Origin of the sequence: Spirosoma foliorum (genome assembly GCF_014117325.1) — a bacterium.
Lineage (GTDB): Bacteria > Bacteroidota > Bacteroidia > Cytophagales > Spirosomataceae > Spirosoma > Spirosoma foliorum.
In genome coordinates this window covers 1,095,370-1,210,712 of record NZ_CP059732.1, presented here as the reverse complement: position 1 = coordinate 1,210,712, position 115,343 = coordinate 1,095,370, and the positions used below count along the sequence as shown (strand labels likewise).

Annotated in this window: 86 protein-coding genes and 1 riboswitch (2 of these 87 only partly in view); of the genes, 57 read left to right on the top strand and 29 right to left on the bottom strand. The window is 48.4% G+C overall.

Annotated features, from left to right (window positions below; all coding sequences use genetic code 11):
* The 20 genes from H3H32_RS04940 to H3H32_RS04845 form a co-directional block, all read left to right on the top strand.
* Positions 1 to 2,838: the 3' portion of a SusC/RagA family TonB-linked outer membrane protein gene (locus tag H3H32_RS04940; protein ID WP_182461555.1), read on the top strand. 234 nt of this gene lie to the left of the window's left edge; 2,838 of the gene's 3,072 nt are visible here — the last part of the coding sequence; its start codon lies beyond the left edge, outside the window; its stop codon occupies positions 2,836 to 2,838.
* A 25-nt stretch (positions 2,839 to 2,863) separates the two neighbouring features.
* Entirely contained in the window at positions 2,864 to 4,426 is a 1,563-nt protein-coding gene (locus H3H32_RS04935; RefSeq protein ID WP_182461554.1) for a RagB/SusD family nutrient uptake outer membrane protein, read from the top strand.
* 105 nt (positions 4,427 to 4,531) lie between these two features.
* Positions 4,532 to 5,419 (top strand): sulfatase-like hydrolase/transferase, encoded by an 888-nt coding sequence (locus H3H32_RS04930; protein ID WP_182461553.1) that lies wholly within the window; start codon positions 4,532 to 4,534, stop codon positions 5,417 to 5,419.
* 10 nt (positions 5,420 to 5,429) lie between these two features.
* Complete coding sequence (locus tag H3H32_RS37765) at positions 5,430 to 6,110, top strand: sulfatase/phosphatase domain-containing protein (protein WP_182461552.1); 681 nt, start codon at positions 5,430 to 5,432, stop codon at positions 6,108 to 6,110.
* A gap of 6 nt (positions 6,111 to 6,116) precedes the next feature.
* On the top strand, positions 6,117 to 7,904 hold the full coding sequence (locus H3H32_RS04920) for an arylsulfatase (RefSeq protein ID WP_182461551.1): 1,788 nt from the start codon (positions 6,117 to 6,119) through the stop codon (positions 7,902 to 7,904).
* The gene (locus H3H32_RS37315; RefSeq protein ID WP_182461550.1) at positions 7,867 to 8,427 is read left to right on the top strand and encodes a LamG-like jellyroll fold domain-containing protein; all 561 of its coding nucleotides are present in this window, start codon (positions 7,867 to 7,869) and stop codon (positions 8,425 to 8,427) included. Before H3H32_RS04920 ends, H3H32_RS37315 begins: the two co-directional genes overlap by 38 nt.
* Before the next feature lie 167 nt (positions 8,428 to 8,594).
* On the top strand, positions 8,595 to 10,028 hold the full coding sequence (locus H3H32_RS04910) for a sulfatase family protein (protein ID WP_182461549.1): 1,434 nt from the start codon (positions 8,595 to 8,597) through the stop codon (positions 10,026 to 10,028).
* A gap of 131 nt (positions 10,029 to 10,159) precedes the next feature.
* A complete protein-coding gene (locus tag H3H32_RS04905; protein WP_182461548.1) occupies positions 10,160 to 11,995 on the top strand; it encodes a sulfatase-like hydrolase/transferase in 1,836 nt (611 codons plus the stop codon).
* Between the two features lie 4 nt (positions 11,996 to 11,999).
* Positions 12,000 to 13,394: a sulfatase family protein gene (locus H3H32_RS04900; protein WP_182461547.1), complete on the top strand. Its 1,395-nt coding sequence runs from the start codon at positions 12,000 to 12,002 to the stop codon at positions 13,392 to 13,394.
* A 15-nt stretch (positions 13,395 to 13,409) separates the two neighbouring features.
* On the top strand, positions 13,410 to 15,074 hold the full coding sequence (locus tag H3H32_RS04895) for an arylsulfatase (RefSeq protein WP_182461546.1): 1,665 nt from the start codon (positions 13,410 to 13,412) through the stop codon (positions 15,072 to 15,074).
* A gap of 23 nt (positions 15,075 to 15,097) precedes the next feature.
* Positions 15,098 to 16,771, top strand: coding sequence for an arylsulfatase (locus H3H32_RS04890; protein ID WP_182461545.1), 1,674 nt, complete (start codon positions 15,098 to 15,100; stop codon positions 16,769 to 16,771).
* Between the two features lie 238 nt (positions 16,772 to 17,009).
* Positions 17,010 to 18,068 carry a glycoside hydrolase family protein gene (locus H3H32_RS04885; RefSeq protein WP_220472600.1) on the top strand — a complete coding sequence of 353 codons (1,059 nt, stop codon included), beginning with the start codon at positions 17,010 to 17,012 and terminating at the stop codon, positions 18,066 to 18,068.
* 2 nt (positions 18,069 to 18,070) lie between these two features.
* Positions 18,071 to 19,330 carry a mandelate racemase/muconate lactonizing enzyme family protein gene (locus tag H3H32_RS04880; protein WP_182461544.1) on the top strand — a complete coding sequence of 420 codons (1,260 nt, stop codon included), beginning with the start codon at positions 18,071 to 18,073 and terminating at the stop codon, positions 19,328 to 19,330.
* Between the two features lie 11 nt (positions 19,331 to 19,341).
* Positions 19,342 to 20,847 (top strand): sulfatase, encoded by a 1,506-nt coding sequence (locus H3H32_RS04875; protein WP_182461543.1) that lies wholly within the window; start codon positions 19,342 to 19,344, stop codon positions 20,845 to 20,847.
* Between the two features lie 11 nt (positions 20,848 to 20,858).
* Complete coding sequence (locus H3H32_RS04870; protein ID WP_182461542.1) at positions 20,859 to 22,292, top strand: sulfatase; 1,434 nt, start codon at positions 20,859 to 20,861, stop codon at positions 22,290 to 22,292.
* Between the two features lie 36 nt (positions 22,293 to 22,328).
* Positions 22,329 to 23,048 (top strand): bacillithiol biosynthesis deacetylase BshB1, encoded by a 720-nt coding sequence (gene bshB1 / locus H3H32_RS04865; protein ID WP_182461541.1) that lies wholly within the window; start codon positions 22,329 to 22,331, stop codon positions 23,046 to 23,048.
* Between the two features lie 40 nt (positions 23,049 to 23,088).
* The gene (locus tag H3H32_RS04860) at positions 23,089 to 24,351 is read left to right on the top strand and encodes a hypothetical protein (RefSeq protein WP_182461540.1); all 1,263 of its coding nucleotides are present in this window, start codon (positions 23,089 to 23,091) and stop codon (positions 24,349 to 24,351) included.
* Between the two features lie 129 nt (positions 24,352 to 24,480).
* Positions 24,481 to 25,194, top strand: a complete 714-nt coding sequence (locus H3H32_RS04855; RefSeq protein WP_182461539.1) for a rhodanese-like domain-containing protein — start codon at positions 24,481 to 24,483, stop codon at positions 25,192 to 25,194.
* Between the two features lie 154 nt (positions 25,195 to 25,348).
* Positions 25,349 to 26,779, top strand: coding sequence for an arylsulfatase (locus H3H32_RS04850; RefSeq protein ID WP_182461538.1), 1,431 nt, complete (start codon positions 25,349 to 25,351; stop codon positions 26,777 to 26,779).
* Between the two features lie 168 nt (positions 26,780 to 26,947).
* Positions 26,948 to 28,729 (top strand): arylsulfatase, encoded by a 1,782-nt coding sequence (locus tag H3H32_RS04845; protein ID WP_182461537.1) that lies wholly within the window; start codon positions 26,948 to 26,950, stop codon positions 28,727 to 28,729.
* Between the two features lie 118 nt (positions 28,730 to 28,847).
* On the opposite strand, the gene H3H32_RS04840 is transcribed toward H3H32_RS04845, so the two are convergent.
* On the bottom strand, positions 28,848 to 29,918 hold the full coding sequence (locus H3H32_RS04840; RefSeq protein ID WP_182461536.1) for a dipeptidase: 1,071 nt from the start codon (positions 29,916 to 29,918) through the stop codon (positions 28,848 to 28,850).
* A gap of 246 nt (positions 29,919 to 30,164) precedes the next feature.
* Here H3H32_RS04840 and H3H32_RS04835 point away from each other — a divergent pair, with 246 nt between their 5' ends.
* Positions 30,165 to 31,871, top strand: coding sequence for a sialate O-acetylesterase (locus tag H3H32_RS04835; protein ID WP_182461535.1), 1,707 nt, complete (start codon positions 30,165 to 30,167; stop codon positions 31,869 to 31,871).
* A gap of 139 nt (positions 31,872 to 32,010) precedes the next feature.
* On the opposite strand, the gene H3H32_RS04830 is transcribed toward H3H32_RS04835, so the two are convergent.
* Both H3H32_RS04830 and H3H32_RS04825 read right to left on the bottom strand, forming a co-directional pair.
* Positions 32,011 to 33,126 (bottom strand): D-TA family PLP-dependent enzyme, encoded by a 1,116-nt coding sequence (locus tag H3H32_RS04830; RefSeq protein ID WP_182461534.1) that lies wholly within the window; start codon positions 33,124 to 33,126, stop codon positions 32,011 to 32,013.
* 3 nt (positions 33,127 to 33,129) lie between these two features.
* Positions 33,130 to 33,606, bottom strand: a complete 477-nt coding sequence (locus H3H32_RS04825; RefSeq protein WP_182461533.1) for a RidA family protein — start codon at positions 33,604 to 33,606, stop codon at positions 33,130 to 33,132.
* 115 nt (positions 33,607 to 33,721) lie between these two features.
* Between H3H32_RS04825 and H3H32_RS04820 the strand changes: the two genes are divergently transcribed.
* Complete coding sequence (locus H3H32_RS04820) at positions 33,722 to 34,117, top strand: VOC family protein (protein WP_182461532.1); 396 nt, start codon at positions 33,722 to 33,724, stop codon at positions 34,115 to 34,117.
* Positions 34,118 to 34,268: 151 nt separating this feature from the next.
* Positions 34,269 to 34,880: a hypothetical protein gene (locus H3H32_RS04815; RefSeq protein WP_182461531.1), complete on the top strand. Its 612-nt coding sequence runs from the start codon at positions 34,269 to 34,271 to the stop codon at positions 34,878 to 34,880.
* A gap of 117 nt (positions 34,881 to 34,997) precedes the next feature.
* On the opposite strand, the gene H3H32_RS04810 is transcribed toward H3H32_RS04815, so the two are convergent.
* Complete coding sequence (locus H3H32_RS04810; protein ID WP_182461530.1) at positions 34,998 to 35,654, bottom strand: CoA transferase subunit B; 657 nt, start codon at positions 35,652 to 35,654, stop codon at positions 34,998 to 35,000.
* Positions 35,655 to 35,726: 72 nt separating this feature from the next.
* Here H3H32_RS04810 and H3H32_RS04805 point away from each other — a divergent pair, with 72 nt between their 5' ends.
* On the top strand, positions 35,727 to 36,122 hold the full coding sequence (locus H3H32_RS04805) for a GxxExxY protein (RefSeq protein ID WP_182461529.1): 396 nt from the start codon (positions 35,727 to 35,729) through the stop codon (positions 36,120 to 36,122).
* Positions 36,123 to 36,140: 18 nt separating this feature from the next.
* Here the strand turns inward: H3H32_RS04805 and H3H32_RS04800 are convergent, their stop codons facing one another.
* Positions 36,141 to 36,845 carry a CoA transferase subunit A gene (locus H3H32_RS04800; protein WP_182461528.1) on the bottom strand — a complete coding sequence of 235 codons (705 nt, stop codon included), beginning with the start codon at positions 36,843 to 36,845 and terminating at the stop codon, positions 36,141 to 36,143.
* 248 nt (positions 36,846 to 37,093) lie between these two features.
* On the opposite strand from H3H32_RS04800, the gene H3H32_RS04795 reads away from it, so the two are divergent.
* The 11 genes from H3H32_RS04795 to H3H32_RS04745 all read left to right on the top strand — a co-directional run bounded on the left by H3H32_RS04795 (position 37,094) and on the right by H3H32_RS04745 (position 54,660).
* A complete protein-coding gene (locus H3H32_RS04795) occupies positions 37,094 to 37,825 on the top strand; it encodes a hypothetical protein (protein ID WP_182461527.1) in 732 nt (243 codons plus the stop codon).
* Positions 37,822 to 40,593 (top strand): TonB-dependent receptor, encoded by a 2,772-nt coding sequence (locus tag H3H32_RS04790; RefSeq protein WP_182461526.1) that lies wholly within the window; start codon positions 37,822 to 37,824, stop codon positions 40,591 to 40,593. Before H3H32_RS04795 ends, H3H32_RS04790 begins: the two co-directional genes overlap by 4 nt.
* Before the next feature lie 125 nt (positions 40,594 to 40,718).
* The gene (locus H3H32_RS04785) at positions 40,719 to 41,834 is read left to right on the top strand and encodes a DUF4249 domain-containing protein (RefSeq protein ID WP_182461525.1); all 1,116 of its coding nucleotides are present in this window, start codon (positions 40,719 to 40,721) and stop codon (positions 41,832 to 41,834) included.
* 253 nt (positions 41,835 to 42,087) lie between these two features.
* Positions 42,088 to 43,203 carry a DUF4249 domain-containing protein gene (locus H3H32_RS04780; RefSeq protein ID WP_182461524.1) on the top strand — a complete coding sequence of 372 codons (1,116 nt, stop codon included), beginning with the start codon at positions 42,088 to 42,090 and terminating at the stop codon, positions 43,201 to 43,203.
* A gap of 50 nt (positions 43,204 to 43,253) precedes the next feature.
* Positions 43,254 to 45,665 (top strand): hypothetical protein, encoded by a 2,412-nt coding sequence (locus H3H32_RS04775; RefSeq protein WP_182461523.1) that lies wholly within the window; start codon positions 43,254 to 43,256, stop codon positions 45,663 to 45,665.
* Between the two features lie 65 nt (positions 45,666 to 45,730).
* Positions 45,731 to 48,319: a glycosyl hydrolase gene (locus H3H32_RS04770; RefSeq protein WP_182461522.1), complete on the top strand. Its 2,589-nt coding sequence runs from the start codon at positions 45,731 to 45,733 to the stop codon at positions 48,317 to 48,319.
* Positions 48,320 to 48,636: 317 nt separating this feature from the next.
* Positions 48,637 to 49,440 carry an SDR family oxidoreductase gene (locus H3H32_RS04765; protein WP_182461521.1) on the top strand — a complete coding sequence of 268 codons (804 nt, stop codon included), beginning with the start codon at positions 48,637 to 48,639 and terminating at the stop codon, positions 49,438 to 49,440.
* A 60-nt stretch (positions 49,441 to 49,500) separates the two neighbouring features.
* Entirely contained in the window at positions 49,501 to 50,412 is a 912-nt protein-coding gene (locus tag H3H32_RS04760; protein ID WP_182461520.1) for a helix-turn-helix domain-containing protein, read from the top strand.
* Positions 50,413 to 50,678: 266 nt separating this feature from the next.
* Positions 50,679 to 52,820, top strand: a complete 2,142-nt coding sequence (locus H3H32_RS04755; RefSeq protein WP_182461519.1) for an outer membrane protein assembly factor BamB family protein — start codon at positions 50,679 to 50,681, stop codon at positions 52,818 to 52,820.
* Positions 52,821 to 52,822: 2 nt separating this feature from the next.
* Positions 52,823 to 53,722 (top strand): ROK family protein, encoded by a 900-nt coding sequence (locus tag H3H32_RS04750; protein ID WP_240543659.1) that lies wholly within the window; start codon positions 52,823 to 52,825, stop codon positions 53,720 to 53,722.
* Positions 53,723 to 53,829: 107 nt separating this feature from the next.
* Positions 53,830 to 54,660, top strand: a complete 831-nt coding sequence (locus tag H3H32_RS04745; RefSeq protein ID WP_182461518.1) for a sugar isomerase domain-containing protein — start codon at positions 53,830 to 53,832, stop codon at positions 54,658 to 54,660.
* Between the two features lie 50 nt (positions 54,661 to 54,710).
* On the opposite strand, the gene H3H32_RS04740 is transcribed toward H3H32_RS04745, so the two are convergent.
* Positions 54,711 to 55,631 carry a helix-turn-helix domain-containing protein gene (locus tag H3H32_RS04740; RefSeq protein WP_182461517.1) on the bottom strand — a complete coding sequence of 307 codons (921 nt, stop codon included), beginning with the start codon at positions 55,629 to 55,631 and terminating at the stop codon, positions 54,711 to 54,713.
* Positions 55,632 to 55,701: 70 nt separating this feature from the next.
* Positions 55,702 to 56,502 carry an SDR family oxidoreductase gene (locus H3H32_RS04735; RefSeq protein WP_182461516.1) on the bottom strand — a complete coding sequence of 267 codons (801 nt, stop codon included), beginning with the start codon at positions 56,500 to 56,502 and terminating at the stop codon, positions 55,702 to 55,704.
* A 451-nt stretch (positions 56,503 to 56,953) separates the two neighbouring features.
* Here H3H32_RS04735 and H3H32_RS04730 point away from each other — a divergent pair, with 451 nt between their 5' ends.
* Entirely contained in the window at positions 56,954 to 59,779 is a 2,826-nt protein-coding gene (locus H3H32_RS04730; RefSeq protein WP_182461515.1) for a M14 family metallopeptidase, read from the top strand.
* Positions 59,780 to 59,802: 23 nt separating this feature from the next.
* Here the strand turns inward: H3H32_RS04730 and H3H32_RS04725 are convergent, their stop codons facing one another.
* Positions 59,803 to 60,069 (bottom strand): hypothetical protein, encoded by a 267-nt coding sequence (locus tag H3H32_RS04725; RefSeq protein WP_182461514.1) that lies wholly within the window; start codon positions 60,067 to 60,069, stop codon positions 59,803 to 59,805.
* Here H3H32_RS04725 and H3H32_RS04720 point away from each other — a divergent pair.
* From H3H32_RS04720 to H3H32_RS04695, 6 genes are all read left to right on the top strand, one after another.
* Positions 60,062 to 62,164: a M14 family metallopeptidase gene (locus H3H32_RS04720; protein ID WP_374191817.1), complete on the top strand. Its 2,103-nt coding sequence runs from the start codon at positions 60,062 to 60,064 to the stop codon at positions 62,162 to 62,164. The two genes, H3H32_RS04725 and H3H32_RS04720, sit on opposite strands and share 8 nt — an antisense overlap.
* 856 nt (positions 62,165 to 63,020) lie before the next feature.
* A riboswitch (Fluoride riboswitch) is annotated at positions 63,021 to 63,089 on the top strand.
* 36 nt (positions 63,090 to 63,125) lie between these two features.
* Positions 63,126 to 64,454: a voltage-gated chloride channel family protein gene (locus tag H3H32_RS04715; protein WP_182461513.1), complete on the top strand. Its 1,329-nt coding sequence runs from the start codon at positions 63,126 to 63,128 to the stop codon at positions 64,452 to 64,454.
* A gap of 272 nt (positions 64,455 to 64,726) precedes the next feature.
* The gene (locus H3H32_RS04710) at positions 64,727 to 65,047 is read left to right on the top strand and encodes an ArsR/SmtB family transcription factor (RefSeq protein ID WP_182461512.1); all 321 of its coding nucleotides are present in this window, start codon (positions 64,727 to 64,729) and stop codon (positions 65,045 to 65,047) included.
* Positions 65,044 to 65,547 (top strand): SRPBCC family protein, encoded by a 504-nt coding sequence (locus H3H32_RS04705; RefSeq protein WP_182461511.1) that lies wholly within the window; start codon positions 65,044 to 65,046, stop codon positions 65,545 to 65,547. Before H3H32_RS04710 ends, H3H32_RS04705 begins: the two co-directional genes overlap by 4 nt.
* 267 nt (positions 65,548 to 65,814) lie before the next feature.
* Positions 65,815 to 66,300: a hypothetical protein gene (locus tag H3H32_RS04700; protein ID WP_182461510.1), complete on the top strand. Its 486-nt coding sequence runs from the start codon at positions 65,815 to 65,817 to the stop codon at positions 66,298 to 66,300.
* A 14-nt stretch (positions 66,301 to 66,314) separates the two neighbouring features.
* Positions 66,315 to 66,683: a DUF4180 domain-containing protein gene (locus tag H3H32_RS04695; protein ID WP_182461509.1), complete on the top strand. Its 369-nt coding sequence runs from the start codon at positions 66,315 to 66,317 to the stop codon at positions 66,681 to 66,683.
* A gap of 119 nt (positions 66,684 to 66,802) precedes the next feature.
* On the opposite strand, the gene H3H32_RS04690 is transcribed toward H3H32_RS04695, so the two are convergent.
* Entirely contained in the window at positions 66,803 to 67,789 is a 987-nt protein-coding gene (locus H3H32_RS04690) for a helix-turn-helix domain-containing protein (RefSeq protein ID WP_182461508.1), read from the bottom strand.
* 95 nt (positions 67,790 to 67,884) lie between these two features.
* Between H3H32_RS04690 and H3H32_RS04685 the strand changes: the two genes are divergently transcribed.
* From H3H32_RS04685 to H3H32_RS04670, 4 genes are all read left to right on the top strand, one after another.
* Positions 67,885 to 69,504: an FAD-dependent monooxygenase gene (locus H3H32_RS04685; protein ID WP_182461507.1), complete on the top strand. Its 1,620-nt coding sequence runs from the start codon at positions 67,885 to 67,887 to the stop codon at positions 69,502 to 69,504.
* 141 nt (positions 69,505 to 69,645) lie between these two features.
* On the top strand, positions 69,646 to 70,233 hold the full coding sequence (locus H3H32_RS04680; protein ID WP_240543658.1) for an HD domain-containing protein: 588 nt from the start codon (positions 69,646 to 69,648) through the stop codon (positions 70,231 to 70,233).
* A 308-nt stretch (positions 70,234 to 70,541) separates the two neighbouring features.
* Entirely contained in the window at positions 70,542 to 70,955 is a 414-nt protein-coding gene (locus tag H3H32_RS04675) for a hypothetical protein (protein WP_182461506.1), read from the top strand.
* The gene (locus tag H3H32_RS04670) at positions 70,952 to 71,350 is read left to right on the top strand and encodes an OsmC family protein (protein WP_182461505.1); all 399 of its coding nucleotides are present in this window, start codon (positions 70,952 to 70,954) and stop codon (positions 71,348 to 71,350) included. Before H3H32_RS04675 ends, H3H32_RS04670 begins: the two co-directional genes overlap by 4 nt.
* Positions 71,351 to 71,435: 85 nt before the next feature.
* On the opposite strand, the gene H3H32_RS04665 is transcribed toward H3H32_RS04670, so the two are convergent.
* Positions 71,436 to 72,461 carry a LacI family DNA-binding transcriptional regulator gene (locus H3H32_RS04665; RefSeq protein WP_182461504.1) on the bottom strand — a complete coding sequence of 342 codons (1,026 nt, stop codon included), beginning with the start codon at positions 72,459 to 72,461 and terminating at the stop codon, positions 71,436 to 71,438.
* 440 nt (positions 72,462 to 72,901) lie between these two features.
* On the opposite strand from H3H32_RS04665, the gene H3H32_RS04660 reads away from it, so the two are divergent.
* The 5 genes from H3H32_RS04660 (at position 72,902) to H3H32_RS04640 (ending at position 80,665) form a co-directional block, all read left to right on the top strand.
* Complete coding sequence (locus tag H3H32_RS04660) at positions 72,902 to 73,495, top strand: RNA polymerase sigma factor (RefSeq protein WP_182461503.1); 594 nt, start codon at positions 72,902 to 72,904, stop codon at positions 73,493 to 73,495.
* A gap of 34 nt (positions 73,496 to 73,529) precedes the next feature.
* The gene (locus H3H32_RS04655; protein WP_182461502.1) at positions 73,530 to 74,297 is read left to right on the top strand and encodes an SDR family NAD(P)-dependent oxidoreductase; all 768 of its coding nucleotides are present in this window, start codon (positions 73,530 to 73,532) and stop codon (positions 74,295 to 74,297) included.
* Positions 74,298 to 74,524: 227 nt separating this feature from the next.
* Positions 74,525 to 77,686, top strand: a complete 3,162-nt coding sequence (locus H3H32_RS04650; RefSeq protein ID WP_240543657.1) for a DUF1553 domain-containing protein — start codon at positions 74,525 to 74,527, stop codon at positions 77,684 to 77,686.
* A 300-nt stretch (positions 77,687 to 77,986) separates the two neighbouring features.
* Positions 77,987 to 79,435 (top strand): DUF1501 domain-containing protein, encoded by a 1,449-nt coding sequence (locus H3H32_RS04645; RefSeq protein WP_182461501.1) that lies wholly within the window; start codon positions 77,987 to 77,989, stop codon positions 79,433 to 79,435.
* A gap of 135 nt (positions 79,436 to 79,570) precedes the next feature.
* On the top strand, positions 79,571 to 80,665 hold the full coding sequence (locus H3H32_RS04640; RefSeq protein WP_182461500.1) for an NHL repeat-containing protein: 1,095 nt from the start codon (positions 79,571 to 79,573) through the stop codon (positions 80,663 to 80,665).
* A gap of 38 nt (positions 80,666 to 80,703) precedes the next feature.
* Here H3H32_RS04640 and pafA read toward each other — a convergent pair whose 3' ends face one another.
* On the bottom strand, positions 80,704 to 82,329 hold the full coding sequence (gene pafA, locus H3H32_RS04635; protein WP_182461499.1) for an alkaline phosphatase PafA: 1,626 nt from the start codon (positions 82,327 to 82,329) through the stop codon (positions 80,704 to 80,706).
* Between the two features lie 202 nt (positions 82,330 to 82,531).
* On the opposite strand from pafA, the gene H3H32_RS04630 reads away from it, so the two are divergent.
* The gene (locus H3H32_RS04630; protein ID WP_182461498.1) at positions 82,532 to 83,467 is read left to right on the top strand and encodes an extracellular catalytic domain type 1 short-chain-length polyhydroxyalkanoate depolymerase; all 936 of its coding nucleotides are present in this window, start codon (positions 82,532 to 82,534) and stop codon (positions 83,465 to 83,467) included.
* Positions 83,468 to 83,614: 147 nt separating this feature from the next.
* On the opposite strand, the gene H3H32_RS04625 is transcribed toward H3H32_RS04630, so the two are convergent.
* On the bottom strand, positions 83,615 to 85,141 hold the full coding sequence (locus H3H32_RS04625; protein WP_182461497.1) for an RtcB family protein: 1,527 nt from the start codon (positions 85,139 to 85,141) through the stop codon (positions 83,615 to 83,617).
* 191 nt (positions 85,142 to 85,332) lie between these two features.
* Between H3H32_RS04625 and H3H32_RS04620 the strand changes: the two genes are divergently transcribed.
* Positions 85,333 to 86,388 carry a helix-turn-helix transcriptional regulator gene (locus tag H3H32_RS04620; protein ID WP_182461496.1) on the top strand — a complete coding sequence of 352 codons (1,056 nt, stop codon included), beginning with the start codon at positions 85,333 to 85,335 and terminating at the stop codon, positions 86,386 to 86,388.
* On the opposite strand, the gene H3H32_RS04615 is transcribed toward H3H32_RS04620, so the two are convergent.
* From H3H32_RS04615 to H3H32_RS04575, 9 genes are all read right to left on the bottom strand, one after another.
* Positions 86,377 to 87,558, bottom strand: a complete 1,182-nt coding sequence (locus tag H3H32_RS04615) for an ATP-binding protein (protein WP_182461495.1) — start codon at positions 87,556 to 87,558, stop codon at positions 86,377 to 86,379. The two genes, H3H32_RS04620 and H3H32_RS04615, sit on opposite strands and share 12 nt — an antisense overlap.
* Positions 87,559 to 87,612: 54 nt before the next feature.
* Positions 87,613 to 89,040 carry a GDSL-type esterase/lipase family protein gene (locus H3H32_RS04610; RefSeq protein ID WP_182461494.1) on the bottom strand — a complete coding sequence of 476 codons (1,428 nt, stop codon included), beginning with the start codon at positions 89,038 to 89,040 and terminating at the stop codon, positions 87,613 to 87,615.
* 379 nt (positions 89,041 to 89,419) lie between these two features.
* Positions 89,420 to 90,247: an alpha/beta hydrolase gene (locus H3H32_RS04605; protein ID WP_182461493.1), complete on the bottom strand. Its 828-nt coding sequence runs from the start codon at positions 90,245 to 90,247 to the stop codon at positions 89,420 to 89,422.
* An 84-nt stretch (positions 90,248 to 90,331) separates the two neighbouring features.
* Positions 90,332 to 91,591: an alpha/beta hydrolase family protein gene (locus H3H32_RS04600; protein ID WP_182461492.1), complete on the bottom strand. Its 1,260-nt coding sequence runs from the start codon at positions 91,589 to 91,591 to the stop codon at positions 90,332 to 90,334.
* A 156-nt stretch (positions 91,592 to 91,747) separates the two neighbouring features.
* A complete protein-coding gene (locus tag H3H32_RS04595; RefSeq protein ID WP_182461491.1) occupies positions 91,748 to 92,797 on the bottom strand; it encodes an LLM class flavin-dependent oxidoreductase in 1,050 nt (349 codons plus the stop codon).
* A 90-nt stretch (positions 92,798 to 92,887) separates the two neighbouring features.
* Positions 92,888 to 93,667 carry an SGNH/GDSL hydrolase family protein gene (locus H3H32_RS04590; RefSeq protein ID WP_182461490.1) on the bottom strand — a complete coding sequence of 260 codons (780 nt, stop codon included), beginning with the start codon at positions 93,665 to 93,667 and terminating at the stop codon, positions 92,888 to 92,890.
* 141 nt (positions 93,668 to 93,808) lie between these two features.
* Positions 93,809 to 94,765 (bottom strand): SGNH/GDSL hydrolase family protein, encoded by a 957-nt coding sequence (locus H3H32_RS04585; protein WP_182461489.1) that lies wholly within the window; start codon positions 94,763 to 94,765, stop codon positions 93,809 to 93,811.
* A 57-nt stretch (positions 94,766 to 94,822) separates the two neighbouring features.
* Positions 94,823 to 97,309: a glycoside hydrolase family 95 protein gene (locus H3H32_RS04580; protein ID WP_182461488.1), complete on the bottom strand. Its 2,487-nt coding sequence runs from the start codon at positions 97,307 to 97,309 to the stop codon at positions 94,823 to 94,825.
* Positions 97,310 to 97,444: 135 nt separating this feature from the next.
* Positions 97,445 to 98,317: a helix-turn-helix transcriptional regulator gene (locus H3H32_RS04575; RefSeq protein WP_182461487.1), complete on the bottom strand. Its 873-nt coding sequence runs from the start codon at positions 98,315 to 98,317 to the stop codon at positions 97,445 to 97,447.
* A 244-nt stretch (positions 98,318 to 98,561) separates the two neighbouring features.
* Between H3H32_RS04575 and H3H32_RS04570 the strand changes: the two genes are divergently transcribed.
* The gene (locus H3H32_RS04570; protein ID WP_182461486.1) at positions 98,562 to 100,856 is read left to right on the top strand and encodes a DUF5703 domain-containing protein; all 2,295 of its coding nucleotides are present in this window, start codon (positions 98,562 to 98,564) and stop codon (positions 100,854 to 100,856) included.
* Between the two features lie 171 nt (positions 100,857 to 101,027).
* Here the strand turns inward: H3H32_RS04570 and H3H32_RS04565 are convergent, their stop codons facing one another.
* The 5 genes from H3H32_RS04565 to H3H32_RS04545 form a co-directional block, all read right to left on the bottom strand.
* On the bottom strand, positions 101,028 to 103,295 hold the full coding sequence (locus tag H3H32_RS04565) for a TonB-dependent receptor (protein WP_182461485.1): 2,268 nt from the start codon (positions 103,293 to 103,295) through the stop codon (positions 101,028 to 101,030).
* Between the two features lie 216 nt (positions 103,296 to 103,511).
* On the bottom strand, positions 103,512 to 104,843 hold the full coding sequence (locus H3H32_RS04560; protein ID WP_240543656.1) for a HupE/UreJ family protein: 1,332 nt from the start codon (positions 104,841 to 104,843) through the stop codon (positions 103,512 to 103,514).
* 12 nt (positions 104,844 to 104,855) lie between these two features.
* Positions 104,856 to 105,998, bottom strand: coding sequence for a DUF3500 domain-containing protein (locus H3H32_RS04555; RefSeq protein ID WP_182461484.1), 1,143 nt, complete (start codon positions 105,996 to 105,998; stop codon positions 104,856 to 104,858).
* 759 nt (positions 105,999 to 106,757) lie between these two features.
* The gene (locus tag H3H32_RS04550) at positions 106,758 to 107,462 is read right to left on the bottom strand and encodes a LytR/AlgR family response regulator transcription factor (RefSeq protein ID WP_182461483.1); all 705 of its coding nucleotides are present in this window, start codon (positions 107,460 to 107,462) and stop codon (positions 106,758 to 106,760) included.
* Positions 107,462 to 108,667: a sensor histidine kinase gene (locus H3H32_RS04545; protein WP_182461482.1), complete on the bottom strand. Its 1,206-nt coding sequence runs from the start codon at positions 108,665 to 108,667 to the stop codon at positions 107,462 to 107,464. The genes H3H32_RS04550 and H3H32_RS04545 overlap by 1 nt, the downstream gene beginning before the upstream one ends.
* Positions 108,668 to 109,055: 388 nt before the next feature.
* On the opposite strand from H3H32_RS04545, the gene H3H32_RS04540 reads away from it, so the two are divergent.
* Together H3H32_RS04540 and H3H32_RS04535 are read left to right on the top strand one after the other, a co-directional pair.
* A complete protein-coding gene (locus H3H32_RS04540) occupies positions 109,056 to 110,636 on the top strand; it encodes a Na+/H+ antiporter (RefSeq protein ID WP_182461481.1) in 1,581 nt (526 codons plus the stop codon).
* A 202-nt stretch (positions 110,637 to 110,838) separates the two neighbouring features.
* The gene (locus tag H3H32_RS04535; protein ID WP_182461480.1) at positions 110,839 to 111,918 is read left to right on the top strand and encodes a glycoside hydrolase family 43 protein; all 1,080 of its coding nucleotides are present in this window, start codon (positions 110,839 to 110,841) and stop codon (positions 111,916 to 111,918) included.
* A gap of 289 nt (positions 111,919 to 112,207) precedes the next feature.
* Here the strand turns inward: H3H32_RS04535 and H3H32_RS04530 are convergent, their stop codons facing one another.
* Together H3H32_RS04530 and H3H32_RS04525 are read right to left on the bottom strand one after the other, a co-directional pair.
* A complete protein-coding gene (locus H3H32_RS04530; protein WP_182461479.1) occupies positions 112,208 to 113,335 on the bottom strand; it encodes a hypothetical protein in 1,128 nt (375 codons plus the stop codon).
* The gene (locus H3H32_RS04525; protein ID WP_182461478.1) at positions 113,332 to 113,967 is read right to left on the bottom strand and encodes an ABC transporter ATP-binding protein; all 636 of its coding nucleotides are present in this window, start codon (positions 113,965 to 113,967) and stop codon (positions 113,332 to 113,334) included. The genes H3H32_RS04530 and H3H32_RS04525 overlap by 4 nt, the downstream gene beginning before the upstream one ends.
* 196 nt (positions 113,968 to 114,163) lie before the next feature.
* On the opposite strand from H3H32_RS04525, the gene H3H32_RS04520 reads away from it, so the two are divergent.
* Positions 114,164 to 114,505: a TfoX/Sxy family protein gene (locus H3H32_RS04520; protein ID WP_182461477.1), complete on the top strand. Its 342-nt coding sequence runs from the start codon at positions 114,164 to 114,166 to the stop codon at positions 114,503 to 114,505.
* Between the two features lie 96 nt (positions 114,506 to 114,601).
* On the opposite strand, the gene H3H32_RS04515 is transcribed toward H3H32_RS04520, so the two are convergent.
* A protein-coding gene (locus H3H32_RS04515; RefSeq protein ID WP_182461476.1) for a PQQ-dependent sugar dehydrogenase crosses the window boundary here: on the bottom strand, positions 114,602 to 115,343 show its 3' portion. The gene runs 977 nt beyond the window's last position; the window shows 742 of its 1,719 coding nt (coding positions 978-1,719); the start codon falls outside the window, past its right edge; the stop codon is at positions 114,602 to 114,604.

Here is a 115,343-nt window from a genome sequence, read left to right as displayed (position 1 = left end):
ACGCTTATCGTTACGTATGTCGGTTACAAGACCCGTGAAGTCGCGGCTGTTTCGAATACTATCGACATTGAACTGGAGGAAAATCTTGGCCAATTAAGTGAAGTTGTCGTGGTAGGTTACGGGACGGTCAAACGCAGCGACATCACGGGCTCGATTGCCTCCGTTCCCCTGGAAATTAAATCACAGCCAGTTGTCTCACTTGAACGACTACTCCAGGGGTCCATTGCCGGGGTGACGGTTACGCAAACATCTGGTCAGCCAGGTGGTGGGGTGAGCGTTCAGGTCAGAGGGAGCAACTCGATTACGGCGGGTAGTGATCCGCTTTATGTGATCGATGGCTTCCCGATCAATAACGATTATGGCGTAAGCGATGCTGGCGTTACCGATGGCCCAAAAATAAATCCGTTATCGTCTCTGAATACAGCTGACATTGAGTCTATTGACGTCCTAAAAGATGCCTCTGCAACGGCAATTTATGGCTCGCGGGGAGCCAATGGGGTCGTTATCATTACGACAAAAGGGGGATCAGCCAAAAAATCCACGATTAGCTACGATGCCTATTATGGGCAGCAACAGGTAATCCGAACACTACCCCTACTGAATGCCAGAGAGTGGTGGTTACTTCGAAAAGATGCGGCAATTAACTCGGGCAAAACGCCTACCTTACCTAGTGTTTCTGGCTATTCTTTAGATACCACGGGTGCCGGAACCGACTGGCAGGCGGCTGGATTCCGTAAAGCGGCCCAGCAAAGTCATAGCCTCTCCATCTCCTCTGGATCGGATAAAACCCGATTAGGCATTTCGTTTAACTACTTCAAGCAGGATGGGGTACTCCAGAATACGGACTTCAAACGAATGTCGGCACGAGTCAATATTGATCATAACTACAGCAAAAACCTGCGTCTTTCGGCCAGTATTACCGGAAGCAACACCAAAGCGAATGTGGCTCCGGCGGCCATTGTTGGCGCTTTAATTTTAACGCCACCTGCGCTGCCAGTTTATCAGGACAATGGCACATTCGTTAAAAATAGCCCGTTCGAAACGGTCTACGCCAACCCTATCAACTCGTTGATGAATCAGATCAACCAGACATCTACAAATCGGTTTCTAGGCAATTTTTCGGTTGAATACACCTTTTTTGAGGGGTTGAAAGCAAAGGTCCTGGTGGGTGCTGACGTCGTGGATAACAAACAGAATCGGTACCTCCCGATCTCTACTTACGAAGGCTCAGCCCTGAATGGCGATGCGCTGGTGGGCTCTATTTTCACCACCAACTGGCTGAATGAAAATACACTCAGCTACGATAAGCACTTTGGGGGTAAGCATTCGTTGAATACGGTTGTCGGCTTCACGGCCCAACAGTCAAAAACAAGAGGTTCTGTGGCCGAAGCCGCCGGGTTTACCTCAGACGCCCTGACGTTCAATAACCTGGGAACCGGCATTACCAATCGAACCCCCGCTTCGTCGGCCATCGACTGGTCGCTAGCTTCTTACTTAGGCCGAATCAATTATGTTTATGACGAACGGTACCTGTTTACGGCTACCTTCCGCGCCGATGGTTCGTCGAAATTTGGCGATGGGAACAAATGGGGCTATTTCCCCTCGGCAGCTGTCGGCTGGAACATCAGCAATGAAAAATTCTTTAGTGAAGTTCGCCATGTTAGTTCGGCCAAACTTAGGCTAAGTGCGGGCTCAACGGGGAACCAGAATATCCCTCCCTATCAATCACTGGCCCAGTTAACGTACTATCCCTACAATTTTTCGGGCTCTACCGTCTCTGGCTATGCACCAAGTACGGTGGCCAACAAGAATTTGAGTTGGGAGAAAACCTTTCAGGTGGACGCAGGTCTGGATGTAGGTTTATTAAACGAGCGTATCCATCTAACGGCCGACTATTACTATAAAAAGACAACAGATCTGCTACTAACCCGTACTGTTCCTGGAACGTCTGGTTTATCGGATGTCTATAATGGTCAGGGATCGACAACCTATCAAAATGTTGGTGCCGTATCCAACCAGGGTATCGAGTTAAATATTAACTCCCGAAACATCACCGGACCCTTTAAGTGGACGACCATCCTGATTTATGCCAAGAACACGAATAAGATTCTGAGCCTTGGCGATGGAGTTGATCAATATATCCCATCCAGTTCAGCACCTTCCATCGCGAAAGTTGGCCATCCCCTTGGCTCATTCATCGTGTATCAAACCGATGGACTGATTCAACAGGATACGAAACCCCTGACTCCGCAAGCCAACAACAAACCCGGTGGCCAACAGTATAAAGATCTGAATGGCGATGGCCTGATTACCCAGGCGGGTGACCGGATTGTGATTGACAACCAGATCAAGTTTACGGCTGGTCTAACAAACACGTTTAGTTACAAAGGTTTTGATCTGTCGATTTTCTTCCAGGCTTCAGTAGGTGGTAAACTCTACAATGTTAACCGGGCTAACCTTGAATTAGGTACTGGCTACACCAATTTCTCAAAAGTCATGCTGGATCGGTGGACGCCTACGCATACCAATACAGACGTGAAAGCAGCTTATCAGGACCCGGCCATTACTATTTCGGATCGGTTCATTGAGGATGCTACCTACTACCGACTGAAAAACGCTTCGTTTGGCTATACGGTCCCTAAAACAGTCATTGCTAAAGTAGGTCTCCAGGGTTTACGGGTGTATGTATCAGCGCAAAACGCGGCTACCTGGACCAAGTATACCGGCTTTGACCCAGAAGTTAGCTCAAGCGGACAAAGCCTGATTAATCGGGGCGTAGATGATGGCGTCTATCCCAACAATAAGTCCTATCTGGCAGGCGTGTCCATCACCTTCTGATTAATTCGTTTAACCGTGCACAATCATGAAAAAATACTCCTATAGTTTACTACTTATAGCGGCTTTCCTCACCAGTTCCTGCAAGGAATTTCTGAAAGAACAACCCGAATCGATCATTTCAGAAGACCAGTACTATAAAACGGAATCGGATGCGGTAACAGCCATCAACGCGGCTTATTTCTTTCTGAATACGGCTAAAGTACAATCGCCTTATAATACCTTGTTCAATACAGGGATGAATATGGCCGGTGATGACGAAGATCCAGGGCCGGGGGCAACCAACCCCGATGTTCGGTCGCTATCCGTTTTAGCGCATTCAACCAGTAACCTTCGGGTGTACGAACTCTGGCAACAACACTATGCGGCCATTCGGAAAGCCAATGTCGTGCTGGCCAAAGTACCTGCCATTCCGTTTTCGGTACCCGCTACGAAAGATCGGATTCTGGGCGAAGCTAAATTTTTACGGGCCCTGTTTTACTTCAATCTGGTCCGTTTATACGGCGACGTTCCCTTAGTGACTGATTATCAAAACTACGTGTATGCCTCCGATTACGCCGTTGCCCGCACGCCCTCGGCCGATGTATATGCGCAGATCGAAAAGGATCTGACCGAAGCGGCTCAGGTTCTACCCGCTTCCTATAGCGCTCCTGACGCAGGTCGCGCTACGGCGGGTGCGGCCAAGGCGCTACTGGCAAAAGTGTACCTGATCAAGGCCTCCTTACCGTTAAAATTGACCGAAAACTACCAGAAGGCCATTTCGAAAGCCGAAGAGGCTCTATCGCCTGCCGATGGCGGAACGGGTACGTACGGATACGATCTGAAAGCGGACTACTCACAGGTCTTTTTACCCGCGTATAAAAATGGGGCCGAGCACATTTTCTCGGCACAGATGAAGGGCAATTCGTATAGCCAGGGCAACGCTGAAAATCCTCGGGCCATTTTCACCTCGATTCCTGGCCTGACGGGTAACTACGCGCATATGGTTCGATTTTACACGCAGGGCAACGATAAGTTCTTTAATATTTACAAGCTGTATAAAGCCACTGATAAGCGTCGGGATGTCACGTTTGTACGCAACTTTACCAGCCCGTCAAACGGCAAAAAATACGGTCTTCCGATTGCCAATTCAGCGGTAGCCAACGACTCTACCCCCTTCTGGCATAAGTGGTGGGACCCGGCGAACACATCAGTCACCAGTAACTCGGAGGCTAACGTACCCATTATCCGCTATGCCGAATTGCTCCTGATTCATGCGGAAGCCGAAAACGAGGTGAATGGTCCAACCGCCAAAGCCTACAAATCGATCAATCGGGTCCGCAAACGGGCCGGTCTGGCCGACCTGACTGCAGGCTTAAATAAGGATCAATTCCGCGATTCAGTTTATCTGGAGCGTCGACTTGAACTTTCCTATGAATACCAACGCTGGTTCGATCTGATTCGGGAAAAAGATGCGAGTGGAAATGGCATTTTGATCTCCAGCTTACAAAAAGTGGGTAAAACCAATGTTGCGGCCAAACACTATTTATACCCCATTCCGCAAACCGAAATTGACAATAACCCCAAGCTCACTCAGAATGCGGGCTGGTAACGATTCCACCGGTAGGTAGAGTAGCCCGACAAACTGCTCTACCTAACAAATTCACCTTTTGGAATCAATAGAAAAATGAAAGTAAAGTCAGCAATATCGTTATCAATGAGACACTTAGCCTGTATAGCAATCTTTGGTCTGGGTAGTTTCATTAGTCCTGTTCACCCCACCCCCGGCCCCTCTCCTCAAAACCAGGAGAGGGGTGTAGAATCGGCCTTCCCTAGTCCCTCCCTTGAAAACCAAGAGAATGGTGTACAACCAGGCTTTTCTAGCCCCTCCCCTCGTTTTAAGGGGAGGGGTTGGGGTGGGGTAGATTCTGGCAAATCAAATGCCCATCCCCTCAACGTTCTGGTTTTATATTCCGACGACCAACGGTACAACACCATTCATGCCCTGGGCAACAACGTCATACAAACGCCCAACCTCGACCGGCTGGTAAAACAGGGAGTCGCCTTTACACGGGCGCAAACGATGGGTGGTATGCATGGAGCCTTGTGCGTTCCCAGCCGGGCGATGCTTCATACAGGAAGATACCTAAACGACCTGCAAAAAACAGGCGATGTTATTCCTGCCGAACATACTACGTTGCCGGAATACCTGCAAACCAAAGGCTATCAGACCTACGCCATCGGGAAGTGGCACAACGATAAGGCATCCTTCGCCCGGAGTTACACAGGGGGCGCTGCCCTCTATTTCGGCGGTATGCATTTTCCCAAAGATGGCGGTCAGGAACATCCGCAGTTTGTGAATTATGACCCTTCTGGGCAATTCAAGGAGCCGAATCAAAACGCCAGTACCTATTCGTCGGAGCTATACGCCAACGAAGCGATCAAGTTTCTGAACCAGCAAACGACAACCTCTAAACCATTTTATTGCTACGTCGCCTTTACGTCGCCCCACGACCCACGTACCCCAACGGAAAAATACCGAAAACTATATTCTAAGGAACAGGTTCCGCTACCCGCAAATTTCCTCCCCCCAACACCCGTTTGACAATGGTGATTTGTCTGTACGGGATGAAAAGCTACTACCTCGGCCGCTGACTGAAGCCCAGGCCAAAGAGGAACTGGCGTTGTACTACGGGATGATTTCGGAGCTGGACGCGCAAATCGGGCGTATTTTGGATGAACTCGATAAACGAGGATTAACCAAAAATACCCTGATTGTTTTTGCAGGTGATAATGGTCTGGCAGTCGGCAGCCACGGTTTGTTGGGAAAACAAAACGTTTACGAACATAGCATGCGGGTGCCCCTGATCATTAGCGGGCCAACTTTACCGAAAAACCAGCGGGTTGACGCACTGACGTATCTGGCCGATATTTTCCCAACGGTGACGAGTGTGCTTGGCTTCCCGAATCCGCCCACGGTTGAAAGCCAAAGCCTGTTACCGTTTATCAAAAACCCTAAGAAATCAGGCCGCCAGCAGGTCTATTACGCCTATCGTGATTTGCAACGGGCTGTTCGCACCGCCGATAACTGGAAGCTGATCAAATACAACGTCAATCAGCAGCAAACCATCCAGTTGTTTAATCTTAATAACGACCCTTACGAGACAAAGAACTTAGCCGACAATTCGGCCTTTGGGCAAAAGAAACAGCAACTGGAAGCGCTGTTAATCAGCGAAATGAAGATCTATCACGATGCGCTCGACATTACTAAACCTAACTGGGGGAAACAACCCTAAGTGCTCATGAAAAATACTCCTCTTTTATTCACTAAATTCTCAATTGCAGCCTTGGCTTTGCTCGCGACAACAGCGAGTACCAGGGCCCAGTATACGCCCGTCCAACCCAGCAAGGCTACCATCGGCAAAACCGTAGCCGAAACTCAGCAGTGGTGGCCCGAGCGGAAGAAAGCGCCACAGGGTGCTCCAAACGTCGTCTGGATTTTACTGGACGATATTGGTTTCGGGGCAATTAGCTCATTTGGCGGTTTAATCCAGACGCCAACACTAGACAGCCTTGCCTATAACGGCCTTCGCTACACCAATTTTCACACAACGTCAATTTGTGCCCCAACTCGGGCGGCTTTGCTAACGGGTCGAAATCACCATTCGGCACACATGGGTCTTTTCCCGGAAAATGCTGTCGGGACACCAGGCTATGATGCGCAGATTCCGTTTGAAAAAGCGACGATTGCTGAGATTTTGAAGGAGAACGGCTACAATACGTTTGCCCTGGGGAAATGGCATATCACTCCATTGGCCGATCTGACACCAGCCGGACCATTCAATCGCTGGCCAACGGGTCGTGGCTTTGATCACTTTTTCGGATTCCCATCTCGCGGTAGCACCGACCAGTGGCACACCGAGTTTTGGGAAGATACGCGTCGGATAAAAGACCAGCAGAACGGGAAACATTTCAATCAGGTGCTGGCCGACAAAGCGATCGAGTACGTTTCGGAACAGAAATCAGCCGCACCCGACAAGCCTTTCTTTTTGTATCTGGCAACCGGCGCTGGTCATGCCCCGCATCAGGTAGCGAAAGAATGGTCAGACAAATACAAAGGTAAGTTTGATGCCGGTTGGGACGCCTATCGCGAACAGGCATTAGCCAATCAGATTCGCCTGGGTGTTGTTCCCAAAAATACGGTACTGCCTCCCCGTAATCCCGGCATTAAAGCCTGGAACACCCTCTCCGAGCCGGAGAAGAAACTCTATGCCCGTTTCATGGAAGTGTACGCTGGTTTCCTGAGCTACACCGATCACGAAATCGGCCGCGTGGTGAACCATCTGAAGCAAATTGGCCAACTCGATAATACGTTGATTTTCGTGTCGGTTGGCGACAACGGGGCGAGCAAAGAAGGCACGTTTGTCGGTACAGTTAACAACTTCGATCCGGAAATCTCGGATGAAGAACATCTAAAGAAAAACCTGAAAGAGATTGACCTGATCGGTACCGAGTTCGCCAAGGCAAATTACCCATTGGGCTGGGCTGCCGCTACGAACGTACCATTCCGGCAGTGGAAAACGGACGCCAATTCAGAAGGTGGCACCCGAAATCCATTGATCGTTTTTTATCCGAAAGGCATCAAGGAAAAAGGAGCCTTCCGCACGCAATACAGCCACGTCATCGATATTTTGCCAACTACCGTTGAGCTAATCAATGCTCAGATTCCACAAACTATCAATGGCTACAAACAGGATGCTGTTGAAGGAACGAGTCTGGCCTACAGCATCAATGATGCGAAAGCGACTGACCGCCATACGCAGCAGTATTACGAAATTCTGGGCACCCGTTCGATTTATAAAGACGGTTGGAAAGCGGGCACCCTTCACGTAAAGAAGCAGCCGTTCGATCAGGACAAATGGGAGCTGTTCAACATGAATGAAGATTTCAATGAATTGCACGATCTGGCAGCCAGCAATCCCGAAAAACTGAAAGAGTTACGCGAGTTATTTGAAAGCGAAGCGGTTAAGTACAACATCTATCCCTTGAAAGATGGCACTCCCCCCTACCGTTGGACCATCGGCGTATAAAAATCTGAATCAGGTTGTGTTGTATCCGGGCATTCAAACCCTGATCGATATTGCTAGTCCCCTCGCCGGAAAGCAAGCTTTTACACTAACAGCCGACGTAACGATTCCGGCTAACGGAGCCGAAGGAGTATTACTCTCACGGGGTGGTCGGGCTGGCGGACTTACGCTCTTTATACAGGACAAGAAATTGCAGTTTGTCTATAACCTCGGCGACGGCACCAAATACGCAGTCTGGTCGAAGGGTGCATTACCAGCGGGAAAAGCGCAATTGCGTGTCGATGTCCATTTTGATGCCCAGAAAAAAGTTGGCCAGATCGATTTGTATGTCAACGGGACGCAGGAAGCCAAAACAACCTTCGAGCGCAGCATTGCCTCGATCTATTCGCACGAAGGAGTCAACGTTGGTTTTGATGACCTAACCCCCGTTTCGGATTCGTATAAAGTACCATTCGCATTCACAGGCAAAATCAACAAAGTCACCCTCGATTTCGAACCGCCCCAACAATCATATCTGAAAAAGTAACGCGGCTGGAAAGCCGCATTGCTGAGTGATGTCGGTTACTAATAACCGACACTTAGGTTTCTCAAAACCTATTGTCATCGTTAGGTTTTGAGAAACCTAAAATGTCAGATGTAAGCATCTGACACCACAAAAACATACTCCTAATAATTAGTTCAAACAGCCCATTAATGCTTAAAAATATAACCCATATAGCCTTAACCTTGCTCCTAACCCTGCTCCTGCCGGGACTGGGATTCGCGCAGAAAAAGGCCAATCAGCCGACGAACATCATCTTCATTCTGTCGGACGATCACAGTGCGCCTTTTCTGAGTAGCTACGGATACCCCAGCATCAAAACGCCGAACATCGATCGGTTGGCGCAGGAAGGGATTCGGTATACGCGTGCCTACACAACGGCTCCTCAATGCGTATTGTCACGGGCGGCACTGATGACTGGCCGCTCGACGCTCGATATTCAGATGACACGCTTTTCGGCACCGTTACCCGCTGATGTCATTACGTATCCCGAGTTACTACGAAAAGCGGGTTATTACACCGGTATTTGCGGACGAACCTTTCATTTGAACGGAAATCGAGGGGTGAAGGAATCGGCGGTGGTGTATGACAAATATGGTCTGGAGACCTTCAAAAATCGGGTCGATTACCTGCGCACGACACCAAATTCTGACACTATACAGCTTCAATACAAGGAATTTCTCGACAAGGCCCCCAAAAACAAACCCTTTTTCTTACAGGTTGGCTACAGCGATCCGCACCGGGTTTTCACAGCGAAACAATTTGAGCCAGACCCAGCAGCCCTTAAGCTGCCGGAAGGATGGCCCGATACCAAGCTGGTCCGGGAAGATTTCGCAGCTTATCTCGGCGAAATTCAGCGGCTGGATGGCGACGTTGGCCAATTGTTGGACGAAATCAAAAAGCGAGGACTGGACCAAAATACATTGGTGGTGTTCATTGGCGATAACGGTGGAGCGCTCTTGCGGGGCAAAGGAACTCTCTATAACCTCGGCATCAACGTACCGCTCATTGCGCGGCATCCGGGTCTGATCAAACCCGGTCAGGTGAACAATGCGATCATATCGGGCGAGGACATTGCCCCAACCTTTTTGCAGGTGGCCGGGGTAGAGATTCCTAAAACTATGACGGGTAAAAGTCTGGTGCCCTCCTTTCAACAAGCGTCGTACGAACCACACGATTACGTCTTTGCTGTGCGGGGTGCCCACGGTCATGGTTTACCCACCAGCACGGTTCATTTTGACTTAGGTCGAACGATTATTGGCAACAAGTATAAGTTGATTTACAACGCCTTATGGCAATTACCTTATACGCCCGTCGATTTTGCAGCGCAACCCTTCTGGCTTGATTTAACCCAGCGGCATGCCGAAGGGAAGTTAAATCCCAAGATTGACCAGCGCTTGTTTGCGGCTCGCCGGGAGATGTTTGAACTCTTTGATCTGGAAAAAGACCCGAACGAATTCACTAATCTGATTGCCGATGAACAACATCAGGACATTGTGCATGACTTGAAATCCCGATTACAGGAATGGATGATTCTGAACCGGGATTACCTCCCCTTACCAATTCCGCCCGAGGGAAAATATTGAATAGTCTCTACTGTTCGGCGTAGTATTCACTACGTCGCAGTGTTACCCGGTCTCTGACCGGTATTAATAGACTCCGGTTAGAGACCGGATAACACTCGAGCGTAGTGAATACTACGCTCAACGTTGAGCACATGATGAAAATAAAAAAACAAATCGTCGGCCTGTTGCTATTGGGCTTTTTTCAGGGAAAGGCACAGGCATCTGCCGACCGACCTAACATTCTCTGGATCGTTAGCGAGGATAATAATACCTCGCTAATCGGCTGTTATGGTAATCCCTACGCCACAACGCCCAACATCGACCAGTTTGCTAAACAGAGCATCCTGTACAAAAATGCGTTTTCGACGGCTCCGGTTTGTGCACCTTCGCGCAATACGCTTATTACGGGCATGTACCCACCCTCGCTGGGCACCGAACACATGCGCAGTACGTATCCTGTTCCCTCGTTCGTGAAGTTCTTTCCGAAGTATCTGCGGGAAGCGGGCTATTACACCACCAACAATTCTAAAAAGGACTATAATACGATTGATCAGAAAGATGCCTGGGATGAATCGAGTGATTCGGCAACCTACAAAAAGCGCAAAAATGGTCAACCGTTCTTTGCGGTGTTCAACTTGTTTGTATCGCACGAAAGTGGATTGCATAAGCCACTTCCTTCGCTCCACCACGACCCGGAGAAAGCGCCCATTCCGCCCTATCATCCCCGAACGGCCGAGTTCAAACGTGACTGGGCTCAGTATTACGACAAGGTGGAAACAATGGACCAACAATTCGGTAAGCTGCTGAATGAGTTGACCGATGCGGGGTTGGCCGAAAATACCATCGTGTTTTATTATGCCGATAATGGTGGGGTGCTGGGTCGTAGCAAGCGATTCATGTATGAATCGGGATTGCACGTACCGCTAATTGTTCATTTACCCAAAAAGTACGCGCATCTGGCGAAAGCAAAAGCCGGGTCGAAAACAGATCAGCTCGTTACGTTTCTGGACTTTGCACCCACTATTTTGAGTCTGGCGGGCATCCAGATTCCAAGCTATATGCAGGGACAGGCATTTCTGGGCAATCAGCAGAAACCCGAGCATCAATACGCCTATGGATTCCGCGGACGCATGGACGAAGCCATTGATTTGTCGCGGTCGGTGCGGGATAAAAAGTACCGGTATATTCGGAATTATCTGCCGCACAAGATTTACGGTCAGCATCTGAATTATCTCTGGCAGGCACCCTCGCTTCCATCGTGGGAAGCTGAGTATAAAGCGGGTCGCCTGAACGAAGTACAGTCTCGTTTCTGGCAGGCTAAGCCTGCGGAGGAACTGTTTGATGTGGATGCAGACCCAGACAACATTCACAATCTGGCCGCTGACCCGCGTTACGCAAAAGAGCTTGCTCGGCTGCGAAAAGCCAACGACCAGTGGCTTCGGCAAAGCAACGATGTTGGCTTTATTCCCGAAGCGATTTTAGCGAAAATTGCCAGCCAGGAACCTTTGTACGACTACGCCCATCAGGGAAAATACAATACCAATCGCATTATTGAAACCGCTGCGATGGCCTCCTCCCGCAACCCGGCAGACGCAGGCGAACTCACCAAACGCCTAGCCGATACCGATCCGGTGGTCCGCTATTGGGCAGCTACGGGTTGTACTGTGCTGAAGCCTGTTGCGGGGAAAGCATCACTACAAAAACTTCTCCAGGACCCGGAGCCTGCGGTTCAGGTTGCCGCTGCCGAAGCACTCTATCAGCTTGGTGAAAAAGGCGAGTCGATTACTGCTCTCAGGAAAGCCTTAACGGACTCCAGTCGTCTGGTTCGCCTGCAAGCGCTCAGTGTTTTGCAATCGTTAGGGAAAGAGGCCAGCCCGGCCTTACCGGAAGTAAAGGAAATTGTGACCCAGGCAGCGAAAGGCTATTCGGTCGATACGGCTTACGATGTTCGGGCAGCCCAAAATCTGGTCGAAGAACTAAACCATTAATACGATGTACACGTCCCCCAAAGAGCGCTTCTTTCTGAGTTTGGCCCTACTGATTTTCAGCAGTCTGATCGGCGTGTTTGCTCAATCAACCAAGAAGCCCAACGTCATTATCATTATGGCCGACGATCTGGATAGTAAGCAGTTGAGTTGCTATGGCGGTCAAAATATTCGCACCAAAAACATCGATGCGCTGGCGACAGAGGGGCTGAAATTCAATCAGATTTACACGTCCGAAGCCATGTGTGTGCCAACGCGGGCCTCTCTGTTTACTGGCCTGTATCCGGTGCGGCACGGGTCGTTTCAGAATCACAAACCCGTTTATGACAACCTGAAAAGTGTCGGGCATTACCTGGCCGATTTGGGGTATCGGGTTGGACTGACGGGCAAAGATCATGTTACCAAACCTAAAACCGTTTTCCCGTTTGAGATCGTGAAAGGCTTCGAGCCGAATTACGTAGCGCCAACCGACGACTACGAACTCGACGATGTGAAAGAATACATTACCCGTGACTCCCAGCCCTATTGCCTGTTTGTCATGAGCATCAATCCGCATGCACCCTGGACAGTAGGCGACACCACCGAATTTGACGCCGACAAACTCATTCTTCCCAAAAACTGGGTCGACACAAAGGTAACCCGGCGTCAGTTTGTCAAGTATCTGGCGGAAGTTCGGCGGCTGGACAATCAGGTGGGCGATATTACCCGACTCCTGAAAGAAACGGGTCAGGATAAAAACACCATCGTTGTGTTTCTGGGTGAGCAGGGCGCGCAGTTTCCGGGAGCTAAATGGAACCTGTGGGACGTCGGGCAGAAGAGTTCGATGCTGGTGAAATGGCCCGGTGCCGTTAAACCGGGGACGCAAACCAATGCACTCGTTCAATACGAAGACATTACCCCGACGCTCATCGACATAGCCGGAGGGAAGCCCATCGTGGGATTAGACGGCAAAACGTTTCTGCCGGTGTTGCTTGGAAAAAGCACGAAAGCACGGGACTACGCCTATGGCATTCACAACAATATCCCGGAAGGCAACCCCTACCCAATCCGCAGCATTCGCGACACTCGGTATAAGCTGATTCTGAACCTGACGCCAGACAAAGCGTATTACAACCGATTCATGATGAATCCTGCCCAGAAAGATCGCAACTCGGTCTGGTTTTCCTGGGCCGATAAAGCCACCACCGACCCGAATGCCAAGCGAATTACCGAGCGATTCGAGAAACGACCCGCCGTCGAATTCTATGATAACCAGGCTGATCCGTGGGAATTCAACAACCTGGCTGCTAATCCTGCCTATCAAGATCGTATCAAACAATACCGACAGAAACTGGACGATTGGATGAAGCAACAGGGCGACGCCGGGGCTTCCATCGATACCGTTTACGCCAAAAAACCATAAAGGTTCTCTAACATTATGAAACGTCTTAGTTTAAGTGTCATCCTGATGGCATTCGTCTTCAGTGTGTCCAATGCACAGCCCAAAGCCCGAAAATCGGCTAAAACTGCCGCCGGTAAACCCAATATCATTCTGGTCATGGTGGATGATCTGGGCTACTCCGACTTTGGTGCGTACGGCTCCGAAATCAACACCCCAACCATCGACAAACTAGCCAGTGAAGGGCTGCGGTTACGTGAATTTTACAATAATTCGATCTGTGCCCCCACACGGGCGTCGCTCATTACGGGGCAGTATCATCACAAAGCGGGCGTTGGTTATTTCAACGTCAATCTGGGCTTACCCGCCTATCAGGGCTGGCTCAATAAAGAATCGCTGACGTTTGGCGAAGTGCTGAAACAGGCTGGCTACCGTACCTACCTATCGGGTAAATGGCACGTTGGGAATGATAGCTTGTACTGGCCAAAACAGCGGGGTTTCGACCGTTTTTATGGATTCATTGGCGGGGCCAGCAATTACTACAACATCAGCCCGTATAAAGAGAAAGCCCCTCCTGTCGAACTGGTCGAGGATAACAAACAGATCCATCTGGAGCCGGGCAAATACCTGACCGACGAGATTACCAACCACGCCATTTCGTACATTAACGAATCGAAAAAGGCTCCCTTCTTTCTATATCTGGCCTTCAATGCTCCACATTGGCCGTTGCAGGCACCCGCCGTAGACATTGCCAAGTACAAAGACCGCTACGCCATCGGCTGGGATTCGCTTCGGAAAGAGCGGCTGGCGAAGCAAATCAAACTCGGCATTGCCGATCCCAAACAAGCCATTGCCGCTCACGATCCAGAAGTGGTTCCCTGGGCAAGTCTGACCTACGATGAACAGCAACTCTGGCAACGAAAAATGGAAGTCTACGCGGCCATGGTCGATCACGTCGACCAAAGTCTGGCGCGCATTCTGGCAGAACTCAAGCGACTCAAAGTAGATGACAATACGCTCATCGTGCTAATTTCCGACAATGGAGCGCAGGGGGGTCTGATCCCAACGGGACGGAAACGCCCGCGCAGTTCGGGACCAATCGGGTCAGCGGGTTCGTATGATTATCAGGAGCAAAACTGGGCCTACGTATCGAATACGCCGTTCCGCAACTACAAAGCCACACCTTACGAAGGCGGCATCAGTGCACCATTCATTGCCTGGTATCCAAAGAAAATCAAAGCGGGTAGCATTGAGAAAGGCACCGCCCACCTGATCGATCTGGCACCCACGTTTTACGATCTGGCCGGAGCGAAATATCCCGAAACCTTCAACGGCGTAAAAACCAATCCACTACCGGGTATAAGTCTGACAAACCTGCTGTTTCAGGGAACGGCGCTGCCAGCCGACCGACCTATTTTCTGGGAACGGGCGGGGAATCGGGCGGTTCGGAAAGGCAAGTGGAAGATCGTATCCATCTTCCCGCAGAATAAATGGCAACTATTCGACCTCGAAACCGACCGGGGCGAAACCACTGATCTAGCCACCCAACACCCCGACATTGTCAAAGACCTAAACGCCGAGTATGAAGCCTGGGCGAAACGCACCGACGTTGAACCCTACGAAAAGCTCCGTCCGGTCAGTCAGGGACTCCCCGGTGGCAATGCTGGCGCGAACCCGAACCGAGCCGCTTCCCGCGTCGAATAACCACCGTTTGACTAAAACAGACCATGAAAAACAGCCTCATACAAAAATATCTATTGGCCATTGCGGCTCTCTGCGCTGTAAATGCGCCGGGGCACGCTCAAAATCCTAACCCTACTGTTTCAAGACCCAACATCATCCTGATTATGGTGGACGACATGGGCTATTCTGACCTGGGTTCGTATGGCTCTGAAATTCAAACCCCTAATCTGGATCGACTGGCCAATGAAGGACTGAGACTGAGAGAGTTTTACAACAACTCAATTTGCGCGCCAACGCGGGCGTCGCTCATTACGGGGCAATATCCGCATAAAGCAGGTGTTGGTTATTTCAACGTCAATCTGGGTCTACCCGCTTATCAGGGATACTTGAATAAGCAGTCGCTGACCTTTGGCGAAGTGCTGAAACAGGCTGGGTACAGCACACTCCTTTCCGGCAAATGGCACGTTGGAAACGATAGTTTGTATTGGCCCAAACAGCGGGGCTTCGACCGGTTTTACGGCATTCTCGGTGGAGCCTCCAATTACTTCGACGCTGGCCCATTACCCATTGGACGCCCTTCGCCAGTAACCGTTCTGGAAGACAATAAACGACAACATCCTAAACCCAACTCCTTTTATTTCACCGATGAGGTAACCAACCATGCCGTAACGTTTCTGGATGAACAGAATAAAGAAAACAAACCGTTTTTCCTCTACCTGGCTTACACCGCTCCCCACTGGCCGTTACAGGCATTACCGGAAGATATTGCCAAATACAAAGGCAAATACGATACAGGCTGGGACGCATTGCGCAAGGAACGGCTGGCTCGTCAGGTGAAGTTGGGCATCATAACCCAGAAGTTAGCCGACGCAGCCGCTGCCCGTGATGCCGATGTACCGGAATGGGATGCGCTGACCTATGAGGAAAAACAACTCTGGAAAGCCAAAATGGAAGTTTATTCCGCCATGCTCGACCGCGCTGATCAGGGCATCGGCAAAGTGCTGGACAAACTGAAAGAACTCCAGAAGGACAAGAATACACTCGTTGTTTTTATTTCGGACAATGGCGCTCCCGCTGAAGATGTAGCCCATTGGGGACCAAAAGCGGGTCGCAATACGGGACCAGTTGGTACGGCAGGTTCGTTTGAATCGCAGGGCAAAAACTGGTCGTATCTGTCGAATACGCCCTTTCGTTCCTTTAAGTCGTTTGCCTACGAGGGTGGTATTCGTACGCCGTTCATTGCCTGGTTCCCCGGCAAAATCAAAGCGGGGACGCTGGCGCGTGGAACGGGTCATCTCATCGACTTAGCCCCTACATTCTATGACCTCGCCAAAGCGTCTTATCCGGCTACGTATCAAGGAACTACGATCAATTCATTGCCCGGAAAAAGCCTGACGAACCTGCTCTTTAACGGTCAGGAGTTGGACGCACAACGGCCGCTTTTCTGGGAGTGGACGGGCAACCGAGCCGTTCGTCGCGGAAAATGGAAGCTGGTATCAATCTACCCAAGCTATCAGTGGGAACTCTACGATCTGGAAAGTGACGCCGGTGAAACGCAGAATGTAGCCGCCCGAAACTCCAATCTGGTCGATGACTTATCGGCGCTGTATTTCAACTGGGCCAAACAAACCGACGTCGTGGATTACGACAAAATAAAGCCGAAAGAACCGCTTCTACCCACACCTAAAAAACCGTCGATCGGAAACCGAAATTTCTAATGTTGTTCATTGGTAAGTGTCCATGAAGGGCGAGAGCTGTCTAGTTTTATCTCTTTTTTAGCCCCTCTCCTGGTTTTCAGGAGAGGGGTTGGGGTGAGGTGAACTGCTAGAATTTGTCCGATTACCCTCACCCCCTGCCCCTCTCCCAAAACGGGAGAGGGGAGTAAAGCGAAAATAAATTCAGAACACCAACGCCTTGAACGGCACTCTGGGGTATTCCCACTAACCAAAAACTGTTATGAAAAAGCTGCTTGTTTATAGTTTAGCGCTATTTCTACTCTTAACCGATAGAATTAATGCGCAAAATATCACGCTTGAGCGATTTGCCAATAATCCGATAATCTCCGCTAGCCAACTCCCGAAACTGGAAGGAGATGACCTTAACGGGCCATCGCTGATCAAAGTCCCCGACTGGCTCCCCAATAAACTGGGCAAGTATTATCTGTACTTCGCCCATCACAAAGGCAAATACATCAGGCTAGCCTACGCCAATGATTTACATGGGCCTTGGAAAATTCACAAACCCGGCACGCTGCAAATCACCGATTGCCGGTGCAATGATGCCCCATTTCCGGCTACCGAAAGCATCCGACACGATGGGGCCGAAAATGCGGGCGATGGGGTTACGCACGTTGCGTCTCCCGACGTGCACATTGATGATCGGCAGAAGCAACTCGTTCTTTATTTCCATTGCCCGCTGGAGCACAAAGGCCAGAAAGGGCAATACACACTCAGGGCGACAACTAAAGACGGTATCCATTTTAAGTCCGATACTGCCGTATTGGGCGAGTCTTATTTCCGGGTTTTTCAGTGGCACAATACCTATTACGCCATTGGTCGATCGAGTTCAATTTACCGCTCCAACGATGGAAAAACCGAATTTGAGAAAGGACCCAATCCGTTCGCAAAAATTCAGAAGCCGAATTCGCTCCGTCATTCAGCCGTCAAGTTGGTCGGCGATACGCTATGGGTGTTTTACAGCCGCGTCGGCGACACACCAGAGCGGATACTACTCACGAAAATCAAACTAACCGACGATTGGACCAGTTGGACACCAACTCCACCTCAGGAAATAGCCGCTCCCGAGATGGATTACGAAGGCGGCAATCTTCCCCTAACTACGTCAAAAATCGGCTTGTTCTATGGCAAGGTTCGGGAGTTGAGAGACCCCTATGTTTTTGAGGAAAACCAGAAGTGGTATTTGCTGTATTCAGCCGCGGGCGAAAATTCCATCGCCATCGGTCAATTGCATTTTGGCAAACTGCCAACGCCCGTCAACCCTTCGCGAAGCAAGTAATTATGGCACTCTCACGACGACGTTTTCTCAAAGCAGCGGGTATCGCTACAACCCTACCCGCGAGTAGCCAATTCACCGAACCGGGCTCATCAGTCGCCCCTACGAAATCGAACTTGTCAATTACGGGGATTGTCGTTCATACCATAAAAGTCAATCAACGCGGCAACTGGTACTTTGTTGAGTTGCAGACCAACAAAGGCATTAGTGGTTTGGGTGAAGCCTCTCACGGATTCACAGCGGCCACCCAAAATGGTGAGGCTTTACTCAAATCAGAAATAGCGGCCTACTTCGAGTTAGTGAAAGGCGAATCGCCGTTCAGCGTGGAACTGTTTCGCCAACGCGGACTGCAACGGGCGCAGGCAAGCAGTCGAACAGGCGTCACTGCGTTTAGTAGCATCGAACAGGCGCTTTGGGATTTGGCCGGGAAAGTGCTTGGTGTACCAACCTATGAACTGCTCGGCGGAAAACTTCGGGATAAAATCAAGGTATACGCCAACATCAACCGGGCTACCAACGAACGCGATGCGCAGGGCCGACGGTTGATTTCGTCCTTTCAGCGCAACGCCGAATTGGCCTTAAAAAGTGATTTTAAAGCCGTCAAACTAGCCCCGTTCGACGACATGAAACCGCTGAAATCGGCTAGCCCCCAAGAGATTGAAGCGGATATTGACTACGCCATTTCCTGTACAGAAGCTGTTCGCCAAACCATTGGTCCCAACGTCGATCTGCTCATTGATGTACACAGTCATTTGAATCGACAACTGGCAATCCAGACGGCGAAACGACTGGAGAAAACGAACCTCTATTGGTTCGAAGAAGCGGTTGACCCCCAAACTCAACTCGATGATACCAAGGCCATTACGGATGCGGTTCAACAACCCGTTGCCGGTGGCGAATCCATTGCCGGACGGACTGGGTTTGCGCCCCTGATTAACAGCAAAGCGCTGGATATTATTATGCCCGATGTCAAGCATTGCGGAGGTATTCAGGAGTGCCGCTACATCGCTGCGCTGGCTGAAGCTGCTGGCGACATCAAGGTGTCGCCCCACAATCCCAGCGGCCCCATTTCGACCGCAGCCAGTGTGCAGGTCTGTGCGGGCATGCCCAATTTTTCAATTCTGGAATTTGCCTACGGCGAAGTACCCTGGCGAGCCGATCTGGTGAAGCCCGCCGAGCAGTTTCAGGATGGTTTCCTACCCGTACCGACTGGTCCCGGTTTGGGCTACACGCTGAATTATACCCTCATAAACAAGCATAGTTAAATCTATTTCGAATGAAGTCCTGCAACAATCCAATCGCAATCCCCTTATTTCTGACAGCCGTCAGCGCCCTGTTCGTTGGCCTTAATTTGCCTCAAAAGCAGAATCCACCAACCGTTACTCGTCAGCAAGACCCTAATCGGCCCAATATCGTGGTGATTCTGGCCGACGATCTGGGTTACGGCGACATTTCTGCCAATGGGAAGAACTTCGTACAAACTCCCAATATTGATGCGCTGGCCAAATCAGGGGCACTTTGCACCAATGGTTATTCTAACGCGCCGTTTTGTTCGCCTTCCCGTGCGGCCATCCTGACAGGTCGGTATCAGCATCGATTTGGCTTTGAGTTTCTGTACCCATCCACTTCCAAACGGGATTCGGTCGTTGGGTTGCCTTTCGAAGAAATAACCCTGGCTGAACAGTTGAAAAAGCAGGGATACGCTACGGCTATGTTCGGCAAGTGGCACGTTGGCAACCGAAAAAACAACACCCCTACCGACCGGGGTTTCGATCAGTATTACGGCACATTGGGCGGCCATACCATGTATAAGGATAGCTCTGATGCTGATGTCGAAAACTCCCCTCAGCTTTGGTGGCCCGGTTCGGCAGCTTCGTTTCACCGCGACGACTATTCGGCCATTTTTGATGGCAAAAAAGAAGTAACCGAGAAGGAGTACACCACGGATGTTTTTAGCCGAAAGGCCAGCGAGTTTATCGATCAGCACAAAACGAGCCCGTTCTTTTTATACGTTCCCTTCAACGCGGTACACTTTCCGTTCCAGGCCACCAAAAACTACACGGATCGGTTTAAAGGCGAGAAAGACAAGAATAAACGAATCTATTATGGCATGATTGCCGCCCTGGACGATGCCGTTGGGAGCATTGTTCAAAAGCTGAAAGCAACTGGTCTTGACAAGAACACGCTGATCGTTTTCACGAGCGACAATGGCGGTGCAGGCTTTCTTAAAGCACCTTACAATGGGCCGTTATCGGGCGTAAAAGGATTGTTGTTCGAAGGCGGCATTCGGGTTCCGTACATCGTTTCCTGGACGGGAAAAATTCCAGCGGGAACTGTGTATACCCAACCCGTTGCCGGTATGGATATCTACACCACAGCCGTAGCTGCCTCCCACGGAACCCTCGCAAAAGATCGGCCGTATGACGGCGTTGATCTGCTCCCTTATCTGAGCGGCAAAACGAAATCAGCCCCCCATCAAACACTTTTCTGGCGATTTGGCAAGAATAAAGCGGTTCGAAAAGGAGAATGGAAACTGTTCTACTACGGTCTGGAAGACAAATATTCTCTCTTCAATCTGGACAAAGACATTGCCGAGCGTCAGGATGTGTCGGCGTCAAATTCGGCTAAAGTTGCCGAGTTAAAGCAGGCATTGGCCACCTGGGAAAAGGGAACTCTCCCACCCGCCTGGGCCGATGGTGGCCTTCCCAAATTTAAACCCGGTAAAGAAGGCAACGGCCAATACCGCGTTGGTCCCGACGGAAACCTGTTTTACATCTACTGATTATCAAGCAAATGAATCGTAACGCTTTTTTTATAGTAGGGTTATTTTGGACTTGCCAGCTACTGGCGACAACCAGTCTATTGGCACAATCAAAGTCGCCAACCTCGCCAGCGAAACCAAACATTGTGCTGATCATTGCCGATGACCTGGGCTGGAAAGATGTTGGCTTTATGGGTAGCACGTTTTACGAAACGCCCAATCTGGATCGGCTGGCGGCACAGGGAATGAAATTCACTACTGCCTATACCGCAGCGGCCAACTGTGCACCAAGCCGGGCATGCCTGTTTTCGGGTCAGTATTCCCCCCGACACGGAATTTATACCGTTGCCAATGCGGATCGGGGCGACGCCAAAACTCGGAAACTGATTCCCGTAAAAAACAATGAGGTGTTGCCCGATAGTGTGTATACATTGACCGAAGCCCTGCGCGATGCCGGTTATCAAACAGCGAGTATCGGCAAGTGGCACCTGGGAAAAAGCCCAACCACTCAGGGCTTTATCTACAATCGAGCTGGTGATGAACGGGGCATGAATAAGCATTTCAGTCCGTATGGTATTCCAACCCTACCCGACGGTCCTCCCGGTGAATACCTGACGGATCGGCTGACGAACGAGGCACTAACCTTCCTGGACCAGCCTCGTGACCGGCCGAACGCGGCCCGGCCATTCTTTTTGTATCTGCCGTATTACGCTGTTCATACACCCTTGCAGGCACCCGATTCGCTGGTAAAAAAATACGAGCGAAAACCGAAATCGCCGGGGCACAATCATGCTACGTATGCGGCCATGATCGAATCACTCGATAGCAATGTAGGCCGAATCCTGAAGAAACTGGAGGCACTGGGACTGGATCAAAATACCATCGTAATCTTTACGTCAGATAATGGGGGCATCCGGTCCATCTCCCGGCAAGATCCGATTCGGGCCGGAAAAGGGTCGTACTATGAAGGTGGCGTTCGGGTACCGCTGGTGGTTCGCTGGCCGGGTATTGTAGCGGCCGGAAGCACGTCGCAAACGCCTGTCATCAATCTGGATTACTACCCAACCTTTCTGGACATTCTGAAACGGCCAAAACCGAGCCAGCCGCTGGATGGCATCAGTATCCTCCCGCTATTAACTGGAAAGTCGGTGGCTGAGCGTCCTTTTTTCTGGCATTTCCCGATCTATCTGGAAGCCTACGATCAACAAACGGACAACGGGCGTGACCCCCTATTCCGCACCCGACTCGGTTCGACTATCCGGCTGGGTGACTGGAAGTTACACGAGTATTTCGAAGACAACGCGCTGGAGCTTTACAATCTTAAAACCGATCTGGGTGAACAGCACAACATAGCTTCAGAGAATCCGGCTGTCGTCAAAAAACTACACACGCTTTTGCAGAATTGGCGCGCTAAGCAGGCTGCTTTTATACCAACAGAGCGGAATCCGGCTTACGTCGCTCCGTAAAACAGGTATTACCCTAACCCTCAGATTAACCAGATCATGAAACTAGATATGCTCGTTTTTTCGGCTCACCCCGATGACGCCGAAGTGGCCTGTGGTGGCGCCGTGCTACACTATCGTGCGCTAGGACGAAAAATCGGGTTTGTCGATCTGACCTGCGGAGAACTGGGCACCCGGGGCACTCCCGAAATTCGGCTAAGAGAAGCGGCTGAAGCGGCTCAATTGCTAGGGCTGAGTACTCGTCTTAACCTGCATTTTGCGGATGGATTCTTTAAAAATGATGAATGCCATCAGCGTAAGGTCATTCAGGTTATCCGCCAGTACCAGCCCGATGTGGTGCTTGTCAATGCGCCTTCAGATCGCCACCCCGACCATATACGGGCAGCTAAGCTAGTTGTGGATGCTTGTTATTATGCCGGTTTCGCTAGGCTAGAAACGTACGATGAAAGGCAGACGAGGCAACAAAACTGGCGGCCCAAAGCCATCTATCATTACATACAGGACTGGTGGCTTCAACCCGATTTTGTGGTGGATGTATCGGGCCATTTTGAGCAAAAGCTCCGGGCTGCCAAAGCCTACCGAAGTCAATTCTATGACCCTGAAAGTATCGAACCAATCACGGCTATTTCCGACCCTAGTTTCTTCAGTCGTGTGGAGTCACGAGCCGTTGAGTTCGGTCGCATGATTGGCACAAGGTACGGGGAAGGCTTTCTGAAAACCAGCATGATCGATACAAATGCCTTCTTCGACTTTCGCTGAATTTGGGCCATTCACTCTCTCATTTAATCTGTAAGAAACCATGACATTCTCTGTCAATTTTATCACACTCAGTAGCCTGATGAGCTTAGTAACCCTGAGCCAGCTGACTGCACAAACACCTGATTACCTGACAGGTAAGCGCTTGTACAGTACAGTCGAAAAATTTGTGAGTTTAGGCGAACACCGCACGGGTACCGAAACCGACCGCAACACATCGGCCTGGTTAGGCAACGAACTCAGGCAGGCGGGTTATGCCGTCAAGTATCTCGAATTTCCGGTTAAGCAGTTCTTTTTTGACAAAGGAACCCTGTCAACAGGTGCCAAAGCGATCAATGTATTTCCATTGTGGTACGTCAACGATAAAATTCCGCTTCAGGTTGACGCGCCAATCTTTGACAGCCGAACGAGTAGCCAACCATCTGATTTTTCAGGGAAGATTGTCCTCACTCGTCTTTCAGGCCAAATCGGTCATAACGCGATTTTAAAGCCATTGATTGACGGAGGTGCCAAAGCAATTGTGGCCATTACCGAAAACCCATCGGGCGAGATTGTGGCCATCAATACATCGTACAGCACCGAGCCCTGGCCCATTCCTATTGTGCTGGTGGCTCCTAAAGATAGCGCCAGTATATTAGCTGCGGTTACGGCTCATAAAACCGCTTCGTTGGCAATCAAGGGCACTTTTCGCGATGTAATTGCGCGCAATATCTACGGAGAAATTGGCAATGGACCGAAGACAATCGTGGTGTCCACACCGATTAGTGGGTGGTTTACGTGCGGGGGTGAGCGCGGTCCTGGCATTGCCGCCTGGCTGGCTCTGGCAAAGTGGGCAAGCGAAGCCAAACTACCGTATACCTTTCTGTTTACGGCTAATTCAGGGCATGAACTGGCCAATCTGGGCGCTCGCCAACTTCTGGAAACGATTGCTCCTAAGCCTGCCGATACTCAGTTGTGGGTCCACCTGGGCGCGGGAATAGCCACCCGAAAATGGGCTAAAACAGAGGCTGGTTACGCACCGACCAATCAGGTAGATGCCAACCGACAGATTGTCTACAGCCCTACTGTAAAAGGCAGTTTCGAGCAGTCGTTTCAAGCCATCCATGGGCGGAAAGCCGTGACCGACAAAGGAGTTGGCGAATTGATTGAAGTCGTCAAAAAAGGCTACCCAAACTTTCTGGCCATTGCAGGCGCACATTTCCTGTTTCATGCACCAATGGACGACGCCAAAGCTACCTCACCTGAATTGCTCGAAAAAATCACCCTCGCCCTGAAACAATTCATCGAGCAGGAAGCCCGACGCTAACCCACTAAAACACCAACCATTAAACCCCATATCGCACTCCTACATTGCTCCCCTCTCCCAAAACGGGAGAGGGGCCGGGGGTGAGGGTAAATCAATACAACAATTATCCATTATAAACCAATACAATCCATGAAAAAGCAACTTGCATTCATCTTTGTCCTGTTGGGCTTCGCTACAGTAGCCATTGCTCAAACCGAAAAATCAGAAGACGTTATCTCCGTCGATCAGTTTACCGCGAAATTAAAAGCACAGGCAACTCCCCAACTGATTGACGCTCGAAGTGCCGAAGAATTTGCACTTAACCACATTCCGAATGCCGTAAATTTCAACCTGCAAACCGAAGGATATGAAACACTTGTAAAGGGAATCAGTAAATCGAAACCTGTATTCATCTATTCCATCGCGAATGGGCGTAGCGTTGCCCTGGCCAAGGATTTACGGAGCAAGGGATTCAATGAAGTCTATGTACTGGATAGCGGCATTGGTGCCTGGACGGGAGCAGGAAACCCTCTGTTCACAACCGCAAAAAAAGGACTGACACTTGATGAATATAACGCCATTCTGGCGAGTAATAAACTCGTCCTGGTTGACATCGGCTCTAAATACTGCGGTTCCTGCAAAAAAGTAAAACCCATTCTGGAGACCCTTCGTAAGGAACACGGTGATGCCCTGAAAATTGTTGAAATAGAGCTGGAAGAAAGCCCAGCCCTGATTGCTTCGCTCAAAACCGTATCAGGCTTTCCCTACCTTATTCTGTACAAACAAGGCGACATTGTACTGAAACGTGCCGGTTTAACCGAGCTAAAAACCGAACTCGATACCAAGTTGGTGGCTTCGAAATAAGGACCGACGCTGTTTAAACTTTTCGAATTTCGTTAAAAATGAATCGCTTTTTTGTCATTCCTCCTGGCGTTGGAATGACAAAAAATTACACTAATTCTATCCACAAAATGAAAGGGATGAACAGCGTCAGCTTCACTATAGAATCACCATACGCATGAAAAAACTATCTTTTTTACTGATTCCCCTGCTGGCTATTGCTGGCAGTTCTGTTGCCCAACAGCGCAGTTCGACAAGGCCCAATATTGTGCTTATTGTAGCCGACGATCTGGGTTACGGAGACGTGGGTTTTAACGGACAAAAACTGATCAAAACACCAAACATTGACCGATTGGCGGCCCAGGGCGTTCGGTTTACTCAATTTTATGCAGGGACAACCGTTTGTGCACCATCCCGTTCAGCTTTACTAACGGGAAAACATACAGGGCATACTTACATTCGAGGCAATAAAGGAGTTGATCCTGAAGGGCAGGAACCCATTGCCGATTCGGTTGTAACGCTGGCGGAAGTGCTGAAAAAAGCTGGCTATACCACAGGCGCGTTTGGCAAGTGGGGATTAGGTCCGGTAGGGTCTGAAGGCGATCCCAACAACCAGGGGTTCGATCAATTTTATGGTTATAATTGCCAAAGTCTGGCCCATCGCTATTACCCAGATCATCTGTGGAAAAACGGCAATCAGGTTGTTTTAACTGAAAACAAGAATCTCACTCATAATCAGATCTATGCCCCCGATTTGATTCAAAAGCAGGCCTTGAATTTTATTGAATCTCAGAACACAGATAAGCCATTTTTTCTCTTCCTCCCCTACATCCTGCCCCACGCCGAATTGCTTGTTCCCGACGATAGTCTATTCCGATATTACAAAGGCAAATTTCCCGAAACTCCGTTTAAAGGAGTTGATTATGGGGTCAGCGCGACAACGGGCGGCTATACTTCGCAGGCTTATCCGCATGCTACATTTGCCGCGATGATTGCCCGGTTAGATGCCTACGTTGGACAGGTGCTGGCTACCCTTAAGGTTAAAGGTATCGACGAAAATACACTGGTCATTTTCACGAGTGATAACGGTCCACACATAGAAGGGGGCGCTGACCCAACGTTTTTTGCCAGTAGTGGCGGTTTCCGTGGCGTCAAGCGTGATTTGTATGAAGGAGGCATTCGCATGCCGTTTATTGCCCGCTGGCCGGGGACTATTAAAGCAAACACCCAAAGCAACTACATCGGTGCATTTTGGGATTTACTTCCTACGTTCGCCGAATTAGCGGGTGCAAAGCCAATAACAACTGGGGATGGTTTTTCCATAGTACCGAGCTTATTGGGTAAAGGAAACCAAAAGGAGCACGCGTATTTGTATTGGGAGTTCCACGAAGGTGGAGGGAAACAGGCGGTGCGACAAGGCAATTGGAAAGCCGTTCGACTGAACGCCAACAAACCGAATGGATCAACGCTGGAACTCTACGATTTGGCGAAGGACCCGGCAGAAAAACAGGATATATCTGGCTCATTTCCGGCCAAAGCGAAGGAATTGGAGAAGCTAATGAACCAGTCGCACGTTCCGTCAGCCATTTTTCCGTTTGGCGATCAGTAAGGTGTGCTATTAAGTGCATTTGTGTTTTTGGGTGGTGTCAGCTGTAAGCAGCTGACACTGGAAGGTTTCTTAAAACCTACTGTTTACTGTTCGCACCGATAGGTTTCTCAAAACCTATTGTGTCGGTTATTAGTAACCAACACCACGTCAATCTCGTCACATCGTTTCATGAAAAAATTTCTTCTTATAATCATCGTCCTTAGCCTATTAAGCGTAACATCGGTGTGGGCGCAAAAGAAAACCAACTCACAAAATCACCCAAACATTATCCTGATCATGACGGATGATCAGGGGTATGGCGATTTGGGATTTTACGGAAATCTACATCTTAAAACCCCAAACATCGACGCCTTTGCTGCCCAGAGTACCCGCCTGACCAACTTCCACACGTCTCCCGTTTGCAGTCCGACTCGGGCCAGTTTATTGACGGGTCGGTACCATCAGCGTACGGGCGTGCATGATACCTACAATGGCGGCTCCATTATGGCGACAGAAGAGGTGACGCTAGCCGAAATTCTGTCGCAAAATGGGTATCAAACGGGTATTGTTGGTAAATGGCATCTGGGCGATAATTATCCCTATCGGGCGTCGGAGCAAGGGTTTGCATTCTCCTTCGTTGGGCACGGTGGGGGTATTGGTCAGCCCGGCGATCATGCGGATAATTTCTTTCGTCCCGACAGCAGTTATTTCAACTCGACGCTCTACCGAAACAATGTACCGGTCAAAACGCAGGGCTATTGTACCGATGTGTTTACCGATGCTGCACTGGATTTTCTAACAACCAGCCAGCAGAAGTCGGGAAGCGCGGCCCGCCCGTTTTTCCTGTACGTTGCCTATAATGCACCGCACGATCCGTTGCAGGTACCCAAAAAATACTATGACCAGTACAAAGACCTGGCACTTAATACTCCTTTTGACACGAAGTCCGGTACTGGCTGGGCGTCTATGACCGACAAGGATAAAGAAGACGCTCGCCGAACTTACGCCATGATTACCAATATCGACGATAATGTTGGGCGAATTTTGGCACAGGTGAAAGCCTTGAATCTGGAAGATAACACCATTATTATCTTCACAACCGATAATGGCAATCAGCAGCTACGGTTCAACACAGGCTTTAAAGGACGAAAAGGAACAGTTTATGAGGGCGGCACACGCACCCCGCACTTCATTCGGGGCAAGGGAATTTTTCCGGTCAACAAAGACATTTCCGCCCGTATCGCGCATATTGACATGCTGCCAACTTTGCTAGAGGCTGCACAGGTTCCGTTGCCAGCAAAGTTGCCGATTGATGGTCAGTCGGTTCTGGGAATAATTCAGGGTCGGGAAACGGCGCGGAAGGATGTTTTCTATAATGCCTGGAACCGGGGCTGGCCCGAGCCCTATCGGAACGCGGCTCTTTACAAAGATGACTTCAAACTAGTGGCCGTTAATGCTGATGGTCAAAAGCCGGAAAGTTTTGAACTCTACAATCTTCAAACGGACCCGTATGAGCGCACGAATCTCATCACGGCTAACTCAGCAATTGCTCAGGACTTGAAAACTGAACTTGACAAGGTCTATAAGGATATTGCCGCCAGCCCGAATCTGGTAACCCGTCGAATCAGTCTGGGTACGACTCACGAAAATCCGACCGTATTGACCCGTCAGGATTGGTCGGGGCTGGTTAGTAACTGGATTGCCGAAACGGGTTTAGGGTATTGGGCTGTTCGGGTAGAAACAGATGGTTACTATGATTTTACGGTTCAGCATAAAGCCATTAAGAAAGGGAGTCGGGTAGTTGTTCGAATCGGGCAGACCCAGCGTAGTGCGCAAGCCGATCAGGATAACAGCAAACAGGAAGTGATTGGTCAGGTTTACCTGAAACGGGGCGATTACAACCTGGAATCATGGCTGGAAACGGATAAAGGCACGTTGGGGCCTTTTTATGTAAATGTCAGTAAGCGCTAGCCGCACCAACTAGATGATATGGCGTAATTCAATGAACGTGAAACGTCCTGCAATTCGCTTAGTATAGGAATTACAGGACGTTTTGGCCTTTTTAGGTATATAGTTAGCAATCAATCTATTACGCCCACACGCGTCTCAGAAACCGAAGCCAGTTACCATGCATAACATTGGCAATATCGTCTTCGGTATAGCCCCGCTGACGCAGTAAATCAGGCACTCTTTGTAAATCGGCGATGGTTTCCAGATCGTAGGGCGACTGTTCTTTTCCAAAAGCACCGTCTAAATCCGAACCAATACCAATGTGTCGGGCATTTCCCGCCAATTGGCAAATGTGGTCCAAATGGTCAATCATTTTGGCCAGATCACAATTCATCCCTTCGGGCGTCGATTGGCCGCGTACCCAGTTCGGAACCATCATCCAGGCATCCAGCGCACCGCCGATAACGGCGTCACGAGCGATGAGTTCCCTGAGTTGTTCATCGCTAAACTGGCGATTGTGATTGACCAGCGCCCGACAGTTGTTATGGCTAGCCCAAACGGGGCCATCAAAGTAATCCAGGGCTTCCCAGAAACTGTCATCACAAAGGTGAGTTGCATCCAGAATGATATTGAATCGCTTCATTTCCCGCAGCAATTCACGACCAGCCAGTCCCATAAACCCAGTGGCATCGGTACCCTGAGCATAACGTCCAGGGCCATAGTGAGCGGGGCCGATAGCGCGCAATCCATAGTTATAAGCGGTCTCAACGTAAGCAGGCGTCACAATCGAATCGGCCCCTTCCAGGCTCAGAATATATCCTATCGGCTTCTGCTCATTGGGGGTGCCATCATTCCAGAGTGCGAGGTGTTTTTCCAGTCCCGCCAGATCACGGATTTGGATCATCTCACCCGCTTCTTCCATGGTTTTATACCAGATCTGTTGCCCCTGAGTCTGCGCCCATGCCTGTTCGGGCGATTGCCAACCGGGCAATGGATTACCTGGTGCCACAAAACGGGCAATCTGGGTAGCAACAACCAAGCCAATATTACCCCGGCGTAAATCAGGAAACGATACGGTGCCTTTCGCCCGGTCTGGCTTATCGGTCATACCTTGCTCGCGTTCGCGCAACCGCTCAACTGGCTGACGCAGGTCGCGGTTCCACTCCATTGCGTTCATGCTTAAGTCAAGATGCGCATCTATTGTGAACATAGGGCAATTAGTTTATACAGGTAAAGTGATACGAATTTCAGAAACAACAACGGCCGCAAATTACGTCAAGCGTGTCCATCATCGATTATGTATAGCCTTCAAAAACTCATTTTTCTGCTTAGGCACACTCAACCAGCGCAAAAATAGTTCATTTGCATGGGCCAAAATGCGCTGATTATTCTGGCCTGCTTTTTGTTTCCAAAACTACCAAGTCTAGTATTTAAATAGTCATAGAGTTATTTAGATATGCAATCCACACATCGCTCCAATCAACTTATTGTTTATTTTTTCTTACTCTTCCCATATGGTCTTTTCGCTCAGGTACAGGTAACATTTCCTACTAGCCGATTGGTCATTCAACGTAACAATACCAATCAGGCCAATGTACCTGTTATAGGAAGGTGCCCCGCTAACGCTACCCAGATTCAGGCCCAATTAACGGTTCGTCAGGGAGGCACAGCCACAGGCTGGATTGTCCTCGACAACGCTCCTAACAACGGCGTTTTTCAAGGCAAGTTTCCGAATGTAGCTGGTGGCTGGTACGACCTCAACGTAAAAGCGTTTGCGGGCAATACTGAAATTGGCTCTACCCTTCTGGAGCGGATTGGCGTTGGCGAAGTATTTGTAACATCCGGTCAGTCCAACTCCTGGGGAATTAATTGCACCAGCGGACAAGCCAACGATGATCGTGTATCCATCATTAACTATTGGACGGGTCAGGCAGGAGAGTTTTCGGAAAGTGCTTTGCCCTTTACAGTCAGCCATGCCGACTTATCGACGGGTATTAACAATACGGGCATGTTTCCGGGGGCTTATTTATTTTTATGGGGAGGGCTTGGCGATAAGCTCGTCGAGCAGTTGGGGGTACCCGTTATGTTCTATGGAGCCTCATATTCAGCAACAAACTCCAAGCACTGGATGCATTCAGCGAATGGAGAAGAAATCTGGTCGGGATTTTCTCAAAATATGCCCTATCGTCTTTTGGGTGTAACCATTTTACATTACCTGAAACGAACAGGTGTACGGGCCATTTTGTGGCATCAGGGCGAAGGGGATAACTACTACCAAACGTACGACGACTATATTAATAATATCGGTCTGACAATTAATAAGTCCCGCACTCAATTAGGATTTGGGAATCTTAGCTGGGTTATCTCACGCGTCAGTTATATACCGAGCACAGTGGGTTACGAATATACCAATCACGAAACTGATCCGAATATTATTGCCGCTCAGAATACGCTGGCAGGGTGGCCCAATAACGCGGCCGGACCTGCTACCGATAGCATGATTTATCCTAATTACCGAAAGACCGATTATTTCCATCTTCACTTCGATGCAGATGACTGCCCGGCGCTTATTACGATCTGGAATCAATACCTATCAACCGACTATTTTAGTAGCCGACAACCCTCTTTGCCTGACCGGCTTATTCAGTTAACCACGGGCTATGTGTTCCCCTTCGCAGACACCGCAGGTCACCAAACACAAGTCCCCTATTTTTCGTTGGTTCCCACCCGTGCCAACAATCAATACCAGGTAGACATTCTAAACGAAGGGGGATGCTATCTGGCCACCTTAGCCTCAGGAACGACTAATCCGCTAACGGTTACACTACCCAACTGGGCAAATGGGCGCTACCGATTCCGGGTTAATTCTACGTCTCCTGTTGTATCAGGTGAGCCAAGCGAGCCGATAACGATCAGTGGAACGGGAAGTGGACTGCCCCCAATTATTCCGCCCAATTATGTAAGTACCGTCCAAAATGGGTTCTGGAATACCCCACAGGTTTGGTCATGCGGCTGGATACCCTCCTTGTTTGATACTGTTCAGTTAAAGCATACGATTACAATACCCACTAATTATCAGGCACAAACGAAATCGCTCTGGACAAACAGTGGTTCTCAATTAATTTATCAAACAGGGAGTACACTACAAATTGGCCCGAACTAGACTTAAGCATCAGGTCTTCTTTTAACCGCAGAGGTCACAGAGAAATCCTTAGTGATGTCTCTGTGACCTCTGCGGTTAAAAATGATACAGTTAGATACAGATTTACAGCCTCGTAATTAGTCCTGTAAAATCGTAGTAATCACACCGTTATTTTCCGATCTCGGGAAACCGTCAGCCACTCGCCTGTGGTGGTCCCACCTTCAATTGTATAGGCCCGTTCATAAAGGGCAACGGTTGGGCAAACGTGGTTGGGAATGCCATAGACTATATCGCCTACTTTGTACGAATGGCCCTCTCTTGCTTCCAGTACCAGGTGCTCTTCGCTTTGTCCAACGGCTTTCAACTCAGGCGCATTCAGGAATGTAACCCGTCCAACCAGATCGCCCTCGGCGGCAATAGACTTATGCCCTAAATCAACACAGATTTTCGAGGATTCGGGCAACGAAATAACCCGTGCAACAACTAGAGCCGCTGGTTGAAACGCCTGTTCTGGCAAAATCGACTGATAACCTTTGTCCCAGTAAATAAAGGTACCGGGACTACATTCAACATCGGCCCGTTTGGCATGAATCGGGAAGGTTGGGCTGCCACCAACAACAATGATCGGCTTGGTAAATCCTCGCGCGGTCAAGGTTTCTCGCAACAGTTGAACTGGCCAGAACGCGGCATCGCATTCGGAGGTGCGAATGGCCAGATCCGAATTACGCAGGTGCCCATCGTAGGCATGTAAACCAACGGGTTTTACACCTGCCAGTTCATTGAGTTCGGTATAAAGCGTCAATACAGCACCGCCCGGCGCAATACCCGTTCGGTTCATGCCTACGTTCAAATCAATGTATACTGGCACCACTACTCCAGCCGCTACAGCCAATTCCGACAGTTCGCGACCGGTGTCGATATTATCAACCAGACACGAGAACTTGGTTTCCGGGTAGGCTTTTATCAACGCTAGCAGCCGATGCATTTTGGCTTCATTGGGTTGATAAGCCAGCAGCACGTCGGGCGCGCCAATCATGGCCAGCATTTCGGCTTCGGCAATGGTAGCACACTTGAATTTCTGAATACCCGCTTCCAGCAACAATCGGGATGCCTCCCGCGATTTATTGGTTTTTACATGTGGCCGTAACCGGCCCACATCCCCAATCATGCTTTTCAGGAGGGCAATATTCTGTTTCACCCGGTCGGGATACAGCACCAACGCGGGCGTATCGAGTTGGGCAATGTCATCAATCTGATACCAGGGTGTTTGTGCCATCGGTTAAACGAGTTCAAAAAGGGCTTCTACCTCAACTGGAATATTATCGGGCAACGAACCCATACCTACCGCCGAGCGGACGCCGATGCCATTTTCTTGTCCCCAAACAGCGGAAAACAGCTCGCTGCATCCATTAATAACGTAAGGATGACGACCAAAATCAGCAGTACAGTTCACCATACCCAGCACTTTGATCACCCGCTTCACTCGGTCGAGGCTACCCAGGTGGGTTTTGATAGTGGATAGTATAGTAAGGCCAACCTGACGGGCAGCCAATTTACCCTGTTCGATGTCCATATCAGCGCCAATGCGGCCAATGATCAGGCTTTTGTCGTCCTGAACAGGGCCATGTCCTGATACGTACAGGTATTTGCCGTCGATCAGATACGGTTTATAAACTCCCAATGGTTGGGGAGCGGGTGGCAACGAAAGGCCAGTTTGCGCAAAGGCTGCTTCGGGTGATAAAGTGGAAATTTCCATACGAATTGCTAGTCAATAATCCCTCAAGGCATAGGGTTTGCAAACTTAATCGAAAGTGGGCGTCTGGTTGCTATATTGTCCCGTATTTACAAAACCATAGATTGAAAATAGCCCCATGAAACAACGAATTGCCCACCTGGCTCTGGTCGTGGACGACTACGACGATGCCATCCAGTTTTACACAAAAAAGCTCAATTTCACCCTCCTTGAAGACACTATCCTGAGCGAGACAAAGCGCTGGGTGTTAGTGGCTCCTCCCGGTTCGACGGAAACGTGTTTACTTCTTGCTAAAGCGGATGGTGAAGAACAACGGAGTCGAATTGGGAATCAAACTGGCGGACGCGTTTTCTTATTTTTATTTACAGACGATTTCTGGCGGGATTACAACCAAATGCAAGCCAACGGTATCCAGTTTGTACGTCCTCCCGTCGAAGAGGTTTATGGAACGGTGGCTGTCTTCGCCGATTTGTACGGGAATTTGTGGGATTTGCTGGAGCCGAAGGAAAAATAGCAGGGTTTTCTTGATGGTTATACTTAACCATTAACATTCACAAGGAAGCTGATCCAGTAGATACTTATGAACAATTCGGCTCAATCATATCACAGCTTCCTGCTAAAATCTCGTTATATTCATGTATCTGCCCTAAAAATCGTCAGACAAAATGTATTTCCTCAAAGCACTTTTTGTCGGTTTTTCACTATTAGTTGCTTCCATAGGCTACGCACAAAATTCGGAACCGAGTCCACCCCGCTATTTATTAGGCATTAATGAGCTGGCGTCCCAACGCTTCACAGAGGTTTGGGTAAAAAGTGATATAGATTTTAAGCACTATAAACGGCAGGAACAATTTCCGGTTAATCAGCTACCTGCCTATCTTAAGCCTAAGGCGAACACAGTAAGCTTGCTTATGGCAAAGCCTGATTCGTCGATTTTATATAAAGCAGCTTTCCTAATCAATGCGACGAACGACACGGTCCATATTGATCGGGCCGATGCCACGATAGCGCACATCCGCACAGAGGTTTATACAAAAGGGCAATGGCTGACGCTACAAAAAGACAGGGGAGCGTGTTGCGGGAATAGTTATAGGACAATGTCACTAGCTCCAAAGCACTACGTCTTGCTACAAATTGATCAGCTATCGGGCCCTATGAAAGTGCCTTACAGAATCGTTGTACAGGTAAATGGTAAAGACGTATTATCGGAACCAACAACCGTCCATCTATTTCCAGCCTTATTAAATTTGGCCGGTACTGAGTTCACTGACCCTTAAAACAAGCCCATTTAGGTTAATTGATTTACAATGGGTTTCGTTATAAAACCGATAGGTTTTGAGAAACCTAAACTGTCAGCTTTAAGAAGCTGACATCACGAAAATCACGAAATCTGGTCAAAGCTTCATCTCCGGAATCTCCCCCTCTATCAACAATTTACCTTCCGTGGCCTGTCGAACCTCTTCGACTGTTACACCCGGTGCCGTTTCTACTAGTCTGAAGCCACCTTCGGGTAGTACATCCAGAACAGCCAGCTCGGTTACGATTTTCTTGACACAACGTAAGCCCGTCAGTGGTAACGTACATGTTTTCAGCAATTTCGACTGACCGGCTTTATTGACGTGCTGCATGGCGACGATGATATTTTTGGCCGACGCCACCAGATCCATTGCGCCCCCCATGCCTTTCACCATCTTGCCGGGAATCTTCCAGTTGGCAATGTCGCCGTTTTCCGACACCTCCATAGCACCTAGAATCGTGAGGTCAACGTGGCCGCCCCGAATCATGGCAAAGCTGTCGGCCGAGCTAAACAACGACGACCCTACTTGCATGGTAACAGTCTGTTTCCCGGCATTGATCAGATCAGGGTCGACTTCGGCTTCTGTCGGGAAGGGGCCAATCCCCAATAATCCATTTTCTGATTGCAAAACAACGTTCATCCCATCGGGAATGTAGTTGGCAACCAACGTTGGAATACCGATCCCTAAGTTGACGTAATAACCGTCGCGAAGTTCCTGCGCAATTCGGCGGGCAATTTGGTGTTTGTCTAACATGATGCCAATAGAACGCTGATTTTTAAGATTGTTATAGTTACTTTATGATTTTGTAAACCAACTACAATGATTATGAATACTAGCTACCAACATTCCGATCTCACTCAATTGATTTTAAAAGCATTCTTTAATGTGTATAATAAATTGGGCTACGGATTCCTAGAAAAGGTTTATGAAAATGCTATGCGCGTAGAGATTGCCAAATTTGGCTTATCCTGTACTGCTCAACAACCCATTGATGTATATTATGACACAGAGAAAGTGGGGATATATTATGCTGACTTGGTAGTAAATAATTGTGTAATCGTCGAGTTGAAAGCAGCTATAGGGCTAGCTCCTGAACATGAAGCCCAGTTAACAAACTACCTCAAAGCCACTAATATTGAGGTTGGTCTATTACTTAATTTTGGGCGGGAGCCCCAGTATAAACGCAAAGTCTTCACCAACAATCGAAAAAACCATCTTTGATCTTTAAAATCATAAAAATCAGCGTTCCATAAATCTGACCGTCCGTTGCTCAATACGCTTTTCGTAATTGACGCCCTGAAAAATCCGGTGGACACAAATGCCCGGTGTATGAATCTGGTTCGGATCGAGTTCACCCGCAGGTACCAGTTCTTCGACTTCGGCAATGGTAATGTTACCCGCCGTGGCCATCATGGGGTTGAAATTGCGGGCAGTTCCCTTAAAAATAAGATTCCCGGCCATGTCGCCTTTCCAGGCCTTTACCAGCGAGAAATCAGCTTTTAGCCAGCTTTCGAGCAGGTATTGTTTCCCATCAAACTCCCGAACTTCTTTACCTTCAGCCACTTCGGTACCTACGCCCGCCGGGGTAAAAAAGGCCGGAATACCCGCTCCACCCGCCCTGATTCGTTCGGCTAGCGTCCCTTGCGGAATCAGGTCAACCAATAACTCGCCCGATAGTAGCTGCCGTTCAAATTCCTGATTCTCACCCACGTACGACGAAATCATTTTACGAACCTGCCTTGTTTTTAACAGCATTCCGATGCCAAAATCATCGACCCCCGCGTTGTTAGAAATGCAGGTCAGGTTTTTTACCCCGGTTCGAAGGAGAGCTGCTATGCAGTTTTCGGGTATGCCGCATAGCCCAAAGCCCCCTAGCATCAATATAGCGCCATCAGGAATATCGGCGACGGCCACATCGGCCCCCTCTACGACTTTATTTATCATTTACGTAAGCTAGTAGGATTGTAGTTTTGACCGTACAATATAGCAAGACAACCTCTTACCAAACGCAATAAACGGTTATGAGGTAACGTAATGGCGAAAAAGGCTACCAAAGTAGAAAACTGTTTATTCTGTTTTTTTATACAAAACGCAAATTATCTGCTTTTAAAGCCATTTTCTGCGCACTCTGTACTATATTTTGCCTTCAAAGATTAACGTTTTTAACTTTTCGTTCACACTAATAAGATTCTATGCGGTATACTGTACTGATTCTTAGTATTCTCGCGCTGGCAACCCGTGCCGCAGGACAGGCATCCGCCCCAGATAGCTCCTTTATCCAGACTGCCCAAAACCAGGCTATTCGCTTATACGAGCGCAGCATGTATAAACAGGAGCATGTTTTCGAAGGGAACGAGTACATTCCGCATGATCACCGGATAAAAATACATCCTTTCTTTCCCGTCGACAGTTTGCAACGGGGCACGATTACGTACAATGGTGTTTATTATCACGATATCCCCATGCTGTACGACGTTGTTCGGGATGAGCTGGCGATTCAGCCGCCCGAAGGAGGCTATCGGGTTCGACCTCATACCGAAAAAATCAGCAACTTTTCGATCGATCAGCACCAGTTTGCCCGACTCGTTGGCGACAGTGCACTGGGGGTTCGCACCGGCTTTTATGAGATCCTGTATAACGGAAAAGTTAAAGTACTGGCTCAGCGCGTAAAAACGGTGCATGAAGACATTTCGAGTGGCACCTACAAGGCTGACTATCTGGTAAAAGATCGCTTCTACATCCAGAAAGAAGGAGCCTACCATGAAGTAAAATCGAAGGGATCTGTTCTTAGTTTGTTTCCCGACCAGGCCAAAGCCTTGCGTAAATACCTGCGTAGCAACAAGCTTAAATTTAACGAAGAACAACGCGAAGCTGCTATTACGCAGGCAACGAAACGTTATGAGGAATTAACGAATACTCTATGATGCCATTTTACCGCGCCACCTTCCTGGTATTTGTATTACTTGTCGTTAAGACAACCCTGTTCGCGCAGTCATCAACCGACAGGCCGATTCAGGGAAACTTCCAGAATATGCGTTTTGAGCAGTTTGTTCAGGCCGTTGAAACGCAAACGCCTTACCGTTTCTTTTACAATACCGCCGATGTGGACAGCCTCATCGTGGACATGAAGGTTGAAAACCAGCCTTTACGAACGGTGTTGCAACAGCTTTTTAACGGCACGAAATTCAATTACGCCATTGATAATCAGCGTCGAGTGTACATCACCACAACCCGGCCTATCCGTACCGAACTACCCATTGGGTTCTTTCAACGGGGGGCGCTTACAGCCGGGGCCGACTCTACATCTAATGCTTACCTAAGCGAAAGCCAGAAGAAACTGGCCGAACCAGAAACCAAAGTCTATGAGATCGGGAAGCGTACCAATCCTATCCGGCCGGGCCGCTCAACCATCGCCGGGTTTGTTCGTAACGTAGCTTCTGGCGAACCCATTGTCGGGGCAGCCATTTACGTGGAGAATCCGCGCATCGGGACCGTTTCCGACCAGTTTGGGTACTATTCAATTACGTTGCCTCGCGGCCGACATGAGCTTAAAATACGGAGCATTGGTCTGAAAGACACGCGGAGACGGATTATTCTTTATTCGGATGATAAGCTCAACATCGAGATGGAAGACGATGTAATTGCCTTGAAAGAAGTCGTGATTGAAGCCGAAAAAGACAAAAACATTTCGGGGCTTCAAATGGGGCAAGAACGCGTCGACATAAAGAGCATCAAACAAGTCCCAACGGCTCTGGGTGAAGCCGATTTGCTTCGGGTGATTCAGACGCTTCCCGGTGTAAAAACCGTGGGTGAAAGTTCAACCGGACTTAACGTACGAGGGGGCGCCACCGACCAGAACCTGATTCTGTACAACGACGCGCCCATTTATAACTCCTCTCACCTGTTCGGATTTTTCTCGGCGTTCAACCCCGACATGATTAAAAGTGCCGAACTCTACAAAAGTGCGATTCCCTCGAAGTTTGGCGGTCGGCTATCGTCGGTGCTGGATGTACAAACGCGTGACGGTAACAAGAAGAAATTTGTTGGATCGGGAGGAATTGGTTTGTTAACTGGTCGTTTAACCGTTGAAGGCCCGCTGATTAAGGAGAAAACCTCCTTCATTGCGGGTATTCGAACCACCTATTCCGACTGGTTGCTGAAGCAATTACAGAACGCAGCGTATCAGAAAAGTCAGGCGCAGTTTTACGACCTGAACCTGCACATTACGCACGAGATGAACGAACGGAATACGTTCTATCTGACAGGCTACATGAGTAAAGACAAATTCCGGCTCAATAGCGATACCTCTTACAGCTATCAGAACCAGACCGCTACGTTGAAGTGGAAACACATTATCAATAATAAACTCTACAGCGTTTTCACGGGTAATTACAGCGGCTACAAATACAATGTGTCGAGCGATAAAAATCCGGTCAATGCGTATGATCTGGGCTTTTCCATCAATCAATCGCAGGTAAAAGCTGATTTCAACTATTTCCCGACCAACCAGCACGCGGTTGATTTTGGGGTCAGCTCAACGTACTACAAGTTATCGCCGGGCAACTTCCAGCCCAAAGGCAGTGAGTCACTTATTCTGCCCGATGTTGTTCCTACCGAGCAGGCGCTGGAAAGTGCAGTTTATGTTGGTGACCGCTTCGATATTAATCAACGCCTTTCGATTAGTGCTGGGCTTCGGTATTCGTTCTACACGTATTTAGGGCCGGGGTCTGTGTACCAATACGTGCCAGGTCAGCCTAAAACGATCAATACCATCACCGATACAGTAAGCTACGGCAACAATAAAGCAATCGTTAATTATGGTGGCCCAGAATACCGATTGGCCATTCGGTATGGCTTGTCTAATACCTCATCGATCAAAGCCAGTTTCAACCGAACCCGGCAGTATATCCAGATGCTGTCGAACACGACTGTCATTTCCCCCACCGACATCTGGAAGCTGAGCGATCCGAATATTAAACCACAGATCGGCGATCAGTACGCAATCGGATTTTATAAGAACAACCGAAACAACACGATTGAGATGTCGGTAGAAGCGTACTATAAAACGATGCAGAATCGACTGGACTACCGAAGTGGTGCTTCTCTGATTCTGAATCACCATATTGAAACCGATGTGGTCAATGCTGAAGGCCTGGCCTACGGTGCCGAATTTCTGATCAAAAAGATGACGGGCAAACTCAACGGCTGGTTAAGCTATACGTACTCACGAACACTGTTACGAACGAATGATCCGCTGGGTAATGAGATCATTAACAAGGGAAGTTATTACCCCAGTAACTACGACAAACCGCACGATGTGACGATGATCGGCAATTACAAGATTAACCGCCGGTTCAGCATCTCGCTCAATTTCACCTACAGCACCGGACGACCCATTACGTTGCCAGTATCGAAATACGTACTCGACGGTTCGCTGCGGCTGTTGTATTCAGAGCGAAATCAGTACCGGATTCCCGATTACTATCGCGCCGACTTCGCTATGAATATCGAGGGCAATCACAAAGTGAAGAAGCTAGCCCACAGCTCCTGGACGATTGCGGTCTATAACCTGACGGGGCGGCATAATGCTTACTCGGTTTATTTCAAATCGGAGAATGGCCGAATCAACAGTTATCAGCTGTCCATTTTTGGCAACCCGATTCCGTCGATTACGTATAATTTCAGATTTTAAAGTTATGAAGTTATGACACAGAGATCCACGGAGACGCACGGAGATACACAGAGAAAAGGAGTTAAAAAATCTCTGTGTGTCTCCGTGCGTCTCCGTGGATCTCTGTGTCCCAGCTTTTAAACCACATGAAAAATAGTTCTGTAAAACTCCTCGGATGGGTACTGATCTTGCTGGTTGGCGGGTGCGTTGACCCCTATCGTCCGCCCGAAATTGCCTCGCCTGCCAGCTACCTGGTGGTCAATGGATTTTTTAATAGTGCGCCCGGTACCACCACAACCATCCAGTTGTCGCGTACCCAAAATCTGACTGATCCTAAAGCGCCTACTGCCGAAAGCAAAGCCACGGTCACGATTGAGAGTGCGCACAAGGATATTTACACCTTGAAAGAGGGAACCGTTGGGTCGTATACCCTGACGGGCGTAACGCCTGTAGCCAGTGAGACCTATCGGCTACACGTTAAGACCACAGCGGGATCTGATTACTATTCCGATTATGTACCGGTTTTGACCACGCCACCTATCGACAGCATCACCTTTCACCCTGATAATGAAGGTCTACAGATCAACGTCAATACCCACGATCCGAAAAACAACACCCGCTATTATCGTTGGGAGTATGATCAAACCTGGGAATATTTTTCGGAGTTCAACTCGGCGTTTGAGATCGTTAATAACAAGATCGTAGATCGCACGCAAAGTGTGCTCCAGTGCTGGGGAAGTGAAAACTCGTCCAATATCATCACAAGCTCTACAACCCGGCTCAGTCAGGATGTGGTTAGCCAGTTCCCACTGATTCATATTCCCAGCTACTCTATTAAATTGGGAAGCAAATACAGTATTCTGGTTCGGCAGTTTGCGCTGACGCAGGCGGGATTCGATTATTATGATCAGTTGGCCAAAATAACCCAGAGTATTGGGTCTATTTTCGATCCACAACCTTCCCAGATTACCGGAAACATTCATTCGCAAACCAATACCAGCGATCTTGTACTGGGCTTTTTCCGAGTCGGCTCTATCGAAACCAAGCGCATTTTTATTCGCAAATCGCAATTACCAGGCTGGTATACGAATAACGGATTGGGAACGTGTGATATCGATACGCTGGGCGCTGGCGATATCCTAAAAGAACAACCCGGTATCATCAATCTTTATATTCCGGGCCTATATCTGACGACACCTCTACCCTGTGTTGACTGCCGCTTACGAGGTGGAACAATCCAAAAACCTTCCTTTTGGGAGTAATAGTTAATTTTCCACCACAGAGGCATAGAGAGGGCAGAGTATAAACCCTAAATAATCACATAGATTTAGTTAAGCTATTTCCATTTTGTGTGACCCCATCGGGGTAAAAGGTTTATAGAAAACGTATTTACTATAAAGATTTGACCCCGATGGGGTCACACAAAATGCTCAAATCTAAATCTGCTTAGAGGTACCCAGCATTCTCCTCGTCTCTGTGGTAAAAATTATAGCTACATAAGTAAGCGACGTTAAGATGATCAAAAACGGATACATAAACTGGATTATATGGGCAATGATCCTGCTGGCAGGCGGGTGCGTTGACCCCTATCGTCCGCCCGAAATCACCTCACCTGCCAGCTATCTGGTGGTCAATGGTTTTTTCAATAGTGCATCCGGTACCACCACAACCATACAACTGTCGCGAACCCAAAATCTGGCCGAAACGAAGGTTCCCACTGCCGAAACCAAAGCCATCGTTACCATTGAAAGCGCTCATAAGGATGTATACACCCTAAAAGAGGGAGCTGTCGGCTTTTACACACTAACTGGTGTAACACCCTCAGCGGACGAGACATATCGGCTTCATATCAAGACGGCCAAGGGCAATGATTACTATTCTGACTATGTACCGGTTATCGCAACGCCACCTATCGATAGCGTTAGTTGGCGGCCCGACAACGACGGGCTGCAAATCAGTGTAAATTCCCACGATCCTAAAAACAACACCCGCTATTATCGCTGGGAATACGATCAGACCTGGGAATACAATTCTGTTTATCCGTCGGTATTTGAGATCAAGAACAATAAGATTGTCAATCGGCCGGAGAGCGTTTATCGGTGCTGGGATAGTGAAAACTCGTCTACGATCGTATTGGGCACAACAACGCGATTGAGTCAGGATATTATCAGCCAGTATCCACTGGTTTACATGCCTAATTCGTCTGTCAGGCTTAGTGTTCGATACAGCATTCTGGTTCGGCAATTTGCACTCAGCCAGACTGCCTATAACTATTATGATCAACTGGCCAAAATAACCCAGAGTATCGGCTCGATTTTCGATCCGCAGCCTTCTCAACTTACCGGCAATATTCGCTCGCAGACTGACGAAAGCGATCTGGTATTGGGCTTTTTCCGGGTAGGTACGGTCGAAAGCAAACGTATTTTCATTGACAAATCGCAACTGCCACCCTGGACTCCAAATTCAGGGGTAGGAACTTGTCTGGTCGATACGCTGAGCACGGGAGATATCCTACGGGAGCAACCGGGCATTATTGACCATCTTGAAGGACCTCTATACCTCACAACCAATGAAGCCTGCCTCGATTGCCGCATACGGGGAGGAGTAATCAAAAAACCTGATTTCTGGTGATGATACGATTTATAACTAGCCATACAATGCACACCAACCAACAGTCAAGCATGTATTCGATACTGTGCAGAAGTACCAGATACATGCTGGTCAGTCTGCTGCTGTCGAGTAGCTTATACAGTTTTGGCCAGTCGGCAGAATCTGTTAGTGGATTAGTGCAGCCATTTGACAATTATCGCAAACAGACGCTTCAGGAAAAGCTGTTTGTGCACACCGACCAGAGTTTCTATCTGATTGGCGAAAACCTATGGTTTAAGGTCTACTATGTCGACGGTTCTTTCCATAAACCCCTCGATGTTAGCAAAGTAGCCTATCTTGAATTGCTGGATAGCGAGCAAAAGTCCGTTCTGCAAACCAAAGTTTCGCTGGCGGCTAACGCAGGAAATGGCAGCGTGTTTTTACCCGCGTCGCTTCAGTCGGGTACATACCGATTACGGGCTTACACCAACTGGATGAAGAATTTCGGCTCTGATTTCTTCTTCGAAAAAAGACTAACCATTGTCAATCCCTTCAAACCGCTGGGGCTGCCTTTGTTAAAAGACACGCCCGATTATGATATTCAGTTTTTCCCGGAAGGCGGTAACCTCGTGCAGGGGCTTAGTAGTAAAGTAGCTTTCAAAGTTGTCAACCCATCGGGACAGGGAGTGGCCGTTCGAGGTTGGGTGCTGAACGGTCAAAATGATACGCTGTCTCGCTTTACCGCCCAAAAATTTGGGATAGGCACCTTCCTTTTTACGCCAACAGAAGGCACGACTTATCGGGTACTGATACGGGACGAAAAAGGCCGCATGGTCACTCGTCCGCTGCCCGCCGTTCAGCCTCAGGGGTATACCATGCAGCTAACCGATGCAGGTGCTGATCAGCTAAAAATTACCGTTTCTTCGAATTCATCGTCTCCGTCAACCGTGTATCTGTTTGCCCATACCCGGCAAGTTATTAAGGCTGCCGAGGCACGGACTATTCAACGAGAAGCCACATTCCTGCTCGACAAAAAGGCGCTGGGCGAAGGCGTTTCGCACCTAACGATTTTCGACGCAAATCGGCAACCCGTTTGTGAGCGACTGTATTTCAAACGACCTACCCAGCAATTAACGCTTGATCTAAAATCTGACCACCCCCAGTATGTATCCCGTGCCAAAGTGAGCATCGATGCATCGGTACTGGCTCCAGCCACTAAATCCAGTCAGGCTGCACTCTCGATGGCCGTGTACCGGATTGATTCACTAGCGCAAGCTAATTCAGGCTCAATCCTGAGCTATTTATGGATGACGTCCGATTTGCAGGGAACCATCGAATCGCCAGAGTACTATTTACAACCCGAAACCCCCGAAATCGCCCAGGCAACAGACAACCTGATGTTGACGCATGGCTGGCGTCGGTTTCGCTGGAACGATGTGCTATCGCCTGCAACCCGGCAACCGTTGCTTCAGTTTATCCCCGAAGTCAATGGCCCTATTGTTCAGGGAACCGTAACCGATCCGGTATCGGGTAAGCCCATGCCCGACATACAAACTTATCTCTCGACACCCGGCAAACCGGTTCGCTTGTATGTTTCGCGCTCTGATTCGGCCGGACGTATTAAGTTTGAAATGCAGGACTTTTACGGGCCGAAGAATCTGATTCTTCAAACAAACCCAACCGATAGTCTGGCCAAGCTAACGATCAGTAATCCCTTTGTGGATGCCCCTCCCGCCCCAAAACTCCCCGACGTAGCGATTAACGAGACCCTGTCTGACCAACTGGTAAATCGGAGCGTGGCCATGCAAGTTCAGTCAACTTATTGGGGAGATCGAGCCATTCAGTATACGTATCCGGTAGTAGACAGTGCTGCTTTTTACGGCCGTCCTAGCGAGAGCTATTTGCTCGATGCCTATACCCGTTTTCCGCGCATGGAAGAGGTGTTGCGCGAGTATGTACTTGGTGTAATGCCCCGGAAACGGCAGGATCATTTTCGGTTGAATGTGATCAATGGACCTTACCGAACTGTCTTCGAGAATCCAGCTCTGGTGCTCGTTGACGGTGTTCCGATCTTCGACATGGATAAAATTATCGACTTCAGTCCATTGAAAATAAAGCAGTTGGACGTAGTCACAAATTTCTATTACATGAGCCCGGCGCTATTTAGTGGTATTATCAGTTTTATGACCTACAAAGGTGATCTGGCCGGTTTTCCGCTCGATCCTCGTCTGGTAAAACTGGAGTACGATGGCCTACAACTGGAACGCCAGTTTTACTCCCCTCGCTACGATAGTGCCAAGCAGTTGAGCAGCCGCTTGCCCGACGCCCGCACTCTTTTGTACTGGAATCCGAATCTACAAACCAATGCGCAGGGTAAAGGCCATATTGAATTCTACACCTCGGACCAGCCGGGTACTTATCTCGTTGAAGTCAATGGGTTAACCAAAGAGGGTATTGCCGGAAGTCAGCAGGTACGATTTGAGGTAAAAAACAGGCTCGAGTAGGTGAGTACAGTATGGAGTAGAGGTTTCAGAGCTGTTTCTTTACAGGGTCTGATCCCCTACCGTGCATGAAACACGTATTTATCCTTGGCCTGTTGGTTATTTCCCTGAGTTGCTTAGTCGAAGCACAACCAAAACCTACGCCCCAAATCGCTACTGGCAATACCGCTAAACCCTGGACATATTGGTGGTGGATGGGTAGTGCGGTCAATGAAGCGGATATTACCCACCAACTCGAACAGTTTGCGCAGGCTGGATTAGGTGGCGTTCACATCATTCCGATCTATGGAGTTAAAGGCTACGAAAAACAGTTCATTCCGTTTCTGAGCGATCGCTGGCTGGCGGTTTTCGCGCATACGGTTCGCGAGGGGAAACGGCTGGGCGTTGGCGTTGATCTGACGACCGGAACAGGCTGGCCATTTGGTGGACCGGGTATTTCGACATCTACAGCGGCCAAAGTCTGGAAAGTTGAGAATGGAAAGCTAACAACAGCACTAACGAATCAGCAAGTGAAACGGCCCGCGCCGGGTGGGCAGGGCCTAGTCGTCGATTACTTCAACAAGCAGGCTATCCAATATTACTTACAGCGTTTCGATTCAACGCTGAACCGTTTACCCGAAAAACCCCGCGCCGTTTACAATGACTCTTACGAAGTATACGGAGCCAACTGGACGGATAATTTCCTATCCGAATTTAAAGCTCGGCGTGGGTATGATCTCAATAGTCAGCTAGCCTCCCTATTAGATACTACCCAAACTGCCGAAAGTATTCTTGTTCATCAGGATTACCACCAGACACTTTCTGAGCTACTCCATGATGGCTTTGCAACAACCTGGGGAAGCTGGGCCAGTAAAGCAGGTTATTTGTCCCGCAATCAGGCACATGGCTCACCGGGTAACCTGATCGACCTCTACGCCAAAGCCAATATTCCCGAAACCGAATCGTTTGGGTCCAGCCGATTTCCAATTCCGGGCTTACGAGTCGATGCCAATTATGAAGTCGATCGGTTTGGAACGCCTAATCCACTGGCCATGAAATTCGCATCGTCGGCAGCCCATTTGTTGGGTAAACCATTGGTGAGTTCAGAAACCGGGACCTGGTTAGCCAATCATTTTCAGGTGTCGCTGTCGCAGTTAAAGCCGCAAATGGATGAACTGTTTGCCGCCGGTATCAATCACATCTTTTTCCACGGCATTCCCTATTCGCCACAGGCTGAAGCCTGGCCCGGTTGGGTATTTTACGCGTCGACTAACTACGGCCCTAGCTCGCATTTCTGGCCACATTTGCCACAACTGAATCAGTACATCGAACGCTGCCAAACCCGATTACAAGCCAGCAAACCCGACAACGACGTTCTGGTTTACTTTCCGATTCACGACTTGTGGGCAACCAAAGCAAAATCGGCGGGAGGCATTCACCAACTGGAAGTTCACCATGTAGAGCAGTGGCTACTCCCCCAGCCTTTCGGGAAATTGTGCGAACAACTTACTCAACATGGCTATTCATTCGACTATGTTTCCGACGAATTGCTCAAAAGGCTGACCGTCAATAAACAGGGCGTTCGAAGCCCAGGTGGGGCCACGTATCAGGTTGTACTAGTTCCGAATAGTACGTACTTGCCCGAAACGACCCTTAAACAACTGGAACAACTAGCCCGGCAAGGTGCTCGGATTGTGTTTGACGGATTACCACAACAGGCGCCCGGTTTTCACGACCATCAGGCTCGTTCGGCCGAGGTAATTCGACTTGGGAAAGCTCTCCAGCAACTAAAAACGGTAACGGTGAGTACCGATGTATTCCATTCCTTAATGCAATTGGGCATTCGGGTAGAACCCTGGGTAGGAGAAGGATTGTCGTTCATCCGCAAACATCGACCCGGTATTTCGACCGATACAACACAGTATTTCATCACGAACCTCGGCAATCAATTTCACCAAAACTGGATTACGCTATCTGCAACGGGTCGGGTTACTCGATATGACCCACTCACAAATCAAACCAAGCTATTGCCGACTCGAACAGGTAAAGTGGGACAGAATCAAGTGTTTTTACAGCTCGAACCTGGACAATCCTGTTTTATAAACGTCAGTTCTGGCGCACCTGCTTTCGTCAATGAAACAGCACAAAAACAGCTAGAAAATGTCGCCAAAGGTCAGTCTATTTCATTGACGAATCCCTGGCAGGTGCAGTTTTTAAAAGGTCGCCCCAACCTGACAACTACAGCCACCATACCAGCGCTCACCTCCTGGACAACATTATCAGACTCTGCCAGCTATTTTTCTGGAATCGCTCGCTACACAACAACCTTTGATTTGCCCGCTGGTAGTAACGCTTCTACCTACCAACTCAATCTGGGCGATGTTCGTGAAGTTGCCGACGTTCGGCTCAATGGCCAACCTTTGGGAACCGCCTGGTGCATTCCCTTCCAATTGTCTATTCCAGCCAATCAGCTAAAATCCGTCGGAAACAAACTGGAAATTGATGTCACGAACCTCTCGGCCAACTACATGCGATTGTATGATAGGCAAAATCCCGGCTGGAAGAAATTTTACGACATCAACATCGTGGACATCCGCTATCGCCCTTTCGATGCCACGCGTTGGGAAGCCCTACCCTCTGGTTTGCTGGGACCAGTCAAGTTGACAGCGTTGGAGTAGGAAGCATCGTTCCGGTGGTTGCTGTGGTGTCGGTTACCTTTGTTCGGTGTAGTCTCTGGACTACGCTCAACGAGTGTATTTATCCTTTTCTTTCCTATTCTCGCCGGGTTAAAACCCGGCGCAAAAACACAGAATGAATGAGCTGCGCCGGGTTTTAACCCGGCGAGAATAAAAAAGAAAGCAAGACACGCCCCTCAAACAACCATCCCGAATTAAACCAATATAAGGCCCGATTCGGACACAACTAAGTCCGATTTGGAAACAAAGGCCATTGGCAATTGGCTGACTTTTGCATGAGAAAATTCAACAGAAGCAACATGCAAAAAACAATTTTTATAACAGGCGCATCGACAGGCTTGGGAAAAGCGACGGCTAAATTATTTCAGAGAAAGGGGTGGAACGTTATTGCCACGATGCGACACCCGGATAAAGAAACAGAACTGAGTCAATTGGAAAACGTAATCCTGTTGCCACTGGATGTGACTAACCTGGAGCAAATTCAATCCACTGTTGCAAAGGCCATTTCGTTACATCCAATCGATGTCGTTTTTAACAATGCTGGTTACGGTTTACTGGGTGCTCTGGAAGCCCTTGACGATGAGCAGATTTTAAAACAGATCAATACGAATCTTTTAGGCGTAATACGGGTAACGCATGCGTTTATCCCTCATTTCCGAGAAAAGAAAAGTGGTCTGTTTATCAGCACAACGTCTATGGGCGGCCTGTTGGGATTTCCGTTACATTCCATTTATCACGCAACTAAATTTGGCGTAGAAGGCTGGTCAGAAAGTATGTCCTTTGAATTGGGGGTGCACAATATTGGGATAAAAACCGTTGCTCCGGGTGGTATCGCCACTGATTTCCTCTATCGGTCTCTTGATCGAAATTCCAACCCTGCTTATAAAGTGTTAGAGGATAAGTTATTCGCGCTTACGGATAGTATGATGCAGGCGGCCGCCACGGCAGAACAGATTGCCGAAGTTGTTTATGAAGCAGCCACCGACGGTAAAGACCAGATACGATACGTTGCCGGTGCTGATGCCAACGCAATGTATGCCAGACGGTTAGAAATTGGCAGCGAAGAATCCAGAAAAGAAATCAGAACGCAGATTCTGGGATAATCGTTAAAACAGGCAGTTGCCATCTAAGCAACTGCCTGTTGATAATCAAAAAGAGCCAACATGAATAGCATCAATTCCATATCCGAGTTTCATCGGCTGGTATCCTTACCCGAACCTCTACATCCGATGGTAAGCGTAGTCCGCGTGGCGGATATGCGGTTTACGGATAACGAGATCTGGAAACAGTTTTCAATGAATTTCTATTGCGTGTCTTTAAAAAGAGACATTGTAGGAAAAGTAAAATACGGCCAGCAGTACTACGATTACGACAAAGGCCTGATGACCTTTATTGCGCCTAAACAAGTTCAGGCACTCAATGCTCCTCATGGAGAAATCTTACGATCAGAGTCCGGCACGGGAAGCGCGCTGTTATTCCATCCCGATTTTCTGTACAGGCACCCACTCGCGACAACGATCAAAACGTATGGGTTCTTTTCGTATGCGGTGAATGAAGCGTTACATCTTTCAGAGAAAGAAGAAAGGAACATCGTTGACCTATTTGAAAAGATCGCGGCCGAATATCAGCATATCGACCGGCATACCCAGGATATAATTCTTTCCCAAATTGATCTGCTCCTGAATTACAGCAATCGTTTTTACGAACGTCAATTCATTACTCGTAAAGTAGTCAACCATGATGTACTCACCAGAATGGAAGCGCTACTAAATGATCATTTTGATCAGCAAAAAAGTCTGGAGAATGGGCTTCCCAGTGTTGAAGAAATAGCCGAAAAGCTAAACATGACACCTCACTATTTAAGCGACATGTTGCGTTCTCTAACCGGTCAAAGCGCCCAGCAACACATTCAGGAAAAACTGGTTGAGAAGGCAAAAGAATATCTGACCATAACCAATCTGTCTGTCGCCGAAATTGCCTATCAATTGGGGTTTGAATACCCACAATCCTTCAACAAACTGTTTAAAAAGAAAACGAATAGCTCTCCATTGGAGTTTCGGCAAACGTTCAATTAGGTGTGGATTACTTAACGAACGTGAGTTCGGGATTAGAAACGGCCCGTAGGGACTTCACAGCGTCGATAGCTATACATGAGAGACTTTTCTACCGACGCTGCGCTGTTTGATCCCTACGGGATTTTGCCCGCTTTAAAAATCAATTCGGGGTCAAACAAAATGCGCAAATCTAATTCCGCTGCCCAATGAGCCAGAATAATCGTTCGTAGATCAAAGGGTATGTTTCAACAGACAGTATATTTAGGCTGTGACTGTCTCCTACTCCTATGAAACGTTTTTTGCTTCCCTTACTCTTTCTATCGGCTACCTTATTCATAGCCGCTACCTTGACAAATAAATTCGATCCACCTGGCTCTGGTAATGACTGGCCGGAATATCTGGGCGGTCCCGATCGTAATCACTACTCCACCCTTACCCAAATTGATACCACCAATGTGAGTAAGTTGAAGCTGGCCTGGGAATACCACACGCTGGATTCGGGGCAAATCCAGTGCAACCCGATCATCAAAAACGGGGTACTGTTCGGCATGACGGCCACGACTCAACCCTTCGCCCTGAATGCCGCTACGGGTGAGCACATCTGGACTCGGAAGGATACCACAACGGTACGGGCAATGGCTCGTTCGGGTAGTACCAGCCGGGGAGTTACGTACTGGGAAAAGGGTGACGACAAACGTATTCTGTTCACCAACGGGCCCTGGCTGTATGCCATCGAAGCGGCTACCGGCAAACCTGTCAACTCGTTTGGCGATCAGGGTCGCACTAGCCTGAAAGCCGGATTAGGCCCAACCGCAAAAGACAAATCAGTTATCTCCAACACACCTGGTACGGTCTATGGCGACCTGATCATCATGCCGATGCGCCTTTCGGAAGGGGCCGACGCGGCTTTGGGTCATATTCAGGCGTTTAATATCCAGACCGGCAAACTGGCGTGGGTGTTCCATACGATTCCACAACCGGGCGAGTTTGGCTATGAAACCTGGCCTAAGGATACCTATAAAAATACGGATGTAGGTGCCGCCAACAACTGGTCGGGTATGGCTGTTGATCGCCAACGGGGTATTTTATACGTACCGACTGGCTCGGCGGCCTTTGATTTTTACGGTGGGAATCGGCTGGGAGCGAATCTGTTTGCCAACTGTCTGCTAGCCCTCGACGCTAAAACCGGCAAACGGCTCTGGCATTTCCAACTCGTTCACCACGACATTCTGGATCGGGATGCTCCGGCTCCACCCAATCTGGTAACAGTTACCCACAACGGCAAGAAGGTCGACGCAGTGGCGCAGGTAAGTAAACAGGGCTATGTGTTTTTGTTCGACCGGGTAACGGGCAAACCGCTGTTCCCAATCAAGGAAACACCTATGCCTGCTTCAGATGTCGAAGGTGAGAAAGCCTGGCCAACGCAACCCATTCCGACCAAACCCGCGCCTTACGCCCGAAATATATTGACCGAAGTAGATATCAATCCGCTGGCCGAAAATCGGGCAGAGTTACAGGAAACGCTCCGAAAAAGCCGCTACCAGGGTGCATTTACGCCACTCAGCAAAGGAGGAACCATTATTTATCCCGGTCTCGACGGAGGGGCCGAATATGGCGGAGCGGCTGTAGATCCAGACGGCATTATGTATGTCAACAGCAATGAGATGGCCTGGTTGATTTCGCTGAACAAAAAAATGTCTAAAGACCAATTGGCTCAACTCAGCCCTGGCCAACGGGTCTACACCACTACGTGTGCGCAGTGCCACGGTGCCGAGCGAAAAGGGAATCCGGCCAGTGGTTTTCCTTCATTAGTCGACATTGGGAAACGCCGGGATCGGGCATTTGTCAACAACATCGTCTCGAACGGAAAAGGCATGATGCCGGCCTTCCCTAGTCTCTCGGCCAAACAAAAGGAATCGTTGCTGGCGTTTCTTTTCGGAGATGAGCGCAAGGAACAAAGCCATGACACCGAACCTGGCTTGAGTAAAGCTGAGCAAGCCAAAACAAAAGTACCGTATCAGATTTCGGGCTACAGCAAGTTTCTGGATAAAAACGGTTATCCGGCGGTTAGTCCTCCCTGGGGAACCCTAAACGCAATCAATTTGAACACGGGCGAATACGTTTGGAAAACGGTTCTGGGGAATTATCCAGAACTGAAGACTAAAGAACCAACTGGCTCAGAAAGCTACGGCGGACCGGTCATCACGGCTGGTGGAGTGCTGTTTATTGCCGGTACCAAAGACGGTTTATTCAAAGCTTATTCGCGAAAGACAGGTAAGCTACTTTGGCAGACAAAACTTCCAGCCGCAGCATTTGCGACACCCAGTACCTACGAGGTGAATGGCAAACAATACGTTGTTCTGGCTTGCGGAGGCACCAAATTAGGCGCGGCAAAAGGAGATAGTTACGTAGCGTTTGCCCTACCCTAGTTATGCCAGCGACTACTATATTGCATCAGGCCATCGGTATTGATTTAGGTGGTACCCGAATCAAAGGTGTCCTCCTCGACACAAGAACAGGGGAGGTTTTAGAGAAGCGAATCACGCCTACCAACGACGGGGAAACCAACAGTTGGAAAACAGTTATTGCCCAAACCGTACAGGAGTTGAAGGCCAGCACAAGCGAGCCCATTTTGGGCGTCGGTTTAGCGGCTCCAGGATTGCCTAATACAGATAATTCGGCCATTGCCTGTATGCCGGGTCGTTTGCCAGGGCTGGAAGGATTCGCGTGGGGAGATTTCCTGAACGAACGAGTCTGGGTGCTGAACGATGCGCATGCCGCCGTCCTGGCCGAAGCGCGCTTTGGTGCCGCCCGAAACATTTCCAATGCAGCCATGCTTACGCTGGGCACGGGGGTTGGCGGTGGTTTGTTGGTCAATGGTCAACTCTACCAGGGATTTTTTCAGATGGCGGGCCACATGGGCCATATGACTGTTGATGCCGACAGCGACCAGCTCGACGTAACCAACGCGCCCGGCAGTTTAGAGGATGCGATTGGAAATGTAACCGTTAGTCGACGGTCGTATGGCCGATACAAGAGTACGCATGAATTGCTCGACGGCTATGCACAGGGAGAACCCATAGCCACATTGGTCTGGCTGACTTCCGTACGTCGATTGGCTGCAGCCCTTGCGTCCATCGCTAATTCGTTTTCGCCCGAAGTAATTGTATTAGGGGGCGGCATCACGCAGGCCAACGACGCGTTGTTCGCTCCTTTACAAACCTTCATGGACTTGTTCGAATGGCGACCCAGTGGCAAGAAAACCACCATCTGTAAAGCACATTATGAAGACTGGGCGGGTGCCATTGGCGCTGCGGCTAGTTTTCAATGAATAAGTAGGTTTACGGTAGTTAGTTTGAGGTTTACGGTTACGCGAAAGCAACTGTGCGTCAGCCAACCGTAAACCTCAAACTAACTACCGTAAACCACAAACAATTCATGTCTCTTACTTCCCAATACATTCAAAAAACCAGAGCGATTCTGGAAACAGCAGAACAGCAAGCCGAAGCCATTCTTCAGGCGGCACAGTGGTTTAGTCAGACAATTCTCGCCGGACGGATGGTGCATCTGTTTGGCAGTGGTCACAGTCGTATTATGGTTGAAGAAATGTGGCCGCGTTATGGTTCTTTTCCCGGATTCAACCCGATTGTCGAGTTGTCGCTCTCGTTTCATAATCTGGTGGTAGGAGCCAATGGACAGCGACAGGCTATGTTTCTGGAAAATGTGCCCGGCCTGGCCCAGCGTATTCTGCGGAATTATGATCTGTCAGAACAGGATTCGGCGCTGGTTATTTCGTCGAGCGGCTGCAATGTTGTTCCCATCGAAATGGCGGAGTTGTTTCAGGAGCGAGGGGTAAAGGTTGTTGCTCTGATTACCAAACAGCATGCTGATAACAGTATCAGCAAACGGGCCGATGGTAAAAAATTGAGCGACTTCGCTGATTTAGTGCTGGATACAGGCGCGGCAATGGGTGACGCAATGGTAACCGTTCCAGGTTTGGATACCCCGGTCTCACCCGGATCAACGGTGGGCGGAGCCATTCTGGTAAATTGTATTAAAGCTGAAGTTGCCAACCTGTTGACTCAGGCTGGCCATCCTCCCAAAGTGCTATCGGCCGCAAACGTAGTAGGTTCCGAACGGGCCATATCCTTATTCGAAAGTGCCTATGATGAGCACGCCCACCGGCTGGCAAAACTCTACGAACGAGTTGGCATTCCATCGTATGTTAGTGAACAAACAGATTCCAATTCATTCGAACCGGATCTGTGATTGTGATTACAAACCTATAAGGTCTCAGAGACCTTATAGGTTTTGACTACTCAATTAAAGCTCGCTCTAAATTCAAGCGGAGAGCTATTCGTTTTCGATTTAAACAATTTGCTGAACGATTGGGGATGCTCGAATCCCAGCATATAGGCGATTTCGCCCACAGTCAGATCGCTGATGGCCAATACTTCCTTCGCTTTTTCAATGAGTTTATTGTGAATATGTTGCTGCGTGTTGTGCCCGGTTAGCGCCCGCAGCATATCACCTAAATACCTTGGCGAAACCTGTAATTCGTCGGCAAGATATTGAACCGTTGGCAGGCCTTTTAGCAAGGCTGTTTCGTCGTTAAAATAGGTATGCAGCAACAAATCAAATTTCTCCAGCAAGGCATTATTGATCGACTTTCGGGTAATAAACTGGCGTTTATAAAAGCGCTGACTATAGTTAAACAGCAGCTCCAGATGCGATATCAACACATCCTGACTTAGATCATCGATAGCCGTTTCCAGTTCGTCGCTTATATTTTTAGCAATATTGGTAATAATCGATTTTTCCTTGTCCGATACGTGTAACGATTCAGTCACCGAATACGAGAAAAATCCATAGTTTTTGATTTTGGTATCCAGTTGATAATGCCGAAGGAAATCGGGATGTACCAGCAAGGTAAAACCTACGCTATCATTAGGCGTTTGAAAGCCTGTTAACGGCTGCCCTGGCGACGTAAAAAACATACCGCCCTCATCGAAATCGTAGGTCGTCTGGCCATATTTCATTCGACAACCCGCCGATTCGTTGTAGGTAATGTTGTAGAAATCCATCGCAAAGGGGGCTGCCAGCATTTCATTGGTGATTCTCACTTTGCTATAGTCCAGCATACTAATCAGCGGATGTAAGGGTTGTGGCAAGCCAAAAGCCCGTTGCATTTCTGTAATAGACTGGTAGACACGTGGTTTGTTGCGCTGTTCTCCTTTCATGGCTCTTTAAAGATATTGCCGGTACAGATGAGAAACCATTTGTACCGGCAAAGTAATTCCAATACGTTTATCAGGCTTCTGCCAACAGTTGCTTAATACCTTCCCGGAAAGCCTCATCGCCTACGGCAAGGCGCTGGGCGTACAGGGTTTTAGCGTCTTCGCCACACACATAGCGCAATGTATGCTTGCCATCCGTAGCGGCCTCATACACCACTTCGGCAATCTGCTCGGCCGTAGAAGCCGCTTTATCGGGCGTGATAACTGCCAGAAATTTCGCCAGTAATGATTCATAAGCCGGATGTGAAGCAATCACAGACTTAGCCCCAATTTCGGTAGCCACCAAACCGGGTTCGATGGTTTTGATACCAACCCCGAATTCGGCTAATTCAAACGAGAGACTTTCGCTCCAGCCTTCCAGCGCCCATTTACTGGCATCGTACATCGAGCTAATCGGGAAACCCATCAAACCCGCCGACGAACCCGTGGTGATAAAAAGCCCGGCTTTCTTCTCCCGGAAGTATGGAATAAATGCCTGCGTAACCCGAACAACGCCCAGAAAATTGGTTTCCATTTGCTGAACCAGTTGCTCGTCGGTAGTAGCTTCCAGAGCACCCATCAACGCGTAACCTGCATTGTTAAACACAACATCTATATCGCCCAATGACAGAGCTTTCTGGGTAGTCTCTTTAATCTGCTCCCTGTCTGTCACATCCAGCGGCATTAGGGTTATATTGTCTAGTAGATTCAGTTCACTTTCGGCCTCTGGCTTACGCAGAGTAGCAATCACGTTCCAGCCTTTGGCGGCAAATAGTTTTGCTGTTGCTTTCCCAATTCCGGTCGAAGCGCCGGTAATAAAAATGGTCTTTTTCATTTGCTCTCGTTTGTTTTCGAGATGCAAAGCTCCTGTGCCAGCGGTTGGTGCCTGTAGCGAAACTGGTAAATCTTGTAGTCAAAATGACGAAAGGCCTTAAATTATCAGCCAATGGCTCTCCTCTATTCTCTCAACCTCTACTGTTCGCCACCGGTATTTCTACCTAATGCAAAACCAGCTCAAGGCTTACCAAAGGCCTTATTCATGGATTTAGTCAACACATCGTCCAGTCAGCACTTACAACCGACTACAACCGCTGTTTATTGAAGATAAAGAAGATTATATTTAAATTAACGGGTTATTAAAAATTTTCTTCTTTCCGTATACTCATTAATAAAATCCAATAAATTATATTGAATTCCGATCTGATTTATGCCTTTAGGCACCTTCGTCAATTGAAACTGCACACCCCTATACTAACTCGTATAAAACCCAAATCAATTCATCAATAATGCGTTATTCTACTTACTCAGTCTTTGCGATGCTGCTAATCAGTCTTAGCTCAGCATTGGCTCAGACAATTCCTTCGCCTAAGGAACATTTCGGTTTCGACATCGGCGACGATTATCACCTCGCAACCTATACCCAAACCGAAGCCTACGTTAAGAAAGTAGCTGTGGCCTCGGATCGAACAAAGTTGATGGACATTGGTCTGACCGAAGAAGGTCGGCACCAGTTCATGCTCATCGTTTCGTCGCCAGCCAACCTAAAAAACCTGGCGCATTTTAAAGAGATTTCGCAGAAGATGGCCCGCGCCGAAGGACTGACTGAAGATCAGGCCCGCGCGATGGCTACTGAAGGTAAAGCTGTCGTCTGGATTGACGGAGGCCTGCATGCCACCGAAACCGTTGGTACGCATCAGCTCATCGAAACCATTTACCAGTTGACGAGCCGGAAAGATCCAGAAACGATGCGGATTCTGGATAATACCATTATCCTGCTGACCCACGCTAACCCCGACGGCCAGGAGATTGTCACGAACTGGTACATGCGTGAGCCAAAACCCGAAAAACGGTCGCTGGACAACGTTCCTCGTTTGTATGAGAAATATGCCGGTCACGACAACAACCGCGATTTCTTCATCATGAACCTGAAAGAAACCCAAAACATTGGTCGTCAATTGTTTATCGAGTGGTTTCCTCAGATCATGTATAACCACCACCAGGCTGGTCCGGCAGGTTCGGTACTGGCTGGCCCCCCTTACCGCGATCCATTCAACTACGTGTTCGATCCGCTGATGGTAACGGGTATCGACGCATTGGGCGCGGCCATGATTAACCGGATGAATGCCGAAAACAAACCGGGTTATACACGCCTGGGCGGTTCGGTTTTCTCGACCTGGTACAATGGCGGTCTGCGTACAACCACGCACTTCCACAACATGATCGGCCTGTTGACCGAAATCATCGGCAACCCAACACCCGAAGAAGTTCCGCTGGTGCCTAGCCGCCTGATTCCGAACGGCAATACGCCGTTTCCTGTAACTCCTCAGAAATGGCATTTTAAACAGTCTATTGACTATTCGGTGTCATTGAACTATGCCGTACTTGATTACGCGGCTCGCTATCGGGATGAATTGTTAATGAACATCTACCGCATGGGCAAAAACTCCATCGACCGGGGTAGCAAGGATTATTGGGGACTGTCGCCGAAGAAAATCGACGCGATCAACCACGCCTTCCAGGCCGACCCTAAGAAGCCAACATCGAACTCAGCCAACGCGGCTTTGGCACAATACGGATTTATTCCACGCGGGGGTGGCATGCCTGTTAAATATTACGACACCATCATGAAGGCTCCCGTTCTGCGCGATCCTCGTGGATTTATCATTCCGGCCAATCAACCTGATTTCGCAACGGCCGTCAAGTTCGTTAATGCGTTGATTCGCACGGGCATTCAGATTCAACAAGCCACTGCCGACTTTACGGTAGCGGGCAAAAAATACCCCGCGGGTTCGTACGTCGTGAAATCGGATCAGGCGTTCCGTCCGCACTTACTCGATATGTTTGAGCCACAAGACCACCCAAATGATTTCCAGTATCCGGGCGGTCCTCCAGTTCGTCCATACGATGCCGCTGGCTGGACGTTGGCCTATACCATGAACGTTCAATTTGACCGGATTCTGGATGGCTTCGATGGCCCCTTCAAGAAACTGCCTTATGGCGAACTCCAATCGCCCGAAGGTCACGTAACGGGGGCTGCTGGTGGTGGTTATCTATTGAGTGCCAAAGCCAACAATTCGTTCATTGCCGTTAATGACCTGTTGGCTTCGGGAATCGATGTGTTCCGGTTACCTAATGGAGTAGGCGGCAAATCGACCGTAGAATCAGGGGCGTTCTTCGTTCCCGCTTCGGCTAAGGCCAAATCCCTTCTGGACAAATCAGCTAAAGATTTGGGAATCGAAGTGACGGGTATTGCTAAAAAACCAACGACCTCGATGGCCAAAGTATCGCCCATGCGCATTGCGCTGTGGGATACCTATGGTGGCTCGATGCCGTCGGGTTGGGTTCGTTTCCTGATGGAACAATATCACTTCCCAATGAAAGTGATTTATCCTGCCGACATTGATGCGGGTGACCTGAAGAAGAAGTTCGACGTAATTATCTTCGTAACGCGCGCTATTCCCCCAGCAACGGGTGCCGATAACGACATTTTCCGTGGTTTTGATCGGGAGCCCAAAGAAGAAAGTACGCCCGCAGAATACCGTCCGTGGTTAGGTAAAATCACCGCAACCAAGTCGATTCCGCAAATCAAAGCGTTCCTGGAAGCAGGTGGCTCAGTTGTTACGATTGGCACCAGCACCAACCTGGCGTACCACCTGAAACTACCCGTCAAAAACGCCCTGACCGAAATGACGGCTGCGGGTACTGAGCGCCCACTGCCGAACGAGAAATACTACATTCCAGGTAGCGTGTTGCGCGTGAATCTTGACTCAACTCAGCACGCCACCTGGGGTATGCCTAGCCTGACCGATGTTTATTTTGATGCCAGCCCCGTGTTTAAAATCGCGCCTGAAGCCATTGCAAAAGGCACGGTTGTTCCACTCGCCTGGTTTGAAACCAACAAACCACTACGTAGCGGCTGGGCCTGGGGACAATCGTATTTGCAGGATGGCATAGCAGCCTTTATGGCTCCCATTGGTGCAGGTAAATTCTATGCTTTTGGGCCCGAAATTACCTTCCGGGCACAGGCGCAGGGTACCTTTAAACTGCTTTTCAACCAGCTTTACGGCTCGGGCAAAAGTGGCTCGCAAGGCAGCGATATTGTTAGCGAATAATCGCTCACTAAACTAACATAACATTACACTTCCTCAATAACTAAAAACGAAAAACCGCGTCCGGTGTCACACTCCTTTTGGATATGATGCAGGGCGCGGTTTGCTTTTTGTAGCTTGACTATGTGAATACTACGCTCAACGATGGCGCGAACGTCTTCGTTCGTGCTGATTATTCCCGGCCTCTGGCCGGAATAAGTTACTAGCAAATCGGCCAGAGGCCGAAGAATAGTCAGCACGAACGAAGACGTTCGCGCCATCGCATTACTTAACACCTCCTCTCTAATGATCAAACTTTTCAAATTGAGTATTGCCCTCTTCTTGTTCAGTCAAACAGTTGGGAAATCACAGACAATTCCATCGCCCAAGGAGCATTTTGGTTTCAATATTGGCGATGATTATCAGCTCTCGAATTACACGCAGACCGAAGCGTATTTCAAGAAGTTAGCGGCTTCGGATCGAACTAAGCTAATCGATATTGGGCTAACCGCCGAAGGTCGCCATCAGTACATGCTGGTTGTTTCCTCGCCCGAGAATATCAAGAAACTAGCTCGATACAAGGAGATTTCCCAGCAGCTCGCCCACGCCGAAAATCTCACCGATGAGCAGGCGCAGGCTTTGGCGAACGAAGGGAAAGCCGTGGTCTGGATTGACGGTGGACTTCACTCGACAGAGACCGTTGGGACTATGCAGCTCATTGAAACGGCCTGGCAATTGGTGAGCCGCAAAGACCCTGAAACGCTGCGGATACTGGACAACGTCGTGGTGCTACTTACCCATGCTAATCCCGATGGGCACGAACTTGTCGGCAACTGGTACATGCGTGAGACGAACCCGGAGAAGCGTACGCAGGAATTTCTGCCGAAACTGTATCAGAAATACATCGGGCACGACAACAACCGCGACTTCTTCATCATGAATCAGCGAGAAACGCAGAATATTGGCCGGCAATTGTTTGTCGAATGGATTCCCCAGATTCTATATAATCACCACCAACGCGGGCCAACGGGTACGGTGCTAGCGGGCCCTCCCCTACGCGATCCGTTCAACTACGTACTTGATCCGCTGACCGTAACGGGCATGGATGCACTGGGTTCGGCCATGATCAACCGCCTGAATACGGAGAACAAACCAGGCTACACACGCCTGACGGGCACACCTTATTCGAACTGGTTTAACGGCGGTTTGCGTTCGACGACGCTCTTCCACAACATGATCGGGTTGCTGACTGAAATCATTGGTAACCCAACGCCCGAAGCTATCCCGCTCGTCCCCGACCGACTAATTCCCAATGTGAATTCGCCCTTTCCGATCACCCCACAGAAATGGCATTTTAAGCAATCCATCGACTATTCGCTCTCACTCAATTACGCTGTACTGGATTATGCCGCTCGTCAACACGATCAACTATTGTACGGTATTTATCGGATGGGCAAAAACTCCATTGAACGAGGCAGCAAAGATTCCTGGACGCTGTATCCTAAACGCATTAATTCTATCACGCCCATTTATCAGGCCGATCAGCGAAAAAACAACTCCACTGGCCGAACTTCCGGCGAGATAATTCCACGGGCTGGCGACATTCCCACGGCTTATTATGACTCGCTCGTAAAAGCCCCAAGTCTCCGCGACCCTCGTGGGTTCATCATTCCGGTCAATCAGCCCGATTTTGCAACGGCCGTTACGTTCATTAATGCCCTGATGAAGAATGGTATACAAGTTCAGCAGGCAACTGCCGATTTTACAGTAGCGGGCAAGAAGTACCTGGCAGGCTCCTATGTGGTCAAAACAGATCAGGCGTTCCGGCCACACGTGCTGGATATGTTTGAACCGCAGGACTATCCCAACGATTTTCAGTATCCAGGCGGTCCTCCGCTCAAACCATACGATGCTGCTGGCTGGACGCTGGCTTACCTGATGAATGTTCAGTTTGACCGGGTTCTGGATGGCTTTGATGGCCCCTTCAAGAAACTGCCTTACGGTGAACTTCAATCGCCCAAAGGTCATGTAACGGGGGCTGCGGGCGGTGGTTATTTGTTGAGTGCCAAAGCCAATAACTCGTTCATCGCCATCAATGACCTGCTGGCGTCGGGTATCGATGTGTTCCGTTTGCCCAATGGTGTGGGTGGCAAATCGACCGTAGAATCAGGGGCGTTCTTCGTTCCCGCTTCGGCCAAAGCCAAATCCCTGCTGGACAAATCAGCTAAAGATTTGGGTATCGAAATGACGGGGGTGGCTAAAAAGCCAACCACATTGAATGAGCAAAGTATCGCCCATGCGCATTGTGCTGTGGGACACCTACGGCGGGTCGATGCCGTCGGGTTGGGTTCGTTGGCTGATGGAGCAGTATCATTTCCCGATGAACGTGATTTATGCTCAGGACATTGACGCGGGCGATTTGAAAAAGAAATTCGACGTCATTGTTTTTGTAACGCAAGCCATTCCTGCCGCTGGGCGCGAAAACGAAGCATCCGGTTTTGCCGCCCGACGCGAACCGAAAGCCGATGAAATTCCAGCCGAGTATCGTCCGTGGCTAGGCAAAATCACCGCTAGCAAGTCGATTCCGCAGATCAAAGCGTTCCTGGAAGCAGGCGGATCAGTCGTTACGATTGGCACCAGCACCAACTTGGCGTACCACCTGAAACTGCCCGTTAAAAACGCCTTGACCGAAATGACGGCTGCCGGTACCGAGCGCCCCTTGCCGAACGAGAAATTCTACATACCGGGCAGTGTATTGCGGGTAACACTGGATTCGACTCAACAGGCGACCTATGGTCTGTCGACGTTAACGGATGTCTATTTCGATGCCAGTCCAGTATTTAAACTAGCGCCAGAAGCTATTGCCAAAGGACTAGTAACGCCCCTCACCTGGTTTGCCACCAACAAACCGCTGCACAGTGGTTGGGCCTGGGGACAATCTTATCTACAGGATGGTGTGGCCGCTTTTATGGCCCCAGTTGGCGCGGGTAAATTCTACGCCTTCGGGCCAGAAATTACCTTCCGGGCACAATCGCAGGGTACGTTTAAATTGCTGTTCAACCAGCTTTATAGCTCGGGCAAAAGTGGATCGCAGAATTAGCAACCCGTTGGTGAATAGCGCGGTACAAACGAAAACTTCACTTCCTCAATAACTAAAAACGAGCTACCGCGCTTGCCTCACACGCTCTTTGATTGTGAGGTAAGCGCGGTTTACTTTTCAATACGATCTATTTGCGAGGTTACTGGCAAGCGTTTATCTTTGTGTAGAGTTACAGGAAATGGTGTCTTCCTGACCCAACCGCCCTCTTGTGGGGATGATGGCGCCTATTAGATCAAAACGTTGGTTCAGCGTTCTAATAGGTACTGCTATATGTCATCATCTCGTTTTCGTATCCCACGTCCGCTTGCTCTACTCTTCTGGAAGCAACCCATTTTATTTTTTCTGGTCAAATGGCTACTACTGTCGTCCTTTATCGGGCTGTTAGTTGGTTCCGCATCAGCTTTGTTTCTGGTTTCGCTCGATTGGGCAACTGCCTGGCGAGAATCGCATCGATGGGTCATTACCCTGTTGCCCGCGGCCGGGTTTCTAGTCGGTGCTTTGTATCACTACGCAGGCCAGGATATAGAAGCGGGGAATAATTTACTGCTGGCTAACATTCACCGGCCATCAAAGATCATTCCGCTAAAAATGGCACCTTTCATATTGATCGGTACGATTGCTACTCACTTGTTCGGCGGATCGGCAGGTCGCGAAGGTACGGCTCTGCAAATCGGTGGGTCTATCTCCGATCAGTTCACCAGACTCTTCCAACTGCGTCCACGAGATCGGCGCTTGTTGCTGATTGCGGGTATTGCAGCCGGATTCGGTTCAGTATTTGGAACACCTTTGGCCGGGGCCATCTTTGGGCTGGAAGTATTTTTACTTGGTCGAGTCCAATACGACGGGCTGTTTCCGGCCTTTGCAGCTTCTTTTTTCGCAGACATGACTACTCGTGCCTGGGGTGTTGGGCACACTCACTATCACATTCCCGTTGTGCCTCAGCTCACGGTTGCCCATGTGTTGTGGGCCATGCTGGCAGGGGCTCTTTTCGGCGGTTGCTCCGTCATATTTAGTACACTCACTCACTCCATCAGCAGCTTTTTTAAAAAGCGGGTGGCTTACCCACCCCTTCGTCCGGTAATTGGCGGAGCACTGGTAGCGCTGGCAGTTTTTGCGCTGGGGACAACCAAGTACATCGGCCTGGGTATTCCGACTATAGTGGCTTCGTTTACAACGCCGTTACCACCGTATGACTTTGCCTTAAAAATCCTGTTCACCGCTTTAACGCTTGGGGCAGCTTTTAAAGGCGGAGAAGTCACACCGCTGTTTTTTATTGGCGCTACACTAGGCAATGCACTTTCCTTTTTCATTCCATTGCCTACTGGGCTACTAGCCGGGATGGGTTTTGTTGCGGTGTTTGCGGGTGCGGCTAACACCCCTTTGGCCTGTATTCTGATGGCGATAGAACTGTTTGGAGCAGATTGTGGGCCATATGTTGCCATTGCCTGTGTGATGGCCTATTTCTTCTCTGGACATCGGGGTATCTATGGCTCACAAGTTATAGGGCAACCCAAACACCTTGTCTATAGTCGCCATACAGGTCAAAATCTGGCCAATCTGAGAACGATTCGATCCAAAAAAGAGCACGCAAAACACTGATTTTGTCCTGCTCAAACTGTCGACGCTTCGCATTTATCTGCATCATGGGCAACGGGTGCTGCTAGCCTCAATTTGAGGAAAACTATACTGATAATCAACACCTAAACCATCAAGTAGAATCAACCGCGCGGGCGAATCCGAGAGTCTCTATAGTCTAAATTGGACAAGTACTATTTATTGATTCTGATAAAAAATAGCAAAAGCACTTGTACAACCAATTAGTTGCGCGTATATTTGCAACCAGTTAGTTGCACAATTAAATCAGGGGATCAATGAGACGGGATATTTTTCAAGCCATTGCCGATCCAACAAGGCGGGCCATTATTTTACTGATTGCCTCTCAGGCTATGACTCCCAATGCCATTGCCGAACATTTTGACACAACTCGACAGGCGATATCCAAGCATCTCCACATATTGGTTGAGTGCGAATTGGTAAGGCAGGACCATCAGGGCCGAGAGATCTATTACCGGCTGGAACTAACCAAAATGAAAGAAATCGATCAGTGGCTTGACCAGTTTAGAAAGCTCTGGGAAAGCCGCTTCAATGAACTTGACAATGTATTAGCAACACTTAAAAACGACAGAAAATGAACTCCAACTTAGCATTTGATTTTTCCGTAGATAAGGCCAACAATACCATCACGGTAAAACGTGAATTTGCCGCCGAACTCCCATTAGTTTGGGACGCGTACACCAAAAGCGAAATTCTGGACCAATGGTGGGCACCTAAACCCTGGAAAGCAAGAACCAAAACAATGGACTTCCGAGAAGGCGGTCATTGGCATTATGCGATGGTAGGCCCAGAAGGTGAGGAACATTGGTCCTGGATTGATTATCAGCACATTCAACCGCAACAAAACTTCAAAGGTCTCGACGCCTTTGTCGAGCCAGATGGTACGCTGAAAACAGATTGGCCACGGTCGGCCTGGGACGTAACCTTTGCCGATAAAGGCGAAGTAACCCTTGTTGAAATCAACATTTCTTATGATGACCTAGCCCAACTGGAAGCCACTCTACAGATGGGCTTTAAAGAAGGGCTGTCGATGGCTATGGAAGGCCTGGACGAACTGCTTCCTTCCTTGAAGAAATAGCAAAACGGATACGCACTAGAACGGCCAGATTCATGTCATCGCTTGATGATGATATGAATCTGGCCGTTCTGTCTGGCCAAGTTATTTTATTGATTATCAAATCACTAATAAGTAGTTAGTGCAAAAATCAACAAACATTATGTATTCTTGCCGAAGCCATTAAAACATCTGGCGGCAGAGCATTATCAGTAACCTCATGATACCCGTAGTTAGCAGCCGAAAAAAAAAGTGTTGACGCTACTACGCATCACCCTACTTGCCTCGCTCATGGCAGGGATTTATGGCATCGTACACGATCAACTTACCTACACGATCTCACCAGAGTATTATACCAAGTTCAAGTTTTACCAATTTGGTCTTATGGATTCGGACGACAAAGTCCTTTTCCGAAATCTGCGTATAGACGTTGCTATAGTTGGTTTCCTGGCAACCTGGTGGATGGGCTTGCTAGTCGGTCTTATTATGGGGCTTGTCGGCTTCATTCATAAAGATGCCCAGCAGATGTTCCGAATAACCATTAACGCCCTATTCGCAACTATTTTTGTTGCTTTCCTAACCAGCCTTACCGGATTCATTTACGGTACATTATATGCAACTGATATAGCCGTAGACTGGTGGTTTCCCGATAATCTGACCGACCGAAAGAGCTTTATTCTCGTTGGTATAATGCACGACTTTAGCTATTTAGGTGGACTGATGGGGCTACTGGCTGGTATCTTTTACAGCCTACGAAAGAAACGTATTCAACAATAAGCTGACCTAAGCAAATGGAGGAATTACAAATTATAACTCACCAGCAAAACGACCTGAAAATTGCCGAGGTTATTTCAAGGGATATTCTTATTAAAAACATTGACGACGGTAAAGATTTAGCTGCTAACTTATATTATCAGGGCTTCGACAATGTGATTATTCACAACAAAAGTATTGCGCCAGATTTTTTCGATCTAAAAACGAAAGTTGCAGGAGAAATACTTCAAACGTTTTCAAATTTCAGAATCAAGCTCGCTATCGTTGGCGATTTTACTACTTATGCCAGCAAAAGCCTAAATGATTTCATTTTTGAGAGTAATAAAATGGGACGAATAAATTTTGTTAGCTCGATAGAAGAAGCAGTAAGTAAGTTTGGACAGTAAGACAACAGTAATGTCTTTTTTGTCATTCCGACGCCAGGAGGAATCTCAAACTCCCTAAACGAGAATCTTGAGATTCCTCCTGGCGTCGGAATGACAAAAAACAAATAACTTAAATACAACTATAACATTATCAGTAAATTAATACTCGAATACCGCTTAGGTTTCATGCCTATGTACCGTTCAAAGATTCGTGTAAAATGGCTTAAGTTGGCAAAACCCATTTGATAGCCAGCTTCTGATACCGACAGACCTTTATTTTTCAGTAAGTAAGCAGCTTCGTTAATTCTCAGACGCTGATGGTAATTATAAATAGTATTGCCAAAAATCTGCTTAAATAGTCGGTTTAATTTACTCTCACTCATACCAGAAATGTACGCAAGCTCTGGCAAATTAGGTGGTTTCGACAAGTCCGAAATTACGTTATCCCGAATACTATAAATCCGTCTAATATCGGCAGCGTTTATCGGATAATTGCTTGTATTGTCCCGCTTTATTAATTCAGCAAAGAATAAGTAAATTAACTCTTCGGCTTGTACTCTGCAATAAAAATTCTGCAGTTCAGCAGGTGCCGATGCCGATATTATCTTGTTAGCAATTTCCTGCATTTCTGCCGAAACAATTTCTTCGTATAAATACGGCTGCGTACCCGAAATAATGTTTTTCAAAGCTACACTTTCGTCATCTCGGTTTATCAATTCTTTCAGCAAAGAAACATGAACGCTAACGATAATCGTATTGATTTTTGCGTGGATCGGAAACGATAGGTCCAAATCCATATCTGCCGAACTCACCTGCACCGACGGAAACAATTGTACTGACTGCCCCCGGTTATCTGCACCTCGCTGCGGGTTAACTACATTTCGGAAACTAAAGGTAATTACATCGCTCCGCGACTTGGTCGCCAATCGTTTACCGCTTACCTCTACGGCCAGTTCATATTGATGAATCAGTATGCTCATCAACGGCCCAAGTTTAATTCGCCTGATATAGCCCTTCCCAATGGTATCGGGTAATTGAAGTACGTCATTTTCAATGGTACGCCCTGATAATTGGGCAATCATCTCCATGAGGCCAAGTCCTTCCGATGAATTAAACTCGAAGAGCATTCTGTACGATTTTGGACTATTAATTAGCTAAAAGTAGCTATTTTATCTTAGTATCGGCACTGACCTTTGCACTATACCTATTGATTTAACAAATTATGATAGCTACTAACTTAGTATACAAAAAACGAATCGCCATCATCGGTGGTGGCCCCGTCGGACTTACAGCCGCAAGACTTTTGCATCTGAAAGGTGTACCTGTAACCGTCTACGAACGCGATAAAGATGCCTCTGCCCGAATTTCGGGTGGCACTTTAGACCTTCATAAAGAAACCGGACAAAAAGCATTGAAACAGGCAGGTTTGCTGGATGAATTTTACAAGAATTCCCGCCCAACCGGCATGCTTATCAGCAATAAGCACGGCGATGTAATGATGACCATGAAGCCCGACAAGAGCAAGCCTGAAATTGACCGGCCTGTTCTTCGAAAAATGCTATTGGACAGTATTCCTGAAACAACCGTAGTCTGGGATAAGCATGTTGTTTCAATAACGAAAAAAGGCGATGTTTTTTCGTTGCACTTTCAGGACAATACGCAAGCAGAGGCCGATTTAGTCATTGTAGCCGATGGCGGCATGTCGAAGGCGCGGAAGGCAATTACAAGCACTCTTCCCGAAGAGACAGGAACCTATGTTATTCAGGGAGAAATACAAAACTTGGAAGCCGATTGCCCCGCTATCTATGCATTGCTTAAGCAGAATAATCTGGCCGATGTAGAAGATAAAAAATCATTTTTTATGCAGCATAGAGGGGATGGCAGCTTGTGTTTCTATGTATCCTTCCGGCAATCGGAGCAGTGGATTAAGGACACGCACCTCGACTTTACAGACCCATCGGCGATCAGGCAGTTTTTGTGTAAGCTATTCAACGACTGGAATCCCATCTATAGCGAGCTGTTTGCGTGTTGTGATACCTACAATGGGTTTCCATTACGGGTTTTCCACGCCAATGCCATTCAAACACCACACACGGGCATTACGGTTATTGGCGATGCAGCCCATTTAATGCCGCCATTTGGTGGATTGGGGGTCAACATGGGACTGAAAGACGCGCTATTATTGACGAACAACCTAACTAATGGAAAATTCTCAAGCATTCAGTCAGCGCTCGATGATTACGAACAAAAAATGGTGGCTTATGCTTCGTCGGTTCAGAAAGAAACGCTTGCGGCCGATGATCGAATACACAACCAGACCGACCATTCGGGCAAGCGATTTAAAGAACGAATGAAGTTAAAAATAGCAAAGGTCGTGCAGTTTGCCACTCTCCTCGTTATGTTCCTTACGATCGGCGTTTTCTGGGGCGTTTGGTTATCGTATAGCCGCTCGTACAACCTATTTTCGCTAGACGAGTTGATTCATATTGCCAACGTGGGCGTTCAAAACCTCGCCCTGCCGATGCGATTTATCTCTGGAACCTGTCTTGCCTTGCTGTCGGCGACGGCCTATTTTATGGCACCTAAAAAATCGAAAGAGTTTTATTTTGTGCTAGCGTCAATCGCCCTTCTTGTTATTACGCTGGTGCTTACTGTGGCCATTGAAGTGCCGATCAACAATCAGATTATTAGCTGGACTCCATCAACCGCCCCGGCCAACTGGGAAGAGATTCGGAATCGATGGCAATTTGTCAATAATATCAGAACGATTGCTGCCCTGGCAAGTTTTGGGTTATTAACAACCGCGATTCTGAAACCATTTGGTCAGAATTCATTCGCCTGAAATCAGCGATTTTGTACGCTTTCCTTTTAGAAACAAGCTACACATCAGCCGATTACTAATAAAGTTGGGTTGGTCTAGTAGCTGAACGGTTAGCTTTGTCATTTCTTACCGAACAGACCTGATAATTATTCTACGTCAGCTGTGAACCCCGCACGAATGGATATACAGTCTTTATACCAACGGGCAATCAAATTTGCCACGACAAAACACGTAGCCGAAAACCAGCTTGTGCCGGGTAGCAATCTGCCTTATGTAGTTCACTTAAGCAATGTGGCGATGGAAATTCTGGTAGCCGCCCATTATTCGCCAAACTTCCAGTTGGACTATGCCGTCCAGCTAGCCTTACTACATGATACTCTGGAGGATACATCGGCTACTTTTGATGAAATCGCAACCGAATTTGGCATCGAGGTAGCGAAGGGAGTTTCGGCACTAACCAAAAACGATGCGCTACCCAAAGCAGAAAAAATGGCGGATAGCTTAAGGCGTATAAAAGAACTTTCGACCGAAGTTTGGGCGGTAAAACTAGCCGATCGCATAACCAATCTTCAGGTACCACCGAATTATTGGAGCAGTGCGAAAAAAAGTGAATACAGACAGGAAGCAATAACCCTGCTGAATGAGTTAAAAGGCGGAAATGCCTATCTTGAAAAACGCCTGAACGAAAAAATTGCAGACTACGAAAAATATATTTCAGGTGAGACGAGTTTCTTTTTTCGACAGGATTAACAGGACAAAACAGGATTTCTTTTCTAGCCTTAACGTGAATAATGGATAAAATCTGAATTATTTACTGATTATCAGCTATTTATAATATTGTTTTTTGTCATCCCGACGCTAGGAGGGATCTTCGGTAAATAACCAGTTGCCGAAGATCCCTCCTAGCGTCGGGATGACAAAAAACTAGTATAATTCTATTCGTAAATCCTCCATTATTCACATTAGCCTTAATCCTGTTTTATCCTGTTAATCCTGTCGAAAAACTATCTTCAGTCGATTAGACCAAGTTGACATCTTATAGAAAAATAAGCCGTACGATGGAATCCCATTATGCTCTCAATGACGACCAGTTTGCGCAGCAATTCGAGTTATGTCAATTAAATCCAGCTCTGTTTAGCCATGAAGCCCATTTACGGTTAGCCTGGATACACGTGACCCGGTACGGTGTTGAGCAGGCGATTGAAAACATCTGTACGCAACTAGTCCGTTTTGTCGACTCGTTAGGGGCGCGCGACAAGTACAACCAAACGCTCACCGTTGCGGCTATACGAGCGGTCAATCATTTCGTCAACAAATCTGACTGCACGAACTTTCAGGATTTTATTGAGCAGTTGCCCCGGCTAAAATACAACTTTAAAGAGCTGATAGCCTGTCATTATCAACTGGATATTTACACGTCTGACTTGGCCAGAACAACCTATGTAGAACCCGATTTACTACCCTTCTCATGAGACTATCGGCTAGTATAAAAAGCGCATTTAATCAGCAGAAAACCGTTGTGCAAACCAATGATTCGGCCAAAGAAATGCAGATTTCGGTCAAAGCATCGGGTTTTGGTTCTGCCATCAACGGGGGCGAATTGCTTCTACTTTCGTTAGCAACCTGCTTTTGCAATGATATCTATCGGGAAGCCGGAAAGCGGAACATAGCCATAACAGGAGTAGATGTTGTCTGTAGCGGAGAATTTGGTAGCGATGGCGAGCCTGGTTCCAATTTTACCTATACCGCTCAGGTAACCTCCGACGCATCGCCCGAAGAAATCGACGCGCTGATCAGGCATACCGACCAAGTAGCCGAAGTTCATAATACATTACGGAAAGGTCTTAGCATTACGCTGATGACTTAATTAGATTGTACCCACGGGCTTCAGCCCGTGTTTGAATACTAAAAAACGGGCTGAAGCCCGTGGGTACATTTATAAACACCATCACTCACAACTGCCGCATCCATGAGGCCCGGACAATCAGTTGTGTTTCCATCACCTTTGTTTCTTTAGGAACCATTGTGTCCGTAGCGTTCAGTTCGCGGAGTAATAGCCGCACGGTTTCAGTCCCCATTTCCTGGATTGGCTGGCTAATACTGCTTAATGTTGGCGAAAAAAGGGCTGAAACGGGTTCATTGTTGAAGCTCACAATGGCCACATCTTCCGGAATTCGCAACCCCTTCTGCTTCAACGCGTACATGGTTGAGTAGGCCATCCGATCGCTGATCACAACAATGCCATCGGGAGGTTGCGGCAGACTCATCAAGGCTAGTGTCTGCATAATCGTATTCTCCTCCGTATAATCGCAGTGAAACACATACTGATCGCCAACCGACAAATCGTGCTTAGCCAGAGCCGCCCGATAGCCTGCCACGCGGTGATTACTCAGGACCAGTTGAGTTGGACCGGCCAGAAAACCAATCCGTCGGCAACCGTTTTCAATTAAGTGCTCAGTGGCCTTGAACGCAGCAGCATGATTATCAACAATAACTTTAGATACGTCGATGCTTTCCGCATACCGATCAAACAGTACGAGGGGGATATTCTTGCGCACCAGGCGTTCTACGTGCTCATAGTTGTCGGTATCGCGCGACAACGAGATGATAAACCCCTCCACCTGGCTCCGCAGCAGGTTCTGGATATTCGTAGTTTCCCGCAAATAAGACTCATTCGTCTGGCAAACCAATACACTATAACCCGCTTGTAAAGCAGCCTCTTCAATGCTGTTGAGCATCGCCGAGAAGTAGTGATAACTTAGGTTAGGCACAATAACCCCAATCGTTTTGGTTCGACTTTTCGCTAAGTTCTTGGCAAGCTGATTGGGTTGATAATCCAGTTCCTCCGCCAGCCGCATCACCGCCTTTCGGGTATCGGGATGAATTTCCTGCATCCCACGCAATGCCCGCGAAACCGTTGAAATCGAAATGTTCAACGACCGGGCAATGTCTTTTATGGTAACCGGGGTGTTTTTCATGGACTTCAATTGATTAGCGCAGATAGCACTTTTAAAAGGCAAGGCTAGCTGTGCTCTAAAAAACCTAAGCTGCCAGCCTAATTTGCGTTAGCAATTATACAAAGAAAATTTTAATCTTTTTAAGATAGCCACACCCAATGCAATCGTTACCGCAAACGTTTGCGGTAACGATTGCATGCAAAAAGACATTTTTTGCAAAGAAAAGGCCTTGATATGTTGTACTAAGCAAGTATGTTAGTAGAAAATAACCAGAATTTGGCGTAATCACGAGTTACATCAAATTCAGTACGGCAGCTATAGAAATAACAGTAAAATTGTATTTTAACAGGAAAGACGCAACCTCTCACACTACTAGCGAATCTTAGTGAAGGCAACTAATTTCCTGATAGCATTTGGCTGGCGTATACCCCAAAACCTTAACAACTTTAGCTACATACAAGATGACTAAGGCTCCATCAATTCCTTCTGATGAAGTGCTGATGGCACAACTCTGGGTTCGTTTTAAAGCCGACGACGAAGAGGCATTCAATCGGCTAATCGAAGCCCGTTATCGGCTGCTGTTTACCTATGCGACCCGCTTTACGAAAGACCGCGACCTGATTAAAGATTGCGTACAGGACTTGTTTCTGGAGCTTTGGAATCGACGCCAAGTCATTGCCGAGACGCCCTACGTGACTATCTACCTGATCAAAGCCTTACGTAATAATCTGCTTCGAAAATTGCGACGGGAGACGCTCTGGCGTTCGACTACCGAGGAGGGCATCGAAACAGATATTCCCATTACCGACGGTTTGACAGCCGAAACAGAGTGGATTGCTGAAGAAATGTTACTCAATAGAGAACAGAGTCTTCGGCAGGCGGTGGCTCAATTACCCAAACGTCAGCAGGAAGTTATCTTCCTTAAATTCTACGAAGGCCTTTCAAACGATGATATAGGACAAGTAATGGCGGTTGGTAAACAGACCGTTGCGAACTTCCTCTACCGTGCCATGTCTCAATTACGCAGTTGCCCACCTACCCATATTTTCTCGTAACGAAAAAGCATACTATCTCAAAATCGATTAATCAATGAGTTTTTTAGACCAGTTCAGTCTTGCCCGAAAAACCGCGTTAGTAACCGGCAGCAATACCGGATTAGGACAAGCTATGGCTATTGCTTTAGCCGAAGCGGGCGCCAATGTTGTTGGCACGTCGAACACGGGCGTTATCAAAGGCGGAGATACGGAAAAGGCCATTACAGCCCTTGGTCGTACCTTCGACGGTTACCAGTTGGACATCTCAAATCGGGACGCATTATATCAGTTTATTAGCGACGTAAAAGCCACCCATACCATTGATATTCTGGTCAATAATGCGGGGATGATTATGCGTAAACCAGCCGCAGAACACCCCGATGAGTACTGGGATAAAGTTATTTCGGTTAATCTGGATGCCCAGTTTATTCTGGCCCGAGAATTTGGCAAGGATATGATCGCTCGTGGTTCGGGGAAAATCATATTTACCTGCTCCTTACTGAGCTTTCAAGGAGGAATCAACGTACCGGCTTACACGGCCAGCAAAAGTGCGGTAGCCGGATTGGTCAAAGCACTTTCGAATGAATGGGCGTCTAAAGGCGTGAATGTCAATGGCATTGCACCGGGCTACATTGTCACGAACAATACCGAAGCTTTACGAGCCGACCCCGATCGTTCAAAATCCATTCTCGATCGTATTCCTGCTGGTCGCTGGGGCGAACCCGACGATTTCAAAGGGCCTGTCGTTTTTCTGGCTTCGGCAGCAGGTGCCTATGTACACGGAACCACCCTGACAGTCGATGGAGGCTGGATGGGTCGATAGTCGGATTTGTGTAAAACAACCTCTTATTTGTGTATTTAAATTCACTTACTTAAATCCTATTTTTGCTATTGATTAGCCAATTGATAGCAATGATGGTCAAGAGTTCATATTCAAGGTTTTTTCAAACGGGTCGATATGCCATATCTTGGAGATATGGCATATCGACCCGTTTGAAAAAACCTTTCTTTTTAGTTCTCACAAGTCTGACTTGCTTCTGCATCGTTAGCTTGCTACAAAGTTGTAATCACGTTGAAAAACCAGCCGCGATTGCCAAACTGGCTGATAAACTCCCCGAAACGGTTGATTATAACCTGCACGTAAAGCCTATTCTTTCCGACAAATGCTTTTTCTGCCACGGTCCCGATAAAAACAGCCAGAAGGCCGGTCTGGAGTTAGCCACGCGCGAAGGTGCTCTGGCAGCCCTGAAAAAAGCCAGGGGCAAACACGCCATTGTTCCCGGCGATTTAGCCAATAGTGAAGTCTACCATCGAATCATTACGGCTGATGAGCATGACATGATGCCTCCCAAGGCGTCGAATCGTGCTTTGTCGGATTACGAAAAAGCCGTGCTTATCAAATGGATTGAACAGGGCGCTGAATACAAACCCCACTGGGCGCTTATTAAACCCCAGAAAGCCAGCTTACCGACGGTTACCGATACGCATTGGCCCAAAAACGAGATCGATCACTTCATTCTCCACAAAATGGAGGAAAAAGGCCTAAAGCCAGCACCCGAAGCGGATAAAGAAACGCTCCTTCGGCGGGTGTCACTCGACCTGACGGGCCTACCACCTACCCTCGCGGAAGTGGACGCTTTCCTGGCCGACACCTCGCCCAATGCCTACGAAAAGGTTGTTAATCGGTTACTACAGTCACCTCACTATGGCGAAAAAATGGCGGTTGATTGGCTCGATCTGGCCCGCTATGCCGATACGCACGGCTACACGGTTGATCGCTATCGGCCTATGTGGCCCTGGCGCGACTGGGTCATTCAGTCGTTTAATCAGAATCAGCCGTTTAGCCAGTTCCTGACCTGGCAATTGGCGGGTGACCTCCTTCCCCAGCCAACCCGTGAGCAACGATTGGCTACGGGCTTCAACCGAAACCATTCTCAAAATACGGAAGGCGGCATCATAAACGAAGAATTCCGGGTGGAGTATGTGGCCGATCGAACCAATACATTGGGAACAGCCATGTTGGGCCTTACCGTAGAATGCGCCCGTTGCCACGATCACAAATTCGACCCGATTTCGCAGAAGGACTATTATAGTTTGTTTGCGTTTTTCAATAACGTAGACGAAGCCGGACAAATCTCCTGGGATGATGCCATGCCCGTGCCGACGATGCTCCTCTCGGAGAAAAAGCAGGACAGCCTACTCACGTTTATCGACACTAAAATTAAAACGGCGGAAACCGCGCTGACGCTAACAAAACAAGCGGAACAAAAAGCGTTTACTCAATGGCAGACGAGTACAAACCAGAACGTATCGGTCGATTTGCGCAAGGGTTTACAGGCTCGATTTACGTTCGACAAGTTGGTTAATGGGCAGTTTGTCAGTGAGGTTTCGAAAACGGATAAAGGCACTGTACTAGAGCCAGTTCTGGCCGCAGGCAAGTTTGGGCAAGCCTTCCACTCCAACGGTGATGATATTCTGAATCTGGGTCAGGTAGGCGTTTTTAATCGGGCTCAACCTTTTTCAATTGGAGTTTGGGTGAACATACCAAATAACCTAAACAAAGGCGTGATTCTGCATAAAGGCCAGGGGGATATTCTGTACAATTTCCGGGGTTACTTTCTGAACATCCGCGATGGCAAAGCCGAACTTCTAATGGCTCACACCTGGCCGTACAACAGTATCATTAAGGTCAGTCAGCAAGTATTGCCCAAACAAAAGTGGGTTCAGCTTACCATGACCTACGATGGTTCGAGCAAAGCCAGTGGATTGAAGCTGTACATCGACGGGAAAGAGGCCCCAATGGTGACCGAAAAAGACAATCTGTACAAGGACATTATCTGGCCCAAAGGTAAACATATGGGCAAAGACCAGCCAGGTTTGCAAGTCGGTGCCGATATGCGGGGAACGGGTTTCAAAAATGGGCTGGTCGATGAGCTGGTTGTATATACCCGCGAACTTACGGCCCCGGAAGTAGCCCTCCTACCTACGTCATCGGCAGCCACCAGCCCCGTCCAACTCCGCCAGCCAGATCCCAAGAGCCTGTTCCTGTATTACTTAGCGAATATCTCAGCGCCCTATCAGCACCAGCGCGATGAGCTCCTGAAACTTCGGGCAGAGCGCAATCGAGTAGTGGAAGATATTCCAGAAATTATGGTGATGGAGGATATGAAAACCCCTCGCCCGACCTATTTGCTCAAGCGAGGTGTGTACGACGCCCACGGCGAACGCGTCCGTCCAGATGTTCCGGCTAGTATTCTCCCCTATTCGCCAGAATTCCCTCGCAACAGATTAGGTTTAGCCAAGTGGCTACTTCACCCCGACAATCCACTTACGGCCCGCGTAGTTGTCAATCGGTATTGGCAAACGTACTTCGGAACGGGCCTTCAGAAATCGTCCAACAATTTTGGCAATCAGGGCGGCTTGCCCACACATCCCGAGCTGCTCGACTGGCTGGCCATTACCTTTAGGGAATCTGGCTGGAACGTAAAGGCCATGCAAAAGCTGATCGTTATGTCGGCTACGTATCGGCAATCGTCCCGCGTTACGCGTGAAGGGTTAGCGAAAGATCCCGAAAATACCTGGCTGGCTCGCGGACCTATGTCGCGGCTGACGGCCGAAATGATCCGCGACAATGCATTAGCAGCCAGCGGATTACTATCTACCAAAATGGGTGGACCGAGCGTTAAACCCTACCAACCCGAAGGTTTATGGGCGGTTAATAGTGCGACCTACGACCAGGACAAAGGCGAAGGCTTGTATCGTCGGAGCCTGTACACGTTCTGGCGTCGAACGAATCCGCCCCCGTCGATGAATACGTTCGATGCACCGTCCCGCAGCTATTGTGTAGTCCAACGGCAGAAAACCAGTACGCCTTTACAAGCCCTGATTTTGCTCAACGATCCGCAGTTTGTGGAAGCTGCCAAAGTCGTCGCTGAACGGTCATTCATTCAGAAAAAAACGTTACCCGAAGAGCTAACCGAGGTGTTCCGACTACTAACCAGCCGGAAACCCCAACCTAAGGAACTAGCCATTCTGACCCGGCTTTATGAACAGGAATACCAGAAATTCAGAAAAAATCCGGCGAAACTGAATGGGTGGTTGCAGGCTGGTGAACACAAATCAACCGGCATTAACGACCTACCGGCACTAGCCGCTGGTGCTGTCGTGGCGAGTACAGTGATGAATTCCGAAGCGTTCGTCACGAAGCATTGAGAGCGAGTTGATTGTGGTGTATTGTGGTGTCGGTTACTTATAACCGACACAGCGAGGTTTCTTAAAACCTCGTGTCATTAGGTTTTGAGAAACCTAACCAGCTGTCAGGTTAAAGAACCTGACAGCACAATCAGGCCACTGACACCCCATTGTTCGGCGTAGTCTTAGACTACGCCGTAGCGTTATCCGGTCTCTGACCGGAATTAGGCTGAATAATTAAACCGGTCGGAGATGGCAACGGCCACCCGGCGGATATCACCCGAGCGTAGTCTAAGACTATGCTCAACTGACGGAAAGTCAATGAACGAGAAACTAACACAAAGTCTGGCCGATACCTTCAATCGACGGTCGTTTCTAACCAAAGCCTCTATTGGTTTAGGCTCATTGGCCTTAGGTTCGTTGTTGCCGCGCAATCTGTTCTCAACGCCCGGCCCTGAGTCAACATTGTTGGTTCCACACCGGGCACCGAAGGCGAAACGAATTGTATACCTGTGCCAAAGCGGTGGCCCGTCGCAACTCGAAATGTTCGACTATAAGCCGTTTCTGACGAAAATGCATGGCAAAGATCTGCCCGAGTCGGTTCGGAAAGGGCAGCGATTAACAAGTATGAGCGCCCAGCAGTCGGTGTTACCGCTGGTGAGTTCGCCCTATGCATTTGCTCAACACGGCAAAAGCGGTGCCTGGGTTAGCGAATTGATGCCCTACACAGGCAAGGTGGCCGATGAGCTATGCTTCATCAAATCCATGTACACGGAGCAGATTAATCACGACCCGGCTTTGACGTTTTTCCAAACGGGTAATCAGCTTGCCGGGCGTCCTAGTATTGGTTCCTGGATCAGTTACGGACTCGGATCGGCCAACGAAAATCTGCCGTCGTTTATCGTTCTGGTCTCCAACGATGCGCCTAAAGATCAGCCCCTGTATGCGCGACTTTGGGGTAACGGCTTTCTGCCGTCCAAACATCAGGGCGTGCAGTTTCGCTCCGGTGCCGATCCCGTGTTGTATCTCAACAACCCAAAGGGTTTCACAACGTCCGATCGGCGTTACATGCTCGATGCGTTGAAAGATCTCAACCAGGTACAGGAAGAAATCTATGGCGACCCCGACGTCTCGAACCACATTGCGCAATACGAAATGGCGTTTCGGATGCAAACGTCCGTTCCCGAAGTCAATGATATGTCTGACGAACCCGATTGGGTCTTTGATCTGTATGGCCCCGAAGCGCGAAATCCGGGCACATTTGCCGCTAACTGCCTGATGGCCCGCCGATTGCTGGAACGAGACGTAAAATTCGTGCAGCTCTATCATCAGGGTTGGGACCAACATGGCGACTTGCCAAAGGGTATTGCCCGTCAATGCAAAGCCACCGATCAGGCATCGGCAGCTCTAGTTCAGGATCTTAAACAACGCGGCTTACTCGACGATACAGTCGTGGTTTGGGGCGGAGAATTTGGCCGAACGAATTATTCGCAGGGGAAACTTACCAAAGACAATTACGGTCGCGATCATCACCCACGTTGTTTTACCATCTGGATGGCGGGTGGCGGTATCAAGCCAGGCATCACCTACGGCGAAACCGATGAGTTTGGCTATAACATTGCCCATAATCCTGTGCATGTACATGATTTTCAAGCCACATTGCTCCATCTGATGGGCATCGACCATGAGAAACTAGTCTATGAAGTTCAAGGGCGTCGTTTCCGGCTGACGGATGTAGAAGGGAAATTAGTCAAAGGCATATTGGCGTAAAATATAGAACGTAGATTGTTTTTGTCATGCTGACGAAGGAAGCATCTTACGTTTTCCTAATTTATAATGATGATGCCTTAAGATGCTTCCTTCGTCAGCATGACAAAAAAACGTGTTCCATTAAAACGTTGTATCATGAATCAAACCCGCAGAACCTTCCTTAAGAAATCCACCGCTTTGGCAGCCAGCTCATTGGCTGTAAACCTCATCGGTTATGCCCGAAATACAGATCGTGACATTATTGGTCATGGTGATTATCGGTATCGGGTCAATAAAAATTGGGGGAATCTCGATCCAGATAAAACCCCTGTTTTCAATTGTCACGAAATGGTCAAAGACTCGAAAGGTCGATTGATCATGATTAATGATGAGGTGAAGAATAACATTCTGGTATACGATAAATCCGGGAAACTGCTCGATTCCTGGGGCACGCGTTACCCTGGTGGTCACGGTCTTACGCTGGCACCTGAAGGCGGTGAAGATGCACTCTTCATCACCGATTGCGGTTATTTTTTCGGACGCGACAACAAATGGCATGCGCAGTCGGGCGGGATTTTCAAAACGACGATCGACGGGAGTCTCATTTTCAGCATTGGTCATCCGTCAACCATTGGCATCTATAAACCGGAGCAGAAATTCATGCCAACCGAAGTCGCCGTGGCTCCTAACGGCGATTTTTACGTCGCTGATGGTTATGGCTCAGATTACATCATTCAGTACAATCATCAGGGGCAATACATCCGTCATTTTGGCGGCCACAACAACGCCAATCCAGATCATAACCTCAACAATGCCCACGGTGTGGCCGTCGATTTACGCCAGCCGAATAATCCAAAGCTTATCTGTACCTCTCGGGAAGACAACGCGTTTAAGTTCTTCACCCTCGATGGCAAATACCTCGAAACTGTTCAGCTACCCGGCGCTTATGTTTGCCGTCCGGTGATCAACGGCGAGAACATTTTCGCAGGCGTTTGCTGGTCGAAGTCGAAAGAAACAGGCAAACGGTTCGACAATTCGGGTTTCGTGACTATTCTGGACAAGAACAATCGCGTGGTGTCGAATCCGGGCGGAACCCAGCCGGAATACAAGAATGGAGTTCTACAGCAGCTGTTTCAGGATGGGAACACCTTCTACCACGGCCACGATGTTTGCGTCGACGAAGACCATAATCTATACGTCTGCCAGTGGAACGCCAACCGAACGTACCCGGTGAAATTGGAACGCGTGTAGCGAGTCTGAATGAGGTATAATCCCAAACTCACGCTCTCTTATTTTATTACACCACTAATCACGTTTCCGACACTGCCGTTTGGCTCCAGTAGGTGAAGCAGGGCCGATACTGTGGGGGCCGTGTCGGCTACGGTAGTGGGGGCAGTTGTTTCGCCGGGTTTGATACCCCAGCCATAAAACAGCAGCGGAATATGGGTGTCGTTCGTATAGGGGCCGCCGTGGCTGGCCACAATGGGTCCTGCCATCCAGCCGGGTTCAATCACCAGCTGAATATCGCCACTGCGCTTGGCATGTGTGCCGTTTTTGTAAAGTGCCAGTTGGTAATCGTTCAGGCTGGCATTGCCTAAATCGTGCAGATTCAGGACATCAGCAACGCCATTGGCGTCGAGAATAACCTCACGAACAGCCAGATAGACATCGTTGACCGTGATTTTTTTCTTGCGTAAGGTTTCGTGGTTCAGGTAAAATTGATAATTCTCCGAAGACCGGATATAGTCGCCTGCACCGAATTTTTCAGTCAGGGTGGCTTTTACTACTGTGTTAATCGCAGCCACATCAAGCCGACCTGCGGGCAGATGGTGCTCCCGTGCTAGCTCCACAACATCCGTAACGCCGTGATCGGCGGTAATGAAGAATAGATAATTGTCCTTGCCAACCCAGTTATCCAGGGTCGTTAGCAATTCAGCCAGATCGCGATCTAAACGCAGATAAATATCTTCCTCTTCAACGGAGTTTGGACCAAAAGCGTGGCCTACATAATCGGGCGACGAAAAGCTAATGGCCAGGAAATCGGTCGATGGGCCTTTGCCTAGATTTTCGTTTTTGAGGGCTTCCAGTGACATTTCCTTTGTCATTGTATTTCCTTGTGGAGTACTGGCAATTACACCAAAGGCATCGCCAGCCCGACCAGCCAGATCATAAGGAAAAACGGGTTTCTTAGCCCCCGCCAGTTTGAATTCGTACGCTTTATCATCGGCAGTGCTTTCGGTGTACTGCTCAATGGGAAGTAGCGTTTGCCAACCAGCTTTCATGAGTTCCGCAGGTCGTTTTTTACCGTTGTACTCGTTCACCCATTGCGGCAGATCGGGGCGGTAGAATGTGCTGGTAATCCAGTTGCCCGTTTTGCCATCGAACCAATACGCACCAGTAGCTGTATGGCCGGCGGGCAGAATAGCACCCCGATCTTTGAGCGCAATGCCAATCGTTTTCGCCTGGTAATTAGTACCAATCCGCAATTGATCGGTAACGGTGTTGACCAGCATATTTCTCGGCGACATTTTACCTGCCGATACATTGGTCGTCCCTACGGCATCTACCGCACTGTCGCCTACACAATACACACCCTTGCCAAGTCGCTTGTCGAACCATTCATTGCCCACAATACCATGAATCGCGGGCATCGACCCCGTATAAACGGAGGCATGTCCGGCAGCCGTAACAGTCATTGCGTAATGAAAATGGTGATTTCGGCAGTTGAACCCATCCTGCAACAGCCGTTTAAATCCACCTTCGTCGTATTTTTTGTAATAGCGATACAGGTAATCATAGCGCATCTGATCGACCACCACGCCCACCACAAGTTTAGGGCGGACGAGTGATTGAGCGGGCGTTTGCGCCCAAAGCGATGAGTTGACCAGAAGCAATAGAAGTATATAGCGTAGCATATGAACAGACCGATTTGAGGAAGATTCACAAATACCTTGAGCATCAATCTCTCCCGTTGTAATAACAATACAAATAATTGGCCTGAATTATTCGTCATAGATGAAACAGGATACGTTCTTTTTTTCGACAGGATTATCAAGTTTCGGATGCGGCTTCTGCCCGAAGTAGATTAGGTTTGTAGCATCTTTATAATCATCTCTTATGGGCAAACTAACTCTGATAACGCTATTGAGCAGCGTTGTTTTTCTGGCTTTTACAGAGCCTACAGTACAGCCACAAATTGATCCTAGCGTTCGGGATACGTTACGGCATGACGGCGAAACAAGAATTTACTGGGTGCATTTGCCACCCGCGTACAAACAGACCGATGAGCCGTTGCCGTTGGTTATTGCCTTACATGGTGGAGGTGGAAGCGGGCAACAATTTGAATCGCAATCGAAACTGAGCGAAACCGCTGACCGGGAAGGCTTTATTGTGGTGTATCCCGATGGCATCCAAAATCCAGGTATCCTGCACTTGCGAACCTGGAATGCAGGGGCCTGTTGTGGTCAGATTGCCGCTAACCAGGAAGTAGATGATGTTGGATTTATTCGAAAACTGATTGACAAATTAGTGGCTACTCAACGGGTTGACCCCAAGAAAGTTTATGCGTTAGGGCATTCGAACGGAGCTATGCTTTGCTATCGATTGGCCTGCGAGTTGTCTGATAAAGTGGCGGCTATTGCAGCTAATTCCGGAACAATGCAGGTAAAGAGAGCTTGTAAACCCAACCGGGTTATGCCGATTCTGCACGTACATTCCCAACAGGATCGGAATGTGCCCTATACCGGTGGCGTCGGCACAAAGAGTATCAACAAGCAGTGGAATTCGCCCGTGGACAGTACACTGACTGTTTTTGCCAAATTGGCCAACTGCACGACCACCAAACAAACTATTAGCACGACAGATAAATACACATTTTACAAGTGGGCGGGTTGTGAGGGTGGCTCAGAAATTCACTATTACCTAACCAAAGATGGAGGCCATTCCTGGCCGGGTGGCCTTAAAGGTGCTCGATTTGTTGGCGATGCTCCCTCCGAAGCATTCGTCAACAATGACCTCATCTGGAGCTTTTTCAAAAACTATTCCTTGCCGTAACGCGGACATCCTGTCCGCATAGCTGGTAGTTAGTAAATTGTGTTTATGCGGACAGGATGTCCGCGTTACTATCAAAGCCACATCCATAGGGAGATCATGTATTTCGTGGTGTCAGTTTTGAGAAACTGACACCACGAAATACATAAGCTAATCCTCTCGCCCTTCTTTTCGATTGGCATCGGCCATCCGGACAATTTTGGGTGTGAATTTCGCCAGAACGGATACCAGATCGCTTTGGGCGTTGATGACGGTGTCGATGTTTTTATATACCATCGGAGCCTCATCCAGATCACCCCCAATCAGCTGTATATCCGCTTCGACCAACGCTTTGTTCCATTGCGAGCGCGTCAAGGTGTTGAACGCCTGGGTTCGCGACATCACTCGTCCGGCTCCGTGCGAGGCTGAGTTTAGTGAATCGGCATTCCCACGTCCGCGCACCACAAAGCCCGGTTGCGTCATCGATCCCGGAATAATACCCAAGACATCGGCCCCTGCCGGAGTGGCTCCTTTTCGGTGCACAATTACCTCACGACCATCGGCCAGTTTTTCTTTCCAGGCAAAGTTGTGGTGATTTTCGACCATGACCAATGGTTTTTCCCGAAGCGCCTTGGCCAGTTTTCGATGGATTTCGTGGTGGTTAGCCGAGGCATACTCACCCGCCAGATTCATCGCAATCCAGTACTCCTGCCCTTCTTCGGTATTCAAATCCAGCCATGCTAAATGGGCCGCCTGCTTAGGCAGTTTGGTTTTCTGCATGGCCAGTTTGGAGTAGTAATTTGCCACGTTTCCGCCGAAGCCCCGAGAACCCGAATGCGACAATAGGGCCAGGTATTCGCCCGGCGGCAGGTTCAACAAATCATCCTGCGCATAGACCTCTACCACACCCCACTCCACAAAGTGGTTACCGGTACCAGAGCTTCCCAATTGCCGATACGCTTTATCTTTCAGGTCGCGGATTACTTTGGTGGCTTGCCATTCAGGCAAATCCATCACGCTCTCATCGATCTTCTCGCGGGTTTCGCCCCCAATCCCGAATTTCGTCTGCTCCACCAGCGATTTCTTCAACAAATGCGGCTCACGTTTCAAAAAACCGGGCGGCAAGTCGAAAACCGATAGGCACATTCGGCACGCAATATCGACCCCAACGGCAAACGGAATAATCGTATTGGGTTCGGTTGCCAGTACACCCCCAATCGGCAAACCGTAGCCCTGATGCGCATCGGGCATCAGCGCCCCCGCTACCGAAATGGGAAGACTGGCAGCTGTTTCCATTTGTTTCAACGCACCTTCCTCAATCTGCTCCCGACCAAACACAGCATAAGGCAATACATCTGTACGTAGATCGAAGCTGTTTTCAGCCTGCTTTTCGGAGTTCGACAACACATAAGGTGCCGGTTCGGCAGGTAGGTATTGCGCGCCAGTCTCGCTCAACGGAACCGCAATGCCTTGCTTGTTCAACGCATAAATTGCCTGAGCCAGATTCGTGACTTTGTTTTTGGAATAGGCAAACTTTTTTGGGTTCTGGAGCATCTGTGCCAGCAAGCTCATTACTTTCTCTTTCGGGTATTGAGCGCGTTCGACCAGCCCATTGGTCACCCGCAGAAACGTTGGGTGCAAAGGTTCAGGAATTGGCCCTACTGATAAAATATCGTCTAGTGAAATTGACGTTTCCATTGGTTTGTAAATTAATCCAAACAGGCAAAACCTATTTGAGTAAGTGTTATGAAGGTTTAGTTATGGACGGTGAGTTATACCAACGAACCGACGCTACAAAGGTTGAGCGCTATTGCGCAGTCTTTTTGCGCAGTTCAGAAAATTTTTCCATTTTTCTGAAAAATTAGCTAATCCCACCAACAATCAGTTCGATGCCCGCTAACCGAAACGCGCTTGTGCGCTACAAAACACTGGATGCCTGCCTGCGTAATCGGCAGCGTAAATGGACGCTCGATGACCTGATCGAAGTGGTTTCGGAAGCACTCTATGAGTACGAGGGGATCGAAAAAGGCATCAGTCGACGGACCGTTCAGGCCGATCTCCAACTGATGCGAAGCGATAAATTGGGGTACTTTGCCCCCATCGTGGTCATCGATAAAAAGTATTACACCTATGAAGACCCCACGTACAGTATCACCAATATTCCGCTCTCGGACGGTGATCTGTCGCGGATGAACGAGGCCGTTGAGGTACTGAAACAATTTAAGGGATTCTCGCACTTTACGGCGCTGAACGAAGTAGTTCAGAAGCTGGAAGATCATGTGTATTCAACAGCACAGAAGTCGATCCCGGTTATTGATTTCGAGAAAAACGAACATTTGAAAGGGCTTCATTTTCTGGATGAGTTGTATCAGGCAGTTATCCAGAAACGGACTTTACGAATTGAATACCAATCATTTTCAGCTCGACTACCACAAACGTTTTGCTTTCATGTTTGGTGGCTCAAAGAGTTCAAAAACCGGTGGTTTGCAGTAGGTGTACGCGATGGCAAGGGGTATATCATGAACCTGGCGCTAGACCGAATGCTGTCTATCCGTATAGACTCCGATGTTGATTACGTGCCTAATCAGGGCATTGACCCTACGGCGCATTACCACGACGTTATCGGGGTGTCTGTGAGTGAGAATCTGCGCCCCATTCGGGTAAAATTATTCGTCAGTCGTTTGCACGCACCTTATGTAGAAACCAAGCCGCTCCATCATTCGCAGGAAGTTGTGGAGCGAACAGAGGCAGGAATTGTTATTCAGCTTCGGGTGCAACACAATTTTGAGTTGGAGAAGGAAATCCTAGGATTTGGTGAGGGCATGCACGTACTCGAACCAGAACGGCTTCGGCGGGTGATTCAGAAGCGGTTGCAGGCTGGCGCGGATGCGTATGTGATTCTGAAAACTCCTTCAGGATTTGAAAACCACACGTTACCACACTGATCCACCCCATATAAAATCAGAAAAACCATTTGCGGGCAAATTACGACCAATCAACTGACAATCTGTCAATTGAAGAAGTTTAGCTCGATCGGTCAGAACTTGTAAATCATGGGGTGTACAAGTCTCTTTTACCTCAAAAGCTTGCTGACGATTCAGAACAAAATCAATTTCTGTGCCTGTGGTACGTTCATAGTAATTAATCAGGCCCAGGCGAGCCAATTGATTCGCAATAGCATTCTCAAACAATTGTCCACTACTTACTTGTCCCATAAGCTGCAACAAACCTGTATCTGAGAAGTAAAATTTGGGTTGTTTTGACAATTCTTTATCCAATCCACCTGTGTAAGGTCGTACAATGTGAATAAAATACGTGTATTCTAACAAGTGTAGATAGTCTTTCATCTTGTGTCTATTCTCGCCAATCAAACTGGATAATTTACTGTAATCCAATCGACTACCCACCCGAACTGCTAGTAGTTGAATGAGTTTATAGAGCGTATCACTCAGGCTGAAGTCAGCTAAAAGTTTTATATCTAATTCGATATAAGCATTTAAAACATCGCGTAGATAATCGGTTTTAGCCTTTGGCTGTTCTGACAATACTACCTCAGGAAAGCCTCCATATTGAAGAAACTCTTCGTAAAAACCACGCCACCGATCATAAAATGTAAATAAAAAAGGCTGCATCTTACCAATCTGAAATGGCTTCACGTCTTGTCCTTTGAAAAGTAAAAACTCTTCAAAATCAAGAGGATGCATTTCAAATATTTGTTTACGTCCCGCTAGGCTTTCCGAAAAATGGTTCTTTAAATAATACGAGCTAGAACCTGTAACAATAAATTTTATACCGTAGGTATCGTATAAGCTTTTGATTACACTCGGACTATTAGGTACTAATTGAATTTCATCTAAAGCCACGACAGAAGGTTCTGACAGTGATAGCCCTAATGCCTGTAACCCCCGCTCAATGTCATTATAGGAAGTCTGATTGAAGAGGATACGATTTTCAATACGTTCAAAATCCAGGTACAGTACGTTGGTATGCGGAACATGACCTAGCAGATAACGTAGAGCCGTAGATTTACCCACACGGCGCATGCCCGTAATAACGGTCACTTGCTTCCTGAATAGATGTTGCTCTAATTCTGAATAAATTTTCCGCTGAAACATAAAACCCGATAATTTGTACAAAAATAATACAAATTATCGGGTTTTATGGTAAATTCAATTACCAATAGATTTGAGGATGAAATCGACAATGGGTGTCGGATTTGGCAGACTGTGTGGGTGATGATTGACGCCGGGTTTGTGAATAACCGTGATCTTGCCACCTAGCGCTAATACTTGTTTTTCGAAGGGTTCGGTGTTTTCGCTTACGGGCACGGCATCGTCAGCATCGCCCACGACGTGTAACATCGGGAAATTACCTTTCACAATCTGGGGTACTCGATCCAGCGGATTTCCTTTGAAATTCATGGCTTCCACTTCCGTCGTAAAGCCGTAATCCTTCTTAAAAATAGCCCAGTCGCTTGGGCTACCCTTGCTTTTTCCTTTGCCACCCGGCCAGCTTTTCAGGTCAAGAACGGGTGCATCGACATATACACAAGCTACTTTTTTGGGGTTTTCAACGGCCCAGTTATAGGCATAAATTCCACCCCGACTTAAGCCTTCCAGACAAACCTTATCGGCAAGTCCGGCTTTGTTCATGTACTTATAAAACTTATTCCAGAGCTCAACTGCTTCAGCATTGCCAAAGAGTTCGGCTACATCGCAGTAGACCAGATGAAAACCACGATCTAGCAGCGCAATGTCAGTTTGTGGCTCATGTCCCCAGAAGCGAGCCCGCCAAATCCAGGGCTTTCCGGTGGCTACAACGCGTGGTTTAACCACTTTGCAGGCACGCCCCTGAAAGGTAAAATCAGCGCAGTCGTAGCCGTAAAAAGAAGATACGCTAACAGGCTCCTTGATTTTCGAAAAAATATCAAAATTCGGTTGGGTCTTTAAAGTAACGGCTTCGTACAAACGTCGGGCAATCGTAGTCATCACGGGTGCCGACGGATGTAGCTTGTCAGGAAATAAAAGACTATCGGTAGCGGTCAGGGCATGCAGGTCGATGAGTTCCAGTTTCTCGTCGAAAGCCACTTGCTGGATACGGGGAATAATCAATTTCCGAATGGCCGCATCGACCTGCCGGGTAGTATCGGTCAGAAATGACGTTACGGGAAGCAACAGAATAATCCGGGGATTGGTCGGTAGTGTTTTAAACGACTGAATGAGTGATTTGTAGTCGCCTACAAACTGATCAATTTTCAGTCGATACGGCAACCGGCTATCATTGGTCCCCAGCTTGATAAACACAATATTGGGATTACTTTTTAAGGCGTCCTGGTACTGACTGGTTGTTGTATAGGCAGCCGGTGTATCCCGAAGCAACGTCCGGCCACTCACCCCAAAATTCAATACTTCGTAGCCTTTACCCAGTAAATTTTGCAATTGGCTCGGGTATGCATCCCGCTCCCGATTCGCCAGAGTTGCCCCATAGGTAATGCTATTCCCTACGCAGGCAATTCGAATTGTGTTCTGGGCGTAAGTCGAGATGGAGAATAGGATGAAAAGTAGGCTAGTGTAACAACGGGAAGATAACGAAGGCATATAATTTCGCTGATAATAGATAGTTGAAAAAGGCGTTCGCCTACCCTCCTTACTCTTTATGTACTGTATCTTTATAGTAGTGCATGTACGCTCATCCCTGCCCCGGTTCAGTGAGGACATCTAGAGTACATAGACATCTTTTAAGCATGTTCGAAACTCCGTTAGGAGTGACCTGTTAATAGAAAACACAAGATTGTCCATAACCTCAAGCGCCGTAGGTGCGACCGCCGGCGGTCGCACCTACGGCGCTTAGGGCTCTTAATAAGACAATACCTATTGACAGGACGCCCTTACAGGGCTGATTAGCCTATGTTAGAGATGTGTATATACTTTAGGGGTTCGCACAGACCGAGAATACATGGGTTTATGCTTAAAACACCTACTCCCGCTTTTGTTTATCGAAGAACTGGCGCATGAACAGCAATTGATAGGTTACGGCATTCGTCCAGTAATTCCAGTTGTGGGCACCGGGGCGAGTGGTGTAGTCGTGGGCAATGTTTCGCTCCAGGAGCTTGTCGTGCAGGTTGTTGTTGACCCGGAAAAAGAAATCGTCGGTGCCGCAATCAATGATCAGCGACAAGGAACCGGGCGTCAGTAAATGAAGCAGATTGATAACGGTGTTTTGCTCCCATCGTTCGGGGAATTGGGCGTACGTACCCAGGCGTTTGGCCATGTCCCAATTGTTCGGGAAGGGTCGAATATCCACACCACCACTCATGCTGCCCGCAGCACCGAACACGTCCTGATGCCGGAAGGCTAGATATAGGGCGCCATGTCCGCCCATGCTCAAGCCCGTAATGGCACGCGCCTGTCGATTTTTGATGGTTTTGTAATGACTGTCTACCCAGGCTACCAGCTCGTTGGCCACGTACGTTTCGTACTTAAACGAAGGATCGGCCGGACTGTCGAAATACCAGCTACCGAAATTACCATCGGGACAAACGATTATGAGTTGATGTGCATCGACGGCTTGCCCTAAATTCGGTGCTTTTTTCGCCCAGTCACTGTAATTACCGCTATAGCCGTGTAGCAAGTACACGACCGGGAATTCGCTACCAATCGTGTATGAATCAGGCGTCATGACCACCGCTTTGATCGTCTTTTTCATCGACGGACTGTAGGTACTCACGGTGTCTATTTTGGCTGCTTGAGCAAGGTTGGTAAAAACTAAAAGACTACTAATGAGAAGTATTCGAAAGGCTGTCATGTTGGATTAGATTGTATTGGACTGATTCATTAAGCCCCATTCAGGGGGTAATTCCAGGTTTAAAAGAAGTTATTGGATCACGACCTACTTCTTTTTGAAATGCTTATCCATAAAGCGCAAATAGTGTTGCCAGTCATAATTCGTAACGTCATGGCCGCCGGGGCGAATATGGTAACCGATTTGTCCTTGCACCGACTGATTCAATGGCGGCATTTGGGACGCTGGAAGACCTGTTGTGCCTAAAAACTGATAGACGACACTGGCCGCTTTCGCCCCTTCAAACTCACCTTCCGGATCTGAATTTTTGTCCTCCTCGGCACTTGCAACATAGATAGGCCGAGGGGCCACGAGCGAAATGACCAGGTGCTGATCGAAAGGCAGCAGCGTATCCTGATCCATGTAGTTGCGGAAATTGCCAGCATACCAATGCGGGAAGACCGTGCAGAGTCGCCGGATGTTTTCGCCTACACCCCGATGAAATAGTTTAGCACCACCCGCTCCCGATTCATGACTAATCACCATGGCAAATCGTTCGTCGATAGCACCAGCCCAAAGAGCCGCCTTGCCTAACCGCGACCAGCCAAATACGGCGACCCGTTTGGCGTCAATTCGATTGTCGGTTTGAACATAATCCATGATCCGACTTAATCCCCACGCCCAGGCGGCAACCGTTCCGAAGTTATCACCCCGATTCTGTAAGTTGGGGTATAAGGGATGAACGCCCGTTGTGAACATAGTCGATTTTTCGTCGGACGCGATATCTTCCCGATAGGCCGTCACCAGCGCATAACCCCGATTGAGAATGCTGTCGACAGGCCATTGTTGAGCGTTGATACCTCGGCAAGCTTCGGTCGACCGATGGTTGACCACGCAGGAAACATCAACGTACGGATTACCCCGCCCCGACTCCATCCAACTGGTTGAAATACGAATGCCAGGATCAGCATTGATGCTCTGATTTCCCCAGAAATTCAACCCGACAATGGCCGGAACCGGGCCTTTTACCTGATTCGGAATATAGAGCAAGACGTCCATTCGCGGCCCATTTGACTTTCCATCGAAATACACCGCTACCTGCTTCCGTGTTGCTTTACCGCCTAACGCATTCGCATCGGTGTCAAACACCTCGAATCGCATCGCCGACGGTTTATCGGGCGAATGGCCATACATCTCGTTAGCGAAGAACTCCAGTAATTCCGGCCGCCGTTGCGACTGCCATTGTTTCGCGGTTGTTACTCGCTTGCCGTTCGTAAATACCAATGGATCAGGCAAGGGGCGTTTCTGGGCAAGCAAAGGCAGTGTTGCCAGAAAAAAGGAGAAACAGAGCAGGGTGTTGAATTGCATCAGGTCGATCGAGAAATTCTCTGGCGCGGGTATTTACCCGTGCCTATTAATCAGGTCAGCATTCGCTGACGAATTCATGAGTAATAATGTGGGTTAGCCAATGTGCCAGCGAATGCTGGCTATATTGATAAGCACGGGTCAATACCCGCGCCAATCTTACTCAACTGCCACCTTTGCCTTCAGTGCTTTCCGTACTTCTGGTGCCACTTTAGTCCCAAATAATTCGATGGCGTGCAGCATTTTTGAATGCGGCAGATCATGCCCGCTGATCATCTGGGCCAGATAACGGGTATTCCCAAACAACTCGTGGAAATGCAGAATCTTGTCGATGATTTGTTGCGGACTCCCCACCATCAACGGGCCATATTCACGACTGTGCTCAAATTGAGCGCGCGTAATTGGCGACCATCCCCGCTCTTTTCCAACGCGATTCATTAGCACTTCGTAGGTTGGAAAAAACTCATCCGAAGCCTGTTGCGAATCATCCGCCATGTAAAAATGAGAGTTGATCGCCAACTGTAATTGGTTCGCATCGTGCCCTGCCCGTTGTGCGGCTTGCCGGTATAAATTGGCAAACGGAACAAATCGATCGGGAGGTCCGCCCAAAATCGCCAGCGTCATGGGCAAATTCATAGTCCCGGCCCGAACAGCCGAAGCGGGCGTTCCGCCTACTGCCAGCCAGATGGGAAGGGATTCCTGATAAGGACGCGGATAAACGCCCAGATGCTGAATAGAAGCCCGATGTTTACCCACCCAATCCACAATTTCATGCTGGTTGATATTAACTAACAGATCCAGCTTTTCAGTGAACAACTCATCGTAATCCCGCAGATCATACCCAAATAAAGGAAACGACTCAATAAATGACCCACGACCAGCCATGATCTCCGCCCGACCATTTGAGATAAGATCCAATGTGGCAAAGTTCTGAAACGTCCGAACCGGGTCGGCTGAACTCAGCACGGTAACCGCGCTGGAAAGTCGTATTTTTTTGGTGATCGTGGCCGCTGCGGCCAGAATCACTTCGGGGGCAGATATAACAAAGTCGGGGCGATGGTGCTCGCCCAACGCAAATACGTCTAGTCCAACTTCATCGGCCAATTTTATTTCTTCGAGCAGGTCCTGCATCCGTTGATGCGCATTGACCGCTTTCCCGGCCACGCCATCAGGTCTGACATCGCCAAAACTACTGATTCCTAATTCCATGGTTGATTTTTCTGATATGCCTTTACAATCGCTTTAAACCCGGATACGGTTCCTTGAAAGGCTTAAAAAAAGCGCAGCCTGAATGCGTTCCTAGTACCGGTATTTTTTCAGGAATTTAAGTCGGGCGCTTACCTGCTTTATCCATTCGCGCGCCATCAACTCGTGGGTAAACACGGTTGGGTGAATGCCGTCCCAAATCCAGTACTCAATCGGCGCTTTTGTTATTGCTTTATCAACTAAAGCCGGATAGTCGACGAGTACGGCATCAAATTCGGCAGCTAGTTTTCGAACAATAACCTGTCGTTTTGCCGTATCGTCGCGCCAGAGTTCCCAGTTTTCTTTGCGCTTTCCAACGGGATAAACAAAGGGTATTCCCAACACAAATAGTGTCGCTGGATTTTGCTTTTTACTATCCGTGAGCAGCGTACGATAGATGGTTTCGAACTCCTCCAGACTGATAGCTTCAGCCGATTTATTGACGATGGCATTGGTATCGTTGATGCCCACTAATACACTGAGCACATCCGGTTTAAGATCGAGCGTATCGGTTTGCCAGCGTTTCTGCAAGTCAGTTATCTTGTTACCGCTGATGCCCCGGTTGTAAAACAGGAAACCCTCTTCCGGAAAATCGGCCCCAATCCGACTGGCAATCGAAAAAGCATAACCGTGTCCCATAATGTGATTTGGATCGGTGTTTCGTCCCCGATTGCCATCTGTAATCGAATCGCCCTGAAACAGAAAAACTAGTCCTTTTTCTTTGGGTGGCTGAACCGATTGATTTGTCAACAAGGAATGCGATGGTAAACCAGAAGCAAATCCAGCTACTACGGACGATTGGAGAAAGCTGCGCCTTGAGGTTTTAGGAGGCATGGTTTAGTTGTTCTAGCGCGAGCATTCGCTCGTGCTGATTAATTTGGCCAGCATTCGCTGGCTTTCAGCCTGTTCATGAGTCAGCAAATGCTGACTATATTAATCGGCACGAGTAAATACTCGCGCCAGCGCGCCAGAAAGTTACTTCCCGTTTACCGCAGCTCGAATTTTTGTTTCCAGTTCATCATAGCGCTGTCGGGCTTCGGCCATTGGAATTCCCTGACGCATTTCAGGACGTTTGTGCCCGGTAGAGCTAAGCCAGGCATCTTTCATAATAGACTGTCGTTGAGCGATCAAACTCCTAATTTCCTCGCCCCGAGGATTTACAGACAGAGTCGATTTTACATTAGGCGCATTCGCAACGTTCTCACCAAGATAGTTTAGGATAGCTTTCGCCATGAGCCAATGACCTTCGTCGCCGGGATGGACCCCATCGTTGGCCAGCTTAAACGAAGGGTCGGTTTTCCGTTTTTCTTCCAGATAATGCGTCATGGGGAAATGAATGTCAGCTACTTCCCATTTCAGGGAATCTCGTTGCGCCAGCAGCCATTCAGAATAGTTGTCCAGCGTAAGATTATAGCCTTGCGTACCCAGATTTTTATCATCGTGAACGGGTGGCGTCAGGAAAATAATTCGCTTTGCTCCCGTTTTCTCCAGTTCGGCATGTAGCCATTTTTGCCCGTCCCGATAAGGTCGGAAGCGCGCTTCATCGAACGGCAGATAGATTCCATCATTCATGCCATAGCAGGCAAAAACGACATCGGGCTTTGTTTGGTCCAGCACTCTGACCAATCGTTCGTGTAGATCAGGGCGCGGAAACCGGCCATCGGCGTGATTCGGCTCACTCAAACCCGACACCGTTTCGCTGGGCAATCCCACATTAATAAACTCGTACGACTGTCCAGGATAATGGGCAACAAAATACGACTCCACATCTGTGACATAGGTCCCCGCATACGTAATACTATTTCCCAGGAACAGAATCCGTTTAGTCCCTTCAGGAAAAGGCGTTGGGTTTTGCGCCTGGATAACGATGGCTAAAAAGAGGCAATGAAAAAGGAGAATAAAGCGAATTAGATAAGTTCGGTATCGTTCCATCGACTAGTTTATTTATACAAACCTATAAGGTCTCAAAAACCTTATAGGTTTACGGGTCTATTTACTCACCAGCGTATAAACTTTTCCAGCCTGTGTATCAAAATCAACCAGCTGTGTTTCCTGAATGGGAACTGGTGGAACGATCGATATTCTGCGGGAAATAAGCGGTTTCGTAATCGCATCGACGGTATAAAACGGGTTTGGGTTTAGCCCTTGTGCCGAAAAGAGCGACAGGCCGTCGGCACTTAAGGCATTGGGCAGACGCAACCGGCAAATACCGCCCAGATTCGACTTGATGATCAACTTAGCCACCTTGCCCTCTTTCCATTCCAGCGAAACGATCTCGAAACCACCCCGCGCCCGCAAGCCCGAAATACGTCCTTCTTTCCAACCGTCGGGTAAGGCTGGCAGCAGGTGTAACGCACCGTCATGACTCTGCATCAACATCTCGGTGATCCCGGATGTACACCCAAAGTTCCCGTCAATCTGGAATGGCGCATGTGCATCGAACAGATTGTTGTAAGTCCCTCCTCCCCCTTCGTTGACACCAACGGGAGTCAACTGGTTCTGAATCAATTTATAGGCATGATTGCCGTCCTGCATCCGTGCCCACCAGTTTACTTTCCAACCCATGCTCCAGCCCGTCGAAATGTCGCCACGTTGGATAAGTGTCGTTTTGGCCGCACTGAACAATTCCGGATTTCGGTAAGGCGAAATCTGAGCTGAAGGAAATAAACCATACAGATGCGAGATGTGTCGGTGTTTGTCCTTCGGATCATCAAGATCGTCGATCCATTCCTGCAGCTGGCCGTGCTGTCCTATTTGCATAGGTGGCAAACGCTGCCTAACAGCAAGTAGCGTATCAACAAATCGGTCATCTTTTTGGAGGAGTCTGGCGGCCCGCATCGCTACGGTCAGCATGTCGTACACAATCTGATTGTCCATCGTACAGCCCGCATCGAACGAAATGCCTTTCCGGAAATCTGGCGCGTTTTCGGGTGAGGTACCCGGATTGATAACCAGATATTTGCGTTTGGGGTCTTCGACCAGATCATCGACAAAAAAAGTCGCGGCTCCTTTCAGAATCGGGTAGATGTCAGCCAGGTATTTTTTATCGCCAGAATACAGATACCGCTCCCACAAGTGCTGGGAAAGCCAGGCCCCTCCCATACTCCAGACGCCCCAATAGATGGCATCGACAGGGCCTGTAATTCGCCATAAATCGGTATTGTGATGGGCCAGCCAACCCCGCGAACCGTACATTACCCGTGCCGTTTCGGGTCCGGTTTCCGACAGTTCTTTCACCATTTGCAAAAGCGGGTCGTGCATCTCGCTCAGGTTCGTTTTCTCGGCTGGCCAGTAATTCATCTGGGTGTTGATGTTGATCGTATACTTGCTGTCCCAGGGTGGGTCCATACGGTCGTTCCAGAGCCCTTGCAACGTGGCAGGCTGGTTATGAAATCCGTCTTTGGCTTGTAAAGCGTCATCAGGTTGCGACGACGAAATCAATAAATAGCGGCCATACTGAAAATACAGACTCACCAACTGCGGGTCGTTGGCCGACGCAAATTCTTTCAACCGGACATCGGTGGGTTTTCGAACAGCCTCCGAACTTCCCAGATCAATCTTTACCCGATTGAAATATTTTTGATAGGACAGAATATGCTCATTCAGCAATTGCAGATACGGTTGTTTGCTGGCTTTGGTCAGGTATTGCTTGGACCGTTTTACGGCATCGGCGGTCAGATCATGGTAATTGACATAATTCGTAGCAATAGAAATCAGGATGAAAGCCGAGGTTGCGTTACGAACCTGAACGGTCGAATCAGTGGAGGATATTGTACCGCCCTCGGTTTGAATTTGGGCAATTCCATCAAATTTGACCTGGCCTTCCACGCCTTCATGACTCCCCGTCATTCCGTGCAGAATCAGTTCATTTTTACGGGCCATTACCGTCGCGTTTTTTTGCAGGGTCGATAAGCTTGCCGTGAACGAAAGCATCCCCGGCTTATCAGCCGACAGCCGCACAACAACCGTTTGCGCTGGTACAGAGGAAAACACATTGCGAACATAATTCACCCCATTCACCTGATACATGGTGGTTGCAATGGCCTTTTCGATATCCAGCTCCCGGTAATAATTGGTATAGGTTTCGTGCCCCGGAAAGTACAGTTGTAGATTCCCCACCGGCTGAAACATCTGCCCATTCGACTTCTTCGACTGCATGGTCTTCTCGGCCAGTTTCTGGGCTTCTCCCTGCTGGCCAGCAAAGACTAATCGTCTGATTTCGGGGAGCGAAGCCAGCGCATCGGGGTTATCGTTCCGATTAGGGCTACCCGTCCAGACGGTGCTTTCATTCAGTTGAATGGTCTCATTGGTCACGTTTCCATACACCATAGCACCCAACCGACCATTGCCAACCGGCAGCGCATCGGTCCAGACACGATCGGCGGGTTTATCGTACCAGAGTTTTAAGGCAGCTGGATTTTGGGCAAGAGCGGATACCGTACAGAGAGACGTTAGTAAAACTAGTAATTTCTTCATTGAAGGGTAAAGACGTATAATTTAGCTGACTACTGAAAAGCGCTGTTTGTTTCGATTTTGCGATACACTGGGGCATTAGACGCTGCCAGGGCAATTTCGTCATAGAATGAATCCCTGAATCCTATTGCCCTGGGTTTACATCTGCCAGGCGGTTTCGCGATACTGACCGGGCGGCACCCCAAACCGACGTTTAAATAGTCGGGAGAAGTAGTAAATACTCGGAATGCCAACCGATTCGGCAACCGTTTTCAGCGCCATTGAGGAGGTCATCATCAGAAGTTGCGCCCGCTCCAGGCGTTTGTTAATGATGTAATCCATTGGCCGGATACCCACAATGCTCAGAAATAAGCGGGAGAAATAATCGGCGTTTAAATGGGCATTATGGGCCAGTTTCTCTACCGTTAATTTGTCGTGCAGGTGACTATCAATGTATTGTAAGATCGAAGCCAGCTGATGAAAGCCTTTCGCTCGCTGCTGATCCTGATCATTTTCAGCCCCCAGAAAACGGGAAAACAGCTGTAATAGAATGCCATTCGTTTCAACAAACTGGCTCATCGACTGATTGGATTGGGGTTGGTTAAACGACAGGACTTCGGGTCGGTTATCGTAGATCTTTGGGTCAGACTGCGTAATGGCCCGATCCGGATTCTGGGCCAATAGTCGGTCCATTAATGTGTAGTCAATTGGTTCGGCCTGTACTTCATACGCCATTGACTTAAGGTCGTAAATAGACAAACCCTCCCGCAACTCATCGAAGAAACTGATATAGTATTGTTCCAGAAACTGATCGCAGTGATAACGGCTGTAGGTAAACCGGGGAATCAGATAAAGATGGCCGGGTTTAAGCATAAACTTCTGCCTGTTATGAAAAACCCAGCCTTCTCCGGCTGTAATCAGATAAAGTCGTGAAAAAGGGCTAATCACATTATCATACTGCCAGCGGGCATCTAGCTGAATGAATCCCATGTGTAATAAACTCAGTTGCAGGCTTTTTATCGTATCAAACATACGCAGCAGCTAGTTAAGAAGTCGGATTTAGACAAAAGAAAGCCGTTATTGTGGATTTACTAATGATGATAGAACGCTGATCTTTATGATTCCGAGCCGCCAGTGCGGCTATGATTAGTGTATGATCTTGTCAATGTAAAGCCTACGCCAACAATTGATAAATCATACTTGATCTTTAAAGTCATAAAAATCTGCGTTCCATTCAGCCGATATATTTTTGTTCTCAGTTCCTTTCCTGTCCATCATGAACTACATTCTCTGGGTCCTGTTGCTGATTTCCGCTGGTTATGGACAATTGTTCGCCCAATCTACGCCGGATCAAATGGCCAATGTGGTCTGGACGAGTCAAAGCAAAAACTCATCGGAATCGATGCCTTGTGGTGGTGGCGATATTGGCCTGAATGTATGGGTGGAAAAAGGAGACATCCTGTTTTATCTGTCCAGAAGCGGCACCTTCGATGAGAACAATGCCATGCTGAAACTTGGGCGAGTACGAGTGAGGTTATCGCCCAATCCATTTACCGGAACCGATTTCAAACAGGAGCTGAAACTGGCCGAGGGTGGTGTGACGATAAGGGGAGGGAATGTACAGGTGAATTTGTGGGTAGACGTGTTTCGGCCCGTTGTGCACGTTGATGTTCAAAGTGCCAAACCGCTTAGCATCAAGGCCGCTTACGAATCCTGGCGCCACAAAGATCATGTTGTACAAGGCACTGAATTCCGAACAAACTCGTACAAGGTTCCGCAGAAATTCGACGTAGTAACCCGAAAGGATGATATTGATTTTCAGGGCAATGACATTCTGTTTTATCACCGTAATCGCAGCGACGCGGAAACCATTTTCGATCATACCGTCCGGCTGGAAGGTATGGATTCGGTAAAAGACAAGCTGTTTGATCCCTTAAAAAACAACACGTTTGGCGGCTTGATGCGTGGCCAGAACATGAAGCCAATTGGTACAGATACTGGCACTTACGCTCAGTTATCATTCAAAGCCTGGGCTATAACAACCACAAAACCCGTACGTTCGCAAGCGATTGAAATTGGCCTCAACGTCGACCAAACCAATACGCTGGATGACTGGAAGGCCGGTTTGAACAAAATCATGAACGATGCCAGCCAAACTCAAAAAACTGCTCGACAAAAGAGCCGCGAGTGGTGGCGTCAATTCTGGGACCGAAGCTATATACGACTTGACAGCAGAGACACAGCCGTCATGGCCATCTCCCAAAATTATCAGCGGTTTCGCTACCAGTTGGGCTGTAATGCCTACGGAAAATGGCCGACAAAATTCAACGGCGGTCTGTTCACCTTCGACCCCGAATATGTTGATCATAAATACGCCCATTCGCCCGATTTCCGATTGTGGGGCGGAGGCACCATGACCGCTCAAAATCAGCGATTGGTGTATCATCCAATGTTGAAAACCGGGGATTTCGACATGCTGAAACCGCAGTTCGATTTTTATCTGAGAACACAGAAAAACGCTGAACTACGGAGTCAGGTATATTGGCAGCATAACGGTGCTTGTTTTACCGAACAAATCGAAAATTTCGGTCTGCCCAACATCATGGAATATGGGACGAAACGCCCTGATGGCTATGACCCTGGCATGGAGTACAACGCCTGGCTGGAGTATGAGTGGGATACCGTATTTGAATTTTGCCTGATGATGCTGGAAACCGAACGGTACGAAGGTCGCGACATTACCGAATATGTTCCGTTTATCGAAAGCTGCCTTACGTTTTACGATGAGCATTATCGGCAATTGGCGGCCCAACGGGGCACTCGCCCATTCGATGGGCAGGGGCACTATATTCTGTACCCAACGTCGGCCTGCGAAACCTATAAAATGACCTATAATTCGGCTACGGTCATCTCTGCCCTGAAGGTGATTCTGGGTCGTATGCTGGAATTACCCGGCAAGTATCTTGATACAAAACAGCGGGAGAAATGGGCTACGATGCTGAAACGTATTCCTCCTCTCCCCTTTCAGGAATATGACGGGCATAAAACGCTGGCTCCTGCTTTGGCCTGGGCCAGAATCCAGAATTCCGAAGCTCCTCAACTCTATCCGGTCTATCCGTGGGGCATTTATGGCGTTGGCAAACCCGGTCTGGACGTAGCCATCAATACCTGGACGTACGACACATTAGTGGTTAAATACCGCAGTCACGTCGGTTGGCGGCAGCACAATATTTTTGCCGCCCGGCTAGGACTTACCGACGAAGCCGCCCGACTAACCAAGCTAAAATTCAGGAACTCAACGCATCGTTTCCCTACATTCTGGGGACCCGGCTTCGACTGGACACCCGACCACAACTGGGGTGGTTCGGCCATGATTGGTTTGCAGGAAATGCTGATGCAAGTCGATGGCAAAACGATTCGGCTACTCCCCGCCTGGCCTAAGGATTGGAACGCAACGTTCAAGTTACACGCTCCTTACAATACAACCGTAGAAGGTCGTGTCGTAAATGGTAAGGTGGAAAATTTAAACGTTACCCCGCAGGAACGGATGAGGGATGTGATCTTGCCATAATGAGATTTCGGAGAAATCTCTGTTTAAATCAGTTTTTTCCGTATCCTCGGTCTGTCAGGTTACTATTGAACTACAAACATCCTGTTGCTACGCGACATCAACACAAACGCATAATTATGATTCCACTCCCGTTTTGGGAATGGAATAGTCTTCTGTCATAACAATTAGAAACTACCAGAAGTAGGTCAGACTTAATCGGGCGAAGAAAGGGGTGCCGGGTGTAAAATGAATCTCTTCTACCGGAGCTGCTTCTCCTTTCAGCCGACTTTCGGTGGCAAACTGCGTTTCTTTCCAGCGGGTATTTAGCAGATTTTGCGCCGATAGGCCAAGCGTGTATCGCTTTCGGGCATAGTTCAGCTGCATATCGGTTACAAAATAGCCTTTGGCAACAATCGTATTATCTTCATTGGCAGGCCGATCGGCCATGTACCGATACCGTAACGAACCGCTTAGTCCATACTTGGTTTGTAAGGATAAACCACCCGTTGAGGTAAATACGGGGGCCAAGGGCAGGTAGTTTTGCCCTGCTTCGGCATCCAGCGACCGAGGATTGGCGGTATTCAAATCCACATCCGCATACAAACTTTTCGTCAACTGGTAACGGACCGACAAATCCAGTCCCATTCGGCGCGAGCGCCCACTAGGTTCAACCACGCCTTCATCGCCCACATACACAAACTCCTGCTGCATCCACAGATACCAGGCTGCGGCATTGATCAACAGGTTGGGTAACGGTTTGATAATGACCCCTAAATCGGACCCATAAGCTGCGGGTAGTATTTCGCGTCCATTCTGTGCCGTTACTACGCGGGCATCGTTGGAGTGAAAGCCTTTGCCGGTATTCAGGTAAAATTGAACGCTCGGATTAACCGTGTAATAGAGGTTTAGCTTAGGCGACACAATGGCCTGCGTGGCCCGTTTGGTCGTAACAGGACTAGCCAGTAAATCTTCGTATTGCGACCGGAAGTAATCAACGCGTAGCCCGGCATTCACCGAGAAACGGCTCGTTACTTGAACCAGCTCATCGGCATAAAGGGCTGCATTGATTTCATTAACATTACCAAGTTGAATCGGATTTAGAGTTTCAACGCGATTTTTGGTGTGCGACAATTCCGTTCCGTGCGTGATATCCTGGCGATATTGGGCACCGATCGTTGTTGTCCAGCTTGTTTTCCCGATGTGCGCCTGGGTTGAATAACTGCCAGTGTAGCCAAACAAATTCCGATGCTCTTTCTGCCGAATCTGGTCGCCGTTCACCGTGTCTTTGAGGAAGAAGGTGAAGTTGGAATAAAGCTCAAAATTGTAATTGCTGTAATAAAATTGATTCTTGATCACATGGTTTTTCGGCGTTACGGTTACCAGTTGGGCATTCAAATTGGTACGACTCGTTTCTCCTCCCTCAGTTGGATCGATGGAGCCGAACCAATCGGTCAGGCCTGATTCAACGGCCCGATCTGGAATTTGTCCCGAATGATTCCACTTGCTCCAGAACGTAGAGCCCGTTAGCGTCAGGTTCGTATTGGCTCCTACGTGTCCATGATATTTACCCAGTACGTTGAGCCGCTTGAAATGCTGAGGATTATCGAAGTACGAATTAGAATAGGAATACTCCGACGCCAGATAAGCCGATTGGTTCTTGTCTCGACCAGCCTGCCCTAACAAATCGATCCCCGCCACGGCCCGATAGGTATCGTATTGGCCAACTTCGAGCTTCGCAAAACTTTTATCCAGGGCGGTACGCGTTCGAAAATCAGCCCAGCCCGCCGTTGCTAAATTGCCCTTATCGGTGGTGTAAGGGCCTTTTTTAAAATCCACGCCTTCTACTAGTTCGGGAATAACAAAGTGTAAATCCGCATAGCCTTGGCCATGTGCATGCGAGACCATATTGACAGGCATACCATCGACTGTCAGGCGAATATCGGTACCATGATCCAGGTCAAAGCCACGCAGAAAAATTTGTTCGGCTTTACCTCCCCCGGCATGTTGGCCGATAAATAAGCCGGGTACGGAGCGGAGAATCTCCTGCGAATTGGTGATCGGGCGGAGTTTAATATCCAGACTACTGATCAGTTGCTGATCGTGAGCCCGCGTGGCCGATACCTGCACCTGACTCAGTTCAATAGGCGCACTAATCAGCGAGATTTTAAGAAATAGAGTTTCATCATCACCAACAATTGTCGTAACCAACTGACTCTGAAAGCCTACGTGCGAAAACTCTACTTTATAGGGTGCGGCTACGAGATTTGTGAAGCGAAATTGCCCCAGTTCATCGGTAAGCGCCAGTTTACCTAAACCCGTCAACTGGACCGATACATTCCGCAAAGGCAAATGCGTCGATTGATCGTAAACAATGCCGGCAATGTTTCCCAAATGGGCAAACGCAACCTGGATTGACACAAGCCCCACGACCAGCGTAACGAGTATATTTTTCAGTTTCATTAAAGATAAACTCTATAATTCCGACTCCACAGACGGCAAACAGTCTAATCTATGATGGATGTCGACAAGCTACGCAGACGTAAAGTACAAAGGTACGACTGGTCTAGTTTACCGTACACCAATAGTCACAACAATTCAATTCAGCCGAATGACCGATTTATGCCGGAGTTAGCAAAAGTCCACTAACTCCACGAGTCAATAATGGATTGGATAGTACTAGAGTACAGGAAGTTGGCTCGTTCGTTTCATTCGCCAGGTGAGCCATAGGGCAATGAGTGCCAATATACCCAACCCATAGGGAGCGTACGAAGCCATTTGTTCGACTCCTCTGGTCAGGCTGTTAGTTTGTCCGGTAATGCGTTCAATCACCCAGGCCATAGCGGCAACGGCTGCCAGAAAAGCACCGGTCAATCGAACAACCCGGTACGATTGCGTACGGCTCAGCAGTATTAACCACGGAATTACCAGCAAAATGATAAACACTTGCATGAACTCAATCCCCAGATTGAAGCCCAGAATACTCAGCGCCATTGGGCCAGCGTCGAGTTGGAGGTTAGCCAGCGTACTGGCAAACGCCAACCCGTGAATCAGGCCAAATCCAGCAGCAATCCAGGCTTCGCGACCCGGAAATAGTGGACGAACCGCATGAGCCGCTGATACCAGAATCGATACGGCAATCAGAATTTCAACCGGTTGCGACGGTAAGCGAACCCAACCCAACGAGCCTGCCAGCAACGTGATAGAATGACCCACTGTAAAGGCCGTCACAATCAGCAACAAGCGTTTCAAACTATATCGAACTCCCCCGAATCGGCCCCAACGTTGGCCAATTACCAGTAACGGAGCAGGCAACAACAGTACAAGTAGAAACAGCAGATGGTCGGTTCCTTCCGCAATGTGCTGCATGCCGAGCTTCACCATCGCCGTAAAACCGGCCCAGTGGCTACCCGATTCAATACTGATCGGCAAAGGCAGAATACGGTTATTGACAATATCTAAACTGATGGTACCCACCTGAACGGGTTCGCTTTCGGCCAATTGACCGCGCTCCCAATCCTGCCGTACCAACACCAGAATTTTATGGGTCATTACCTGATGCAACACTACATCATAGAAGAACGTAAACTGCCGCACATCGTCGCCCGCCGGAGGAATCATTTGCACCTGGGCTGTTAGTTCGCGATACACTCCATTGATTGGATTCTGACTTTCGTGAGCGGTCAGTTCGCCAACCGATACCGTCCAGAAACGCCCGTCAGGGCTTTGCGGTCGAATATGTGCTTTGAGATAGGCTCTCAATTGTGGCCCCAGTCGTTCGACCAACCTTGCCGACGAATCGTTAACAGCATGCCCCCAGGCCGACTGCAACTCAACGAGCGGAATTTGCAGCTCGGCATCGATCCGATTGGCGTGCACATTCAGCAGCACAACCGAATTCGGCATGGGGTGAGCAGTCGCTATCGTTGCCCGACAGATGGCCCAAAGACTGATTAAGAAGACCATCAGCCGCCCGTCCAGACGGCTGATGGAAAAAGTTAGCTGCTTCACGAGACTGATTCCTTAGTTACCGCCGTAATCGCTGGTATGATCGCGCCATACCGAGTGTGAGTGCGGTGTGTTCTTGATGATAACCCCACCCTGATACGAAAATTCGATCCAGACACTTGGTCCATCCACACGCACGTAATCACCTTGCGAAGCCATAGCTGTTGTTCCCGAATACGAAATATACGTATTAGCCAGTTCTGAGGTATACTTGGTCAATATGGAAGCTGCCAGATTTGCATCCAGATCATTGACATACAGCTTGATAGCGCTCAACACCAACGCCTGCTTGTCGCTGCTTAGGTTGCCTACCTGTAAGCCCGACTTGGTAGCCGGAAACTTGCCATCCTGCCCTGGTCCTAATACCAAGTCATTGTAGGAACCGGATAGCTTAGCCGTCGTTTGTTCCGCTGTGCTCAGTCCCGTCAGCATGGCGGCAAAGGCCACGCGTTCCTGTTCAAAAGCCTGATAGGTTCGGTTGGCTGCCGTAACAGCCGCCTGCGGCTCAGTACCCCGAAACGCGGGCGTTACCCCGGTATTTGCTCCTCCATTGAAGGTAAACGGTTGCGTATAATGGTGCCCCGTGAACAAAATCGCCCATAGGCTGCTAGTACTCGGCGTGCCTAAAAACGAGATATAATAGTTACCCGCGCCATAATCTGAACCACCACCAATGGTGTTTAGGTAATCATCGGCAACCAGATTACCAATCATCTCGTCGTACCCTTCGTTGGTCGTATTCAGCGACAATACGGCTACCATTAGGTTACGGAAAGCGGCCAGTTGGGTGTCACTGAGTGAACCAAGATTGATCCCGATTCGAGCCGACATTCCTGCAGGCAGGTTCGACCATTTCTGCGCGTTAGTTTTGGAGTAGGTAAGTTGCGTAGTGGCCAGCTGTGTACTGGACAACGTTGACTTAAAGGCTTCGGCCAGACAAACGATCTGAGCAACACCCGTCGAATTACAGGTCGTTGTTGTAGCTGTCGTAGATAAGGTTGTCGTGATCGTGCTCGAGTTGCTCGTCGTCGAGCCCGTTGATGTACTACCACCACTCGTAGTCGTACTGGTCTCAACTTCCGTTGATTTGCAGGATTCGAAAATGTGGCTGAAACTAAAGAGTAACAGCAGGAAGATAGATAGGTTTTTGCGTTTCATAATGGCTGTTGACTAAGCTCAACTCAGCTGACTAATTGCGTACATAATCAATTACTTAAAACCGCTTATCGCTGTTGCACACCCTATGTGCAGTTGGGGTAAAGAGTTGAAATGTTGTGGTGAACGAGCCGTTATTGGCCAATTAGGTTCTACAATTCAGGGCGTTGACTACCGATGATCGCTCCCACCAAACAAAGGTCATCCGCAAAAATGAGGAACTGGGAAAAGAGTGGTTAACTCTACTACTCTGGGGGTAATTAGTTCGACTTTGTGGTGAATAAGGAAAATTATGGGGTAAAGCTGGAATTTACCCGTCCCCGGCCCCTCCCCTGGAAATAAGGGGAGGGGCCGGGGACGGGCGGCCGCTGCAATGAGGTTAAATGCGTATCCTCGGTCTGTTTCCCCCATCTATGACATATACACATTGGGCCTATTCGAAACTCCGTTAGGAGTGGCCTGTTAATAGAAAACAAAGAATTTTCCATAACCCGAAGCGCCGGAGCCGGGCCGCCGGAGCGGTGCGACCTATATGGATGAAATTAGGTCGCACCTACGGCGCTTTGAGCTCATAATCAACGATAACATCTATTAACAGGATGCTCTTACAGAGCTGGTTAGCCTATGCCAGAGATTCGTTTGCTCTCTAGTTTCGTTAAAGAGCGTAGTATGGACTACGCCTAACAAAGACTGGCTCCACACCCCTCCCCTGAAAATAAGAGTCGTCCGCTGCCGTGAGGTAAAATGCACGTCAACAATCCCTTATTTCATGAACAGGCTAAAAAACTCTTTTTCATAGCTGCTTCCGATGGGAATTTCCTCATCATCGATCAGAATCATACGCCCCCGAATCGACTGAATTTTGTCGATCGGGACAATAAACGACCGGTGAACGCGAATGAATTTTTCAGCAGGCAACTTTTCCAGCATGGCTTTTAACGTAAGTCGTAAAACCACGGGTGGCCCCTCTTTTACATGAACCTTCAGATAGTTATCCAGCCCTTCAATAAACAATATATCCGACACGGTCACTTTCACCAGACCGTAATCAGCCCGGAAGAAAAGATGTGCCTGCTCTGCTCCTGGAAGACTGTTGCCATTTGTTTGCTGAAGCGCCCGCCATCGTGTTTGGGCGCGCTGTATCGCTTTCGTAAACCGCTCGAACGTGTAGGGTTTTAGCAGATAATCAACAGCTTCTACTTCGTAGCTTTCCAACGCATACTCGCTATAGGCCGTCGTGAAAATAACGAGGGTTTGCTGGGTGATGGATTTAAAAAAATCCAGTCCCGATTCCTTCGGCATATTGATGTCTAAAAAAATTAGATCGACGGGGTTCGTTTCCAGATACAAGCGAGCTTCGCCAGTGCGGGTGAAAGTTTTGGCCAGATCAACAGAATCAATTCGGCTACAGAAAGCGTCAATGATATCCAGGGCAGGGCGTTCGTCGTCGAGAGCAATGGCTTTCATCAAGATAATGTCAGGCTTAAATGGACATGAAAATCAGTCAGAGTATCGTCGATGGTTAGCTGATGGGCATGTGGATACAAAAGCCGTAACCGCTCTCGGGCATTTTGTAAGCCCACGCCTGTTGAATTTTCGAACGAGATGATCTGTACCTTTTTATTCGCGACATAGAGGTGTAGGCTGCTTCCCTCTATTGTCAGATGGACGTCAATTTTGGAGTCTTCATCCGGACTCACCCCGTATTTAAATGCGTTTTCAATAAAGGAGAACAGCAGTAAGGGCGCAATTTCTAACTGCCTCTCATTGCCCTCCAACTGATAGTTAATCTGAACCGCATCGCGAAGTCGGGCTTTTTGGAGATCGATATAGTTCGCGATGTAATTGATCTCCTTGGCCAGCGCTACTTTATCCCGGTGCGCATCGCGAATGATGTAGCGCATGAATTCCGAGAGCTTCACAATCGTATCGGCGGTTCGCTCATCCTGCCGAATGGCTAAGGCGTAAATACTATTGAGCGTATTGAACAGAAAATGCGGTTGAATCTGGGCTTTGAGCTGGCGAAGCTCCGCCTGTAATTGATCATTTTCAACCTGATGTAGTCGACTGGCGGTCTGAAAGGAAATAGAAATAAGGGTACTCAGACTGCCTAGTAAGAAAAAGATGCCTAGCTTCACAGGCAGAAGCAGCGTAAACGGAGGGCCAGCGTGATTATCACGGCGTTCGCCAAATGGAGGCCGGGGAGGTTTGCCAAACCGATGTGGTCTAGATTTTCCATCGCCTGGTTCAAACGAGCGTTCAGGCTCATCAGGTCGCGACTCAAACGGGGGGCCTGAGGGGCCTACCAGCATCATTTCCTCCACAAAGATTTGGCGAGCCCAGGCTTGCAATGTATTTTCTGTTGGTACTTTGAAGAAAGCCCATTGCTCAATCCGATATGGAAGATAAACGGCGGCTAAGATGCAGCTGATGACAACAATCGCATACTGACGATACCGTTTGGCCAGAAACCAGCGGGGTACAAATACAGTATAATTTAAATAAGAGAACAGGACAAAGAAAATGTAAGCTAGCCCATTCTGCACTAGATGTTCGTGCGGTCGTAGTGGAGACCAGCTTACCCCATTGTATCCAAAATAAAATAGTGGTAGAATTACCAGGGCAATTCCGATCAATACATGGATGCGATGCGCTCTTAACCAGGTTCCCATTCAATTCGTCAACTAACTAACAAATGTATATCAATCGCCTGGAGCCAGAGAATAATTGTGGCTAATCAAACAAAAACTGGGGTTAATGAATTGGGGCTGCCTGGCATCTTCGGTCTGTGTCCTCACAGAACGCCTATGAATTAGCCTTTGTCAAAGCGTTCTGTGAGGACACAGACAGAGGACACGTTTCTATAGATTCTTTTGATCCTGGTCGAGTTTTTTCATCGATAATCTATGCAATAGAATCGACTAGAATCAATAGAATCCCGAAAGATCAACCCCCGAAAATCAGAACAGATACCTTTCAGGAAACGCTGCTGCCGTGCGGAATCATCCGGTTGACTGTTGGTGTTGAAAAATAAAAGAAGAACGATAACCCTTGTTTTAAATGCATACCATTTTGCCTTTTTTGCTCGCTATGATAGCCGCCATTGTGCTGCTCGAGATGCTGGCAACCAAACTCAAAATTGCTTATCCTATTCTGTTGGTTGTGGCCGGATTGCTGGTCAGTTTCTTACCCTGGCTACCCAGAGTAACGGTCAACCCCGATCTTATTTTCTTTATATTTCTCCCTCCCTTATTGTTTGAAGCGGCTTGGTCTGTTTCTTTCAAAGAGATGAAGAAGTGGTGGCGTATCATTGGCAGCTTTGCCTTTCTGGTCGTGTTTTTTACTGCATTTTCAGTCGCTATCGTTACCCATTACTTCATACCCGGCTTTACTATTGCGTTGGGTTTCTTGTTAGGCGGTATCGTATCGCCCCCCGATGCGGTTAGCACGGGTGCTATTACGAAGTTTGTCAAGATCTCGAAATCCACTTCCGCTATTCTGGAAGGAGAAAGCTTACTCAACGATGCTTCCTCGCTGATTATTTTCCGTTTTGCGCTGGTGGCAGTCGGTACAGGTCAGTTCATTTGGCAGCAGGCCGCAACGAGCTTTTTATGGATGGTCATTGGCGGAGTGGGTGTTGGTTTATTCCTCGCGTGGTTCTTTGTTCAGGCGCATAAACGCCTGCCTACCGATGCTTCGTCCGACATGGCCTTTACGCTCATTGAGCCTTATTTTATGTATTGGGCGGCCGAGCAATTGCATTGTTCGGGCGTCCTAGCCGTGGTCACTGGCGGCTTATTTATGTCGGCCCGACGGCTGTCTTTTTTAAACAGCTCCAGCCGCATCCGAAGCTTTAGTGTTTGGGAAAGCTTCGTATTTATCCTGAATGGCATTGTCTTTCTAATCATCGGTCTGGAACTCCCCGAAATTGTTGAAGGACTACAGACAATGGGTATTCCCCTTCGCACCGCCATTGGCTATGGCGTACTGGTAACGGGGGTGCTGATTGCCGCCCGTATCATCAGCTCATATGCGGCCATGATTGCGACCATGATCTTCCGGCCGGGTGTAGTTCCCCGAACCCGCTCGAACATAGGCCGTTTCCTGATACCACTTTTATTAGGCTGGACAGGAATGCGTGGGGTTGTCTCGCTGGCAGCAGCTTTAGCCATACCCATTACCTTAGACAATGGCAGTCCTTTTCCGGAGAGAAACCTCATTCTGTTTATCACCTTCGTAGTGATCCTGCTTACACTTCTGGTTCAGGGACTTACACTACCCTATATCATAACCCGGTCGGGTTTATTTCAAGGGCTAGACGGCGAATCGGAGGAATCGAGCAAGCAGAAAATGAAACATGGCCTGAAACAGCACGTCTATCAGTTTCTGAAAAACAAATATGAAAGCGAACCCAATGGCAATGCAGGTCTGGAAAAAATCCTCAAGCAATGGGAAGAACGTGCCAAAGCAACAGACGATAGCTGGATGAACGGCAAAACAAAAATTCTCTTTGTCGAATTACTCGAGATCCAGCGGCAATACCTCACAGAGCTAAACAAAGACCCGCAGATTGATGAAGAAATCATCCGTAATCAATTGTACCAGCTAGATTTGGAAGAAGAGCGTCTGAAAATCATTTAAGGGATTTTAGAACCGGAAAAAGCGCTTTTCTAAACAGATTCTCGTTTCATTTGTCGAGATTCTGCCTAGAAGTAACGCTTCCCCTTAGAGCCGTACCACGGTTCTACTGAACATCATGCCTAACCGTGGCACGGCTCTAAGGGAAAGCGCTAAGGAGAAGTCAGTCACTACGCGCTTTTCTGGTCAATAAGAATTTGCAACGATGAAGCTTACCGTCTTAATTATTAGCTTAACGATCTCAGTGGGAGGAGCTTTAGCTCAATCCAAATCAGCCTCCGAACAGGTAAAAGTCAATCCGCCACTGACTATCGAAAAAGATAAACCAGTCTGGATGCTGACATACTTCCGTCAACGCTATCCGACACGCATTGAGATTGACGCCAAGGGCAATACAGTTGAAGTCCCCTTGCCAGACCCCATGCTGATTAATAAACTGCACATCGCCTTATCGACCGATGGACGCCACTGGACACCCTTAAATGACAACAAACCCGTATGGGAACACCACGTTCGTGATCCTTACGTGCGGAGAGGGCCCGATGGACTTTGGCGCATATTATCTACCGGGGGCGGAAACAGAAACGATCGGGAGAAAGTAGGCCCAAGTTGCCTCTACATCACCTCAACGGATTTGATCCATTGGCAGGTGGAAGGTTCGCTGCCCTTGATGAAAGACGTGCGAAGCGAATCAGGGGCTTTTGCCGGAAATATTTGGGCGCCCGAATGGTTTTACGACGACAAAACCAAGGAATATGTCTTATTCTGGTCTTCGTCGTTTAAAGATGCAGGCTGGAAAGAAAGTCGGTTGTGGTCTTGCCGGACACGCGACTGGAAAACGTTTACCCCAGCCAGCGTTTTTTTCAATCCACCTTATTCGGTAATCGACGGGACGTTACTCAAACAGAATGGGACTTATTATCTCTTTCATAAAGAGGAAGAGTTTGGTGCCAAAACCGGCGAAAGAAGGGCGATTCGGGTAGCGACATCCAAGAACCTGGAGGGACCATACAGTCCCGTCAACGGCCCCTTAAATCAGGGTCAGATCGTCCCGGTAATTACCGAAGGCCCAACTGTGCTCAAAGATCCTCTCCAAAAAAGCTGGCTATTGTTTTATGACTATTGCATGACGAATCGGTTTGGCGTGTCTTCATCACCCGATTTGATTCACTGGAGAGTGGAAGAAAATGTCAATTTTCCTCCCGACGCCAGGCATGGCTGCGTTTCGCTACTAACCGCAGCAGAAGCCCAAACGCTACTGAATACGTATCCGTCGAAAGACTGAGTCTCCACTGTTGAGCGTAGTATGTACTACGTTCGAGTGTTATCCGGTCTTATTTATTTTCACTAATTAATCGAGGAAAATACTTTTCTATGTTCTTTTCAATCTCACCGGGTTTTAACCTGGTGCAGTTCATTCATTCTATGTTTTTGCGCCGGGTTTTAACCCGGTGAGATTAAAAAATAAACCGCGTTTATTTTTTAATCTCAATCAGACCGGATAACGCCACAGCGTAGTCCAGAGCCTACGCCCAACAAAGGATGGCCCGTCAGATGTCGCTTTCATCATACCTCTACCCCAGCGCCTGATACTGATAGCGATATAGGAGTCCCCAGGCAGCCATTGCGTTCCCAACGACCAGGAATCCGGTGAAGCCAAAGAGTATGAGTAACAGAAAAAGAATAAACAGCCCGAATATCGACCGTAAATACGTCTCCATCCGTTGGCCAAGCTTGTAAAGAAGGCTACGAAATAATAGCGCAGTGCTGAGTAGTAAACAAGCGCCAATCAAGCCCAGACCGAACCCACCTAGCACCAGTAAACACACGATTTCAGGGAGCAGCAGTAAACCATATAGAGCGGCTTGCTGGCCGTATAATTGCCACTGGCTGTAGGGAAAATTTCGAGCAAAACGTAGATAAAACAACTCAAATTCACTCGACTGATAGATCAGAATGACATGCGCAAGAGCAACACAGATACTTATAATTCCAAACAATCGCGCATCCGTATGGGAGTCTGGGAATAGGCTAAAGATAAGCGCAATACTAATCAGGGACACGGCTTTTGTTATGGCATAAGCAACCCGTTTCTTCTGAATCACGTCGTACAAAAACAGGCTAAAAAGGGGCTTGGGCCAGCTTCTGAGCCAGCTTAGTTCATTAGCTTTTACCGGTTCATCAATCCTATTATTGATTAGCCCCGTATAGTACCAGGCACCGTAGAAAACAAGTGTGAGCAGATAAACAGGGAGCACTAACGGAATGACCCAGTGACCAAAGTTTAGCCCGATGATCATGGCAAATAGCCCTAAGATGATCATCGGTAGGGATATCACCAGTTGAACGACGGCCCAGGATTGAATCTGCCGCGACCAACTTAAGGCCGTACTGCTGTAATACAAAAACTGAACATCTACGCCTTTCAACCGCCCCGCTACATATTGCCAGCTCTTTACATGATACAGGAAGCAAAGTCCAAACAGGAACACTACGCCCAGTGGTTCGCTAACCGACGTAAGAACCAGTTTTAAGGCATTCAGAATAATTTGCTCCTGAGTCAGGTGCGTCTGATTGAGTACACTGGTGTAAAAAAAATTGATAAAAATAACGATGAACAGGGATAGCAATAAGCCGGTATGGGTCTGATAAAAACCGTTGGCCACGATTTTGATTAAAACGCGGATAAGGGGCCTTTTCATAAGGTAAACTGTACCGTTTTATGCTCAATTCGTATTTCCTGCACATTCGACAAAAGCTCACCTTCGAATGATTGATGGGATGATAACAAAAAGAGCGTTTGCTGGGCCTGGTACTGGCTAGCAATCCAGGAATACAGGATAGGAAGTGATTCGACGTCAAGGGTCGTCAGCGGTTCGTCTAACAGAATACAACTGGGCTGGCCTAAAAAAGCCAGAACAAGGGAAAGCTTTTTAAGCATCCCACTCGAATACGTGCTGATAGGATCGCCTACGTAAGCTGTCATCTGCATACTTTCCAGAAAGAAATCTTCCTGATGACTGGGTGCTTTTTTTGCCGATTTAAAAAGCTGGATGAGTTCGGTGCCCGTTAAAAATTCGGGAAATATGGGTTCTGCCTCTGCAAAATTCACCAGGCTCCGATAGGCCACCGACTGTTTCTTGAGGCTCCATTGGTTATTGAGACGTATATCGCCCTCGAAAGTCGTCATGCCAGCTAACGCTTTCAAAAACGTACTCTTACCCGACCCATTCATACCCCGAACCCAATAGATGCCCGGTTTAATGGTAAAATCATCAACCTGAAGAACGACGTGGCGGTTATAGGCCTTACTGAACTGGTTAATTTGCAGCATATTGATGAACGTTCATCTGGAGTGGCTTATGAGTGCCTTCCAATGTGTAAATGTATCAATACAGCTATCAAGGCCTTGGCAAAATTATATGAACGGAAAACCGGGATTCCATCAATTAACTATCGGTTTCTTGTCCAATTACTGTATTCTGTAAGTTTGATGAATCAATTGTCAATAACCTATTCATGCTGCACGAATGGCATATGATCAACACCTGGCCGACCGAATCCGGGAGAAACTGGCTGAGCTTCCCAATCTGGCAGAAAAAGAAATGTTTCAGGGCCTTACCTTCTTGATTAATGAAAAACTATGTATTTGTGTAAGTGGCGACAAACTCTTGTGTCGGTTTGATCCCATTTTGCATGAGGAAATGGCCGAAAAGAACGGATTTGAAGAGATGGTTGTCAATGGGCGAGTCTACAGAGGATACGGCTATATTCAACCAGAGGTTCTTCGAAGTCAGCGAGATCTGGATTTCTGGATTCAGTTAGCGCTTGCGTTCAACCCTCGAGCTAAAGCCGCTAAAAAGAAGAAGTAGCTCAAGAGAGGTCTGCTTATTTAGTAAGTACCTGTCGTATAATACATTTCATCACAAACCTATAAGGTCTCAAAGACCTTATAGGTTTAAACTACCTCAACGTTCTACAGCCGTTTTGATCCGTCTGATTTTACCGTCGCCTTTGGTCGTGATGTACATTTCCTTTGTCAACCGATTGTAATTAATCCGAAGGTCGACCCGCTTTGAACCCGACAGTTCTGCCAGGTTTGTGGCTTTCCCATCCTGCACGATAGTCAGTTCATGCACAGAATGATCGGTCAGATTCTTATCGATATTGGCGAAGAAAACCCGGCCCCTGGCAATATCCCCGAAAATGTATTTGTGTTTCAAGGCTGCGATTGGGCCGTCATAGACATAGCCTCCACTGATCGCATTGCCGTCGATATGGTCGTATTGTAGAAACGGCTTAATGAATTTGTTAGATTTTGTGTCGGGTACGGGATACACATTCTTCAAATCCTTCGACGAGATGCCGTAATTTCCCTCCCGTACATTCCAGCCATAATCGCCCCCTTTCTGAATCACATTCACTTCTTCGAAATTAGACTCCCCTACATCCGTCGAAAATAAGCGGCCATCATACCAGGCCAGCCGGTGCGGATTTCGGAATCCATAGGCATAAATCTCCTTATACACCGCAGGGTCAGTGGCCTCTACAAAAGGATTGTCGGCGGGGATGCCATACTGTCCATTCTTGCTGTTTCGTCCCAACGGATCGATTCGGATAAGCGTACCCAGCAGGGAAGTAAGTTTATGGCAAAGCTCCGGATGCTTGCCGATCGTTGAGCCACCGTCGCCGATACCAATGTACAGCTTA

Bases quoted from the DNA above. Each gene is read 5' to 3' on its own strand.
- H3H32_RS04935 (WP_182461554.1), top strand. From the start codon at position 2,864: ATGAAAAAATACTCCTATAGTTTACTACTTATAGCGGCTTTCCTCACC.
- H3H32_RS04930 (WP_182461553.1), top strand. From the start codon at position 4,532: ATGAGACACTTAGCCTGTATAGCAATCTTTGGTCTGGGTAGTTTCATT.
- H3H32_RS04920 (WP_182461551.1), top strand. From the start codon at position 6,117: ATGAAAAATACTCCTCTTTTATTCACTAAATTCTCAATTGCAGCCTTG.
- H3H32_RS37315 (WP_182461550.1), top strand. From the start codon at position 7,867: ATGGCACTCCCCCCTACCGTTGGACCATCGGCGTATAAAAATCTGAAT.
- H3H32_RS04910 (WP_182461549.1), top strand. From the start codon at position 8,595: ATGCTTAAAAATATAACCCATATAGCCTTAACCTTGCTCCTAACCCTG.
- H3H32_RS04905 (WP_182461548.1), top strand. From the start codon at position 10,160: ATGATGAAAATAAAAAAACAAATCGTCGGCCTGTTGCTATTGGGCTTT.
- H3H32_RS04900 (WP_182461547.1), top strand. From the start codon at position 12,000: ATGTACACGTCCCCCAAAGAGCGCTTCTTTCTGAGTTTGGCCCTACTG.
- H3H32_RS04895 (WP_182461546.1), top strand. From the start codon at position 13,410: ATGAAACGTCTTAGTTTAAGTGTCATCCTGATGGCATTCGTCTTCAGT.
- H3H32_RS04890 (WP_182461545.1), top strand. From the start codon at position 15,098: ATGAAAAACAGCCTCATACAAAAATATCTATTGGCCATTGCGGCTCTC.
- H3H32_RS04885 (WP_220472600.1), top strand. From the start codon at position 17,010: ATGAAAAAGCTGCTTGTTTATAGTTTAGCGCTATTTCTACTCTTAACC.
- H3H32_RS04880 (WP_182461544.1), top strand. From the start codon at position 18,071: ATGGCACTCTCACGACGACGTTTTCTCAAAGCAGCGGGTATCGCTACA.
- H3H32_RS04875 (WP_182461543.1), top strand. From the start codon at position 19,342: ATGAAGTCCTGCAACAATCCAATCGCAATCCCCTTATTTCTGACAGCC.
- H3H32_RS04870 (WP_182461542.1), top strand. From the start codon at position 20,859: ATGAATCGTAACGCTTTTTTTATAGTAGGGTTATTTTGGACTTGCCAG.
- bshB1 (WP_182461541.1), top strand. From the start codon at position 22,329: ATGAAACTAGATATGCTCGTTTTTTCGGCTCACCCCGATGACGCCGAA.
- H3H32_RS04860 (WP_182461540.1), top strand. From the start codon at position 23,089: ATGACATTCTCTGTCAATTTTATCACACTCAGTAGCCTGATGAGCTTA.
- H3H32_RS04855 (WP_182461539.1), top strand. From the start codon at position 24,481: ATGAAAAAGCAACTTGCATTCATCTTTGTCCTGTTGGGCTTCGCTACA.
- H3H32_RS04850 (WP_182461538.1), top strand. From the start codon at position 25,349: ATGAAAAAACTATCTTTTTTACTGATTCCCCTGCTGGCTATTGCTGGC.
- H3H32_RS04845 (WP_182461537.1), top strand. From the start codon at position 26,948: ATGAAAAAATTTCTTCTTATAATCATCGTCCTTAGCCTATTAAGCGTA.
- H3H32_RS04840 (WP_182461536.1), bottom strand. From the start codon at position 29,918: ATGTTCACAATAGATGCGCATCTTGACTTAAGCATGAACGCAATGGAG.
- H3H32_RS04835 (WP_182461535.1), top strand. From the start codon at position 30,165: ATGCAATCCACACATCGCTCCAATCAACTTATTGTTTATTTTTTCTTA.
- H3H32_RS04830 (WP_182461534.1), bottom strand. From the start codon at position 33,126: ATGGCACAAACACCCTGGTATCAGATTGATGACATTGCCCAACTCGAT.
- H3H32_RS04825 (WP_182461533.1), bottom strand. From the start codon at position 33,606: ATGGAAATTTCCACTTTATCACCCGAAGCAGCCTTTGCGCAAACTGGC.
- H3H32_RS04820 (WP_182461532.1), top strand. From the start codon at position 33,722: ATGAAACAACGAATTGCCCACCTGGCTCTGGTCGTGGACGACTACGAC.
- H3H32_RS04815 (WP_182461531.1), top strand. From the start codon at position 34,269: ATGTATTTCCTCAAAGCACTTTTTGTCGGTTTTTCACTATTAGTTGCT.
- H3H32_RS04810 (WP_182461530.1), bottom strand. From the start codon at position 35,654: ATGTTAGACAAACACCAAATTGCCCGCCGAATTGCGCAGGAACTTCGC.
- H3H32_RS04805 (WP_182461529.1), top strand. From the start codon at position 35,727: ATGAATACTAGCTACCAACATTCCGATCTCACTCAATTGATTTTAAAA.
- H3H32_RS04800 (WP_182461528.1), bottom strand. From the start codon at position 36,845: ATGATAAATAAAGTCGTAGAGGGGGCCGATGTGGCCGTCGCCGATATT.
- H3H32_RS04795 (WP_182461527.1), top strand. From the start codon at position 37,094: ATGCGGTATACTGTACTGATTCTTAGTATTCTCGCGCTGGCAACCCGT.
- H3H32_RS04790 (WP_182461526.1), top strand. From the start codon at position 37,822: ATGATGCCATTTTACCGCGCCACCTTCCTGGTATTTGTATTACTTGTC.
- H3H32_RS04785 (WP_182461525.1), top strand. From the start codon at position 40,719: ATGAAAAATAGTTCTGTAAAACTCCTCGGATGGGTACTGATCTTGCTG.
- H3H32_RS04780 (WP_182461524.1), top strand. From the start codon at position 42,088: ATGATCAAAAACGGATACATAAACTGGATTATATGGGCAATGATCCTG.
- H3H32_RS04775 (WP_182461523.1), top strand. From the start codon at position 43,254: ATGTATTCGATACTGTGCAGAAGTACCAGATACATGCTGGTCAGTCTG.
- H3H32_RS04770 (WP_182461522.1), top strand. From the start codon at position 45,731: ATGAAACACGTATTTATCCTTGGCCTGTTGGTTATTTCCCTGAGTTGC.
- H3H32_RS04765 (WP_182461521.1), top strand. From the start codon at position 48,637: ATGCAAAAAACAATTTTTATAACAGGCGCATCGACAGGCTTGGGAAAA.
- H3H32_RS04760 (WP_182461520.1), top strand. From the start codon at position 49,501: ATGAATAGCATCAATTCCATATCCGAGTTTCATCGGCTGGTATCCTTA.
- H3H32_RS04755 (WP_182461519.1), top strand. From the start codon at position 50,679: ATGAAACGTTTTTTGCTTCCCTTACTCTTTCTATCGGCTACCTTATTC.
- H3H32_RS04750 (WP_240543659.1), top strand. From the start codon at position 52,823: ATGCCAGCGACTACTATATTGCATCAGGCCATCGGTATTGATTTAGGT.
- H3H32_RS04745 (WP_182461518.1), top strand. From the start codon at position 53,830: ATGTCTCTTACTTCCCAATACATTCAAAAAACCAGAGCGATTCTGGAA.
- H3H32_RS04740 (WP_182461517.1), bottom strand. From the start codon at position 55,631: ATGAAAGGAGAACAGCGCAACAAACCACGTGTCTACCAGTCTATTACA.
- H3H32_RS04735 (WP_182461516.1), bottom strand. From the start codon at position 56,502: ATGAAAAAGACCATTTTTATTACCGGCGCTTCGACCGGAATTGGGAAA.
- H3H32_RS04730 (WP_182461515.1), top strand. From the start codon at position 56,954: ATGCGTTATTCTACTTACTCAGTCTTTGCGATGCTGCTAATCAGTCTT.
- H3H32_RS04720 (WP_374191817.1), top strand. From the start codon at position 60,062: ATGATCAAACTTTTCAAATTGAGTATTGCCCTCTTCTTGTTCAGTCAA.
- H3H32_RS04715 (WP_182461513.1), top strand. From the start codon at position 63,126: ATGTCATCATCTCGTTTTCGTATCCCACGTCCGCTTGCTCTACTCTTC.
- H3H32_RS04710 (WP_182461512.1), top strand. From the start codon at position 64,727: ATGAGACGGGATATTTTTCAAGCCATTGCCGATCCAACAAGGCGGGCC.
- H3H32_RS04705 (WP_182461511.1), top strand. From the start codon at position 65,044: ATGAACTCCAACTTAGCATTTGATTTTTCCGTAGATAAGGCCAACAAT.
- H3H32_RS04700 (WP_182461510.1), top strand. From the start codon at position 65,815: ATGGCAGGGATTTATGGCATCGTACACGATCAACTTACCTACACGATC.
- H3H32_RS04695 (WP_182461509.1), top strand. From the start codon at position 66,315: ATGGAGGAATTACAAATTATAACTCACCAGCAAAACGACCTGAAAATT.
- H3H32_RS04690 (WP_182461508.1), bottom strand. From the start codon at position 67,789: ATGCTCTTCGAGTTTAATTCATCGGAAGGACTTGGCCTCATGGAGATG.
- H3H32_RS04685 (WP_182461507.1), top strand. From the start codon at position 67,885: ATGATAGCTACTAACTTAGTATACAAAAAACGAATCGCCATCATCGGT.
- H3H32_RS04675 (WP_182461506.1), top strand. From the start codon at position 70,542: ATGGAATCCCATTATGCTCTCAATGACGACCAGTTTGCGCAGCAATTC.
- H3H32_RS04670 (WP_182461505.1), top strand. From the start codon at position 70,952: ATGAGACTATCGGCTAGTATAAAAAGCGCATTTAATCAGCAGAAAACC.
- H3H32_RS04665 (WP_182461504.1), bottom strand. From the start codon at position 72,461: ATGAAAAACACCCCGGTTACCATAAAAGACATTGCCCGGTCGTTGAAC.
- H3H32_RS04660 (WP_182461503.1), top strand. From the start codon at position 72,902: ATGACTAAGGCTCCATCAATTCCTTCTGATGAAGTGCTGATGGCACAA.
- H3H32_RS04655 (WP_182461502.1), top strand. From the start codon at position 73,530: ATGAGTTTTTTAGACCAGTTCAGTCTTGCCCGAAAAACCGCGTTAGTA.
- H3H32_RS04645 (WP_182461501.1), top strand. From the start codon at position 77,987: ATGAACGAGAAACTAACACAAAGTCTGGCCGATACCTTCAATCGACGG.
- H3H32_RS04640 (WP_182461500.1), top strand. From the start codon at position 79,571: ATGAATCAAACCCGCAGAACCTTCCTTAAGAAATCCACCGCTTTGGCA.
- pafA (WP_182461499.1), bottom strand. From the start codon at position 82,329: ATGCTACGCTATATACTTCTATTGCTTCTGGTCAACTCATCGCTTTGG.
- H3H32_RS04630 (WP_182461498.1), top strand. From the start codon at position 82,532: ATGGGCAAACTAACTCTGATAACGCTATTGAGCAGCGTTGTTTTTCTG.
- H3H32_RS04625 (WP_182461497.1), bottom strand. From the start codon at position 85,141: ATGGAAACGTCAATTTCACTAGACGATATTTTATCAGTAGGGCCAATT.
- H3H32_RS04620 (WP_182461496.1), top strand. From the start codon at position 85,333: ATGCCCGCTAACCGAAACGCGCTTGTGCGCTACAAAACACTGGATGCC.
- H3H32_RS04615 (WP_182461495.1), bottom strand. From the start codon at position 87,558: ATGTTTCAGCGGAAAATTTATTCAGAATTAGAGCAACATCTATTCAGG.
- H3H32_RS04610 (WP_182461494.1), bottom strand. From the start codon at position 89,040: ATGCCTTCGTTATCTTCCCGTTGTTACACTAGCCTACTTTTCATCCTA.
- H3H32_RS04605 (WP_182461493.1), bottom strand. From the start codon at position 90,247: ATGACAGCCTTTCGAATACTTCTCATTAGTAGTCTTTTAGTTTTTACC.
- H3H32_RS04600 (WP_182461492.1), bottom strand. From the start codon at position 91,591: ATGCAATTCAACACCCTGCTCTGTTTCTCCTTTTTTCTGGCAACACTG.
- H3H32_RS04595 (WP_182461491.1), bottom strand. From the start codon at position 92,797: ATGGAATTAGGAATCAGTAGTTTTGGCGATGTCAGACCTGATGGCGTG.
- H3H32_RS04590 (WP_182461490.1), bottom strand. From the start codon at position 93,667: ATGCCTCCTAAAACCTCAAGGCGCAGCTTTCTCCAATCGTCCGTAGTA.
- H3H32_RS04585 (WP_182461489.1), bottom strand. From the start codon at position 94,765: ATGGAACGATACCGAACTTATCTAATTCGCTTTATTCTCCTTTTTCAT.
- H3H32_RS04580 (WP_182461488.1), bottom strand. From the start codon at position 97,309: ATGAAGAAATTACTAGTTTTACTAACGTCTCTCTGTACGGTATCCGCT.
- H3H32_RS04575 (WP_182461487.1), bottom strand. From the start codon at position 98,317: ATGTTTGATACGATAAAAAGCCTGCAACTGAGTTTATTACACATGGGA.
- H3H32_RS04570 (WP_182461486.1), top strand. From the start codon at position 98,562: ATGAACTACATTCTCTGGGTCCTGTTGCTGATTTCCGCTGGTTATGGA.
- H3H32_RS04565 (WP_182461485.1), bottom strand. From the start codon at position 103,295: ATGAAACTGAAAAATATACTCGTTACGCTGGTCGTGGGGCTTGTGTCA.
- H3H32_RS04555 (WP_182461484.1), bottom strand. From the start codon at position 105,998: ATGAAACGCAAAAACCTATCTATCTTCCTGCTGTTACTCTTTAGTTTC.
- H3H32_RS04550 (WP_182461483.1), bottom strand. From the start codon at position 107,462: ATGAAAGCCATTGCTCTCGACGACGAACGCCCTGCCCTGGATATCATT.
- H3H32_RS04545 (WP_182461482.1), bottom strand. From the start codon at position 108,667: ATGGGAACCTGGTTAAGAGCGCATCGCATCCATGTATTGATCGGAATT.
- H3H32_RS04540 (WP_182461481.1), top strand. From the start codon at position 109,056: ATGCATACCATTTTGCCTTTTTTGCTCGCTATGATAGCCGCCATTGTG.
- H3H32_RS04535 (WP_182461480.1), top strand. From the start codon at position 110,839: ATGAAGCTTACCGTCTTAATTATTAGCTTAACGATCTCAGTGGGAGGA.
- H3H32_RS04530 (WP_182461479.1), bottom strand. From the start codon at position 113,335: ATGAAAAGGCCCCTTATCCGCGTTTTAATCAAAATCGTGGCCAACGGT.
- H3H32_RS04525 (WP_182461478.1), bottom strand. From the start codon at position 113,967: ATGCTGCAAATTAACCAGTTCAGTAAGGCCTATAACCGCCACGTCGTT.
- H3H32_RS04520 (WP_182461477.1), top strand. From the start codon at position 114,164: ATGGCATATGATCAACACCTGGCCGACCGAATCCGGGAGAAACTGGCT.